Genomic DNA, 115,343 nt, shown 5'->3' with positions numbered 1-115,343 from the left:
GGTTGCGAAGCTGCATGTGCCGCAGCAAATCTCGGTTCAGAGACACTTCTCATCACAATGGATATGAACAAAATAGCCCAAATGAGTTGCAATCCTGCTATTGGAGGTATAGCAAAAGGGCAAATTGTAAGAGAGATTGATGCTTTAGGAGGATTTACCGGTATTGTCACTGACCAAACAGCGATACAATTCCGAATGCTAAACCGCTCGAAAGGTCCTGCAATGTGGAGTCCTCGAGCACAAAATGACCGAGCCAAATTTATTGAGACTTGGCGTAGAATAATCGAAAATACCGAACATCTTTCCATCTGGCAAGATACTGTAAACAAACTTATCATAAAAGAACATACTATTACCGGAGTGATAACTAGCATGGGTGTAACTTTCACAGCTCGATCAGTAGTCATTACATCCGGAACATTTATGAATGGTCTAATGCATATCGGTAAAACGCAACTCCCCGGTGGAAGAATTTCGGAACCTGCATCATACGGAATATCCGAACAATTAAAAGAAGAAGGTATTATTGTTGGACGAATGAAAACCGGGACTCCTGTACGCATAGATGGACGAAGTGTCGACTTCAATCTCTTGACAGAACAAACCGGAGAAAACGATTTTCATAAATTCTCATACCTCAATTTTGAACCTAGAAAATTAAAACAACAAAGTTGTTGGATTACATATACCAATGAAGAAGTACATAAAATATTGAAAGAGGGCCTGCCAGATTCTCCCCTTTTCAACGGACAAATAAAAAGTATAGGTCCTCGCTATTGCCCAAGTATAGAAACAAAAATAGTCACTTTTCCAGATAAAACTGAGCATCAATTATTTTTAGAGCCAGAAGGTGAAACAACCCATGAATTTTATCTAAATGGTTTTTCTTCCTCTCTACCTCTCAACGTACAGTTGAATGCTCTACAAAAAATACCAGCATTCCGAAATATCCAAATATATAGACCCGGATATGCAATCGAATATGATTACTTTGATCCGACACAACTAAAACACACTTTAGAAACCAAAGCAATAAACGGGTTATTTTTTGCAGGACAAGTAAACGGGACTACAGGATATGAAGAAGCCGCCGGACAAGGTCTCATTGCCGGAATAAATGCTCACTTAAAATGCCATGGGAATAATGAATTTATTTTAGGTAGAAACGAAGCATATATAGGAGTTCTTATCGATGATTTAGTAACAAAAGGTGTTGATGAACCATATCGTATGTTTACCTCACGAGCCGAATATAGAATACTATTGCGCCAAGATGACGCGGATATGCGACTAACCGAGAAATCATTTAAAATAGGATTAGCCTCTAAAGAAAGATACAGGCAATTAATCGAGAAAAAAGAACATCGAGATCGTATTATCAACTTTTCTCGCAACTACTCGGTAAAAGCTCAGTATATAAACAGCCAGTTAGAACAAATGGGAACATCTCCCTTAAAACAAGGAGTAAAACTAATAGACCTAATACTAAGGCCTCAACTGACAGTAAAATCTGTAGCCTCTATTATTCCCGCTTTACAAGATCAATTAGAAAAAATTCCTAATAGACAAGAAGAGATTATCGAAGCTGCCGAGATTTTAATGAAATACGAAGGTTATATAGAGCGAGAACAAATGATTGCCGATAAAATCAGTCGACTTGAAAATATACGAATCAAAGACAAATTTGATTATAATTCCATAAAACAAATATCAATAGAAGCAAGACAAAAATTGGCACGGATAAATCCGGATACTATTGCACAAGCATCAAGAATTCCCGGCATATCGCCAAGTGACATCAATATTCTTTTGATACTGTTAGGACGATAATGTTTCACGTGGAACAATAGAAAGAAAAGCTTTAGATAAGCCACTTAAAATACAGATAAACAAACAAATATACAACTATGTCAATAGAAAAAATTAAAAACAAAGTTCGCAGCGTACACGATTTTCCACAAAAAGGCATCGTATTTAGAGACCTAACAACCGTATTTAAAGACCCAGAGTGCTTACATGAACTCAGTATTTTATTGACTGATTTATATAAAGGCAAAAACATAACTAAAATTGTAGGTATAGAATCAAGAGGGTTCATAATGGGACCTATTTTAGCGAATAATTTAGGAGCAGGATTTATTCCAATGCGAAAACCTGGCAAACTACCTGCAGACACGTGGAGCGAGAGCTATGACAAAGAATATGGGAAAGATACAATAGAAATACACAAAGATGCATTAGACTCAAACGACATAATTGTTTTACACGACGATTTATTAGCTACTGGAGGAACAATGCTCGCTGCATATAATTTAGTAAAACGATTTAACCCCCAAAAAATATATGTAAATTTCATTATAGAATTAGAATTTCTAAAAGGGAGGAACGTCTTTCCATCTGAAATTGAAATTGAAGCTCTCATCAAATATTAAGTATCTTGACCGAAAAAAAAGAACATATTAAAAACATTCTTGCCCTCCTCCCCGATACGCCAGGGGTATACCAATATTTCGATAAAGAGGGTAAAATAATTTACGTTGGGAAAGCTAAAAATTTAAAAAGACGAGTCAGTTCCTATTTTAACAAAACTCATGACTCTATCAAAACGAATGTCTTAGTAAAAAATATTTGTGATATAAAATATATCGTAGTAAAAAGTGAAGAAGATGCATTACATTTAGAAAACAGCCTCATTAAAGAATATAAACCTCGATATAATGTATTGCTCAAAGACGATAAAACGTATCCTTGGATCACTATCAAAAATGAGCACTTTCCCCGCATATTCTTAACTCGGAAAATCATAAAAGACGGTTCTAAATACTATGGGCCTTACGCCAATGTACATATTGCTAAAACAGTACTCGAATTAATCAGAGATTTATTCCCCATACGGACTTGCCATTTAGCCCTTACTCCCGAAAATATAAAGAAAAAAAAATTCAAAGTATGCCTTCAGTATCATATCAAAAACTGTAAAGGCCCGTGTGAAAACTATGAAAATGAAACCGAATACATGGAATATATTTCTCAAATACGACAAATCCTAAATGGTAATACCCAACAATTATGTGACCACTTAGTTGCCGAAATGCAAAAACTATCTTCTGAACTAAAATTTGAAGAGGCTCAATCGGTCAAAGAAAAATATTTACTTATCGAAAAATATAGGGCCAAATCAGTCATAGTAAGTACGACCATCCATAATACAGATGTTTTCTCTTACGATGAAGACGGGAATTCTGCATTTGTAAATTATCTACACATCCGTAACGGATCCATCGTACAAAGCTTTACAATAGAATTCAAAAAACGTTTAAACGAAGCAAAAGAAGATATTTTAGCATTAGGAATAGCTGAGCTCCGTACACGATTCAAAAGCTTATCTAAAGAAATTATTGTGCCTTTTCTACCTGATTTGAAATTTGAAAATGCCGAATTTATCGTTCCACAAAGAGGAGATAAACGTAAATTACTTGAAATATCCGAACAAAACGTAAAACAGTACAAAATCGACAAATTGAAACAATCAGAAAAAATGAATCCGGAGCAAAAAAGCACACGCCTGATGAAAGAAATACAGAAAGAACTTGGTCTACAAAAGCTCCCATTACAAATAGAATGTTTCGATAACTCAAATATACAAGGTTCTGATGCAGTCGCTGCCTGTGTTGTATTCAAAAAGGCCAAACCATCGAAAAAAGACTACCGAAAATACATTATAAAAACAGTAAATGGTCCTGATGATTATGCTTCAATGCAAGAAGTTGTAAGAAGACGTTATCAACGTGCAATAGATGAAGGAACTACGCTACCTGATTTGATAATCACCGACGGAGGCAAAGGTCAAATGGAAGTAGTGAGAAAAGTTGTTGAAGATGAACTCCATCTGAACATACCGATCGCAGGTTTAGCAAAAGATAATAGACACCGGACATCGGAATTACTATTCGGGTTCCCTCCCCTTGTAATAGGGCTTAAACAACAAACCCCACTCTTTCATCTTATGGAACAAATACAGAATGAAGTACATCGGTTCGCTATAAGCTTCCATAGAGATAAACGTAGCAAATCTCAAGTTACCTCAGAATTGGATACTATCAAAGGAATAGGACCTCAGACCAAAAACCTATTGCTCACTCATTATAAAAGTGTAAAACGCATACGAGAAGCTTCATTAAACGAACTTACAGAACTTATAGGAAGTTCTAAAGCCAACACTCTTATAAATGCATTACAAAAAAAGAAAGAATAAATACTTTAGTTTTATAAAATAAAAGTGTATCTTCGTCTATAATGAATTAATATGAGAACTTTAATACAAAGAGTACAACATGCGTCTGTCAGCATCGACGGCAAACTAAAATCATCCATAAAAAAAGGTCTCCTTATATTAGTTGGAGTGGAAGACGCAGACTCATTAGATGATGCTTTGTGGTTAGCAAAAAAGATAATAAACCTACGAATATTTGATGATAAAAATGGCATCATGAATTTATCTGTACGAGATATAGATGGAGAAATCTTAGTTGTCAGCCAATTCACGCTACATGCCTCAACCAAAAAAGGCAATAGACCTTCATACATAAAAGCATCAAAGCCTGACCATGCCATACCCATGTATGAAGGATTTTGCCAATATATATCCCAGGAAATCAACCACGATATTAAAACAGGGGAATTCGGAGCCGATATGAAAGTAGAATTGCTTAATGATGGCCCGGTCACAATTTGGATAGACTCTAAAAATAAAGAATAAAATGACAATACAAGAAGCACAAGAAACTGTTGATAAGTGGATTAAGGAGTATGGTGTTCGTTATTTTAGTGAATTAACCAATATGGCGATTCTTACTGAAGAAGTTGGTGAAGTAGCCAGAATAATAGCCAGAAAATATGGAGATCAATCCTTTAAAAATAAGGAGACAGACATGGATTTGGGAGATGAAATGGCCGATGTTTTATGGGTCCTTCTATGCCTCGCCAATCAAACTGGTATAAATTTGACTGATGCCTTACAAAAAAATTTAGAAAAGAAATCCCAAAGAGATAAAGACCGACATATCAATAACCCTAAACTTCATTAAAATGGACAAATACAACGAGACCCTTAAAGGATACGCTACTGAGCTGAACGACGAAACAGTAAAGCTAAATGTAGAAAAAATCTTACGTGACAACCTGGAAAAAAATAGCCGAAGCGAGATATATCAGCTCTTATTCAGCTGTATCGATTTGACTACATTAAAAACAACCGATTCCAATATTTCGGTAGCAGCATTTACCAAAAGGGTAAATGATTTCGAAAATGAACATCCAGACATGAAAAATGTAGCAGCAATATGTGTTTACCCCAATTTTACTTCTACCGTAAGAATGAACTTGGAAGTATCAGAAGTAAATATAGCTGCCGTATCTGCAGGATTTCCCTCCTCTCAAACGTTTACTGAAGTAAAAGTGGCTGAAACATCCATGGCCGTCGCTGACGGAGCCGACGAAATAGATATCGTCATAAATGTTGGTGAATTTTTAGCTGGCGAATATCAAGAAATGTGCGATGAGATAGAAGAAATAAAGTCTGCTTGTCGTAATGCCCATTTAAAAGTAATTCTTGAGACCGGGGCATTAAAAACTGCATCTAACATAAAAAAAGCATCCATTCTATCTATGTATTCAGGAGCAGATTTTATCAAAACCTCAACAGGGAAATTAGAGCCTGCTGCGACACTAGAGGCTGCATACGTCATGTGCCAAGCCATTAAAGAATATCATGACAAAACTGGTCGCATGGTAGGGTTCAAGCCTGCAGGAGGAATAGTAACGACAGAAGATGCTGTAAAATATTATTGTATTGTTTCAGAGATATTAGGTCCGGAGTGGCTCAATAAACAATTTTTCCGGATTGGAGCCAGCCGTTTAGCAAATAATTTACTGAGTTCTATCGCTGGAAAAGAGATGAAGTTTTTCTAAAACCTAAAATATAGCCCTATGGAAAAGAACTTTTCCATAGGGCTATATTTTCTAATCTTCTTCCTTCTTCAAGTCTTATTTTTTTCTCTCAATCGTATAATCGAGAATCGATTTTAAAGATGCAGTTATCGGTGTATCTCCAAAACTTGATAAAACTTCATATCCTTCACTCCTAAGACGCTCCATAACATTCTCGGCATATTGTATACCCCCATTGCCCCGAGCGAACATAATCAAGGAATTTACCTCATCTGCAGATAATACATTCTTTTTAAGGAGCTCACTCATAAAGGCAGCCTCATCCTTATTGCCATGCTGCAGTGCATAAAGTAAAGGTAAAGTTACTTTCCCTTCACGTATATCATTACCCGTAGGTTTGCCAATAGAAGTATCCTCATAATAATCAAATATATCATCTTTTATTTGAAAACAAAGGCCCAATTTCTCCCCAAAAGTCATCAACTTGCAAGTCTCTTCCAACGGAGCAGAAACAGACAGTGCCCCCATCTGCATACAAGAGACAAACAACGATGCCGTTTTTTGCCGAATTACATCAAAATAAGCTTGCTCATCAATTAAATGATGTTCAACATTAGATATTTGGTCAATCTCCCCTCTCGCCAATTCTCTACCTAAAGTACCCAAAGTATCAACTATTGAAATCATACCCGTTTTCACGGCACACTTCAAAGCACAAGATACAAAATAATCTCCGACCAACACAGCAATACGATTATCCCATACCCCATTTACAGTTTTTCGTCCTCTGCGTTGTAACGATTCGTCAACTACATCATCATGGATAAGACTGGCATTATGTAACAATTCTATACCCGCAGCTGCATTGATTGTCGACTCATTTATACTTCCACATAAACTGGCAGAAAGCATTACCAATAAAGGCCTTATCTGCTTTCCTTTCACACCCAAATAATAGTCCACAACCGAATTCATCAAATCACTATCGGTCTGTAAAGCAGCCCTAATTGTCATATTAAGGCTCTCCAGTTCTTTCTGAATTGGTTGCTGTATTGTCGAAAGCTTATCCATATTACATTAATGATGTGCAAAAATAGTAATAAAACAAAAGAATCTGCATATTTATTGTAAATTTACCCGAAATATCAGATAAAAATCCTATATTTAACTTGAAAGAAATAAAATACATTCATTATTCGTCAGAACAAATGCAAGAAAAAAAATTATTCCTTTTAGATGCGTATGCTCTTATTTACAGGTCATATTACGCATTTATCAAAAATCCGAGAATCAATTCGAAAGGATTAAATACATCGGCAATCTTCGGTTTCGTAAATACCCTTGAAGACGTTTTGAAAAAAGAACATCCGACACATATCGCTGTAGGGTTTGATCCCGCAGGGCCAACCTTCCGCCATAAAGCTTACGAGCAATATAAAGCCCAAAGAGAAGCTACACCCGAAGATATTCGAAAAGCCATTCCTATTATAAAAGATATAATAAAAGCCTATAACATTCCTATTATCGAAGTAGCAGGATATGAAGCTGACGATGTAATAGGCTCTATGGCCCAACTTGCCGAAAAAGCCGGATATGACACATACATGATGACTCCCGACAAAGATTATGGGCAATTAGTCTCAGACCATATTTTTATCTACAAACCTAAATATGGAAGTAATGGCTTTGAAATAAGAGGAATAGAAGAAATCAAACAAAAGTTCGGAATCGAACAGCCCAAACAAGTTATTGATATTTTGGGATTGATGGGAGACACTTCAGATAATATACCCGGATGTCCTGGAATTGGAGAAAAAACTGCAACTAAATTGATACAAGAATTTGGAAGCATAGAAGAATTACTAAACAATACAGATAAACTTAAAGGTGCTCTCCGTAAAAAAGTAGAAGAAAATATTGAACAAATAAAATTTTCAAAATTCCTGGCCACTATAAAAACGGACGTTCCTTTGACCTTTGACGAAGAAGAACTCTGCCGTTGTCCAGTAGATGCCGACAAACTTCGCGAAATCTTCGATGAGCTTGAATTCAAAAATTTAGCAGAAAGAGTATTGGGTGAAACTATTAACAAAGCAACTATTACAAATGCACCCATTCAAGGCTCCCTCTTTGACGTATTTACAGACAACTTCCAAGATGAAAAAAAATATTCAATTCTCAGCGAGTTAAAATCGACCCCACACTATTATTATTTAATTGATAATGAGAACAAAATGCAAGATTTAGCCCAAAAATTAAATCTCGCTGATTCGTTTGCATTTGATACAGAAACAACAGGTATCGAACCGATGAGAGTAGAATTAGTCGGTTTGTCTTTTTCTCTGCAAGAAAATGAAGCATATTACATACCTATTCCCCCAAACAAAGAAGAAGCAAAACGCATTGTTAATATCTTCAAAGAAGCATTAGAAAATGTAAATTCTTTAAAAATCGGCCAAAATATTAAATACGACTATATCGTATTGAAGAATTATGACATCACTGTTAAAGGTCAATTTTTCGATACGATGATTGCCCATTACCTTTTACAACCAGAGCAAAGACATAACATGGACTACTTGGCTGAAGTATACTTACACTACAAAACTATTCCGATAGAGGAGCTTATAGGTCCTAAAGGAAAAGGACAACTATCCATGAGAGATGTTCCTCTTGAAAAAATTTGTGAATATGCAGCTGAAGATGCAGACATTACTTTAAAACTAAAAAATGTACTGGAAAAAGAACTCCACAAAGAAAACCTGGAAAATCTATTTTATACCATAGAAATGCCTTTAGTCAGAGTATTAAGTGAAATGGAAATTACCGGAGTAAATGTTGATACTGAAGTTCTTTCCCAATACTCTCTCCTACTCTCAAATAAAATTGATATCCTCGAAAAAGAGATTTACGAAATGGCTGGTACCGAATTTAATGTCAGCTCAGCCAAACAAGTCGGAGAAATTTTATTTGACAAGCTCAAAATAGATGAAAAAGCAAAGAAAACAAAGACAGGTCAATATTCCACAACAGAAGAAGTGCTTGAAAAACTACGTTCAAAACATCCCATTGTCGGTAAAATTCTGGAACAGAGAGGTATCCGCAAGCTTCTTAGTACATATATCAACGCATTACCTGAACTTATAAACCCCACAACAGGGAAAATACATACTTCATTTAATCAGACAGTCACAGCAACTGGCCGATTAAGCTCCAGTAATCCCAATCTTCAAAATATACCCATACGAGATGACGAAGGAAAAGAAATACGACGAGCATTTATCCCCGACAAAAATTGTGTGTTCTTTTCTGCTGATTATTCTCAAATAGAACTCCGAATAATGGCAGATTTAAGCGGAGACCAAAACATGATAGATGCATTCTGCTCCGGAGAAGATATACATGCTATCACCGCCTCCAAAATCTATAAAATACCTATTTCGGAAATTAGTAAGGATATGCGAAGAAAAGCAAAAACAGCTAATTTTGGCATTATTTATGGAATATCAGTTTTCGGATTGTCCGATAGACTAAATATTCCCAGAAGTGAAGCAAAAGAACTTATCAATGGATACTTCGAAACTTACCCTCATATAAAAGAATACATGAACAAAAGTATTGATATAGCTCGTGAAAAAGGATACGTCGAAACGATAAGCGGACGCAAAAGAATGTTACCCGATATCAATTCAAAAAATGCGATAGTTAGAGGATATGCCGAAAGAAATGCAATCAATGCTCCAATACAAGGAAGTGCCGCCGATATCATAAAAATAGCAATGGTACGTATATATAATAGATTTGAGCAAGAAGGCCTTCGCTCTAAAATGATTTTGCAAGTCCATGATGAGCTTAACTTTAATGTATATATCGATGAGATAGAAAAAGTTTGTAAGATTGTTAAGGAAGAAATGGAAAATGCTTATAAATTAAAAGTCCCTCTAATTGCAGATTCTGGAATCGGTAAAAATTGGTTAGAGGCCCACTAAAAAAGACAAAAACAGCCTATTCAATGAATAGGCTGTTTTTGTCTTTTTTAGCAACATGAAATTATTTTATCAATGTGTCAGGATTGATATTGTCTTTTTCTATATCCTTAAAATATTTATAAGTCTGCACCTTCAGTTCTGCTGTAGCAGCTTCATCACAAACTATGATACTATACTTATGCATTTGTAATGCACTGATGGTCCACATTTGGGAAATACCACCTTCTACCCCATGTTGAAGAGCACGAGCCTTATTATGACCATTTACAATAATCAAAACACTTTTTGCATCCATAACCGTACCTACACCAACTGTTAAAGCCGTTTTAGGGACAAGGTTCACATCATTATTAAAAAAACGAGAATTTGCAATAATCGTATCTTGCGTCAAAGTCTTAACGCGTGTCCGAGACGTCAAAGATGATCCCGGTTCATTAAACGCAATATGTCCGTCAGGACCAATTCCTCCCAAAAACAAATCAATACCTCCTACTGATTTGATTTTTTCCTCATAACGCTCACATTCTTTTACCGGATCCTCAGCATTTCCATTCAAAATATTTACATTATCCGGATTAATATCGATATGATTAAAAAAGTTGTTCCACATAAAAGAATGATAACTTTCCGGATGATTCTTTGGCAAACCTATATATTCATCCATATTAAAAGTAACTACATTCTTAAAAGATACTACTCCTTTTTTATTAAGCTCAATCAAATTCTTATACATCTTTAAAGGTGAGGACCCTGTTGGAAGTCCCAAAACAAAAGGCTTTCCAGCAGTCGGATTGAACTCATTGATGCGTGCAGCTACATAATTAGCGGCCCATCGAGATACGTTCTCATAATCGGGCTGAATAATTAATCTCATAATCGTATAGTTTTAATGTGTTCCATCGATATCATGGTATATCACTCTCATGTACTTTTAGAAAGATACACCATCTCATTATTCGTCAAAAGTAAACATTTTATATGGATTACACATAATTTTAACAGATAAAATACATAAAGGCAGAGTTTCAAAATTTTGGTACTTTTATAATACAAAAACAAGGTAAAATACCTATTATTTACTATGCTGAAATTTGTTCAAAAACACAAAAAAGATGTACCTTTGCTATTCACCTTAAAAATACACACATTTATGAAAGCTAATTTAAGTTCTCAAATCAAGCTTGACCGCACACCAAAACGATATTATCGACCGGCCAATGCTTTTGAACGGACTGCCCTTACCCGTTTTGAGAAAATTCAGACCGAAATTTATGAAAGTACAGAAGAGGGGTCATCTCAAATTGCCAAAGAAGTATCTGACCTGATTCGTAACCGTAAAAAAGAGGGACGTTTTTGTGTAATGGCTTTAGGTTCTGGACCGGGAACTCATTCTGTGTATAAAGAGTTAGTTCGCTTGCACAGAGACGAGAAATTAAGTTTTTCTAACGTCATAGTATTTAATATCAGCGAATTTTATCCTTTAGACGAAACAGCTCCCGGTACAACTCGTATATTACAGGAAACTCTACTCAATCAAGTAGATATAGACCCAACCAACGTATTTACTCCCCGAGGAACTACTGAAAAAGAAGGTGTATTCGAATTCTGTAAAGAGTATGAAAAAAGCATTGAAAATTATGGAGGTTTAGATCTTGCTCTTCTTGAAATCGGTCCATTAGGAAATCTCGGATTCAATGAACCCGGTTCTCAAGCAAACTCTTCTACCCGTCTTATGCTTATCGGAAGCGAGTCTCGCCACAATGCTTCCGGGATGTTCTCTTCGACAGAAAGCGTACCTGGTAGTGCTATCACGATGGGTATCTCTACTATATTAGGAGCTAAAAAACTAATTCTTATGGCTTGGGGTGAAAATAAAGCTGCCATAATAAAAGGTGCTATTGAAGGAAATGTCACCGATGCTTTACCCGCAAGTTACCTGCAACTTCATAAAGACGCTAAAGTTGTACTGGATTTATCAGCTGCAGAAAATCTAACTCGAATAAGTACTCCTTGGCTGGTAACTTCTTGTGAATGGAATGACAAACTAATCCGCCGTGCTATTGTCTGGTTATGTAAAATTACTGGAAAACCCATTTTAAAACTTACGAACAAAGACTACAATGACAACGGTCTTAGTGAGTTATTGGCTCTTTACGGATCGGCATACAACGTCAACATCAAAATATTCAATGACCTTCAACATACAATTACCGGATGGCCCGGAGGAAAACCTAATGCTGATGACACCTTCCGTCCCGAAAGAGCAAAACCTTATCCCAAAAAAGTAATTGTATTCAGCCCTCACCCTGACGATGATGTCATATCTATGGGAGGAACATTAAAACGCCTCGTTGACCAACATCATGATGTACATGTCGCATATGAAACTTCTGGCAATATAGCTGTAGGAGACGAAGATATGATGCGTTATGTCATGCTTATGCAAAGTATCGCCAAGGAATTTCAATTCGAGACTCCTGAAGCAATGGCTAAACTCGAAGAAATCACCGAATTTGTAAAGCAAAAAAAAGATGGAGATATAGACTTAAAATTAATACGTTATCTAAAAGGTCAAATTCGTCAAGGCGAAGCCCGCACAGCATGTAATTATATTGGGGTCAAACCGGAAAATGTACACTTTTTACAACTGCCATTCTACGAAACAGGAACTATAAAAAAAGGAGAATTATCTGAAGCAGACCGAGACATTGTAAAAAATTTATTATTGGAAGTAAAACCCGATCAAATTTTTGTTGCCGGAGACTTGGCAGACCCTCATGGTACCCACCGAGTTTGTTTGGATGCTGTATTAGCAGCCATAGATGATGTTAAAAATGACAAGTGGATGAAAAATTGCCGGGTATGGATGTACCGAGGTGCATGGGCTGAATGGGAAATCGACCACATAGAAATGGCAGTACCTATCAGTCCTGAAGAACTTCGTCAGAAAAGGAACTCTATTCTGAAACATCAATCTCAAATGGAAAATGCTCCATTTTTAGGCGATGATGAACGCTTATTCTGGCAACGTTCTGAAGATCGGAACCGGGCTACAGCCAATCTATATACGCAATTAGGTTTGGCGTCATACGAAGCTATAGAAGCCTTTGTAGAATATCACCCACAATAAAGTAATGTAATATCTCGAATTATTAATAACAAATCTGATTTATATAAGTGTTTTCTGTACATCAAAAACAGAAAACACTTTTTTATAGTCGGACTTCAGAAAAAACATCCCATTAACAATATTACAAATACCTGATTCGAACTCTTTTTACCCGAAAGCAACATAACCAAGCTGGATTTAAACATAAAAACAAAAAAAGCTTGTATCTCTACAAGCCTTTTTGCTCTTCAGGTAGGACTTGAACCTACGACCCTCTGATTAACAGTCAGATGCTCTAACCGACTGAGCTACTGAAGAAGTTCACATTTCCTTAAAAATGCAGTGCAAAAGTAATGTGTTATTTCCAATTATGCAATATATTTGCAAAAAATTTTTCGGAGATAAAAAACTTGTCATAGATTAAGCAATATAAATATCAATCTTAAAAGACAAGTTTTCGGATATTTATGTGCTGTTAAAAATAATTTTAATGAAAATTTTAGGACTAGGAAATGCCCTGACAGATGTATTAGCAACGTTACAATCTGATGAATGTATAAATGAAATGGGGTTGCTTAAAGGTGGTATGCAACTTATAGATGAAGACAAATTGCTAAAAATTATGTCTACATTTGAAGACTTCGACACGGTTTTAGCTTCGGGTGGATCCGCAGCCAATGCCATTTCCGGACTGACTCGTATGGGTATATCTGCAGGGTTCATTGGAAAAATAGGACAAGATAGCTATGGGCACTTCTACAAAGAAGACATGGAAAACAATGGGGTTGTCACCTATTTGCAAGAAAGCAACATAGCATCAGGGTGTGCCATGACTATGATTACTCCAGACGGAGAACGTACATTTGGTACCTACTTAGGCGCAGCAGCAACACTTTCTGCCGAAGATTTACATCCAGATATGTTTTACGGGTATGATATGCTGCACATCGAAGGCTATCTTGTACAAGATCCTAAACTTATACGAAAAGCCGTAAAGTTGGCACAAAATGCCAGACTCAAAATTTCTCTCGATATGGCAAGCTATAATATCGTAAACGCTAATTTAGAATTTTTCAAAGAGCTAATACAAGAATATGTTGATATAGCTTTTGCTAATGAAGAAGAAGCACTTGCATATACAGGAGAAGAGCCACAAAAGGCAGTAAGCATATTGGCTAAAGATTGTGAAATAGCTATTGTAAAATGTGGCTCGCAAGGCTCTATTATACAAAAAGGAAACGAAATTTTTAACGTTAAAGCAACTCCAGCCAAATGTATCGATTCTACAGGAGCTGGTGATTTATATGCTGCAGGATTCATATACGCTTTATCCCAACATTATTCATTAGATACCGCCGGAGAAATAGGTTCTATTTTATCCGGTAATGTCATTGAAGTAATCGGAACAAAAATGGATGATGCTCGCTGGGAAAATATAAAAAAAGAGGTGAATATCCTGGTACAAAAGAAAGAACAGTGTAATGTTTTCGAATCTTAAAACCCTTTTTTGACTACAAAAACAATTAAATTCATTTTTTTTAGTGAAAAATAAGGGAGAAAAAGGTATTCTTTCATTTTTGACTTTTAACTTTACACGTTAACAAAAAGAATAGTTCAAATACGAAACATTTAGAATATGAAAAAAGCACATTTATTCTATAAAACTACAATATCAATTGTAATTGCTTTTCTTATCATTATGGCTGCTTCCTCAGCGGGGCCTGATAAACGCAACTTTGAAATTTCCAAAAATCTCGAAATATTCAATGCCCTTTATAAAGAATTGAATATGTTCTATGTAGATACTATCAACTCCGAAAAAACAATATCAAGAGGTATCAACTCAATGTTAAGCAGTCTCGACCCTTATACAAATTATATACCGGAATCTGAACAAGAAGATTTTCGATTTATCACTACGGGAGAATACGGTGGTATCGGGTCTCTTATCGTTACTCGAGACAGTGCGACTTATATTTCAGAACCATATGAAGGCATGCCTGCACAACTGGCCGGATTGAAAGCCGGAGACAAACTTATAAAAATAGATGGTAAGTCATTAGAAGGTCTCTCTTCATCTCAAGTCAGCGAACGGTTAAAAGGTGTGGCCAACACAGTAGTAAAAGTTACAGTAGAACGCCCAGGAACTAAAGAACCTATAACCAAAGAAATCGTTAGAAAAAAAATAGTTATGAATGCAGTTCCTTACCATGGAGTAGTAAGTGACAGCATAGGATATATATATCTTACAAGCTTTACCGATAAAGCAGCAAGTGAAGTAAAAAGTGCATTATTAGACTTAAAAAAGAACCATAATATAAAAGGCTTAATTCTCGATTTACGAGGCAATGGTGGAGGGATTTTAGATGAAGCAGTACAAATTGTAAATTATTTTGTTCCCAAAGGTAAAGAAGTCCTTTCTACTCGAGGTAAAATAAAACAATGGGACCGCACTTATAAAACGACCCAAGAACCCATTGATACAACAATACCTTTAGCTGTATTGGTCAATAGTGGCTCTGCTTCTGCATCCGAGATTGTGGCTGGTGCATTACAAGACCTCGATAGAGCTGTTATCATCGGTGAACGCACTTACGGGAAAGGCTTAGTACAATCTACCCGGTCCTTACCTTATAACGGAACATTAAAAGTGACAACTGCAAAATATTATATCCCCAGTGGACGACTTATACAAGCCATAGATTACTCTCACCGGAATCCGGACGGAAGTGTAGGCCGAATTCCCGATAGTCTTACTACGGCTTTTAAAACAGCCAATGGGCGTATTGTTCGTGATGGTGGAGGTATCAATCCAGATATTAAGACCAGAAATGATAGCATAGAAAATAAAAAAGGAAATATTGCATTCTATTTATTAAACGATATGTTATTTTTCGATTTTGCTACAGATTATGCCTTAAAACACCCTTCAATAGCTCCTGTAAAAGACTTCAAATTAACTGACCAGGATTTCGAAGATTTCAAGGCCTTTGTTAAATCCAAAAATTTCACATACGACAAGCAAAGCGAAAAAATATTAAAGAACCTGAAAGAAGTTGCTAAATTTGAAGGATACCTCGATGATGCAACCGAAGAATTTAACGCTTTAGAAAAAAAACTGAACCATAATCTGGATAAAGATTTAAATATCTCTCGCTCAGACATAGAAGAACTACTTTCATTAGAAATTGTAAAACGCTACTATTATCAAAAAGGAGAAATAATACAATCATTAAAAACCGACGACGATTCCAAAAAAGCAATAGAAATACTGAGTAACCAGACCAAATATAAAAACATACTAAATCCTGTTGCCAAAGAAACCATATCAAAAAAGAAATAAAAATTCTAACTGTGGAAACTTTTAACCATCCATTACGGCTTTTCCAATTTTGTCCTAAATGCGGCTCTGGACATTTTATTGAAAATAATAAACAGTCCAAGCGGTGTGAGGCCTGTGGTTTTGTTCTTTATTTCAATCCTAAAGGAGCTGTTGTAGGTATTATCACAAATGAGAAAGGAGATATTTTGGTCTGTCGAAGAGCCAAAGAACCAGCCAAAGGTATGCTTGACCTCCCGGGTGGTTTTATGGATTCATTTGAAACAGCAGAAGAGGCTGTCGCCAGAGAAATAAAAGAAGAAACCGGACTTTCCGTAACAAACGCTCAATACTTATTCTCATTGCCTAATACTTATCTATATTCGGGATTTGAAGTCCATACAATTGATTTGTTTTTTTTATGTCAAGTAACGTCGCTCCAGCTCCTTGTACCCCAAGATGATGTCGAATCTTGCCAGTTTATGCCTAAAGAACAGATACATCCTGAAAATTTTGGTCTTGCTTCAATCCAAAAAGGAATAAAAATTCTTCTAAATCGACAAATAATATAAGAATTTAATTCGTTTTCGGGGCATCGGTATTATCTACGTCAATAGCTTTATTTTCCTTTGTAATACTATTCAGCATTATATCAGGATCTTTTCCGGCAGAAATATAGGCCTGAGCCCAATAATCTCTTCCAGACGCATTTTGAAACACATGTAATCCGAAACGGGGCATGATAGAGACAAAATGTTCCATAATTTCAGACTGTATCGATTCATAACTCTCCCATACCTTATCAGCCGAAAAACAATATACCTCAAGCGGAATGCCATTTGCATCAGGAGCAAGTGTTCGCACCATAAGTGTCAAATTCTTATTTACAAATGGATGTTGCTCTAAATAAAGAGTCATATATGCCCTGAATACCCCCAAATTTGTCTCAATCGTACCGTTTACCAAACCTGCAGAATTTTCTGTATTCTGCACCTTTCCTTCAGCTTGTTGCTCTTGCTTTTTATTTATATAATCTGTCAATAAAGGTATCTTTTTCCATTCTTCCAACATATCAGGAGTACAAAAACGTATCCCATTCATATCGATGGTATACGAACGCATGATGCGTCTTCCTCCTGAATCGGCCATTCCTCTCCAATTTTGCAACGAACCGGAAATCAATGTATAAGGAGGAATTGTCAATGTAGTATTATCAAAATTCTGTACTTTCACTGTATTCAACGTAATATCCATCACTACTCCATTTACCTGAGTTCCAGGAACAACAATCCAGTCGCCCTTTCTTATCATATCATTTTGAGCCAATTGCACTCCTGCAACAAAACCTAAAATACTATCTTTAAACACCAACATAAGAACAGCTGCGAAAGCTCCCAATCCGGTAATCAAGTTCATTGGTGATTTATTGATTAACAATGAAACAATAACAATGGTTGCTAAACCTGCAATTATACCTTTTGTAATTTGTAGCAATCCCTTCAACGGACGATTTCGCATTGCATCACTTCGCGAGAGAATATGCCAAATTGTTGTTAGGAACATATTTATATATATCACAAAAACGATTATCAAATATATCCAGCAAAACCGTGTAATCACTGACAACAAATGAGGCGACTCTTCAAACGCAAATGGCAATAAAGAAATAATCATCAATGGAGGAATAAGAGAAGCAGACCTTGAAAAAATTTTTCTTTCCACCAATATACGTAAAATGTCACTTTTACTTTTAGAAAGCAAACGAAGAAAGATGTAATGGATAATAATGCGAGATATCCACCCAATCATAAACGATATGCCGATTATTAATACGACATAAATCATTTCTTCCCATTCATCCAAGTGGAAACGAGAAACTCCAAATTCTGTCAATATTTGTTTAATAAAATCTATCAAACTTCCCGCAAACTTATCTGATTTTTCTATATCCATGACTATATATTTGTATCTCTATAACACAAAATCTCTACACTAAGTTCGCAAACAGGAACTATTATGCTCCACCAACTCCATTACAATAATTAAAAATGCTCAATTATTATATCTTCCAGAACTTTTTCTTTTCAAAAACTATTAATTTTGCCGGCCAAAAGAAAAATTTTATGAAGAAAAGTCTTATTGCATTGGCATTCGGGACCTTAGGATTAGGCATTGCCGAATTTGTCATGATGGGCATCCTTCCAGACATAGCCTCTGATTTAAACATCAGTATAGCTCAAGCCGGACATTTAATTTCAGCCTATGCCCTAGGTGTATGTGTCGGAGCTCCTATGCTCATTCTTGCTCGAAAACACCCGTTAAAATACATTTTATTAGTATTGACAAACATCATAATGATAGGAAATATCTGTGCAGCTTTATCTCCAAACTACATTTTTATGATATTTGCCCGTTTCATTTCAGGATTGCCACACGGTGCTTATTTCGGTGTTGCATCCATTGTAGCAGAAAAACTAGCAGACAAAGGGAAAGGCTCTGAAGCCGTATCTATTATGGTTGCAGGAATGACTATTGCCAATTTATTCGGAGTTCCTTTAGGAACCTCCTTAAGTACAGCTATTTCTTGGCGAATGACGTTTTTATTGGTCGGATTTTGGGGAATTATCATTTTCTATTACATCTGGCGTTGGGTTCCTGAAGTTGAAAATATTAAAGATACAGGATTCAAAGGTCAATTCCGTTTTCTAAAATCTCCTGCACCTTGGCTCCTTATCTTCGCGACCATGTTAGGTAACGGAGGCGTATTCTGTTGGTATAGTTATATAAATCCGTTACTGACCAATGTCGCAGGCTTCTCTCCTCACAGTATTACACTACTAATGGTCTTTGCAGGATTTGGAATGGTAGTAGGAAACCTAATGGGAGGCAAATTTTCAGACCATTATACACCCGGACGTGCAGCAGCTTTTGCTCAAGGTTGTATCTGTATTATACTATTACTTATTTTTTTGCTATCAAATATATCCTGGCTTGCTGTTTTATTGATGTGCCTATGTACAACATGCTTATTTGCTTTGTCCAGTCCTCAACAAATTTTGCTTATCAGGCACTCAAAAGGCGGAGAAATGTTAGGTGCAGCCAGTGTACAAGTAGCATTTAATTTAGGAAATGCCATCGGTGCATACTGTGGAGGATTACCTCTTCAAGCCGGTATGGGATATCAGTATCCAGCACTAGTGGGAGCGCCATTTGCCCTTATAGGATTTACTTTACTAACCATATTTTATCGAAAATACGAAAAAAAACTTAAAATTTTAAACATAGGAAACTATTAAAGTAAAGTATTAACCCAAAAGATACGGTTCAAATATTAAAAGATTGGCTATCTTTGCAGTCAAGAAATGAAAATTACAAAATATAATAAAACCGGACTCTCAAGTCTGAGTTTTTAACACAACCAAAATAAAATATAAATGGCATTACAATGTGGTATAGTAGGTTTGCCTAATGTAGGAAAATCCACTTTATTTAACTGTTTATCTAACGCAAAAGCTCAATCGGCAAATTTCCCTTTTTGCACGATAGAACCCAATGTAGGAGTAATTACTGTTCCCGACAACCGGCTCAACAAACTTGCCGAACTCGTAAATCCCCAACGCATTGTTCCGACCACTGTTGAAATTGTTGACATCGCAGGTTTAGTAAAAGGCGCCAGTAAAGGAGAAGGATTAGGAAACAAATTTCTTGCTAATATTCGTGAGACAGATGCAATATTACATGTACTAAGGTGTTTTGATGACGATAATATAACGCACGTAGATGGCAGTGTCAATCCGGTAAGAGATAAAGAAATCATCGACTTTGAACTCCAGTTAAAAGACCTTGAAACTATAAATAGCCGCATCGACAGGGTCCAAAAGCAAGCACAAACAGGTGGCGATAAAAATGCGAAACTGATGTATGAAGTATTACGGAAATACAAAGAAGCTCTTGAACAAGGAAAATCCGCCCGTACTGTCACTTTTGAAACAAAAGATGAACAGAAAATAGCCAAAGAATTGTTTCTTCTGACCAGTAAACCGGTCATGTATATCTGTAATGTAGATGAAAATAGTGCTGTAAACGGAAATCACTATGTTGAAGAAGTGCGAGAAGCTATAAAAGACGAAAATGCCGAAATACTAATAGTCGCTGCAAAAATAGAATCGGAAATTGCAGAATTTGAAACTTATGAAGAAAGACAAATGTTCTTGAATGAAATAGGATTAGAAGAATCTGGAGTATCCCGTTTGATACAAGCAGCTTATAAACTATTGAATCTTGAAACTTACTTCACTGCAGGACCTCAAGAAGTACGTGCCTGGACATATATTAAAGGCAGTAAAGCTCCCCAATGCGCAGGGATAATACACACAGACTTCGAGAAAGGGTTCATTCGTGCCGAAGTTATAAAATATGATGACTATATAGCATTAGGTTCAGAAACCGCTTGTAAAGAAGCAGGAAAAATGAATGTAGAAGGCAAAGATTACATCGTACAAGACGGTGATATCATGCATTTTAGATTCAATGTTTAATTTATAAAACGAGAGTGAAGTATGTTTCACTCTCGTTTTATAAATAATGGATTGTAAATCCCGTAATAGCAGCTCGATTTGAAAGAAGGCGAATACCGAAATATCCGTCTGAATAAAGTTCTTTATCCGTAAGTTCAAATAATTTCTCTCCATTTACTTCAAAAGAAGTTTTTCCTTTAGCTACAGTAATTATAACCTTATACCATCTATTGGGCTGTAACAAATGTTCAGCGTCAATATACTCCTGAATAAGAGGTTTAATTTTATTATTATCAACATTATAATATTTACCATAATATTTTCTAAAACGGGTAGTTGTATTATTATTACCCCCGTATCCGACATAATACATATTCAGAGAATTGTAACGGCTAAAAATTCCATGCCTCCAACCGGAGCGAGCGAAAAAATCATCCGGATTTAGAGGGTCCGTTGCAGCCCAAAAACAATTCATATCAGAGAGGCGCCCTCCCCCCTCTATTTGTAAAGAAATGAAATAAGATATTTGATACTCCCCCAAGAGTTTACGATTATACCACAAAGTTAGACCTGCAGGAGATTTTATAAAAAGAGTATCATGATGAAACTCAAAAACAGCAGAATCAGACTCATCCTCAACTACCCAAGAAGATAAACCCATATCAAAAGCATCCCGAATTTCCTGTTCAACCTTTCCATTCCTAACATTACAAGCCATGACCAAAGCTACCACACCTATTATTACTAATACCTTAATTTTTACACTTTTCATTTATAATCCTCCACAATTATTGACGGGTTTATTTTTTTCAACAAAATAATAAAAGCCTCTTTATCCCGGGGCGATACCTGTTCATGCCGTAATCGTCCACTATTCCACGTAATGACAAGACGATCAAACGAAATAGCATAACCCAATCGGGCATTCTTCGAATAACCAACCGACACTATATCGCTTATTTTTATCCGATAACGAGGAGCATACCCCGACTTTAAAAGAAGTGTTTCATCCGGCAGAACTATATACTCTGTATGTAACAACATGGATATGAGCCAGATATCAATTACTGCCATAATAACAGCCCAAATGATATACCTTTCCCATATAGCTATAAAAAAGAAAAAAGAGAAAAATAGGATCAGTACATACATCCACGATCCTATTTTTGATTTAAACGTACGTTGCATAAAATAGATTTTGGGTGCAAGATACAAAATTACCAGTTATTTTGTACTTTTGTCTTTTGGAAACATACAATATGACCTATAGCCATATTGTAATTGAAAATAAAGTAAAATGGTACACAAATTTGACTTTCTCGTTATCGGTTCGGGTATCGCCGGAATGAGTTTTGCTCTAAAAGTTGCCGAAAAAGGTAAAGTTGCCGTTATCTGTAAAACTGGGCTCGAAGAGGCGAACACATTTTATGCTCAAGGAGGAATTGCATCAGTCACAAATACTTTAGTCGATAATTTTGAGAAACATATCGAAGATACGATGATTGCTGGTGATTATATCAGTGACCGAGCTGCTGTTGAAAAAGTAGTACGAGAAGCTCCCGGACAAATAGAAGAATTGATAAGTTGGGGGGTCGATTTTGATAAAAATGAAAAAGGAGAATTTGATCTTCACAAAGAAGGTGGACATTCTGAATTTCGTATACTACATCATCGGGATAACACAGGTGCCGAAATACAAGACAGCCTTATCAGAGCCTTAAAAAAGCATCCGAAAATCAAAGTATTTGAAAACCATTTCGCTATAGAAATTATCACTCAACACCATTTAGGGATAGAAGTAAACAGACATTCTGATAATATCGAATGCTATGGCGCATACGTATTGGACGAAAAAACAAATCATATTCATACCTTCCTTTCCAAAACGACACTAATCGCAACAGGAGGTATTGGCAACGTATATAGTACAACAACAAACCCTCCAGTAGCCACCGGAGACGGTATCGCTATGGTATATCGTGCAAAAGGGGAAGTAAAAGATATGGAGTTTATTCAATTCCATCCTACGGCACTCTATAATCCCGGAGAACGCCCCAGTTTCCTTATAACGGAGGCTATGCGTGGATATGGAGCTGTACTAAAAACCAAAGATGGTAAAGAATTTATGCAAAAATATGACGACCGCCGTTCTTTAGCTCCTCGCGACATCGTAGCTCGTGCTATTGATAATGAAATGAAAATTAGGGGTGACGAATGTGTTTATCTTGACGTCACTCATAAAGATCCTGAAGAAACCAAAAAACATTTCCCCAATATCTATCAAAAATGTCTGACTTTAGGCATTGACATTACTAAAGATTTCATTCCTGTAGCACCTGCATGCCATTACCTTTGTGGAGGTATCAAAGTCGATTTGGACGCCCGCTCTTCCATAGAGCACCTATACGCTGTAGGAGAATGTTCCTGTACAGGGCTTCATGGAGCAAACAGATTGGCATCGAATTCACTCATCGAAGCCGTAGTATATGCCGATGCCGCAGCAAAGCATGCTGTAAAATCTCTACCTAACATAAAAATTAAAGAAGGAATACCTGACTGGAATGATGAAGGAACTTCCTTGCCAGAAGAAATGGTATTAATTACACAAAGCGTACGTGAAGTAGAGCAAATAATGTCGGCATATGTAGGTATTGTAAGATCTAATTTAAGATTAAAACGAGCCATGGATCGCCTCGAAATACTTTATCGGGAGACAGAAAATCTGTTTTCACGCTCGGTTGTTTCTCGAGAAATATGTGAACTTAGAAATCTCATAAATGTCGGTTACCTTATTATAAAACAAGCTATGGCCAGAAAAGAAAGCCGAGGATTGCATTACACAATAGACTATCCCAAAAAAAATAAAGACTAAAAATTTATATACTAAAATTCCATAGTTGGAAATCTTTACATCAAATTTCTAACTATGGAATTTTAGTATATTGAGATTACGAATTTTAATAATTATCACGCATCGGTTCAAAAAAAGCTTTTGGATGAAGACATGCCGGGCATTTTTCTGGAGGAGTTTTCCCTTCATACACAAACCCACAATTACGGCATTGCCATTTTATCGGCTCCTCTCGTTTAAAAATTGTATCATCTTTAAGACGAGATAACAATTTTCGATAACGCCATTCATGGAATTCCTCCACTTTCGCAATCATTTTAAATGCGACAGAAATATCTTTAAAGCCTTCATCCAATGCAATACCCGCAGAGTCCGTATACAAAGCCGACCATTCCAGCAATTCACCCTCAGCCGCTTCCAAAAGATTTTCTGCAGTTGTTCCTACTTTTCCGGCAGGATATTCAGCCGTTATAGAGACCATCCCCCCCTCCATAAAATCAAAAAAACGTTTTGCATGTTCTCGTTCCTGCTCTGCTGTCTCAAAAAATACTCCTGCAATTTCCTCATATCCCTCAAGCTTAGCTGTCTGAGAAAATAAATAATAGCGATTACGAGCCTGCGATTCACCGGCAAAAGCTTTTAACAGGTTCTGCTCTGTCAGCGTTCCTTTAATACTTTTCATATATCTGATTTATTTAAGAATTACAATTGAAACAACCGGTACAAAATAAATGTTCAAGCAAAACAGTCAAAATATCAGGAAAACAGATAAATTAGACTCAAAAAAAATCTTAGTCTAAACATACAATACCTTATTGAGGTTGGATAAATTTAATTTTTATATCTTTGTATCCGAAAAAGTTACAAAATGTTTATAAAATAGATAAATAACTTCGAAAACTTAATAAATATCTTTATTCCCAAAGAATGGCCAATCGCAATGCCCATATAATTGATTTAGGTAATATTCATGTTTTTCAACAAGAATATGAAGCCCACTTCACAGCATTAAAACATTTCGCCATGCAATACCATCCTGACGAAGAACAAGTCTGCGATCTTTTACAAGACATATGGATGAAGCTTTGGGAGAAAAAAGAAACATACATCAATGAAGCAAGCTTTAAGACTTATTTATATCGGACCGTTCGAAATAGAATGCTAAATTTTATACGGGACCAAAAGATAAACGAAGAAAGATTGAGTCAACTATCATTTGAAGAATCTGAAGACGCTATAATTAATAAAATTATAGAATCAGAAATATATGCGCTTATAAATGAAGCCTTCAGCGAACTGCCCGACTCCTGTAAACGTGTATACCTCGAAAGCCTGAAAGGAGCTTCACAAAAAGAGATTGCTGAAAAATTAAATATCTCAATCAACACGATAAAGAAACATATAAACAATGCTAATCATTATTTAAAAAAACGTTTAGAAAATATCTTATCTCTTCTTCTACTTCTCAAAGGCTATTGAGTTTTTTATGACGCAGCAGATATTTCTTTACTCAAAATCTTATCAATCTCTCCATCATAAGTAACAAAATCAAACAAAAACTCATATTATTTAAAAAAAAACGAACTTTTTGTAATACCTAATATACTTTTTAGTGTCTTTTATATAAAGACGTAAAAAATGGAATATTCAGATATTAATAAAGTAAAACAGCTTTTAATCAAAAAATTAACCGGACAGCTTTCTAAGGATGAAAAAAATGATTTAGAAGCATGGGAAAAATATTCCCCTGAAAACCAAAAATCTGCTCGAAAAATATCTACTTCTGAATTTCTTGAAAGAGCTATTTTAGATAATAATAAAAACTTACGTCAAAAATCATGGAATAATTTACATTCACAAATAAAAAAGAAATATCCTTTTAGGTCAAAATCTTTTATATGGGCACGTATCGCCGCTACAGTCATTCTATTAATCGGTATAGGTACAATTATTTATTTTTCTGTAAATCCTTCACAAAATACAGAACATACAGATACCTATACATTTCATCCAGGATGTAAAAATGCAATATTTCAATTCTCAAACGGAGAAAGTCTTGATTTAAAGGACTTATCTAATTTCACGATTGAAAAAGGAGATTATAAGCTAATCAGCCAAGAAGATACCCTCTATATAAAAAAAATCTACGAAGAAATTTACGAAGACACATATAACACAATCAAAGTTCCCCGTGGAGGAGAATATATTGTAAAACTTGATGACGAAACTGTAATATATCTTAATTCGGAATCTGAATTAAAAATTCCAACGGTATTTTCAAAAGAAAATCGTCACGCATATCTCAAGGGAGAAGCATATTTCAGTGTTACCCACGACAAAGAACACCCGTTTATCGTTGAAACATCTCAAATGAAAATAAAGGTTTTAGGGACAAAATTTAACATTCGATGCTACGACAACGAACCAGTCTGTGCAGCGACCCTTGTCGAAGGAGCTATAAACATAGAACATAAAAATAAATCCTACAAAGTTTTGCCCGGTAATCAAATATGTATAAACCAAGAAGGTTTGGTTTCAAATAAAGAAGTCGAAACTTATCTATACACAGCCTGGAAAGACGGAAGATTAGTATTTGAAAATGCCCCACTATCAACAATAATGAATGAATTGGGACGCTGGTATAATTTTGATGTCACATATAACGCTCCAGACATTGAAGATATGCATTTTACTATTGATGTCAAAAAATACGGTGATTTATCAAAAATCATATCCCTAATGGAAAAAATGAATAAAGTCAAATTTGGTTTTAAAAATCAATCTATCATTGTAGATAAAAAATAATATATAGTTTAATAATATGTATTCTAATTATATTAATTAACAGCCTATGATTAATGATGAAAATTAAATGTATGAAAATCTATTATGCTTAATTAAAAAAGTAACTAAACAGATTCCATGTAAAGAAAAGTAATGCGCTATGAGTAAATTATGTATTCGGCTACTTCACAAGATAGCCTTCATAGTCATATTGATAACTATGACTATCCCCGCGAATGCGGCCATAAACCAAGATGCAAAAATCAATCTACAACTACAAAATGCATCCATCAAGCAAGTATTTTCCGCTATAAAGAAACAGGCAAATGTCAGTTTCATGTATAGTAACGATGATGTTGCCAATCTTCCTCGTAAAAATTATAATTTAAGCAATGCCACCATCAAACAAGTATTAGATATTTGCTTAAAAGGGACAAACCTCATGTATGAATATACAGAAAATACAATCATAATACGTAAAAAGACAAGCAACAAAAATGTTCCATCCGGATCAATACAAGGAATTGTAAGAGACCCAGAAGGGCGTCCTCTACCTGGAGCCACAATCTTATTAGTCGGGTCTGTTAGAGGTACTTCTACCGACGCCAACGGACACTTTTCTCTATCCCTTAACGGACATGAAAATTTAGCTATTACCGTATCCTTTCTCGGTATGAAAAAACAGACTATATCTGTACACGGAGGTTCATACTATAACATCCTGATGGAAGCAGACGAACACACCACACAAGAGGTCGTCATCACGGGTTATGGAAACATTCGAAAATCCAGTTTTACAGGTAGTTCTACAACCGTAAAAAGAGACGAATTGATGAAAGTTTCACCCACAAATGTCATAAGTGCCTTACAGACATTTGACCCGTCATTCCGTATACAAACGAATGACCAATGGGGCTCTGACCCAAACTCTTTACCGGAAATGTATATCCGTGGACGATCAGGAATCGGAATAAAGGAATTGGACAAGGACCCTCTTACAAAGTCTAACCTACAAAATAATCCGAATCTCCCGACTTTTATTATGGACGGATTCCAAGTAAGCGTAGAAAAAGTTTATGACCTCGATCCATCCCGTATAGAAAGTATTACCATCTTAAAAGATGCTGCAGCTACTGCCATGTATGGGTCTCGTGCTGCCAATGGAGTTGTCGTTATTACAACAGTTGCGCCTCAACCAGGAGAAGTAAGAGTATCATACAATTTTACAGGGACCTTATCCATGCCCGATTTGTCAGACTACCGTTTAGCAAACGCTGCAGAAAAACTCGAGATAGAAAGGCTCAGTGGACTATTCGAGCCGGGAAATACAGTCGGGAACAGTGTGCCTTCTCACGCTGACGGTATGAATAAATACTATGAAAAATATGCTCAAATCGTAAAAGGAGTAGATACAGACTGGCTATCTTTACCTTTACGTAATGCATTTAATCACAAGCATAGTCTATATATCGAAGGTGGAAATCAAGACCTGCGTTATGGCATCGATGCCTCCTACAATAACGATAATGGAGTAATGAAAGATTCTTATCGTAATCGGTACAGTTTTGGGTTCTCAATCGACTATCGGTTGAGTAATCTTCAAGTAAAAAATTACGTATCTTACGGACATATGAAATCTCAAGAATCTCCTTATGGGGCATTCAGTGATTATTCCAAATTGCAACCTTATGATACACCGTATGAAGACAATGGGACACTCAAAAAGACTCTCCCCTTCTCTACTTCTGGAACCCGAACAGCGAATAACCCCCTTTATGAAGCGACATTACATAATTATGATTGGGACAGCTACGATGAATTTCTTGATAATCTAAGCTTCAACTGGTATATAAACTCTTACTGGACCATTAAAGGACAATTCAGTATCACCAAACAATTTATTAAAGGAGAGAAGTTTATCGACCCTCTATCTAATAAAGTATCGGTATTAGGAAGTTCTGAAGATGAGCACCTGGCAGGAGATTTATATACAGATAAAGGAGACGATCTCAGATGGAATACAAATGCTTTTTTATACTATACCCGAACTCTCAAAAAACATAACCTAAATTTCTCTTTAGGTGTAGAGGCCTCGTCAACAAATACGAGTAGTACAAGTGCACATTATAGAGGTTTCCCGTCGGGAGAATTTCACTCACTAAATTATGCTGCTGAAATCTATAAAAAACCAACAAAATCAGAAAATACAACTCGGTTATTCAGTACAATAGGAAGTCTAAACTATACCTATGACAATATCTATTTATTAGATGCAGCTGTTCGTTTTGACGGCTCTTCAGAATTTGGGTCTAACCAGAAATGGGCACCGTTCTTTTCTGGAGGTATAGGTCTTAACATCCATAATTACGAGTTTCTGAAAGGGAACCGATACATAAATCAATTAAAAATCCGAGGCTCCTATGGTAGAACTGGTAAAGTCAATTTTGCACCATACGCAGCAACCACAATGTATGAAGCCATGTTTGACGAATGGTACGTTACCGGATATGGAGTAACATTGAAAGCTCTGGGAAATAGAAATCTTTCTTGGGAAAAAACAGATAAATTCGATGTTGGTTTTGACTTCCAATTTTTCAATCAAAGATTGACTATTACAGGTGATTATTTTTATGAAAAAACGATTGACCTCATCAATGATGTTACCTTATCTACAACTTCCGGATTCAGCACTTACAAAAATAACCTTGGTGAAGTTGAAAACAAAGGTGTGGAATTCCAAATACGCGGAGATATCGTACAAACGAAAAATTGGAATTTGGCTTTATGGGGGAATTTATCTCATAACAAAAATAAAATCCTAAAAATTTCAGATTCACAGAAAGCATATAATGAACGAGTACAAAAATACTACGCTGAAGCAGAACAATACCAAAATACAGTAAATGCAAGCAGTGATAGTAAATACGCTATCCCTATTCCTCAATATGCTGAAGGAGGTTCTATTACTTCTATATGGGGGGTTCAATCTTTGGGTATAGACCCAACTACAGGAAAAGAACTTTTCCTCAATCGTGACGGTTCCGTTTCCTCTACATGGCAAGCTTCTCAACAAGTCGTATTAGGAAATACAGAACCTAAAGTACAAGGATCATTCGGATTCAATTTAGGTTATAGAAACTGGACCCTCTTTGCTTCATTCCTATATGAATGTGGCGGACAAGCATATAACCAGACATTGGTCGATAATGTAGAAAATGCCGATATAGCATATTCGAATGTTGACCTCCGTGTACTGACAGACCGCTGGCAAAAACCGGGAGATATCACTCAATTAAAGGATATTAAAGATCGTAATGCAACGACACTACCTTCTTCCCGTTTTGTCCAGACAAATAACCTTCTGAATATGAGTGCTCTTACATTAAGCTACGATTTTGAACGCAAATGGATACAAAAAATGCACATGAACATGCTAAGAATCGAAATCAGCACAAACGACCTGTTCTACATATCTACAGTAAAAAGAGAAAGAGGTCTTGACTATCCAAAAGCGTGGGATATAAATTTTGCTGTTAAAGTTCAATTTTAAAATTAAGGAAACAAGATGAAAATAAATAAAATCTTTATTATTGCCGGTTTATTAGGAAGCTCTCTGTTAAGCTCCTGTGACGACTGGCTCAATGTAATTCCTTCTGACCAAATCAAAGAAGAAGAACTTTTCAAAACTGGTAACGGTTTTCGCAATGCTCTTAACGGTGTATACCGGCAATTATCGATGAGAGAATTATATGGACGCAATCTCTCTTGGGGTATCATCGAATCCTTAGGCCAAGTATACGACTTGACTGTTGCCTCAGATGCTTCAACTAAGGATATGAAACGGCTATTAGACTACAAATACAAAGATAACGACGTTGTCTCTGTCACAGATGCCATGTGGGAAAAAGCATGGAATTCCATAGCCAATTGCAACAACATCATTCAAAATGTTCAAACCAAAGACAGTACACTGTTCTACGGAAGAAATCGAGAAAAAAATATGATTCTCGGAGAAGCAATAGCCCTTCGGGCATATATCCATCTCGACCTACTACGACTATATGCTCCAGCACCTTCGACACATCCTACAAATGTATATATTCCTTATGTTGATATATACCCATCATATATAAGCAATCGTAAGACAGTCGAAGAATGCCTAAGTCTGATTATTAGGGACCTGAAAGAAGCTCAATCCATTATGCAAATAGTAGATAAAAACTCAGGATTCAGTACTTCCAGCAGATTTGAAAACATAGCTTCAGGAGAAGAACGATTCCTCAACAGCCGGGGATATCGTATGAATTATTATGCCATCACAGGAATCTTGGCTCGTGCATATCTATATGCCCAAAAATATGATGAAGCATATACCGAAGCAATGAAAGTCATCAAGAAAAAAAGCAACTTCGCTTTTTCAGATTATTATGATATCGAATATGACGGTAATATGAAATTATATGGAGATGTAATCCTGGCTTTTTATAATACGGATTTAACAGATTGGGACCAAGAGGCCAATCACATAAACGACTCAAAAGAGGATTATGAGAAAACATTTATTGCAATCAATAATGTAGAATCTATTTTCGGAGAAGATTTAGAAGATGATTATCGTTCTAAATATCAAATGGAAGAAGTATATTATAGTTACCGAACATTGAAATACTATAAGCAAGGGCTTAGTTCCATAGTTTCCAGAACAAACAATAATCTCATCCCGGCACTACGCCTATCTGAAATGTATTATATCGCAGCAGAATCTATTTATGATAAAAATCCGGATGAAGCCCAATCATATCTCGACATTGTAAAAGAGGCTCGTGGGCTGGAAGCTTTAGATTACTCAACAGTCAATAGCAAAGACGATTTCATAAAACTGATAGTAAATGATGCCCGACGAGAATTTATAGGCGAAGGACAAATATTCTTTATGTACAAACGTCTAAATCAGCCTATACCTAAAACATCGACTACCAATGTATCTCCTACTAATGAGAATTATGTAATGCCTTTGCCTGATTCGGAAACAAATCTTAATTAAAGAATAAACCATAGAAATAATGAAAAAAATAATATTCATATTAGGATTAGTAGCTTCTCTTTATTCTTGTGAAGAGAAAGGCTTATTAACTAACGATAACCAAATCTCTTACGTGTCTTTTGCTTTGGATGCTACCAAAGACACCACAGTCACATCATTCGTTTTGTTTAAAGAACCGGAAGATGGCGGTGCCAAAGAAATTGATATAAAAATAGGAGTTACGGTAAACGGGAAGGTCAACCATGAAGATTTGGTATTCAATGTAAGCGCAGACCCTACGGTGACAACATTACCTTCTGACAAATATATTTTGCCAGAAAAATGCATTATCAAAGCCGGGCAATTTACCGATACCATAACGGTACACTTTATCAATTTTGATGAGTTGAAAACAAAAAATATGTTTTTAGGATTACGAGTAAATGAAACAGAAACGATAAAAAGAGGCAATCGAGAAAACTCAATTGCCGTTATTTCCGTAACCGACCGCATTTTCAAACCTGAGTGGTGGACTGTTCTCAACTTTAGAGACAGAGAAAATATAGCTGAAGCATTTTATCTGGGTTCCTATTCTGATAAAAAATATCTGATGTTCTTAGAAGAATTACAAAAAGACGGTGTAGAATTCGATGGAAAAGATACCTATATCCTTCGTAAATATTCTCTAAGATTAAAGAATACAATTAAAGAATTTAATGAAGATCCTGAAAATATAAAAAATGGACTCGTTCCCCTATGGGATGAAGAAAACAATGAAGCAATGCAAGTTCCTGTAGCCGGATAAAATATGAAAGATATGAAAAAGATAATATTATGGATTGTTCTGGTTATAACAGCCGGGACTATAACAAGTTGTTTAGACGATAACGACTTCAATTATATAGAAATCAATGATTTAAAAGAAGATGAAAACGGTGAAACCATTCAGAATTTTGACAGTGAATACTCTCCATTTCAGGGAGAAGAGCTCCTTCTGGCTCCAACATTTACATTCACTATTGACAGTATAAATCCTGATGTCAGTTACGAATGGTACATTAATGGAATCAAAACAGATGTTACTACCCCAACTTATCGTTTCTCATCGGATGTCATCGGAATTTATGAAGTAACTTTTACTATTGTCGATAACAAAACTGGAGTTAAGTTTTCGGCAAATACCAGAATCAATGTACAATCAGCATACGCTAAAGGATGGATGATTTTATCAGAAGGTGCCGATGGTAGTTCTCAACTTTCATTCGTAAAAATGAAAATAGCAACTAACGAAAATGGTAATGACTCTATCTACTATGTGGGAGAAGACCATGATTTTGTGCCAGGATTGGGTAGTGGCCCTCAAAAATTATTGGAAAATTTTAATTACGTAGACTATTATAATTTTGGAAACAGCGTTGTATTGAATGATGAAGTCATTGTAATGCAAAAAAACAAATGGGTAGAACTAAACGGAAACTCATTTACAAGAGAAATATATACAGAAGAAGAATTCATGGACGGAATGCCGGCAAATTGTGAACCTGAAAATGCCGTAATGACTTATACATCCAAATGCATTCGAGATAAAGAAGGTCGCTTATATTTCAATACAAAAGCCGCCATTAATGATTTCCATGCAGGAAAATATATGAGTGATCCTCTCTTTGGAGGGCAATTATTCAAAGAAATATATGCAACAAACAAAGCCACTTCAAAAGCTAAATATTTCTTGGCCTTGACCAAAGATGACAATTCGTTAGTAGGTATTGTAGATGATGGTCAGGCCAATAGTACCTCCGAACCTTATGATCCAACAATGAATATGAGTTCTAATCGACAAAATGGGAATCAAGTTCCGATAACGGAAACAGACGCCAGTAATCCGCAATTTAAGAATATTTCTTACAATATCATAAATATATTTCCGCATGTTATCGGGGAATCTAAGCCTTGTAATTGGGTAGCTATTTTAGAAAAAGGGGGACAATACTGGTTTAGGGATTTTACCTTGGAACTCGCTTATGGTAATGAAAAAATAAATATCAAGGCAGATAATATGAAGGTAGTTTCTTCCTCAATGTTCACGAATTACAAAGATGCTGTGGCTTTCCCTCATAAAAAATTTATGATGATTGCAAATGGTAACCAATTATGGTATTGCCCCTTTGAGGCTGGAAGTAATGGTACTGGACTGAAATTAAAGGACTTCCCTTCCGAAATAGCTTCTATCTCATATAAAGATATCGCTAAATATCCTTATAGTGGTTCTAAACCTGAGTATAACGGACATATAGGTATAGGATTGACTACTGGAGAGTTCTATATTTACGAAGTTATCGAAGAGAAAGACAAGAATAAAGTCCCAACCGGAATTGCAACCTTGAAACAGTTGTATCCGAATGAAAATACTGTAGACAGTAATTTTGGAAAAATAATCGACGTAGTATACAAATTTGGAACACTTTCAAATACAATCTCTTATAATATAAACTAAACCTGTTAATAATTCCAATCAATTACATCGGGTATAATTAATCATACCCGATGTAATTATCATTTGACAACAACACACAAAACTTAACTATGAAACTAAAAATCTGGACATTGCTGCTTATAATTTTATCGTCATCAGCGATAACTTCTGCCCAGCAAAAGGCAAATTACCAACTTGCTGAAAAATTCAGACAATTTTCTTTGGGCAAACCCTTAAGTAAAATGAGTCTGACTATAACACCTAACCCAATCAATGACTCAGATAGGTTTTGGTTTGACTTTACTACATCAGAAGGTACTAAATACTACTTTGTAGACCCCGATAAAAGAGAAAAAAGTCTACTTTTTAACAATGCCGACATAGCTGAAGGTATAAGTTTAATCACTCGAGATGTCATCTCCCCATTCGATCTTAAAATCTCAGATATTAAATTCTCTAAAGACCTTTCTTCTATTACTTTCGAAAGACGAGGAAAAAAATATGAATACAACCGTAAGTCCAAAAAAGTTTCAGCTATAGAAGAAGAAGAAAAACAGGCAGATGATGACATCATTTTCTCTTGGATGAATTTCTCCCCAGACGAAAAATACATCATGTATGCTAAGAACCATAATCTTTATATCAAAGGAAATAAGAAAATGGGAATAGATACAACTGAAATACAATTGACAACTGACGGAGAACGCTACTATTCATTTGCTCGTAATTCTGAAAATGACGAAAAAGAAAAAGAAGTAGCAACAAACGCCCGGTGGTGCAAAGACTCCAGGCATATCTATATTATACGAGAAGACACACGAAAGCTAAAAGATATGTGGGTCATAAACTCCTTGACCAAACGTCCAACATTAAAAACATACCGGTACGAAATGCCCGGTGAAAAAAATCTTACTCAATTTGAACTTTGGATTGGAGATATAGAAAAGAAAAAGCTAGAAAAAGTAAACATAGAAAAATGGCCTGACCAGTACATTATGCCTTTGGCCGATACAAAAAAGGGAGAGATCTTTTTTGAACGAACCAAAAGAACTTGGGACGAAGTTGATATATGTTCCGTAAATACATCTACTCTAAAAGTAAAAGAAATTATACATGAAGAAGATAAGCCTTATCGTGACCCACATGCTCGTAGTGTCGCCATTTTGAATGACGGTAAAGATATCCTATTTCGTTCCGAACGTACAGGATGGGGACATTATTATCATTATGACGGAGATGGCAACTTGAAAAACACTATCACTTCTGGACAATGGGTATCTGGCCAAATAGCCGAAATCGATACTTTAGCCCGCACAATTTACCTCTATGGATATGGTAAAGAAAAAGGGATAAATCCATATTACTATATGCTTTATAAAGCAAATATAGATAAAGAAGGTGTAACACCATTAAGTACAGAAGACGGACAACATAATGCACGATTTTTAAAATCAAAAAAATATTATATAGATACTTATTCAAGAGTAGACAAGGAACCGACTATAGTATTAAAAGATAATAATGGAAAGGTTATTCTCGAATTGGCTAAGCCTGATCTCAAACCAGTATATGAAGCCGGTTGGAGAAAACCCGAAAGATTTACGGTAAAAGCAGCTGATGGTATAACCGACCTTTATGGCGTAATGTGGAAACCCGCCGATTTCGATTCGACTAAATGCTATCCGATTATTTCTTGTGTATATCCGGGACCTTATTTTGAATTTGTACCAACAGCATTTATACTGGACAACAGCTATTGTACCCGTATAGCACAATTAGGATTTATTGTTATTACAGTAGGACATCGAGGAGGTTCACCCATGCGGGGAAAGGTATATCACCGCTTTGGTTATGGAAACATGCGTGACTACCCCTTAGCCGACGATAAAGCAGCAATAGAACAACTGGCTCAAAAATACCCATTTATCAACGGTAAAAAAGTCGGGATATACGGACATTCAGGTGGGGGATTTATGGCCGCAGCAGCCATTTGTACATACCCAGATTTCTATACAGCTGCGGTCTCGTGTTCTGGAAATCATGATAATAATATATATAACCGTGGATGGGCCGAATGCTATCATGGAGTAAAAGAAACGGTAAAAACAGTAAAAGATAGTACTGGAGTAGAACATAAAGATTATTCTTACTCATGCAAAATTCCTACAAATATGGAAATTGCTAAAAATCTCAAAGGACATCTCTTATTGGTAACTGGAGACATGGATCATAATGTACATCCAGCTAATACTTATCGAATGGTTGACGCACTGATTAAAGCTGGTAAGAATTTTGACTTAATTGTATTGCCTGGTAGCGGACATGGATACTCCGGAGATTCTGAAAAATTTTTCGAACATAAAATGTGGAATTATTTTGCTAAATATCTTCTGTATGACGACCGTTCAGACTCCTGGGGTGAAATAAATGATTGTATTAAAGAATAAAAACTGATCAACAATGAAAAAATATTTCGTATTCCTGCTTTTGTGTCTGACTCCCATTTTCGGCACTTATGCACAAAAAATAAAACCCAACTTTAAATTAGCTGACAAATGGAGCAATCTTAGAGCAATGAATTTAGGAGATAACTCCCTTTCTTGCTTACCAACATTTATAAATAATACAGATAAATTCTGGTACTCATTCACAACCGATGAAGGGACAAAATACTATTTAGTGGACCCAGAAAAGAAAAAACTATCTCTGCTCTTCGATCCCCAAAAAGTAGCCATGCAGCTCAATGAAGAAAGCCGCGAAATATTTAATGACAAAAAATTAAATCTTTCTCATATAAAATTCAATAAAAAAGGGGATTCTTTTACATTCGAGCATGAAAATAATAAATATCGTTATAATCTAAAAACTCAACAAATCAGCAAAATAGATACTGTCAAACCTTGGAAAGGAATAGAGAGCTGGAAACAATTTTCCCCAGACAGCACTTATATCGTCTTTTCTAAAGGGGATAATCTTTTCATGATAAAAAATAAAGAAAAAGGTGGAGATGGGAAAGAAATACAATTAACCTTTGATGGAGAAAAGAATTTTACTTATGCCTACGAACCAATGGAAGATGACACAATCCCCACAACATCTATCGCCAAATGGTTTAAAAACTCAAAAAAAATATTTGCTTTACGAGACGATAACCGAGAACTAAAAGATCTTTGGGTTATCAATTCTCTCGAACGACCTCGACCTAAATTAATTACCTATAAATATGACATGGCTGGCGATTCGGAAAGCTTTTATACACATCTTGATGTAATTGATGTAGAAACCCGCAAAATAACCCATATAAAACTCGAAAAATGGCATGACCAATATGTCGAGGTATTATACCCTTCAGAGGATGGTAAACGTATCTATTTTAAACGTACCAATCGAAAATTTGATACTGTGGAGATATGTGTTGGAGATACAGAAACAGGAGAGGTCAAAACTTTAATACAAGAAATCGACAAACCTTATATCGATTTTAAAATGGCAAATGTTACCTTCTTAAATGATGGAAAAGACATTTTATTTCGATCTGAGCGCACTGGATGGGGACATTTCTACCTATATGATGGAGAAGGAAATTTCAAACACGCAATTACTTCCGGACCATGGGTAGCCGGCCCAATCAACAAAATTGACACTTTGAAAAGAACCGTTTACTTTTTTGGCTTAGGCAGAGAAAAAAATGTAGACCCGTATTATTACATGTTATATAAAGTCAATATTGACCACCCGGAATCTCTCGAATTATTAACACCTGGAAATGCTCACCACGCTTCTTCTTTTGTATCTAAATCAGGGAATTACATCATAGATAATTACCAACGTGTAGACCTTGCACCCTGTCCTGTCGTCCGAAACAAGCATGGAAAAATTATTATGGAACTTCCCAAACCAGATTTAAAGAGAGTTTATGCAGCAGGATGGAAAGCTCCAGAACGCTTTAGCGTAAAGTCTGCCGATGGAGTTACTGACCTATATGGAGTCATGTGGAAACCTTTTGATTTTGATTCGACCAAATGCTATCCGATTATCTCATATGTATATCCCGGACCTCAATTTGAATTTGTACCAACACAATTTTCCCTTATCCATGACAGAAATACCCGTCTGGCACAATTAGGTTTCATTGTGATATCCGTCGGACATAGAGGAGGAACACCAATGCGAGGAAAAGCATATCATACATACAGCTCCGGACGCTTGCGAGATTATCCCTTAGCCGACGACAAATATGCCATAGAACAATTAGCCCAAAGGTATTCATTCATCAACGGTAAAAAAGTCGGGATATACGGACATTCAGGAGGAGGATTTATGGCTACAGCAGCTATCTGCACATATCCGGATTTCTATTCGGCTGCAGTATCTGCCGCAGGAAACCATGACAATACTATCTACAATAAATGGTTTGTCGAGGTTCACAATGGAGTTACCGAAATTCCTGATACCATATCCGGAAAGAGTTCATGGGAAGTAAATGTCGGAACTAATATGCAATTGGCAAAAAATTATAAAGGAGGACTGCTACTTGTAACAGGTGATATCGATAACAATGTAAATCCGGCACATACCTTCCGCATGGCAAATGCTCTGATAAAAGAAGGAAAAAATTTTGACATGATGGTGCTACCCGGTAGTAAACACGGTTTTACCACAGCTGATGATGTTTTTTACGAACACAAATTATGGTTCCATTTTATTCGCCATCTTATGGACGATAATAGTGCCGACTGGTTCTCTGGAATAAAAGATTACAGAGATCAAAAATAAATATAAATGATTTATCATAATAATTTACCTGTATTTCTATGTTTCCAATAATGAGATTATTGGAAACATAGAAATACAGGTAAAAAATAATAAAAAAATCAAGTAATAACAATGGTCAAAAACTCTTTTATTTGCGGTATTCTCTACGGGATATGCTTGGCCTTCTTATGCAATATATCCGGTCAAGCTGAAAAAAAATCATTAGAAATAGATGCTTATAAACGCTGGAAACGTGTAGAATCTCCCAATATTTCTTCCTCGGGACGCTGGGTGACCTACCATGTCACACCACAAGACTACAACCAGAAAAGCGAAAAGAAATTATATCTATATGACACACAAAAGAAACAGTATGATTCCATTCCTAATATCGACCAAGTAATATTTTTATACAATGACCGGTATTTGATGTACGAAACGTCCGACACTATAGGTAATACTCACACCATGTTAATGTCTTTGAAAGATAAAAAAACAAGAATGTGGCAATATATAGAACCACTATCTCCTGTCGGTCAAACTGTATATTCTGCATCAACAATTTACATTCCGAAAGACTCCATAAAAAAGACTCCTCAATTTAATCGTTTGATTATCCGTAATATCGAAACGGGAGATTCTTTACATATCGACAGTATAAAAAGTTACAATTTTTATAATCACAATAAATCCATAATATTCATTCAAAAACACCAACAAGGAAATCAAATCCTTTATGGCCCTATAGCTGGTCCATATAAAGTTCTATATCAAGGAGATGAAAAGTATCCTGAGCACTTCAATTTTTCAGAAAAAACTCTCACCGGCTCATTCAATATAGGAGAAGATTCTCTTTGGTACAATTTCTCATTAAAAGAGAAAAAATATAATTTATTATTAGACAAAAAAGAAATCCCCATTCCTACTGGAATGGAGATACATAAACTTAATCTTGCCAATAATAAAAAGTATTTTACTCTTGAACTTAAACCTATAATAACAAATAAACAAAATACTGTTGATAAGAAAAAAAATAAAAATTCTGATTCAAGTTTTGAATTAGAATTATGGACTTGGAATGAATACGAAGTACCGACAACTCAACGAAAAAGCCGGTACAACAAACAAGAATACGACAAATATATCTACATACCCGAAAATAAAAAATTGGTTATGGTCGCCCCCGCAAAATTCGATGTATATTACCCTTACGACTGCGACGATATCCGCTTTGTTATCTCTACTGATGATGGACCTTATCTAAAGGATAAAGAGTGGGTAGATGATACTCCCTTTGATATATACTTGACTGATTTATCTACAGGAAAGCGGCTGCTCGTCGGAACAAAATACCGAAAACGTCCAGAATGGGGTCCCAAAGGCAAATACGCAATCATGTACGATCCTATAAATCATATTTGGAACAAAATAGATGGAACAACAGGAAAAGTATCCGATATATCAACTGCTACAGGCGATCAAATGTACTATAAATTATATGATAAACCTGCCCCTGCACCATCATATGGAATAGCCGGATGGATGGCTGATGGTAATTCTGTTTTATTATACGGAGAATATGATTGGTGGAAAATTGATTTGACAGGGAAAGACAAGCCCGAATGTTTCACGCAAGAATACGGGCGTAAAAATAAAATGTCTATACGTAAGATTACCTCAAATTTTGATACTAAAGTTTTCTCCCCTAATGAGAATATTTTAGTCAAACTATTCAATCATATCACCAAAGAAGAAGGCATTTATTCCCTTAGTGGAAATGGGAAATTGAAGAAATTAGCTTATGGCCCTTATCAATATTCTATCCATAAAATATCAGAAAATAAAAGATATTGTATATGGGTCCGCCAAAATATAGATGAGTTTAGAGACCTGTGGTGGAGCAAAATAGATTTTTCCAATCCAACACGAATAACAAACGCTAATCCGCAGCAAAGTGAATATAAATGGGGAACTGTAAAAGTGGTCAAATGGACCAATTATGAAGGAAAAGAAAACGAAGGATTACTCTACTTACCCGAAAATTATGATTCAACCAAAAAATATCCGACACTTGTACAATTTTATGAAACACATTCTAATGATGCTTATGTTTATCGTACTCCCGGACTAAGTAGCGCTATGGCCGATATTATAACTTTCGTAAGCAATGGCTATATTGTATTTACTCCTGATATCCATTTTACAATCGGTATGCCTGGAAAAAGCTGCTATGACGCTGTAGTAAGTGGTACACAAATGCTAATTGATAAAGGGATTGCTACTCCTGGGAAAATAGGTTTACAAGGACATAGTTGGTCTGGATTCCAAACGGCCTATCTGGTTACAAAAACAAATATGTTCGCTTGTGCAAATATAGGAGCACCGATAGTTGATATGGTTACTGGATATCTAAGTATTCGTAATGGCAGTGGTATGCCTCGTATGTTTATGTATGAAGAAACTCAAAGTCGAATGGGTAAAACTCTTTGGGAAGCAAAAGACAAATATTTAGCTAACTCACCTTTATTAGATGCTGATAAGATAGAAACCCCTCTGCTGATATACCACTGCGATGCTGACGAAGCCGTTCCTTATGAACAAGGACGAGCCTTGTACCTGGCCATGCGTAGACTAAGAAAACCCGCTTGGTTATTAAATTATAAAAATGAAGGTCATTTTCTTTCAGGAGAAGGTGCTCAAAGAGACTGGACTATACGAATGACACAATTCTTTGACTATTATCTAAAAGGAACAAAAGAGCCACGCTGGATGAAAGAAGGTATTAATATCAACGAACGGGGCATAGACCAAAAATATGACTTAATTCAATAAAATCTACTTTTAACATAAGAATATAAAAAGCTCAGAATATTTTTATATCTGAGCTTTTTTATTCCCTCTATTTCCTCTTCCCTAAATTAGGAAGAAAACCGGTAACAATACCAATAAGGGGCAACCAGGAACAAACATGATACATATATTCAATGCCTCTGTCATCAGCAATGTTGCCCAAGACTGCCGATGCAATACCAGCAATGCCAAATGCCAATCCAAAGAATAAACCGGCAATCATACCAACCTTTCCCGGCAACAACTCCTGAGCATAAACTAATATAGCGGAAAATGCAGAAGAAATAATCAAACCGATGAATATACTCATGACACACGTTCCCATCAATCCCATATAAGGCATTACCAATGTAAATGGTGCAGCCCCTAATATCGATACCCAAATTACATATTTTCGGCCCACTTTATCTCCAATAGGCCCACCAATTAATGTTCCTACCGCGACAGAAAACAAAAAAGCAAACAAATAAAATTGTGACGCTTGTACAGATATACCGAACTTATGGATCAAATAAAAAGTATAATAACTATTAATACTGGCTAAATATACATATTTTGAAAAAATGAGTATCAACAAAATGCATAAAGAAAATATTATTTTACGATGAGATAAACGTGCGTTTACTTCTTTTACTTTATTGGCTGCACGTTGGCGCAAAAAATACAAATTTCGTTTATACCAACGGCTGATAGGGAACATTACTCCAATACACAAAAGAGCTACGACTGTAAACCATGCAACATTTCTCTGCCCAAACGGTGCTATGACAAGAGCTGCTAACAGTGGACCTAAAGATCCCCCTAAATTCCCCCCTACCTGAAAAATTGATTGAGCCAAACCCGGCCGACCTCCTGATGCCAAATATGCCAAACGTGATGCTTCCGGATGAAAAATAGAAGAACCTATCCCTATTAATGTAACCGATATAAGCACCATACCCAAAGAATTTGAAAAAGCTAATAGAAATAATCCACATAAAGTAGAAGTCATCCCTACCGGTAATGAATAAGGTTGTGGCTTTTTATCTGTATACCATCCTACTACAGGCTGAAATACCGACGATGAAAATTGAAAAACCAATGTTATTAGTCCTATTTGAGAAAACGACAGAGTCAATGATTGTTTTATCAGTGGATAAATAGCTGCAATAAGAGTTTGTAATGTATCATTCAACATATGGCTCAAACCTAAAGCCAATAAAACAGAAAATGCAGTACCTCCTGCAGCAAAACTTCTCGCCTGCTTAGTCATAACTTTCTACCTTAATATCTTTTGAAAACCCAGGCAAAGGTATGAAAAAACATTATTTCAGAGCCATTTGAGATAATAGTTTATGACCTATACGACAATAAAGACATTTACGGGAATCACAATATATTTTATGTAATTGAATCAAAGCTTGACTTTCTAATGCATTCTTAGTTTGAATTCCAACCTCACGAAACTGACGAATAATCATATTTTCTTCAGGACGTAAAGACTCCAAAAGAAATAAAGCCCGGTCACAATATAAATCACTACCCACTTTTATACCATAACTATACAACAATGGAGCCACAGTATTTATCAAGATTATATCAATTGCCGTATTCCCTAAAACTTTTATCACAGAAGGAGATTGCTGTCCAAATGCATAATGGGTATCCCAATATCCACTCAATCGAAAATGAAAAATATCCCGAAATTCCTTCTCTTCCTTTCTTTCACAAATCTGAGAAAATAAAGAAAAACCTTGATGTATAATTTGAGCAAGAATTGCAATCCGCTGATGAGGAAAATTTGCTGGCCGTAATCGGAAAAACTTCCAACTGTCACCATTAATCGGAGTTAAACCAAATTTATTTTTTAAAAATGCATATTCATCACACAAGCGATTATAATAAACATCATCCCCACATACCTCTCGTTCTAAAAGACCAGCTTGTCCAAAAAGAAAAGCTTCAATCTGGAATAATGAATCAGCATGTTTTTGCATAAATAAAAGGGGCAAACTGCGGGCCAAACGTTCAAATGTATCACTGTTTGTTCCGAAACCTAATGTTCTGGAAAATGTAATATAACAAACGTCTTCCCAACTCCCTTTATACATGTCTAACCAGTTCAATATACGATCCGATTTCTGCTGCAACCTTTCAATCGAAAGAGCACCTATCCAATCAGGCAAAAGAAGAGGAGGCAATTCGGCCAAACGGTGACCGCAAGGTAAAAAAGCATCACGCTGCACCAAACGCACATAGTCCTCTCGAAAGCGTGGAGAACACTCCATCTCAAGTTGGGGAATAGGTTCCCCATTCATACGAAAAATCTCACAATCAGCTTTTTCCACAACATGTAATATAACAGAATCGTATGCTTTATCCTGCTGATGATTATGTCGCAACCAATCAGATGAGCGTTGATGTATCTCTACATTACCCGCCCACAATTTCTCTCCAATTTTAATTTTAGCATTAAAAAAATCTGGTCCGGAATCTGTATTTTGCCGTCCAGGGTCAATCACCTGTACTCGTAACCCATCTGTTGTCTTCAATTCTTTTGCCGAAAATAAACGATGCAACCAAATATAATACATCAGCTTTTCCATAAAATGAACCTTTTATATCTGAAAAATCAATTGACTTTCATTATATTTGCAAGATAAACTATATCTTCGAATCTGAGAAGAAGGGTACTGATGTTTTTAAACAGAATTTGTAAAAAATGAAATTAGCACTGATAGGATACGGCAAAATGGGCCGTACAATAGAAAAAATAGCCCTATCCAGAGGGCATAAAATTGTAAGTATTATCGATGTCGACAACCAAAATGATTTTACATCTGAAGCTTTCAAAAGTGCGGATGTTGCCATAGAGTTTACCATGCCTACAGTTGCAATACAAAATTATCGCAAAGCTTTTGAGGCCCATGTTCCTGTAGTATCCGGAACCACTGGATGGCTCGAACACTTACCGGAAATAAAAAACGCTTGCGAAAATGGCGCAACATTCTTTTACGCATCAAATTTCAGTTTGGGAGTGAATATTTTCTTTGCCGTGAACAAATACTTAGGAAAAATAATGAAGGGCTTTCCCTCGTATCAGGTAAAAATAGAAGAAACCCACCATATTCATAAATTAGATGCACCCAGTGGAACAGCCATAACTTTAGCAGAAGATATAATTAAAACAATCGGAAGAAAAAACAAATGGACTGGAAATCAAGATGCTAAAGACGACGAAATAGAAATAAAATCCATACGAGAAGGAGAGATTCCCGGAATACATACTGTTATTTATGAGTCGGATGTAGATACGATAAAAATTACACATGACGCAAAAAGTCGGGCAGGCTTTGCTCTCGGTGCAGTTATCGCAGCAGAATTTACATGTGGTAAAAAAGGTTTTTTGACTATGCAAGACATGCTTAAGTTTTAATTAAAAACAAAGGAAAAAATGGAAAATCAACCCCATAATAATATAAAATCAAGACAGGAATCCCCAAAGAAATGCCCTTTCCACGGAATACCTATTTCACGGTGGATACGTTTTGGTTTGGCTTCATTAATTTTAGTAGGATTTGCCATATGGTTAAATAATTATACCGTATTGCTCCTACTTATCCTTTTTGTCGATATATATCTTACCCGATACATACCTTGGGGATTCTGGCGAAAATCCAAAAATAAAACATTCAGAAAAACAATGGAATGGGTAGATGCCATCTTATACGCCTTAGTTGCTGTATACCTTATCAACACCTTTTTCTTTCAAAACTATAAAATACCCTCTTCCTCTTTAGAAAAATCTTTATTGGTGGGAGACTATTTGTTTGTTAGCAAACTAAGCTTCGGACCTCGTGTTCCCAACACTCCCCTATCCTTCCCTCTTGCCCAACATACCCTTCCCATAATCAATACAAAATCATATATTGAAAAACCCCAATGGCCTTATCACCGATTGAAAGGAACCGGTACTGTACAACGTAACGACATTGTCGTTTTCAACTTTCCAGCCGGAGATACTGTCGCCTTAAAAATACAAAATCCAGATTATTACACCCTTTGTTACCGAGAAGGTCGAGAGGTTGTCAACAGGAATAAAGATATATTTGGAGAGATAGTTTTTCGGCCCGTAGACCGTCGGGAAAATTATGTAAAGCGATGTATTGGAATGCCCGGCGACACCTTCCAAGTCATCAATAATCAAGTCTATATCGATGGGAAAAAACTTAAAAACCCTGAAAATATGCAGCTCAACTATTATGTTATGACCAATGGTGTACGATTAGGAGAACAAAATTTCAGAGACTTGGATGTAAGTGTAGATGACAGATATTTAATAAATGATGACGCCAATTACAATCAAATATTGAGCTACCTTGGATTCACTCCGAATGCTGACGGAAGCTTCAATCCCGTTTATCGATTACCTTTAACACAAAAAGCTTTGAACAAAGTAAAAGGATATAACTTTATTACTCAAATTAAAGGAGAACCGGGTGAATTTGGAGGAGAAACATATCCTTTAGGATATAACGAAAATTGGACTCGTTCCGACTATGGTCCCATATGGATTCCCAAGCGGGGCGCAACATTAAACTTGACTTTAGAAAATTTACCTATATATGAACGTGTGATAAGAAACTACGAAGGTAATAGTCTCGCTATCAAAAATGATAAAATTTATATCAACGATAAAGAAACGAATCAATATACCTTTAAAATGGATTACTACATTATGTTAGGAGATAATAGGGACAACTCGGCCGATAGTCGTTCTTGGGGATTTGTTCCAGAAGATCATATTGTTGGTAAACCATTGTTCGTATGGCTGTCCTTGGATAAGGATAGAAAATGGTTTGATGGATGGATTCGTTTTAATCGTCTTTTCAAATCGGTTGGACGAGAATAATCAATTCTCAGACTATACAGGAATACAATTGTGAAGAAAAGAATAAAAATCAATTGGAAACTGATTCTCATGATTCTGATAACTGTATGGCTTATTAGAAATATATGGGTTGAATTATATCGCATTCCTCATAACCAAATGGAAGAATCTTTATTAGGTGGAGATAATTTATTTATAAATAAATGGAGCTACGGGCTAAGATTACCTCAAACCCCAATTGCTGTCCCCTTCTTTCAAGACTCCATTACTGGAACAAAGATGAAGTCATATTCTTCAATCCCGTATTTTCCCTACTACCGTATTTTCCCAAAGGAAGTAAAACGAAATGATATTATTGTCTTCAACCGACCGGATATCAAAAATCTCTCCATCCCTATAGACAGGAGAAAAATTGCCATAGGCCGGTGTGTCGGATTGCCTGGAGACACAGTGCGCATGTATAACGGGCATCTTTATATCAACAGGAGAGAAATTGCACAGCCCCCTCATGCAAAAGAATCATACTTGATACCAGATTCTTTAGAGTATAAATTTCAAAGTATATTACGACAATTAAAAATTGCAGACCCCGGGTTTGAAACCATCAAGGGAAACCGAATCCGTTTTTTCCCAAAGTATCAAGCCGCCCAGATACAATCTTTTTACAATACCAATACTATACTTATTCCCATACACTTAAAGCGAAATAATTTTACAATCATATTACCTCGTGTTGATGAACCGGTGCAAATTACACCTAAAAATATAAACTTAATTTATCCGCTTCTTGTCATCCATGAAGGACGCAGTATTATTAAAAAAGGCAATCATTTGTTCGAAAACGGTAAAGAAATATACTATTCCCGCTTCACTCAACCTTATTATTGGATTATGGGAGACAATAGAGAAAAAGCAACAGACTCTCGCACATTCGGAGCTGTGCCACATTCTCATGTTATAGGAAAAGGGGCATTTATCTGCTTTTCCTTTGACCCCCAACGACCATTTTACAAAGCATTAAGGTATAACCGTATATTCAAAACTATTGACTAAAATGTATGACATAGCCTACTTATCAACAGCATATCTACCTCCAATATCATATTTCAGTAAATTATATCATTATAATCAAATTGAAATAGAAATATATAGTAACTACACAAAACAGACCTACCGAAACCGCTGTAACATTATAGGTGCAAACGGTATTATGCCTCTTTCCATACCTATCATAAAACCTCTACAATCAAAGTCCCCAGATAAAGATATACGCATATCTGACCACGATAATTGGCAGCACCTACATTGGAATGCGATTGTCTCAGCTTATGGATCTACACCATTTTTCGAGTATTATCAGGATGATTTACTCCCATTTTATAAAAAGAATTTGAAAGGATATTTTCTACTCGACTTCAACAGTGAACTCTTAAGTACAATATGTGAATGGCTTAACATCTCCCCCGACATTCATTTCACAAATCAATATAAAATAACATTTACATCCAAAGAGAAAGATTTCAGAGAAACCATACATCCCAAACACTCCAATGATAAAGAATTTATACCTTTAAAATATTATCAAGTCTTTAAAGACAAATATGGATTTATTCCCGACATGAGTATCATCGACTTAATATTCAACATGGGGCCTGAATCAATATTGATACTAAATAATTCAATAAAAAAACATATAAGCATATGAACAATGCTTATATGTTTATAAATATTTTAATACATAAAAAAGCCTACTCCGCTTTCTTCTTCAAACGCAAATCATATAAATCATGGCGGCGATCACGAAGATTGCGCACACTACCGTAAGTATGCAACTCATTAAGTAAATCTAAATCAACATCTGAAATCAATATCATTTCCGTGTTAGGTGTAGCCTCTGCCCTTTTTCCATCTGTAGGAAAAGCAAAATCACAAGGAGTAAATACTCCTGATTGGGCATACTGGATATCCATATTATGTACACGGGGCAAATTACCAACAGAACCTGCTATAGCAACAAAACATTCATTCTCAATAGCTCGTGCCTGAGCACAGACTCGAACCCGAGAATATGCATTCTGTGTATCAGTTAAAAATGGAACAAACAAAATCTGCATGCCTTGCTCTGCCATAATACGAGATAATTCGGGAAATTCTACATCATAGCAAATCAAAACACCGATTTTAGCACAATCTGTATCAAAAGTCTTTACAATATTTCCACCTGAAAGTCCCCAACTCTTCGCTTCATCCGGAGTAACATGTACTTTCTCATACATATCGTAACTTCCATCTCTACGACACAGGAAGCCCACATTATACAACCCTCCGTCTTTTATCAAAGGCATACTTCCTGTTATAATATTTATATTATAGCTAATAGCCAGATTTATAAAACGATCTCGCATATCTTCGGTATACTGAGCCAATCCTCGAATTGCTTCAGATTCTCCCAAATGATTAAATTCAGCCATTAAAGGCGCGTTGAAATATTCTGGAAAAAGAACAAAATCACTTTTATAATCCGATACAGCATCTACAAAATATTCAACTTGCTCAAATACATCATCTATACTTTTATACGACCGCATCTGCCACTGGACAAGACCTAACCGAACAGTAGGTTTTGTTACTTTAAATTCTGATGTCGGTGGCGTATAATATATATTATCCCATTGTAATAATGTAGCAAAATGTTTCGACTCCTCATCATTGGGCAAATAATTAGTCATTACTTTACGCACATGAAAATCATTCGAAAGCTGGAATGTAAGGACCGGATCATAAATTTCCTTCATCTTTACCTGCTGTATATATTCTTTTGGACGCATAACATCAGCATATTTATGATAATTAGGTATACGACCACCAAACATTATAGCTTTCAAATTAAGTCGTTCACACAACTCTTTACGATAATCATACATGCGTCGACCTAAACGTAACCCCCGATAATCAGGATGAATAAATACTTCTATTCCATACAAAATATTACCATTAGGATTATGAGTAGAAAATGTCTCGTTCCCCGTAACTTTTGCGTATGTATGATCATTTTTTACTAAATCATAGTCGACAATTAAAGACAAAGCACATCCCACTATCTTTTCATCTACTACTGTAACAAATTGTCCTTCAGGAAAAATCTGTATTAGTTTCTCTATTTGTTTATGAGTCCAAAATGTATCCGAACCATCCGAATACACCCGACGAAATGATTGTGATAATTGTACATAATCAGAAATTTGCAAATTTCTAATTTCGACTTTATTAATCTTATGTATAGGTTCCATTACAATAATTTTAATTATGGGTACAAAGATATATCGATATAAATAAAAGTGTACTTTCGTTTATTTTCTTTTTCACTTTTCCAGTAAAATATCCATAAGAATTTTTAACTTTGCAATTTAGGCTAACTTTTAATAAATAGGGGGAATGAACCTGCATAAATATTCGGAAATAATTACATCAACAGTAACCGAACTTTCGGAATACGAGTCAGTAAAATTATTATGCCTTCAACACCACGAAGGAGAACCTTATCCTTCCGAAACTATTCTACATGAAATTATAAAATTATGCCGTTCATTACTCTTTCCTGGTTATTTCGGACACTCCAATGTAAATAGGCGCAATATAACTTATTATTTGGGAATAAATACCGAAAAATTATACGAATTGCTTTCAGAACAAATTCTTGCAGGATTATGCTTTATCTGCGATCGGACTAAATATGTTAGTCTTGAAGGCATGCGGGAGGAAGCTGTAAAAATAGCCGCTGAATTCCTAAAGAGTTTACCCGAACTACGCAAAATATTGACAACAGATGTCATAGCCGCTTACAATGGAGACCCAGCTGCTGAAAGTTATGGAGAAGTCATTTTCTGTTATCCGGCCATTCGTGCTATCAGTAATCATCGAATAGCCCATCAATTATTAAAATTAGGTGTCCCTTTAATTCCTCGTATGATATCTGAAATGGCTCATTCAGAAACGGGTATAGATATACACCCGGCAGCCACTATAGGCAGTTACTTTACTATAGACCATGGTACTGGCGTAGTAATTGGTGCGACAGCAATTATAGGTAATAATGTAAAAATCTACCAAGGAGTCACATTGGGTGCCAAAAGTTTTCCTTTAGACGAAAACGGTAATCCTATAAAAGGTATACCTCGCCATCCTATTATCAAGGATAATGTTATCATATATTCTAATGCTTCGATATTAGGCCGAATAACAATAGGAGAGGGAGCAACTATAGGAGGCAATATATGGGTAACAGAAGATGTACCTGCCGGAGCCCGAGTAATGCAAAGTAAAGCCCGACAATAATTATAATATGTCTACCAAACAGTAATTCAAGTGAAAAACGAGAAATTCGAAATTATAGCAAAAACATTCCAAGGATTAGAAGATGTCTTGGCTGAGGAAATATCTATTTTAGGAGGTGAAAATATAGAGATTGGACGTCGTATGGTCTCTTTTATCGGAGATAAAGAACTCTTATACAAATCTAATTTACAACTCCGTACTGCTTTAAGAATACTAAAGCCAATCTATCAATTCACAGCAAACAATACCGACGAAGTATACGAAAAAATTAAAGAATTCAATTGGGATAAATATCTCTCTCCAAGTCAGACATTTGCTATCGATTCGGTTGTCTATTCCGAAGAATTTAAACATTCTAAGTTTGTTACATATCGTACAAAAGATGCTATTGCTGATTACTTTTCCGAAAAAACAGGAAATCGACCATCTGTACGTATCAATAATGCTGATATCATATTAAATTTACATATATCACAACATAATTGTACATTGTCACTTGACAGCTCTGGAGAATCATTACATAAAAGAGGTTACCGTGTAGAACAAACTGAAGCTCCTATAAACGAAGTATTAGCTGCCGGAATGATATTAAAAACAGGATGGAGAGGTGAAAAAAATTTTATAGATCCTATGTGCGGCTCAGGGACTCTATTAATAGAAGCTGCAATGATTGCTACCAACACGGCACCCGGAATATATCGTAAAGATTTTGCCTTCGAACGTTGGAACGACTATGATGAAGAACTATTTGACAAACTCTATAACGATGACAGCATGGAAAAAACGTTCGAATACAAAATATTCGGATCGGATATTTCCCCTAAAGCTATAGCTATAGCCGAACGTAATATAAAAAGTGCTGGAATGTCAAAATACATCGATTTAAAAGTTTTACCTTTTCAACGATATGAAGAAGCCCCAGAAAGCGGTATATTGGTGACAAATCCTCCTTATGGAGAACGTATTTCGAGCCAAGACCTATTGGGCCTATATGAAATGATAGGAGAGCGTCTCAAACATGTATTTAAAGGATACGACGCATGGATAATCAGCTATCGGGAAGAATGTTTTGATAAAATAGGATTAAAACCGGCATTGAAATTAGAATTAATGAACGGAGCTTTGGAGTGTCAATACCGTAAATATGAAATCTTCAGTGGTAAATACAATGACTTTAAACGGGAAACAGGAGGATTTCGTGAAAAACAAAAAGAAGATAAAGTTCCGTCTTTTAGATTCAAATATCAAACCAATTTAAAAAAATCTACCGATAAGGAAAATATCAAAAGAGGTAAACAAAAACCTGAAATACTGCATGGAGAAGAAGCCTTAGAAAAATTTGTTACATTCAAGCTTCCGTCTATAGAAGACCCGACAGTAGATAATCGTCCCGGATGGAAAAAATTACGAGATAAAAATATTGAACGGGAAAAAAAGTTAAAAGAGAAGAAAAGAAAACCCTATAATGATGAACTTGATGATAAATCTTTCAAAAAAAGAAATCACTTTTCTTCTTTTAAGCAACGAGGAAATCATTTCAGAGATAAAAACAGTAAAACTAATGATAGGTCTTTTGACGGCAGAAAAAAGCATAAATGACCATTCAGTATATTGATATTTTACTCTATACGAAATAATTGATGTATAATAAGATGCAAGAACCATAAAATGAAACAGCTTATATATTTTATTTTATCAATCATTATCAGCATACCGACTATGGCCCAAAAGAAAAATCTCACATTCGAGCATTTAGTTCCGGGCGGTAAACAATACGCACGCTTATCTCCTCAGTTTAAAGCACCAAAATTATTGAACTTCTATGGCAATGATTACATATATCTTTTAAATGACACCGTATATAAGGTTTTTCCAGATAAAAATTTTGAAAAAAAAATATGGTTCACTACCGAAAACCTTAACCAAATTGTAAAAAATTATGGAATACCTCAATTAAAACAAATTCCTTCTTTCTCAATACAGAATACAGCAAAAGGTCTTGTTGTACGCATCAGTTACAAAAATTATATTTTCGACTTTTCACCGGACAATAAAAAAATAAACAATCTCTATACTTTCAATCACGAAGATGAAAATACAGATTATAATCCCCAAAAAGAATGCTATGCATTTACACAAGGAAACGGATTATACCTATTGACTAAAAATGGTAAACGTATCTGTATTGCCAAAGATTCAGACAAGAATATATCTTATGGCTCTAATTATATTTACCGTAATGAATTCGGGCAGAAAAAAGGGACATTCTGGTCTCCTCAAGGAAATGCACTTGCTTTTTACAGAATGGATGAAAGTAATGTTGCCGAGTACCCGATTGTAAATATCTCAACCAATATTATTGCACAATCTCATCCTATAAAATATCCTATGGCTGGACAAAAAAGTCATACGACCAGTATTGGGATTTACCGACCAGAAACAAACGAAACTATTTACCTGAAAACAGGTGCTCCAGAAGAACGATATTTAACAAATCTGACATGGTCTCCTGACGAAAAAGAAATTTATCTTCAAGAACTCAATCGCCAGCAAGATACATGTCGACTTGTTGCTTACAGCAGCGAAACTGGAGAAAGGCTACGAATTCTTTTTACTGAAACCCATGCGAAATATACAGAGCCTGAATTTCCCTTAACATTTATTCCAGGAAAATCAGACCAGTTTTTATTATTGAGCCGTCGTGACGGATACAGACACATCTATCTTTATAACACTTCTGGTAAACTAATACGTCAACTGACACAAGGTCCTTGGGAAGTTACTAGTATATATATACCTGATAACAAAAAAAATACTGTATATATAGGAAGTACCGAATCATCTCCTTTAGAAACAAATTTTTATGTTGTAAATATAACAAATGGCAAAAGAACACCTCTCACAACAGAACATGGTGTCCATAAAATCATAGCAGATACTTCTGGACAATACATAATCGACCAATACAGTAACCATAATACACCTCTTATACAACAATTTATTGATACAAAATCAGGGAAAAAGCATAAAATATTTTCAGCAGAAGATCCTTACAAAAATTATAATTATCCCCAAATTGAAACAGGGACTATAAAAGCAAACGATGACAGTACCGACCTGTATTTCCGAATGGTAAAACCTTTAAATTTCGACCCAAATCACAAATATCCAGTAATTGTATACGTTTACGGAGGGCCACATGCACAAATGATAAAAAATTCATGGAAATGGGATGTCAGAGGATTTGACATTTATATGGCCCAAAAAGGATACATTGTCTTCACATTAGACAATAGAGGTTCAGCCAACAGAGGATTAGAATTTGAAAACATAACTCACCGACAACTTGGAAAAATAGAATCAGAAGACCAAATAACCGGTATCGAATTTTTAAAAAAACAACCATTTGTCGATACAGACCGAATCGGTGTACATGGATGGAGTTTTGGAGGTTTTATGACTACATATTTATTGACTCATTATCCCCAAATATTTAAAACAGGGGTAGCCGGCGGTCCTGTTATAGATTGGTCTTTCTATGAAATTATGTATGGAGAACGTTATATGGGAACCCCTCAAAACAATCCGGAGGGATATAAAAACTCTAATCTAAACAATTTTTCTAAAAACTTAAAAGGAAGATTACTCCTCATACATGGTGATGAAGATCCAGTCGTTGTATGGCAAAATAGCCTTAGTTTCTTAAAAAGTTGTATTAAAAATCGCACTTATCCTGATTATTTTGTATACCCGGGACACGTCCATAACGTTATTGGACCAGATAGAGTACATCTACATGAAATAATTGCTCGTTACTTTGATGATCACTTAAAATAAAATGATATAACAATGGAAACAAAGAATATACTTTTGTTAGGCTCAGGTGGCCGAGAAAATGCTTTAGCTTGGAAAATAAAACAAAGCCCAAAACTTGGAAAACTATATATCGCTCCAGGAAACGCCGGAACAGCACTTTGTGGAACTAATGTAAATATCAAAGCCACAGATTTCGTATCTATAAAAACATTTGTTTTAGATAATCATATCGATATGGTTATTGTAGGGCCAGAAGACCCACTTGTAAAGGGTATATACGATTATTTTAAAAATGATGATTCTATAAAACACATCCCTGTTATTGGACCATCATGTAAAGGAGCCCAACTCGAAGGTAGCAAAGACTTTGCAAAAGCATTTATGATGCGTCATCATATTCCTACTGCTCGATATGCCAGTTTTACTGCTGATAACATAAATGAAGCATATGCTTTTCTTGATACTCTAAAAGCTCCTTATGTCTTAAAAGCTGATGGACTGGCTGCAGGTAAAGGTGTATTAATTATAGAGGATTTAAAAGAGGCTAAAGCTGAATTAAAAAAAATGCTGGCAGGTATGTTCGGTGACGCAAGTCGTACCGTTGTCATCGAAGAGTTTCTTTCAGGAATCGAATGCTCTGTATTCGTACTCACTGATGGAAAATCTTATAAAATATTACCAGAAGCAAAAGATTACAAAAGAATAGGAGTAGGGGATACCGGACTGAATACTGGAGGCATGGGAGCCGTTTCTCCCGTACCATTCGCAGATAAATTATTCATGCAAAAAGTAGAAGAACGTATCGTAAAACCTACAATAACCGGACTTCAATCCGAAAATATAGACTATAAAGGATTCATCTTTTTAGGGTTAATCAAAGTAAACAATGAACCCATGGTAATTGAGTATAATGTACGAATGGGAGACCCTGAAACAGAAGTGGTAATGCTTCGTATAAAATCAGATTTAGTAGATTTATTAGAAGGTGTTGCTGAAGAAAATCTGGACAATCGCACTTTGGAGATTGATCCCCGTTCTGCAGTTACAGTAATGTTGGTCTCTGGAGGATATCCCGGAAATTATGAGAAAGGAAAAATTATTTCCGGACTTGACAAAATAAAAGATAGTATTATCTTCCATGCAGGCACAACAAACAAAAATGGAGAAACCATAACTAATGGAGGTCGGGTTATCGCTATAAGTTCTTATGGCAATAACAAAAATGAAGCCCTCTCAATTTCATTCAAAAATGCAGAAACCATAACATTCGAAGGTAAATATTTTCGTTCCGATATAGGTTCTGACTTATAAAATATACGAATAGTTTGAGAGACGACCATCTAAATAAACTGGCCGATAATAATATAATTATATATTTAAGTGTCGGTGTTTTTCTGGTTGCTGTATTTCTTTCTTTCAGGTTTATACCTGTTATTGAGAATATTAGCAACCACAGTCTTATACTACCAAATCAAGATTTGTGGAAGCTATCACCTCTATTATGTAATGTAATCAATACTGTGATTATACTATTCTGCGCTCTACTATTACAAAGAATGAATAGTATTTTTGCTCTAATCAGATCCAGGACTTTATTTCCTTTACTCTTTTTTCTTTTATTAGAAGGAAGCAATCCCAGCCTAACTTCCACTTTGAACTTAGGTAATTTATTATCTTTCATACTGATTCTTTCTTTATTTACCTTATTCTCGTCATACCAAAAAGAACAAACACAACGCCACGCCTTCGGGTTATCCCTTTATATAGGATTCGGCACTTTGTTCTGGAGTCCATTTATATATTTAATGCCCATATTTTGGATAGGAATGTATCAGATGAGGTCTCTAACTGGAAAAACATTCGTTGCAACCCTATTAGGATTAATAACAGTTGGTTGGCTCATTTTAAGTGCACATTGGATATTCGGAATAACTTTATACTCTGAAAACCTCTTTGTTCCATTATCAGAAAATCATATATATGAATTGCAATGTCTGAATTATACTCAATTATTATATATTTTCCCCACAATAGTTTTAGGTATAATCAGTATTATAAACAATCTCTATAACAATTTTAATGATAAAACCAGAACTCGAGCCTATAATGGATTTATTAATATATTGCTAATTGTTGCAATTATAGCCATTATCATTCATTTTAATGAAAGTAATATTTATTTGCCTGTATTAAATACATGTATTGCGTTACAAGCTGCTCATTTTTTCACTAATACAAAAAATAAGCCTACAATTGTATTATTTTATATAATACTCACTTTATATTTCTTACTATTTTTATGGAATTTATTGCAGGATTAAGTGAATGGGGATATATAGGACTTTTTCTTTCGGCTTTTCTATCTGGTAGTATAATCCCTCTAAGTTCAGAAGTCGTACTAGGAATATTATTAGTAGCTGGGTTTCATCCATGGGGATGTCTTCTGACAGCTACGGCAGGAAACTGGTTAGGTGGGGTTACCTGTTATTATATAGGACACCTTGGAAAAATAGAATGGATAGAAAAATATCTTCGTATAAAACACGAAAAATTAGAAAAAACTCAAAAATGGCTTCAAGGGAAAGGTGCACTAATGGCATTTTTTGTTTTTCTTCCCGGAATAGGTGATTTAATCATTGTGGGATTAGGTTTAATGAGAGCTAATGCCTTACTTGTAAACATTTCAATGTTGATAGGTAAATTTCTTAGATATTATCTTATTATCATTGGTGTCGACTACTTTTCCTCTTTGATACAATAAATTACCTCTAAGTACACTAAAAATGCTATATTTAAAAATCGGTAGTAATTCTTACCCTGCCCAATTTTCCCGATCAAGATTTCGATAACTAATTGCTTCTGAAATATGATTTACTTGAATATTCTTACTACCTTCCAAATCAGCTATCGTACGAGCAACTTTTAAAATTCGATCATAAGCTCTTGCCGAAAGATTAAATCTCACCATAGCAGCTTTCAATCGTTCTTTTCCTGCACTATCCGGCTCTGCAAATTCATTCAACAATTTTGTATTCATCTGTGCATTACAATATACTCCCGAAATATTTTTAAAACGTATTTCCTGAACCTGCCGAGCCTTAATGACACGCTCCCTAATAGCTGCACTCGACTCAGCAGGACGAGTATCCGATATTTTTTCAAACGGGACAGGCACAATTTCAATTTGTATATCAATACGGTCAAGTAATGGACCTGATATACGATTAAGATATTTCAATACTGCTCCCGGAGGACAAATACATTTCTTTTCCGGATGATTATAATATCCACAAGGACACGGATTCATAGATGCTACCAACATCAACCCTGCCGGATATTCTATAGAATATTTAACTCTCGATATCGTTATCTTACGGTCTTCCAATGGCTGCCTCATTACTTCTAATACCTGCCTTGAAAACTCAGGAAGTTCGTCCAAAAAAAGTACTCCATTATGTGCTAAAGAAATTTCTCCTGGTTGAGGATAAGCTCCTCCGCCAACCAAAGCAACACTGGAAATAGTATGATGTGGAGATCGAAAAGGCCTTTGAGTTAATAAAGACGTACTACTACCCATCTTACCGGCAACAGAATGTATCTTTGTCGTCTCTAATACCTCTTGAAGAGTAAGAGGAGGTAAAATAGACGGAATTCGCTTAGCCATCATAGATTTCCCAGCTCCCGGAGGCCCTACCATAATAAGATTATGTCCCCCTGCAGCAGCAACTTCTAATGCTCTTTTTACATTCTCTTGACCCTTCACATCTGCAAAATCAAGATCAAAATTCTGTTGCTTTTTATAAAACTCTGCTCTGGTATCAATAATAGTAGGAGTCAAATCAACTTCACCATTAAAGAAATCTATAACTTCTTTTATATTTTCGACACCATATACATCCAAGTTATTCACAACAGCTGCTTCCATAACATTAGCTTTAGGTACAATAAGTCCTGTAAAGCCTTCTTCCCGAGCTTTAATAGCTATCGGTAATATGCCTCTTACAGGAAGTATAGAGCCATCAAGAGAGAGCTCACCCATCAACATATACTGACCTAATTTTTCATTAGAAACCATCTCCGCTGAAGCTAATATCCCAATAGCTAAAGGAAGATCATATGCCGAACCCTCTTTTTTAATATCAGCAGGAGCCATATTTATAATAATTTGCCTACGAGGAAATTTATATCCATTATGCTGCAATGCAGAGACTATACGTTCATGACTCTCTTTTACGGCAGTATCTGGTAATCCCACCATAAAAAAACGAATACCATTAGAGCAATTCACTTCTATCGTTACAATCAGTGCATCTATACCCTGCACTGCCGCGGCAAAAACTTTAACTAACATTTTTAAAACAAAATATACAACTAAAAAAGGTTCTTTCTATTATAAATATACTATTTCCTATTATCCTTCTGTTGTTTTAAACTATCTTCCTCCTCCAACATCTTTATTAAGTAATCTTGTAATATACTTCCTTGCAAATTACGCGCTATAATTTTACCTCTTTTATCAAGAACTAATGTATAAGGAATCTGAACAATGCCACTATTTTTTACCCAAGGAGAATTCCATCCTTCTGGCAATCTTACTTGTTTCCAACTTAAAGAATCTGTTTTTAAACGATTCTTCCATGCATTCACATCCATATCAAAAGATATACCTACCATATTATAATCTTTTCTGTCGAGTTCTTTATACCAATTTTTCTGATAACGCATTTCCTTCATACTAAGTGTATCATCTATTGACCAGCAAGTAATAATAGTAGGTTTACCATTAAAAGATGTTGAATATATTATTGAATCATTTTCATTTCGTAAAGTAAAATAGGGGAGAGAGGTTCCTATTTTGCTCTTTAAAATTTTAGAAAATATTACTTCCATTTTTGCTTGCAAGTTTACAGGCTTTGCATCTGGAGATAGTGTTTTCAACAAAGAATCACAAAATGCATAATTATCAATATCTAATAAATATTCATATATCAAAATAGAAGACGACAGAGAAGATTTATGTTCTTGGATAAAAGCAATGGCATCTTTCTGCAAAGACGCTCTTAACTGTTTTATTGATTGGCTATATTCCGGTTTGTTCCAATGTGTAACAAAATTCTTTTCTTTTTCTCGTAAACGTTCAAGTACCAAACTATTCCTCTTTCTAAAATCACCTATTTCCTCATTTATTCTATTACCCTTTATTGCAATTTCAAAAGGCTTATTTGCATCCCCTTCTAACGTAATATGATCTCCATTCTTCAAATACAAACTCATCAATTCCGTTTTATCATTAAAATATAATCGTACAGACGTTAAAGAATTGGAAGAACCCTTTAACCTGAAAAAGTTGTTATCTGGTTGCAAGGTATCTAATTTAAAACCTTCATTATATTTATCTTGAATTACATAGATAGGCTTACCTTCTAAATTGACTATCTTAGCTTCTATAGTATAATTTTTTTTATCACTACAAGCTGATGACATAAACATTGTTGTAACGATAAAACATATATAAATAATTCTACTCATATATTTCAGATTTGGAGATATATACGCAAATTTACGCCTTTTACATTCAGTATCAAAATAAAAAGACAAATTAGACAAGTACATAAAATAAAAGGAGAATACTATATACAAGTATTCTCCAATAATTATCCCTTATATTATATTTTCTATAAATTAAACGCTTTCTTAATTGTATCTACATAATCAAGTTTTTCCCATGTAAATAACTCCACCTCACGCGTTAATGGAACAGGTTCATATTTTGAAGTAAATGTTTTCACTATTGTTTGAGGCTTTCTTCCCATATGCCCATATGCTGCTGTTTCCTCATAGATAGGATTCCTTAACTTCAATCGTTTTTCTATAGCTCTCGGTCTTAAATCAAATATTTCAGTTATCTTAGACGCAATCTCAGCATCACTCATATCAACATTTGACTTATTATATGTATCTACAAAAACACTGACTGGTTGAGCAACACCTATAGCATAAGATATTTGTACCAACATTTCATTTGAAACTCCAGCAGCAACCATATTCTTAGCTATATGGCGCGCAGCATAAGCTGCCGAACGGTCAACTTTCGAAGGGTCTTTCCCTGAAAAAGCACCTCCCCCATGAGCACCTTTACCTCCATAGGTATCAACAATAATTTTACGTCCGGTAAGACCTGTATCTCCATGCGGTCCTCCGATTACAAATTTACCCGTAGGATTTACGTGCAGAATAAGATTCTCATCGAAAAGAGCTTGAACTCGTTTTGGTAACAAAGCTATTACTCGAGGAATAAGAATATTCTTTACGTCACTATAAATAATACGCAACATTTCTTCGTCAGCTTTTGCCTGAGCTTCTAAAGAATTATTTTCAGGTGTAATAAAATCATCATGTTGCGTAGATATAACAATAGTATGTACCCTCACAGGCGTATGAGCATCATTGTATTCAATTGTCACCTGAGATTTAGAGTCAGGACGCAAATATGTCATGACTTTCCCTTCGCGACGGATAGCAGCTAATTCTATTAGCAACAAATGTGATAAATCCAGAGAAATAGGCATATAATTATCGGTCTCATTAGATGCATAACCAAACATCATTCCTTGATCTCCAGCTCCCTGATTCATTTCATCTTCACGCTCAACACCTCGATTAATATCAGCAGACTGCTCGTGAATAGCAGAAAATACACCACAGGAATCTCCTTCAAACTTATATTCACTACGAGTATATCCAATACGATTAATTACTCGGCGAGCGACCTCCATAAGGTCAACATAGGCCGATGATTTTACCTCTCCTGCCAATACTACCTGTCCGGTAGTTACCAGAGTTTCGCAAGCTACTTTCGAGTTGGCATCATAAGCCAAGAACTCATCAAGCAAAGCATCCGATATTTGATCGGCTACTTTATCAGGATGCCCTTCAGACACCGATTCAGAGGTGAACAAATAATTCATAATAACAAATTTAAATAAGTATAAACTCAAAACTATTTATATACATATTATGTAAGGAAGTAGATAAAATGTAAAGCTGAGCTATAACACAAATGGTAGGTAACGCAGTTTTAGCATTTTTTTCTGTGGTTGCAAGCAGCCAAATCCTTCCACATTATGATGATGCAAATATATAACTTTTTCAAGTTTCAATTATTATCTTACTACAAAAATATTTCAAATTAGTAGATTAATAATACAATTCACATCTTGACCTTATAGTTAAAAAAAACGACATATACGATTTAAAAGCAATTTCTACTTTATATTTATTAGAATTGAAGAATGAGGTATCGATTGACAAGATAGAAAATACATTAAAAACAAATAATTAAAAATCAGGATTAATTTCTTTTAAAGGAATTTGGAAAAATAATCTATCTTTAAGTCCTGGATGTGGAAGTATCAGACGATCAGTATTCATCTTTATATTATCATAAAGAAGTATATCTATGTCTATAATTCTATCAGAATATACACCATCAACAGACTTTTTTTCTCTCCCCATTAATTTTTCGATTTTCTGAGTGACGTCTAATAAATCAAATGGGGCTAATTGTGTTTCTATTGAAACTACAATATTCAAAAAAGAATTTTTAGACTCAAATCCCCAAGCTTCAGAAGCATAAGGAACAGAACAGGAAATAATCTTTCCTATCTGTTCCTCTATATTTTCTAAAGCAAATCTGAGATTATCTTCCTTATCTCCCAAATTAGTTCCTATGCCTAAATATACAACAGACATTTTTTACCTGTCTAAAATAAGCATAGCATCGCCATAAGCACCAAATCTATACTTCTCTTTTAATGCAACATCATAGGCTTCAAGAACAAGGTCATAACCTCCAAAAGCCGCTACCATCATCAACATCGTTGATAATGGCATATGAAAATTACTAATCAAACTCGTAGCAACTGTAAAATCATAAGGAGGAAATATAAACTTATTAGTCCACCCAGAATAAGTCTTCATATGACCATCTGTGCTTACAGTACTCTCAATTGCCCTCATTACAGAAGTTCCCACTGCACAAACTTGACGATTCTCATCTTTTGCTTTATTTACAAAATCAACCAGCTGTTGAGTTACCAACATTTGTTCCGAATCCATTTTATGTTTCGTAAGATCTTCCACATCTATTTCACGGAAATTTCCCAAACCAGAATGCAACGTTAAGAAATTATATTCAATACCCTTAATTTCCATACGTTTCAAAAGTTCTCTACTAAAATGTAATCCTGCAGCAGGAGCCACGACAGCTCCTTCATTTTTCGCAAAAATATTTTGATAACGCAACTCATCATCCGGTTCTACTGGCCTATTTATATAACGAGGTAAGGGTGTCTCTCCTAATTTATAAAGAGCATCCTTAAACTCCTCATGTGTACCATCGAATAAAAAGCGTAAAGTACGGCCTCTCGAAGTCGTATTATCGATAACTTCTGCAACCATGGAATCATCTTCCCCGAAATACAACTTATTTCCGATACGTATCTTACGAGCAGGGTCAACTAAGACATCCCATAATCTATTTTCCTCATTTAATTCACGTAACAAGAAAACCTCTATCTTGGCTCCGGTTTTTTCTTTATTTCCATACAATCGTGCAGGAAATACTTTTGTATCATTAAATACAAATACATCTTTATCATCATAATACTCTAATATTTCCTTAAAGATACGATGCTCTATTTTACCTGTATTCCGATGAAGTACCATTAGACGTGATTCATCCCTATTTTTAGCAGGATATTTTGCAATCTGATCTTCTGGTAATTTAAATTTAAACTGCGATAATTTCATATCTCTGTATTTTTTATATTTTCTTTTTCTTCCTCTGCCAACATTTCGAGTCTGGCCTTCTCTATAATACCATCAATCTGGTCAACCGTATAACAATCTTTGAGGTGTACATCTCCCACTCGAGTACGGACCAAAGATACCAAATGGGCTCCACTTCCTAATGCTCGACCTATATCCCTTGCCAAAGCCCTTATATATGTTCCTTTACTGCATACAACCCTAATTTTTATTTCTGGTAAAGCATATTCGAGCAATTCTATTTCATCTATAACCAACTCCTTAGCTTTCAATATAACTTCCTCTCCATTTCTGGCAAAATCATAGGCACGACGTCCATCAACTTTACATGCAGAATAAACTGGAGGAACTTGCTGAATAGTACCAACAAAACTTTGCAAAACTTTTTCTGTTTCAGAACGAGTAATATGCTCTATCTCAAATGTCTCATCGATTTCTGTTTCCAAATCGAACGAAGGTGTAGTCGCTCCTAATCGTAATGTTGCTATATATTCTTTCGTTTGATATTGAAAACTCTCAATCAACTTGGTAGCTTTTCCTGTACAAACTATCATTACTCCAGAAGCTAAAGGATCGAGAGTCCCTGCATGACCTACTTTTATTTTCTTTATTTTCAGCTTATATATAATCTTAGCCCGTATACGTTTTACCAGATTAAATGAAGTCCAATGCAACGGTTTGTTAAAATAGAGTATCTCTCCTTCTAAAAAATTCATTAGTCTATTTCTAAATTATACCCCAACAGCATAAATACAATAATAATACCACCCACTATTATACGATAATATCCAAATGCTTTAAATCCATATTTGGTGACAAAGCTTATAAAAAACTTTATTGCCAAAAAAGCCACTATAAAAGCTACAACATTACCAACAATTAAAGGTATTATATTATCCTGCAAAATTTGTAATCCATTCTCTGAAGTTACCAATTTTAACAGTTTATATGCTGTCGCAGCAAACATAGTAGGTACAGCCAGAAAAAAAGAAAATTCTGCTGCATTTTTTCGTGTCATTTTTTGTGCCATACCTCCGACAATTGTAGCCATTGAACGAGAGACACCAGGGATCATAGCTATGCATTGGAACAGACCTATACAAAAAGCCTTTTTAGGAGTCATCTCTTGATTTGGAGAAGACTTTGCAAACCACTTATCCACAAATAACATTACAATACCTCCTATCACAAGCATTACAGCAACTACAGTTACGCTCTCAAGCATTTCGTCAATTTTGTCACTAAATAATAGTCCGAAAAAAGCTGCCGGAATAAAAGCGATTAAAAGCTTCCAATAAAAATCATATTTATACAAAAAACGTTTTCCATACTCTATCCACCGAGCTGACCTATCATTATTATTAACAATATCCGTATCAAAAATTTTGCATTTATTCAATTTAAAGAAGCGCTTCCAATACAATACAACCACTGACAATATAGCACCAAACTGTATAATCACTGTAAAAGCTTTAACAAAATCACTACTCGGAACCCCTAACAAATGTTGTGTTATAATCATATGCCCAGTAGAAGATACCGGCAAAAATTCAGTCAACCCCTCTACAATAGCTATAATTATAGTCTGAAATAAAGATAATTCTTCCATATAATACTTGTACAGCTCTGATTATTTTGACTTTTTCATTATAGCATAAATCATAAATACAAAACCGACAAAAGCAATTCCCGGAGCCAAAACTATTCTCCTGAAACTAAATATATCAGGATTATAATGTTCTGGTGTAGAACCTGGTCCTGCCATCAATGCAAAGCCAATAATAATAACAACAAAAGCGATACCAATCAATATCAAATTTTGTTTACCTAATGCAAATTTTTGAGTATCCATATATAAGTTTTTAATCTTTGATAAAAGTGATTTTTATACATAATACAAATCATCTCGATCCATACGAATATATCTATTGACAGCAAAATATGATGATATAGCTGTAATCGTAATGCCTAATAACAATACAATAACATATACCATCATTAAAGATTGAATACTCACTAAAGTATAAAAATTATCAATCTCCGACATCAAATAATATACACATCCTGTCAACATTCCAATAGCTACAAAAGCCGCAATAATTCCATTAACTATATTAGATAATATAAAAGGTTTACGAATAAAGCCCGGAGTTGCACCCACCAGCTTCATTGTGTGTATAATAAATCTTTTGGAATAAGCTGTCAATCTGATAGTATTACTTATCAAAGCAAATGATATAATCATTAAAACAATAGCCAAACATAATAAAATTAATCCTATACGGCGTATATTATCGTTAACCATTTTCAATAAATCTTTCTGATAAACTATTTCATCAATAGCAGTTGTTCCCTTATTTAAACCCCTTTCTATCCATTGCAAACTATCTGGATGTGCATAATCGGCCTTCAATTTTACCTCTATAGAAGCTTTTAATGGATTAAAACCTAATAAATCTTCAGGATTTTCACCTATTTCTACTTCAAGCTCTTTCAATGCATCTTCTTTTGAAATAAACTGCGTTGCTTTTACGTAAGGAGCTGTATCTAATTTTTTTTGCAATCGCTTTATTTGAGATTCTTTTGCTGATTCCTTTAAAACTATAGAAAAACCTATATTTTCCTTTACATACATCGATAATTGAGTAGCCAAAACCCCCATCAAAGCAATTACACCCAATATAAACAAAACTAATGATATACTGATAGTGGAAGTGAGACGTGCATTAAAAAATGTAATATGCTTGTTACTCTTGGATTCGCTCATCTGCATCAATCTTTTTTACCACCCTTAAAATATATTTTTCAAGTTTGGTATCAATATTTAAATTTCTGAATAACAGAAACTATTAAACTCATTTACATTCAAACTCCAAAGTCTTTTTTATCTTCCTCTTTATTGAGGCAATTCTTATCGGAATTTTATGCAAAAGAACAAATTAATTATGAATTTAAGCACTTTTATTTTAATATTTTAACTAATTTATAATCTAATTTATATGTACTCTTTTGTATTGGAATATATAATACGAAAAACTCATACATATTCTGAAAATTGTATCAGATATGTATGAGTTATATTACAATTTCAAAAAATAAGATTAAAATGACAACTCAATCTATAGCTTCTCCTAAAAGAGTTGCCGATGAAGAATCTATAATACGTACTTGTACAAACTCACCTATATGGTGAGTTTTTTTAGGAAAAACCACTACTTTATTTTGCTCAGTCCGTCCAAAAAGATCTTCTCTTGAACGTTTTGAAAAACCCTCGACAAGGATTTCAAAAATTTTACCTATATCTCTTTTATTACTTTGAGCAGATAATTCATTTTGCAAATCAATCATTCGCTGTAAACGTTCTACTTTTATTTCTTCCGCTATATTATCAGATAAATTTTTAGAAGCATAAGTTCCGGGACGTTCCGAATATTTGAACATGAAAGATGCATCAAAACCAACTTCTCTCATTAAAGATAGTGTTTCTGCAAAATCTTCTTCCGTCTCTGAATGAAAACCACTAAACAAATCTGTAGTTATACCACAATCAGGAATAATACGTTTTATAGCTGCTATTCTTTCCAAATACCATTCCCTAGTATATTTTCTATTCATGAGTTTGAGTATACGAGAACTACCAGATTGAACAGGTAAATGAATATGTTTACAAATATTAGAATAACGAGCTATCGTTTCCAATATTTCATCACTCATATCCTTAGGATGAGACGTTGTAAAACGAATTCTCATCCTGGGACCTGCAACTTCTGCAACCATAGCAAGCAATTTAGGAAAAGTTACTATTTCACCATTTTCATTTTCAAATCTAAAAGAATTTACATTCTGGCCCAATAAAGTAACTTCCTTAAATTTACGTTGTTTCAAATCACAAAGTTCCCGCAATATACTTTCCGGATCTCTACTACGTTCTCTTCCACGTGTGTAAGGCACAATACAATATGAGCAGAAATTATTGCATCCCCTCATAATAGAAATAAATCCGGATATATGATTTCCTCCAATACGTGCAGGTATTATTTTTTTATATGTTTCAGTCAAAGATAAATTCACATTTATGGCTTTTTCTCCCCGCTCAACAGCTCCGACTAAATTAGGCAAATCAAGATAAGCATCCGGACCAACAACCAAATCTACCTGATAATCTTTTATCAATTCATCTTTTACCCGCTCAGCCATACAACCTAATACTCCTACTATCAATCGCTTATTTTTCCTACGTAAGGCATTAAAATATTGCAATCTTGAATAAATTTTTTGTTCTGCATTATCTCTAATTGAACAAGTATTAATAAACACAGCATCGGCATCTTCCAATTTCTCACACAAATTATAACCATCCATTTCCATAATAGATGCTACAACTTCACTATCTGCTACATTCATCTGACAGCCATACGTTTCTATAAACAACTTTTTTTCTCCGTTCCCGGTCGCAGATTTAAAGTCTGCTTCTGAACCTTCTTTCATTTATTTATTTTTTTATTAGTAAATATGATATTATGAATAAAAAATAAGTATTTATCTTACAAAAATCAACTTTTTATTTGCAATTTAATATTTTATATATATTTTTGCAAAGTAAACATTATATGAAATTTTTTCATAGTTAAGGTTTAGGTTAAATCTGTTAAGGGCAGTTGTGAAACTGTCCTTATCTATTTATAATAAGTTATTTGGACTTTCATAGAAAAATACTTATTTTTGGAAGACAAAAATACGAAAAGCATATGAATCTATGGGCGCTAATCTTTATTATTTTATTTTTTGTAATTCGTTCAGTAGTTAAAGCTAATGAACAAATAAAAAAAGATAATCAAAAAAAAATTATAAAAGAATCTCCCGATAATGAAAATAATATACCTAATAAAGAAATAAGTTGGGAAGATATCTTTTTTCCACAAAAGGAAATATCTTCTATTCCACCTACAAAAAAAGAAAATAAGAAAAAAAATATAACACCTCCACCTATACCAACCAAAGAGAAAAAGATACCTAATCTTCAACTTTCCGTCGATAATGATGAAATTGAAAATGAAAAATGGTTCGGTAATTCAGAAGACTTACGTAGAGCTATAATTAATAATGAGATTCTATCTCGTAAATTCAATATTTAAATCTAACATAAAATTCAGACTGATGAAAATAATAATATGAATTATTTTTCCTATTTTCGTCCAACATATATAATTCTCACATTATAAATATGATCAGTCTAACACCGTTATAAAAACATTAAAATATGTCATTAAAATTTATTACAGCAGAAGAAGCAGCTTCTTATATCGAAAATGATGAAAACGTAGGTTTTGGTGGATTTACTGCTGCAGGTACACCTAAAGTTGTATCAGTTGCTATTGCAAAAAAAGCCGAAAAAGAACATGCTGCAGGCAGACCTTTTAAAATAGGCGTATTTACTGGTGCATCAACAAGTGACAATGTTGATGGAGTGTTATCGAGAGCAAAAGCTATTAAAACAAGAACGCCTTATCAATCAACAAAAGATTCTCGTACAGCTATCAATAACAATGAAATCGACTATTTTGATATACATCTATCCCATTTGGCTCAAAATTTAAGATACGGCTTTTATGGAAAAATAAATACTGCCATAATTGAAGCTGTCGATGTAACAGAAAATGGAGAAATTACTTTAGGTATTGGAGTCGGTGCTGCTCCTACTTATTGCAATATGGCTGATAAAATCATTATAGAATTAAATCGTCATTTGCCTCAAAATTTATATGGATTTCATGATATATACGAACCTATAAATCCTCCATACAGAAAAGAAATTCCTATTTATAAACCAAGTGACAGAATAGGTTCTCCTGTTATAAAAGTAGATCCTCATAAAATTATCGGTATAGTAGAAACTAATTTACCAGACAATGTAAAAGAATTTGCTCCAGTAGATGAAGTCACAACTCGTATTGGAGATAATGTTTGTAACTTTTTAGTTTCTCAATTAAAAAAAGGTCTTATTCCAAAAGAATTTCTTCCACTACAGTCTGGAGTAGGAAATATAGCAAATGCTGTATTAAGCGGATTGGGTAACAGTCCTGACGTACCTGTATTTGAAATGTACACCGAAGTAGTACAAGATGCTGTTATCAAATTAATGAAAGAAGGAAAATGTCGTTTTGCCAGCGGTTGTTCTCTTACAATCAGTAATACAGTAGAAGAAGAAGTATTTTCCAACCTTGACTTCTTCAGAAATAAATTGGTACTTCGCCCTGGAGAAATAAGTAATAATCCCGAGATAGTTCGTCGTTTAGGTATCATCACTATAAATACAGCATTAGAAGCTGATATATTTGGAAATGTAAATAGTACACATGTAGTAGGAACCAAAATGATGAACGGTATAGGAGGTTCTGGAGATTTTACTCGAAATTCTTATATTTCTATATTTACGTGTCCTTCTGTAGCAAAAGGAGGTAATATCAGTGCTATTGTACCTATGGTTTCACATCTTGATCACAGCGAACATTCTGTGGATATTTTAATAACAGAGCAAGGTGTGGCCGACTTAAGAGGAAAATCTCCAATACAAAGAGCTAAAGAAATTATAGAAAACTGCGCAAATCCTGCTTATAAACAACTATTATGGGATTATTTAAACATGACCAAAAATGTACATACTCCCCACAATCTAAAAGCGTGCTTTGGATTTCATCTAGAATTTATTAAATCAGGAAATATGGCTCTAACCAATTGGGCTGATTACAAATGATAAAACAATATTCTTTACATTATTTACCTCTATTATAGAAATTAATAGAGGTAAATAATTTTGTTAACATTTCTCTAAACTGATACTGTAACATCATATCCTAAAATTCTTACCTTATCGGCTATTTTCTCTAACTCATCTTTAGATAACTTTTCCAAATTCTTTTCAGGAGTTTCTCTATCTATGGCATATATCATTACCTGCCGAGGCTTTATTTCTTGTATAGCTCTTATCCAGCCTTCAACTTCTTTTTCGGTAGTGTTATCTACTACATGACCATTATGTATTCCTCTGACAAATAACGTTTGTATAATAAGATTTCCATTAAATTTTTTCAAATTACTTATCAACTTATCAACAGTAAAGCTTTTACTGTTAGGAACATTTAATAAAGCCACGGTTTCGGGTACCACAGAATCCAATTTTAATATATTATTATCTACTTTATTCAAAGCATCAAATACAGATATTTTATCAATACATGTAGCATTTGATAAAACACTTACTTTTGCTTTAGGGAACCATTTATTCCTTAATAATAAGGTATTATTTATTATATCTAAAAATTGAGGATGTAAAGTAGGTTCTCCATTACCTGCAAATGTAATAACATCTAACTCTTCTTTGTTATGAAACATTTCCCTTAACTTATTGTCCAATGATTTATAAACTTGTTCCACCGTAGGCAAACCATGACCTTTACCTTGAGAATTATATCCACATTCACAATAAATGCAATCAAAAGAACATACTTTACCATCCATTGGTAACAAATTAACACCTAAAGAAATTCCTAACCGACGACTATGAACCGGCCCAAAAATTACACTTCCGAACAATTTTGTAGACATATTCTTATAATATTTTATATACAAAAATAACGATTGAAAATCATATCTATCTATAATTAAATAAATAGTTGTTGATAATTATATTAAATATTTCAAATTCAAATATTTAAAAACATAAATAAACAAATAATAAACAAGCTATAAATAACTTATCAACAACAAACTATTTTATATATGTCAATAATAATAATAAACATATAATATGCTGATAAATAGAATATTAAAATGTTTATTATTAGATATATTGACAACTTATATACAAGTTATACACAAGATAGAATTATAAATAAATAATGTAAAATAAGTATGATATATAACTAATAAAACTAATTTTGTAACGAATGAAAAAATTATTCATCATACTATGTACTTCATTGGTTTTTTATATATCAAATATATATAAAACCTCAGCTCAAACCCAGTTTTCAGCATTTACTGGTTCATATCACGCTGTACTCCAGAGTGGAGATACCGTATTGGTAATACAAATGAAAACAGTATATTGTTTTCCTCCCATGAAATTCAAAAATAAAAAAGAGGAAAGATATTACTGGAAGTTAGTACGTGATGTAAAAAAAACTTTACCCTATGCCAAGCTGGTAAAAGCTGCATTATTAGAAACTTATGAATATATAGAAACTTTACCTGATGACAAAGCCAAAAATGCACATTTGAGAAGAATGGAAAAAGAGCTTTTCAAAGAATACAAACCCGTTCTTAAAAAAATGACTTACAGCCAAGGAAAACTTCTAATAAGACTTATAGACAGAGAATGTAACCAATCTTCTTATAATCTTATAAAAGCCTTTTTAGGTAATTTCAGAGCAGGTTTATGGCAAACATTCGGAAGTATGTTTGGAGTCAGTTTGAAGTCTGAATGGGAACCTGAAGGAAAAGATGCCATGTTAGAAAGAATAGTTCTTTTAGTTGAATCTGGCGCACTATAAAATATAAAACTAATAATAGAGCTTCTTAAAGAAATCCCAAATAACTAGACCTGCAGTAACAGAAACATTTAAAGAATGTTTTGTTCCAAACTGAGGAATCTCTATGTTTTGATCACACTTATCAACAACTTTCTGCTGTACGCCTTTAACTTCATTACCAAGCACAACTGCATACTTATTATTTTTATCCAACTGTATATTCTGTAAAGCTATGCTATTTTCAACTTGTTCAATAGCAAACACTATATAACCTTTCTCATGCAAATAATCGATTGCAGTATCTGTATCTTCATAATACATCCATGATACACTATCTTCAGCTCCCAACGCAGTTTTATGTATTTCCTGATGTGGTGGTGTCGCTGTAATCCCACATAAAAAAATATTTTCTATCAAAAAAGCATCTCCCGTTCTAAAAATAGAACCTACATTATTTAAACTCCTCACATTATCAAGAACTACAACAAGAGAAATTTTATCTGCTCTTCTAAATTCTTCTTGAGATAGTCTATTTAAATCAATTATGCTTTTCTTCTCCATTTTCTCTTTAAATATAAAATACAAAAATAAGAAATACTTTCTATAGATTACTATTAATAAACTGTTAATAGCTTTTGATAACTTGTAGAAAACTTGAAATAAAAAAATGAGTATATATAATTCTTATTCCAAAAATAAAAGTATATCACTATCTATATTTAAAATCAAAAGAAAAATACAAAAAGTTTTCTTTATAGTTATAAACGTCAAAAATAACAGTTATCAATAATCTTTATATAAGAAAGTTTTTAACTTTGCAGATTATAAACAATATGTGAATAAGTAACGTAATCTATTCATAATTAGGTCAAATTATAGTTTATATAATATTAATAACAGAATATCTAATATTAATAACTTAATATGCAATAGTTATTAAGAAATAGATATAAATACTATTAACAGTATATTATCATCATCATTTTTATTTTTAAAATTAAAAGAAATAAAGAATATAATATATGAATAATGTGGATATCTCTAAAGGTTATATAGATATTCCTGTTGGTGGGGATATAGATTTAAAATCCGAAATAAATCGCTTAAGAAAAGAAAAAAATGCTATTATATTGGCTCACTACTATCAGAGTGGAGATATACAAGATATAGCTGATTTTGTAGGGGACAGTTTAGCTTTAGCTCAATGGGCTTCGAAGACAGACGCTTCAATTATAGTTTTATGTGGTGTGCATTTTATGGGGGAGACAGCTAAAATATTGTGTCCCGATAAAAAAGTATTAGTTCCCGATTTAAATGCCGGGTGTTCTTTAGCTGACAGTTGTCCTGCTGAGGATTTTAAGAAATTTGTTGAAAATAATCCAGGTTATACGGTTATTTCATATGTCAATACTTCTGCGGCTGTAAAAGCTGTAACTGATGTCGTGGTGACATCAACTAATGCCCGTCAAATTGTTGAGAGTTTTCCTGCTGAAGAGAAAATTATATTTGGACCTGACCGTAACTTAGGTAATTATATAAATAGTATTACAGGGCGTAATATGAAGCTTTGGGACGGAGCTTGTCATGTACATGAAGAGTTTTCTTTAGAGAAAATATTAGATTTGAAAAAGCAGTATCCTGATGCTTTGATTTTAGCTCATCCTGAATGTAAAAAAGTTATATTGATGTTAGCTGATAAGATAGGTTCCACTGCTGCTTTATTGAAATATGCTACTGAATCATCTGCTAAAAAATTTATTGTAGCAACTGAATCAGGGATACTTCATGAAATGAAAAAAAGTAATCCAGATAAGACTTTTATTCCAGCACCACCTAATGATAGTACTTGTGCTTGTAATGAATGTAATTTTATGCGTTTGAATACAATGAAGAAGTTATATTTAACTTTGAAAAACGAACTACCCGAAATAAAAGTAGATAAAGATATTGCTGATAGAGCTGTTCTTCCTATTAAGAAAATGTTAGATATATCTTCTAAATTAGGTTTATAAAAAAGAAAGGGACTGTTTAATCTGTCCCTTTCTCTAAGTTATCTAACTCTCCACTGAAAGATATAGATTGTTTATTTCGTGATTGAACATGGATATATACATCCCCCGATGAGAAAATATCTATAAGAAATTCGTATTTATCCTCTTTGCTGTTGGCTGAAAACGATATAGTATATTTATTTTTCTTTTTATTAATAGACTGTTTATAATTTGTATATTTTCCATTAGTCTTTATACCTCCTTCACCTCCACCATAAGGGGCAGAATAAGCCCTACCATAATAGGGTAGATATACAGAGACAGAATCATTACACATTTTGATATAATAATTGGATGTAAGATGTATGTAAGGTCCTTTTAATGGTAATGCAGATGAGACGTTTATTATATATTCTTTATTGTTTATTAATGTAATTATATCTTTTTCTTTATCTATGTCTTTATTTTGGGCAACTGATAGTGATATGGAGCAAATAATGAGACATGTAATAAAAAAAATGTAGGAGACAAATTTTTTCATAACCTCTATACTTTATGTTTTTATGCAAATATAAAAATTTTTGTATAGATTGATAACTTGTTAAATTATTTTATATTAATTAGTTAACGACCATTATTTTAGTTACGACACCCTCTTTTCCTTCTTCATTGGAAGCATAAACCAAATATATGCCGGTTTTTACTCTGTCACCGTTTTTATTTCTGCCGTTCCATAATATTTGCCCACCATGAGAATAATTTTGATAAATTTGGTTTCCTGAGATATCTGTAATTTTGACTAAGGAGTTTTCTTGTAATCCGGTAATAGTAATCCATCCTTCAAAATCAGGTCGTACAGGGTTAGGAAATGCATATACGTTAGAAAAATCATTTTTGCCTTCACCTGAGTCCCATCTGAAAGCTGCTAATCCGTTTTCTGTACCGAAATATACTTCTCCTGTTTCTGGATTGATAACAATATTGAAGACCATATTAGAGGGCAATGGACTGTTTTGTGTAGTAAAATGATGTATAGTTTCCAATCCATCTTCACTTATTAAATATACTCCAGACTCTTTAGTTCCTATCCATTTTCTATTAGCACCATCAATAGTAATACATAATATTGATTCATCGCTTAGTAGTAAGTCTGCATCGTTTGTTCCATCATTACGAGGAATTTTGACTCGAGTACATTTAAAATTTGAATTATTGAAATTGTCTGGGTTTGTTAATATGATAGGACCCTGATCTGTTCCAATCCATAATTGACCTTTTTTATCTTCTGTTATACAGAAAAATTGAGAAGCACTGATTTGTTTGTCATCTTGGTCGATAAATGATGTAAATTTACGAGTTATGTCGTCTGATAAATTATCTATTGTTTCGTTATCATTAAAAGCAAAAACCATGTTATTATATCGGTATGTAAAAAGAATCCATTTAGTTTTGGATTTTTCAGGTATTAACATTCTATCAAGATGTTGTTTATTCTTAAGTTCTGGATAGTCATAATTAATCCATTTACCATCTCTTTTCATAACAAGTAAACCAGTATTTAAAGAATGATGAGTCATCCATAAATTTTTATCTTTATCGAATGTAAGTGCTGCTATTTTGGAGGCCCAATTATCTGCATTAGTTATAAAAGATACATTTTCGTTACCAAAATGAGCATCGAATTTATTATCTTTTACTCTGTATAAACCTTCAAGCCAAGAACCAAAATAGAGAATATTATCATTATCTGGGTCAACCACTATATTAGATAGAGCACAAAGAGGTATTTCAGGATGATAAAATGTAGGAAACTCGTTTGCTTTTATAAGATTCCAATGATTATTTTCTAATATGGAAATATTACTGCTTGTAAATTGGTCAGTTCTATTATATTCATTAATACCTGGATTATTGACATATAGTTTGTTGTTATGAAAATATAAATTATAAGGTATCTTTATAGTAGAATTATCAGTACAATTTATTTCTTTTGTTTGTGTAAGGATATCACCTTTCTTTTGAAAAAAACAAATACCTTCTGAAAAAAGGAAACATAAGTTATTATTGTATATAGTGATGTCTTTGATATCTTTATTTTTTAATGATTCGTATGTTTCATAGCGTAAATATTCTGTTATATTTAAATCTTTATTTGCATAAGCGTACGCGTCATGATTGAAGAAAATAAAGTCTTCATTTAGTGTCTTTTTTATGTTTGAAAAATTTCCTATATATGAATAATTTTCGTTAGAATCCATTTTATAAAGACTATTATTTATATCATGCATTAAAATACCAGTATCATTAGATAAAAGTTTCTTCAATTTTTGATCTTTATAAAATTTCCAATTTTTATATTCTAAAAGATTATCATTTAAATTTCCAATATAAATATTATCTTCTCTGCCAGCATAAATAGTGTTATTGAATATACATGATGATAATATTTTGATTCCTAAATTATATGTTATTTTGATTTCTTTCTTTTTTGCATTTAAGATAGTAATCCCATAATCTGTAGATAGTAATATATCATCTTGATAAAAGTTTATATCATTTATTGATTTAGAAGTATTGAATGTTGCATTTTTAATATATGGTATGTTATATATTTTATTATTTACCAATAGATCAATATTACTATTTTCGTAGATGATCACCAATATATTATTTTTTTTGTCGTATTCTATATTGATGACATTATTGTCATTTAGTAAATTTTGGGTATTGTATTCTTTATATTCATCATAATTCTTGTCGTATGAATATAGATAACCATCAGATATAAAATAAACTAATTCTGGTGTTTCTATTATTTTAGAAGGTTCATAGAATGTTGAGAATATTTTCCATTCTCCCATACCTATTTGTGCTTGACAGGTAAGTATGAAAAAAAAGAATGTCATACAATAAAATATTTTTTTCATAAAATCTACTTTATGGATCGTAAAAATGTAATTAGTTTTTGAACGGCTATAGCTCTATGGCTAATTTTGTTTTTTATTTCTTCTCCCATTTCTGCAAAAGTTTGTTCGTATCCTTCAGGTTTAAAAATAGGGTCATAACCAAAACCCGATTTGCCATGTTTTTCTTTTGTTATATTGCCATAGATTGTTCCTTCAAACATATATGTTTTATTGTTCCATATTAGTGCTATACATGTTTTGAAACGAGCACGTCGATTATCTATATTGGAAAGTTTGGATAAAACTTTCAACATATTGTTTTCAGCATTATGGCCATTACCTGCATACCTTGCTGAATAAACACCAGGTTCATTATTTAAACTTTCAATCTCAAGACCGGTATCGTCAGCAAAGCAATCATAACCATATCTTTCTTTAATAAATTGAGCTTTTAATAAAGCATTGCCTTCTATAGTATCTGCTGTTTCAGGTATTTCATCTGAGCAGTTAATATCTTCAAGACTATATAAATCAATTTCTTCATTTAATATAGAAGATATTTCTTTTATCTTATGCTTATTATTTGTAGCAAATACTAATTTTTTTTTCATTTATTTTTTATTGAATTTTTTACTTCTTATTTTTTTACCGAATTGCTTTAATGTTTCAAAGTTGGAATTTAAATTTTCCTCTTCTTTTTCCAAATATATATATGGTTTACATTTCCAATAATTTTTACAATCAATGTTTGCCCAAAAGTGTATATCTTCAGAAATATCTTTGAAATATATTGTTTTGGGAGGATTTTTTAAAGAAGGTAATTTTATTGAATATTCATTGCTGTTATTATTATTAATAAGTTGATACCTTTTTTTAAGCTGTTCATTATAATTTTTGGCTTTACCTGTTACTAAATCAACGTAAGATGTAGCTATATTATTATTTATATCGAAAATATTATTGAAAACGAATATAAAAATAGCCGATATGATAATATATTTATAATATAAATTATTTTCAATACTAATGATGTTTTTTTTATACTTATTTATAAATAGTTGGGTCATATATATCCACGATATAATAAAGAAAACAAATACAACATTAGCTATACGTCCTATTACAACAGACCCTATGCCAAAACTAGGAGGTATATGAGTTAAAAATAAGGTAGATACAAAAAAAATAAAGAATGTTTTTAATTTAGTATTAAATATATTTATGTTGTAATGACTGATTTTTATACCCCACAAATATGTGTATATAATTGAAATTAATAAAAGTATGGGTCCCCATGCGAAAAAAGATATTATAGTTTGTAAAGTACTGATTATTAATGTCCATATAATATTTGTATTGTAAGAGCTGTTTTGTACACTTATTCTTAAAAAATTTCCAGGAGATAAAATAACTATTGCAATACATAAAATACTTATAATTAATAGATATAGATAATATTTGTTAATTTCTTTATTTTTATATGATTCTATATTTATATAGAGTAGAATTGTGAATACTATTATTGCAGATATTTCATTAGAACCTACCGTAATAAATATTAATATAGAGTTGATAATGAAGTTGAATATATTTCTTTTTTTTGTTAAGTATGCTAGTAGAATTAAATTCGTAATGATAGGAATTGTATAAGTTATATAACCTGAAAACCAATAAAAAGATTCTACAATACTTGGAGATTTTACGAGATATGTAAGAATCAATAAAGATGAAAGAGAGATGATTGCTATTTTAGAAAAATATTTTTTGTATAAAGTATTTATAAGATAGAAAAAAGAAAATGAGAACGCCAATATAATAAATATAGGATATATTTTATATGCAGTTAAAGAATTATATATTAAAGGATTAATTTCTGATATAGCTGTTGCGAAATATCTTCCTGACCAGTGTTTGTAGGTATTTAATATGGTAGTAAGGAGGTTCGTATCTTGATTTCTAATGGCATAGGTATAGTCATCATTTGTAGGATTATTATAAAGCGACAAGAATAATAGAGGTATAATGCATATAACGATTAATACCACAAATATTATATATATCCTTTTTTTATAAGTCATAATTTTAAGCTTTTATTTTATCAAATCCTTCTCCATAAACACCTACTACATTTGATTGTGATATAAAGGCATTAGGGTCTATGGATTTTACAATTCTAAATATATTGATAGATTCGTTTCGTTTAGCTAATACGCAGATAACTTTTTTGGGTTGTTTAGAATACCATCCCATACCTTCTAATATAGTTACACCTCTATCTATATCTTGATTAATTCTATTAGCAATTTCTTCATATTTTTCAGAAAATATTAGAATTTGTACCGAACGACGTACACCATTGATGACCATGTCACATATATAGGTCATAATGACCATTGTAACTAATCCAAATACGATTTTTTCAACACTGTGAAAAAGTAAATATGATGAAGATATAATAAGTACATCGCAATATAGAATCATTCTTCCAATAGAAACTTCTTTATATTTATTTACAATAGCAGCTATAATGTCAGTTCCACCGGTACTTCCATTGTGTGTAAATACTATTCCTATCCCTGCACCACATAGCATACCTCCTATAACGCAAGACATGAAAGGTTCACCATTTACTAAAGGTTCTTTTATTATAGATTGTAATATAGAAAGTAGAAATGTTGTTACAATTACACTGAATATAGTTCTTATACAAAATTGAAAACCGATAACTTTTATAGCTATTATTAATAATAATATATTGATAGTCGCATAAGTAAAAGCTACAGGTATTTTAAATCCAAAAAATACAAGAGCTGCTATTCCAGTTACTCCTCCAGTTGTTATTTCTTCTGGCAAAAGAAAACCTGTCCATCCGAAAGCATATAGAATTAAGCCAAATACAATGAAACCGTAATCCTTTATTTCTACAAGAATACTTTTTATATGTTGATTCATAAGATTTAGATATAAAATATAAAAACCGCATATAAAATTTATGATGAAAATTTTACTGCGGTTTTTATATTGAGATAAATGTTTAGAGAACTATATTGACTATTTTATTGGGGACGACGATAATTTTTTTAGGAGTTTTTCCATCTATCCATTTTGCAGATAAAGGATGGTTGAGGACTTCTTTTTCTATATCTTCTTTTGAGGCCGATGTTGAAAATTCGAGATTAAAACGCGCTTTCCCATTAAAAGAAATAGCATAATTGACAGAATTTTCTTTTAAATAATCTTCATTAAGAATAGGCCATTGTGCATCACATATAGTAGATACATTACCTATTTGGTGCCATAGCTCTTCTGATATGTGGGGTGCAAAAGGAGTTAACAGAATTAATAAATTTTCTAATACATGTTTATTACGGCTTTTTAAAGCAGATAATTCGTTGACACATATCATAAAAGCACTAATAGATGTATTAAATGAAAAATTTTCAATATCCCAACTAACCTTTTTTATAAGTTTATGTAAAGATTTCAACTCCTCTTTAGTTGGTTCATTATTTTTTACAGCAAGATTATTGTTATCGAAGAATAAGTTCCATAATTTTTTAAGGAAACGATGTACTCCATCTATTCCGTTTGTATCCCAAGGCTTACTTTGTTCCAATGGACCGAGAAACATTTCGTATAATCTTAGTGTATCAGCTCCGTAGCGTTCTACAATATCATCAGGGTTTACAACGTTGAACATTGATTTTGACATTTTTTCTACCGCCCATCCACAAATATACTTACCGTCTTCAAGTATAAATTGAGCAGTATTAAATTCTGGACGCCATTTTTTAAAGGCTTCAATGTCAAGTATATCGTTGTTGACAATATTAACGTCTACATGAATAGGTGTTGTTTCGTAATTATTTTTTAAATTGAGAGAGACAAATGTATTGGTATCTTTGATTCTGTATACAAAATTAGAACGGCCTTGTATCATTCCCTGATTAACCAGTTTTTTAAAAGGTTCCTCTTCACAGACTATACCAATATCATATAGAAATTTGTTCCAAAAACGACTGTAGATGAGATGACCTGTAGCATGTTCGGTTCCGCCTATATAAAGATCTACATTTCTCCAGTATTCATTAATACTTTTCGATACTAGTTCATTATTATTATGAGGGTCCATGTACCGTATATAGTAGGCTGATGAGCCGGCAAATCCTGGCATGGTACATAATTCCAATGGAAAATGGTCTCTGAATTTCCAATTTTTTGCACGACCTAATGGTGGTTCACCTTTTTCTGTTGGAAGAAATTTATCAATTTCTGGCAGTAGTAAAGGCAATTGATTTTCATCAAGCATGTAGGGCATATTATCTTTGTAATATACAGGAAAAGGTTCTCCCCAATAACGTTGACGGCTGAAAATAGCATCACGTAGACGATAGTTAACTTTTACTCTACCTATTTTTTTTTCTTTGATAAATTGTTTTGTTTTAGCAATAGCTTCTTTTACTTCTAAACCATTTAAATTCAAACCATTGCCGCAAGAATTTATCATTTTTCCTTCTTTAGCATCAAAACTTTCTTTTGACACATCACAACCTTCTATTAATGGTATAATGGGCAAGTTGAAATGTTTAGCAAATGCATAATCTCTGCTATCATGTGCAGGAACTGCCATTATAGCTCCCGTTCCATATCCTGCAAGTACATAATCACTTATCCATATAGGAATTTTTTCATTATTGAGAGGATTTATGGCATAAGCTCCCGAAAATACTCCGCTGACACTTTTATCCATTAATCTTTCTCTTTCTGTACGATGTTTGATACTTTCTAAATATTCTTCAACAGCTTTTTGTTGGTCTGGTGTAGTAACTTGTTTTACATATTCACTTTCAGGCGCTAATACCATAAAAGTAACCCCAAATATCGTATCGGCACGAGTGGTAAAAATAGTGAATTCTATGTCAGAATTTACTACTTTAAATTTCATTTCTGCACCTTCGGAACGACCTATCCAATTTTTTTGAGTTTCTTTTAATGAATCTGTCCAATCTATAGTACTTAGGCCATCTAATAACCGTTGAGCATAAGCTGATACACGTAAGCACCACTGACGCATAACTTTTTGTTCGACAGGATAACCGCCTCTAACGGAGACACCTTCGCTTACTTCGTCGTTTGCCAATACAGTACCCAATTGGGGACACCAGTTGACCATAGTATCTCCTAAGTAGGCTATTCTATAATTAAGTAATGTTTTTTGTTTTTCTTTTTCATCCATTACTTTCCATTCATCAGCTGTAAAATTTAGTTCTTCACTGCATGCTGCTTGTATATTGGATGTACCGTTTTGTTCGAATTTTTTGATTAATTCTGTAATAGGACGGGCTTTTTGTAAAGAGTTATCGTAATAATGATTAAACATTTGAATAAAGGCCCATTGAGTCCATTTGTAATATTCAGGATCACAAGTACGTATTTCTCTGCTCCAGTCGTAACAAAAGCCTATTTTATCAAGTTGTTCTTTATATCGGTTTATATTGTTTTGAGTAGTTATAGCAGGATGTTGCCCTGTCTGTATAGCATATTGTTCTGCTGGAAGTCCGTATGCATCGTAACCCATTGGATGTAATACGTTGAAACCTTTTAAACGCTTAAAACGAGAATAAATATCTGATGCTATATATCCAAGAGGATGCCCTACGTGAAGTCCTGCACCTGATGGATAAGGGAACATATCTAATACATAATATTTGGGTCTATTATTATCTTCTGTTACTTTATAAGTATTGTTTTGTATCCAATACTCTTGCCATTTTTTTTCGATTTCCCTAAAATTATAATCCATGTCAATTTTTAGTTTTTAAGCATTTAGATGATTATGATCTAATACATTAGATGTGAGTTTATGTATTGATTGCAAAAGTAATAAAAAAAAAGATTGTTTGTTCTTTTTCAGCTTATTGTAGATTATAAAAAGAATAAGTACCAGTAGGTACAGGTATAAGAGATATTGCGATAGTATTGCCAATATTTGATTGCTCATAAATTTTATGGGCATGTAGATTATAATAGTGATGAAACGAAAAAAGTTTTGTACGTTTGTATTTTTAAAGCACGCTGAAGATGAAAATACATAATATTGATTTTGGAAATAAACCTGTATTATTAGCTCCGATGGAAGATGTCACTGATTCCTCGTTTCGTTTGATGTGCAAAGAATTTGGTGCTGACATGGTTTACACCGAGTTTATTTCAAGTGATGCTCTTATACGTAATGTGAGTAAGACTCAACAAAAATTGATTATCTCCGATAGGGAACGTCCAGTTGCTATTCAGATTTATGGTAGGGAAGTAGATACTATGGTAGAAGCTGCGCATATTTGTGCTGAAGCAAATCCTGATATTTTAGATATAAATTTTGGTTGTCCTGTGAAGAAAGTTGCAGGTAAGGGTGCTGGCGCTGGTATGTTAAGAGATATTCCTCGTATGATTAAAATTACAAAGGCTGTTGTTGAAGCAATAAATGTACCAGTTACTGTAAAAACTCGATTAGGTTGGGATTGTGAGTCTAAAATTATAGTAGATTTAGCAGAACGGTTACAGGATTGTGGAATAGCAGCATTGACTATTCATGGACGTACACGAAGTCAAATGTATACAGGAGAGGCCGATTGGACTTTGATAGGTAAAGTTAAGGAAAATATTCGTATGCATATACCTATTATAGGAAATGGGGATATTACTACACCCCAAATAGCAAAAGATAAATTCGACAAATATGGAGTAGATGCCATAATGGTAGGTCGAGCATCCATAGGTTGTCCTTGGATATTTAAAGAAATAAAAGAATTTTTATCTACAGGAAATATTTCTGAACTTTCAGTTAAAGATAAAATGAGTATATTGCGACGTCAATTGCAAGAAAGTGTGGAGCGAATAGATGAACGTAGAGGAATATTACATATAAGAAGACATTTGGCTGCTACACCTTTGTTTAAAGGTATACCTAATTTTAGAGATACTCGTATTGCAATGTTAAGAGCTGAAACAGTTACGGAGTTGACAAATATTTTGGATTATATAGAGAATATTGTATTGAAATCATAAATTAGTAAATAATTGATTATCATTATGAAAACATTCGGCATTTTATTTTGTAGCGTTTTAATGTTTTGTTTTTCAGTTTCTGCAAAAGAAGTTGAGGGAGACAATAATTATGTAAAAAAATCTTTTCGGGTAGATGATTTTTATAAGGTTAAGACTAATGGTGCTTTTAACATCGTTTATCATCAAAGTAAAGATTCTGCTGGTCTTATCAAAATGTATGGAGAAGAGAATATACTGAATAGTATGAAAGTAGAATCTAAAGAAGGTGTTTTGAACATTAAATTTGATTCTCCTTCGAAAAAAGATTTTGGAGTAGTGATATTGGATATATTTTCTTCGGCACTTAATGAAGTGGAAAATGATGGTGGAGCTGTATTTGAGACAGGAGGACATATTGCTGGATCGGAAGTTTATTTTTTATTAATGGGGAATGGGCAGATAAGAACTGGTGAATTAGATTATGGTATTGTGAGAGCAAAAATTCTTACCGGATCAGGTGATATATTTTTAAAAGGGAATTGTCGTACAGCAGAATTGACAATTACCGGAGGTGGAGAAATTAAAGCTCATGAACTAAAAGCTCGAGATGTAAAATGTAAAATAACAGGAAATGCTACTATAGGGTGTTTTGCTGAAGAAAATCTGAAAGCGCTTATTACGGGTTCTGGAACTGTGTATTATAATGGTAATCCGAAAATAAAGAAAAATGCAATTGGTGTAGGTAAAGTTTTACCTTTAGGTGGTGTAAAGGTAGAATAGCCAAAAGGGATTCGAAAAAATCCCTTTTGGCTATTCTACCTTTTGAGAATTTTTGAGATAGATAGAAACTTCAGTAAAAGAGTTTAAGATTGATTGTATATTTAACTTACCACCATATAAAGAAATTATTTTCATTGATAAGCTCAGACCTATGCCATTTCCTTTAAATTCTCGAGAATTTGAGGCTCGATAAAAAGATTGGAAAATATTTTGTATTTCGTTTTCTGGAATGCCAATGCCTTGATCTTTGATAGTTATAATTATGTTATCATCTTGTTTTGAGAGAGTTATTATTACTTCTTTACCATTGGAATATTTACAGGCATTATCGATGATATTTTGTATGGCGATTTGTAGAAGATATCTATTTGCTCTTGTGGTAAGATTGTTTTGATTATTTTTACATATTAGTTTTATTTGGTTGGTATTTTTGCATAGTTCATATAAGAAAAGTTGTAAGTTTATCTCATCGATATTGTTTAATAATAAATCGTCATCTTGTCTTGATAAAAATAATAGATGTTTGATAAGTTGGGATATTCTTTTACTTTCTTCAGAAATTCTATGAAGAGCTTCAATGTATTCTTGTGCATTTCTTTCTTTTAAAAGACTTATTTCGCACTCACCTTGAATTGCAGTGACAGGATTATTCAATTCATGAGATGCATTATTTATAAATGATTTTTCGGATTTAAAGGCTGCATCTATTCTATCAAGCATACTATTGAGAGTTAATACAAGTTCATCGAGTTCATCTTTATTTCCAAATTTTTTGATACGTAAATTAAGATTATTGCCACGTATTCTTTTTAATTCTTTAAGTAAATATTGTAAAGGAGATAAAATTCTATTTGAATATATTTTGCCTATAAAAAATATAAAGATAGAACTTGTGATTATAAGAAATAAAGATAATAATATTAGATGTTCTTGTATTTCTTTTCCGTAAGAATTTTTTGACATAATCAGTACAATAAAATGACCTTCATTATCAGGATAATAAAGGGCTGCTCCTAATTGTTTTTTATATGTAAAGGTGATAGGGATACTATCATTCTTAAACAGTATGTTTTGTTGGTTTTTGGTTAGATATTTTGAAAGAGTATCTTTTACCATAATAGAACTATCTATATTCAAAAGTATTTCTCTTGCTTGAGGTAATACCTCATTATATCTTTGGCTTATTATTTGATAACTTTGTTCATCTACTTCATCCTTTTCCCAATGCATTTGTGCTGTTAGGTAAGTTTTTTCTTTTAGATATGAATCATATAGTTTATTTATATAGTATGAACTGAAAAAATAAAATATCAGAATTATAATAATGATAATACTGATAGTGATTGTTGCATAAAATAAAGCTATTTTAGATCCTATTTTCATAGAAAGATTATTTATCTTACATCCATGATGTATCCAATTCCGACGACTGTATGTATAAGTTTTTTTTCATTTTCTATCTCTATTTTACTCCTTAAATAATTAACATAAACATCTACAACATTAGTGTTTGTATCGAAATTTTTATCCCAGACATCTTTTAATAATGTTATTCTCGATAACACGATACCCTGATGAGTCATAAAATATTCCAGTAATCGGTATTCTTTTACAGTCAGTTCTATTGTTCTTTTTCCACGTTTTGCTAATCGAGTAAAACTATCTAATGAAAGGTTATCGCAAGTTAATTGCATTTTGGGATTTTCTTTTCCTCGTCTTAATAATGATTTTATACGGGCTTCCAATTCTTGGAAACTAAAAGGTTTTACTAAGTAATCATCAGCTCCGGCATTTAATCCAGTGACAATATCATCGGTGGTGCCGAGGGCTGTTAACATGATGATAGGAGTATGATAACCATATTTTTGACGAAATAATAGGCAAAGCTCTATTCCATTTATTTTAGGTATAATAATATCTAAAATCATCAAATCAAAAGTTTCCTTTTGCATCTTTTCCCATCCTGTGTTTCCATCGTACACAACGGAGACGATATGCCCGAATTCTTTTAATCCACGCTCGATAAAAGAGGCTATATTTAATTCATCTTCGACTAATAGTATTTGGGCCATACTTTTATTGTAATTTTTGTATATGTACAAATATACATTTTTATAATTTTCGTTGAAGTAAATTTCCTTTTTTATCATATATCATTTTACGATAAACGATATCTATAATTAATGGAAATATAAATAAAGCAAAAAATGTTGCACCTATTAATCCTCCTATTATAACGATTGCTAAAGGTCTTTGAGATTCAGAACCTATTCCATGGCTCAGAGCTGCAGGCATAAGTCCGATAGCAGCCATTGCAGCAGTCATCATTACAGGTCTTATACGAGATTTCATACTTGTTTTTATTGCATTGGATAAAGCCATACGATTTTGAATATTATGTTTTATATCTGAAATCATAATTACACCATTTTGTATACATATTCCAAATAAAGCTATAAATCCTATTCCAGCAGAAATGGAAAAGTTGAAACGGGTTATTAGTAGTGCAATTATACCTCCTGCAGCAGCAAAAGGAACATTGAGAAGTACTAGCCCGGAGTCTCTTGCGTTAGAAAAGAGTATAAACAAAATAATAAATATAATAGCAATACTTATAGGTATGACTTGAGTCAATCTTTTTGTTGCACGTTGTTGATTTTCAAAATCTCCAGTCCATTTTAAAGAATACCCTTCGGGCAAATGAATTAGGGTATTAACTTTTTCTTTGGCTTCTGTTACGGCTGTACCCATATCTCTACCACGAACTGAAAATTTTACAGCACAAAAACGGGTATGATTGTCTCTAAAAATCAGTAAAGGACCGGTAATTGTCTTTATCTCAGATAATTCTTTGATGGGTATCATCGTTCCATCCATAGCTGGTACGAGGATTTTGCCTATCTCTTCCTCGTTTCGTCTGAACTCAGGACTGTAACGGACCATGATATTGAATTTTCGTTCATCTTCATATAGCAGTGATGCTGATTTTCCTCCGATAGCCATTTCTATAATAGACTGGACATTCTCTTTTGAAACTCCATAACGAGCCAGTTTTTGTTCATTTAATTCTATTCGTAATTCGGGTTGACCTATGTTTCTTATAACGCCTAAATCTTCGATTCCGTTTACAGTATTAAGAATTTTATCTATTTGTATAGCTATTTTTTCTGATTGATATAAGTCTTTTCCGAATACTTTAACAGCTATAGAACCTTTAACTCCGGAAGCTGCTTCTTCTACGTTATCTGAAATAGGTTGAGAAAAATTGAAATCTATACCTGGATATAAGGATAGGTCATTTTGCATTTTCTCTATAAGTTCTGATTTGGTAAAATGACTTTTCCATTCTTTTTCGGGATAAATATCTACATGAAACTCTATATTATAGAAGCCTGTGGCGTCTGTTCCATCATTGGGTCTACCAGTTTGAGATAAGACTTGTTTTACTTCTGGATAGGCCATTAGCTTTCTTCTCATTTTGTTGGCTAAAGAAACAGATTCGTCAAGGGATATACTTTGAGGTAGAGTAGCCCTTATATAGATAGAACCTTCATTTAATTGGGGTAAAAATTCAGTACCTAAAAAAGTAAAAAGCCATAATTCGACGACTGTAAAAATGGTAGCAGTACCAATAGATATTTTTTTATGCTTATAACATTTATTGAAGAATATTGAGGCTTTATCAGTTATAAGTTTTACAAATTTATTATTTCTTTCTTTTACATTTTTTTTCAGTAACATGGATGACATTACCGGAACCAATGTCAATGTGAATATTAATGCTCCTAATAAAGCAAATCCTAAAGTGTATGCAAGAGGTGAAAACATTTTGCCTTCAACTTTCTGAAAAGAAAATATAGGAATTAGTGCCGTTATAATAATTAATTTAGAAAAGAATACAGCTCTTGCTTTATCTTTGGCTGTATTACGGATAAGTCCGGCTTTCGACATTTGATTAAATATGGGCATTCCTATCTCTTTGGCTTTTTTATCTAATGTGACAAAGATACCTTCGACCATGACAACAGCCCCATCTATAATAATTCCAAAATCTATGGCCCCCATTGATAATAAATTGGCCGACATTCCCATAATTCTGAGGCAGATAAATGCAAAGAGTAAAGCCAGGGGGATAACAATTGCAACAATAATAGTAGTACGCCAGTCAGCCATAAAAATTAGAACGATAAACGTTACTAAAAGTATACCTTCTATAAGATTATGAGTGACTGTATTGACTGCTAAATTTACCAGATTTTCCCGGTCATAGAATGTAACTATTTTAACGTCTTCAGGTAAAATATTTTTATTGATATCTTCTATTTTTTGTTTTAGGGCATTTATAACTTCTTCAGGATTTTCTCCTTTTCTCATTATAACGATACCTTGTACTACGTCATCTTTATTCATTCGTCCTACTTGTCCTAAACGAGGTAAGCAAGATTCATGTACATTTGCAAGATTTTTCACCAAAATAGGTGTTCCTTTTATATTCTTTACAACAATATTTCGTATTTCGTCTATGTCATTGATAAGGCCTATGCCTCTTACGACATATGCTTGAGAACTTTTGGTAATTACATCGCCTCCAACATTAATATTACTTTTGGCAATAGCATCATAGAGTTCTAATGATGTGATATTGTAATTTATAAGCTGTTGAGGGTTTACACTGACTTCGAAGGTTTTTATTTCTCCTCCGAAACTGACGATATCAGCAACGCCGGGTACGGCTCTTAATTTGCGATCTATTATCCAGTCTTGTATTGTTTTGAGTTCTCTTACACTTCTTTTATCACTATTTAAGGTGTAACGAAATATCTCTCCTGTGGGCCCGTATAAAGGCTGGACTTCTGGTGTTATTCCTTCTGGAAGATCAGCGTCATTAAGTAAATTATAAACTTGTTGCCTTGCAGTGAAATCATCCACATGATCTTCAAATATAATATTGATGACCGATAATCCAAAAAGAGTGGTAGAACGTATATCTGTTTTTTTCTGTACCGGATTCATAGCTATTTCTATAGGAATGGTTATGAATTTTTCGACTTCCTCTGCACTTCTTCCGGGCCATTGTGTGATAATGGTTACTTTTGTGTTAGTAACATCAGGGAATGCGTCAATAGGGGTATGTTTGAAAGATATTACACCAATGATTATGGCTATTATAGTACAAAAGAATATAAAAAATTTATTTTTTAGTGAAAAAGCAACAATATTGTCGATAAATTTATGCATGGTATTCTATTTTTTAATTGGCATTGAGAGAGTTATATACCAATAATACATTTTTATTTATAATTTTTTCTCCCTCTTGAATTCCACATTTTATATAACATTCTTTGGGTAGTTGTTTAAATATCTCTACTTCTCTAATGTGTAGAGAATTTTTATTGTCAACGACAATTACATAGTTTTTCTCGCTATCAAAAACTAAAGCATGAGAATCTATCCGAGGCATTGATTGTTTTGATGTCTTACATTTTACGTTTACGTTAGCAAACATACCGGGTTTTAACAAATAATCTTTATTTTTCAATTTGATACGGATATTCATAGTTTTGCTGTCCTCATTTAACATATGATATATTTTATCGATAGTTCCGGAGAATTTTTTTCCGGGATAGGCTAATGTTTCAATACGAACACTACTGCCTTCGGATACTTTACTTATATCACTTTCGTACACATCTGCGATAATCCAGACGTCATCTAACCCCGAAATAGTAAATATTTCTTCATTTTGATCAGAACGAATTTGCATGTTTGGGCTGATATTTCTATTCACGATAAATCCAGAAATAGGAGCTTTTAATTTATACAAAGCATTGTCTGATAAATTATATATAGAAAATATTTCTTTAATTCTTTTTTCTTCAGTTTGGGCTATTATTACTTCTTGTCTTGCTTCCAGTAACTCTTTTTCTGAAGCTATCCCCGAATTGTACATATCTTGTTTATATTTTAGATTACGATTAGCAATAATTACTTGTTGAGCAGCGTCTTTTGCTTGTTTTTCATAATCTGCTATTTCTCCACTTTTAATGGTAGCTAAAGTTTCACCTTTATGTACGTAATCTCCTATTTCAGCGCTAATATTAATAATTGTCCCTCCGAATATAGGAAACACTTTTGCTACTTTTTCTTGGTTGAATGTAACTCTTCCGTTTAGAGAGAGTTCATCTATAATATCTTCTATACTGACAGTATCAATAGATACGATTTTTTTTAGACTGTCAGTCAAAAGTATTGGAGTTGTTGTATCATTTAGTCGATTATTTTTTGGGGAGCAAGCTGTTAGAATAAGATACAAAGAGCAAAATATTAATAAGTATCGGTTCATATGTGTTAAAGATTAGTAAGTGAATATATTTTTTCCTACAATTGTATTTAGATTTTCCATAGTTAAGAATACACTTTTTTGGGTTTCATAAAATTGTAGGCAACTTTCTTTATAACTTTTATAATAGTCGATAAACTCGAGTAGACTTATGTTTTTATTTTTAAAATTTTCAGTAGTTCCTATAATTAATTTGTCAAAATTCTTTTCTAAATTTTTATTTATTGATTGATAGAGCTCGATAGCTTTATTCAGTTGATTATATGCTGCAAAAAGTTCAGATTCAGCTTTATTGATAATGTATTCTTTTTCTTTGTTTGCTCTGTGTATGTTTAATCGAGCCGATTTTATATTTCCTTGATTTCGGTTAAATATAGGAATAGAAATACTAATGCCTAAAGCAAAATAGTTATTTATAAAATTACCGGCTCTATCATACATTCCTTTTACAGAAAAATCTGGTGCAGCCATTGATTTCTGTAATTTCAAATTTGCTTGAGATGCACTTATGCTGGAATATGCAGTTTTTATATCAGACCTTTCACTAAGCATATTTTTTAATGCGTTATATGATAGTTGTGATAAGTTTATTTGATTTAGGGCGTTTTCATCTAATGTGAGTTGTAATATATTTTGAGGAGCGATATTTAATAGTTGATTCAATTTACTTTGAAAAAGAAAGAGAGAATTTTCTTGTTCATTTTTTTCTTTTTTTAGGGAGAGTAGCATTGATTCTAAACGAGAAATTTCTAGAAAAGAAATATTTCCTTTTTGGAATTGGATTTTCATTCCTGTTAGTAGATTCTCGAGAGAAATGATTTCTTTATTGTAGATTTTGATTGTTTTTTGTAAAAAATAAGTTTCGATAAATATTTCATTCAATTCTCCGTGAAGTATCCGTAGAGTTTCTTCAAATTGATATTGAGCAATATCTTTATTGATTTTTTCTAATTTGGTTTGTTTTTTGCGTTGTCCAGCTAAATGTATGGCTTGCTCTATTTCTATAGCAGCTTCACCATTTTTCCCTACATCAAAATATTTATTATTCAGTCGGTTGTATATATTTTGTTCTAATAATATAGTAGGATTTTCAAATAGTTTGGCTTGTTGTATTTGAGCTTCAGCTATGTCTATATTATATTTTTCAGCGATAAGAGTGAGATTCCGTTCGAAGAGTAAAAGTTCAGCAGATTTTAATGTTAGGTTTACAGTATCTTTTTGAGCTTGTGCAAAAAAGGAAAAAAGAAAAAAGAATATAATAAAGTTTAGTTTGTTCATTGTCGCTATTGTTTTGCGACAAAAATACAATTATCCTTTCAGTTCATTTTTATTTAATTGATTATAATAAACTTATTACAAATTAGAAAGTTATTAGAGGGTTTTTGACTGTATGATAAGGATAAAATAAAAAAAACCGGATTCTAAAATCCGGTTTTTTTATTGTGATAAATATTTCTTAATCTTTCAATTTTGCAGATATAAATTGACGATTTAATCGTGCTATATTTGTTATAGATACATTTTTTGGACATTCAGCTTCACAAGCTCCGGTATTGGTACAATTTCCGAATCCCAGTTCATCCATTTTAGCCAACATTGCTTTTGCACGGCGAGCTGCTTCTACACGGCCTTGTGGTAATAAAGCGAACTGACTGACTTTTGCAGAAACAAATAGCATGGCCGAACCATTTTTACAGGCAGCCACACAAGCTCCGCAACCGATACATGAGGCTGATTCCATAGCTTCGTCAGCATCAGGTTTGGGAATAGGAATTGAATTTGCATCAGGTACGCCACCTGTATTTACTGATACATAACCTCCGGCTTGCATGATTTTATCAAAAGCACTACGGTCTACCATTAAATCTCTGATTACAGGGAATCCTGCAGAGCGCCATGGTTCTATAGTAATGGTTTCACCATCATGGAATTTACGCATATGTAATTGACAAGTAGTTACGTCTTCGTCGGGGCCATGAGGATGTCCGTTTACATATAATGAACACATACCGCAAATACCTTCACGGCAATCATGGTCAAATACAACTGGTTCTTGACCTTCATTAATCAATTTCTCGTTAAGAATATCCAACATTTCGAGAAATGAGCTGTCTACAGATATTCCTTCAAGTTGATAAGTCTGAAAAGCTCCTTTTTCCTGTGGACCTCTCTGACGCCAGACTTTAAGCGTTATATTGATTGTTTTATCCATAACTTTTAGACTGTAAAATTATTGTTTGTAATTACGTTGTTGAACCTTGATACATTCGTAGTTCAGATCTTCTTTCAACATGATAGGATCTTTATCTTCTCCTTCATATTTCCAGCAACTTACGTACATATATTTATCGTCCTGACGTAAAGCTTCTCCTTCGTCTGTCTGATATTCGACACGGAAGTGTCCGCCACACGATTCGTTACGGTTCAGGGCGTCAAGAGCCATCAAACGGCCAATTTCGATAAAATCGGCAACTCGAAGGGCTTTTTCAAGTTCTGTGTTTAATGTATTTGCTTCTCCTGGGATGCGAACATTAGTCCAGAATTCTTTTTTCACTTCTTTCAACTTTTCTAAAGCTGTTTCAAGACCTTCTTTTGAACGGGCCATACCAACAAATTCCCACATGATGAGACCGAGTTCTTTATGAATAGAATCGACGGAACGTTTACCCTTTATGTTCATTAGTTTGTTAATGCGATCTTGAATATCTTTTTCAGCTTTGTCAAATTCTGGTAAATCTGTACTGAAGCGAGGAACTTGGATTTGATCTGCCAGATAATTTTGTATCGTATAAGGTAATACGAAGTATCCATCAGCCAAGCCTTGCATAAGAGCCGATGCTCCTAAGCGATTTGCCCCGTGATCAGAGAAGTTTGCTTCTCCAATAGCAAATAATCCTGGGATAGAAGTACTCAATTCATAATCAACCCAAATACCACCCATTGTATAGTGGATAGCTGGATATATCATCATTGGCGTTTCATATGGATTTTCATCTACGATTTTTTCGTACATCTGAAATAAGTTTCCATAACGAGCTTCTACGGCATCTCTACCAAGACGCTCAATGGCATCTTTAAAGTCGAGATAAACAGCCAGACCTGTTGAACCTACTCCATAACCAGCATCACACCGTTCTTTAGCAGCACGAGATGCAACGTCACGAGGAACTAAGTTTCCGAAAGCAGGATAGCGACGTTCCAAATAATAGTCACGATCTTCCTCTTTTATATCTGTTGGTTTCAATTTGCCGGCACGGATGGCTTCAGCATCTTTTATATTTTTAGGTGTCCAGATACGCCCGTCATTACGTAAAGACTCAGACATAAGAGTCAGTTTTGACTGGAATTCTCCATGTACAGGAATACAAGTAGGATGTATCTGGGCAAAAGCTGGGTTAGCAAAATATGCTCCTTTTTTATAGCATTGATATGCGGCAGAACCGTTTGAACCCATAGCATTGGTCGAAAGGAAGAAGGTATTTCCGTAACCACCTGTTGCGATAACTACTGCGTGAGCAGAGAACCTTTCTATTTTACCTGTAACCAAGTTGCGGGCAATGATACCACGAGCACGACCATCGATAACAACTAAGTCGAGCATTTCGTAACGAGTATATAATTTTACGGTACCTTTATTTACTTGGCGACTAAGAGCAGAATATGCTCCCAAAAGTAATTGCTGTCCAGTTTGTCCTTTAGCGTAGAAAGTACGTGAAACCTGTGCTCCACCAAAAGACCGGTTCGCTAAAAGGCCTCCATATTCACGTGCAAAAGGAACACCTTGAGCAACACACTGGTCAATAATGGAATTTGATACTTCTGCCAGACGATATACGTTGGCTTCACGAGCTCGATAGTCTCCCCCTTTTATTGTATCGTAAAATAATCTGTATACACTATCACCATCATTCTGATAGTTTTTTGCGGCATTTATACCACCTTGAGCAGCAATGGAGTGTGCACGACGAGGAGAATCTTGGATACAAAAGTTCAAGACATTAAAACCCAATTCTCCCAAAGATGCTGCAGCGGAACCTCCGGCTAAGCCTGTACCTACTACAATGATGTCGAGACGACGTTTATTGGCAGGGTTCACCAATTTTTGATGAGCTTTATAATTACTCCATTTTTCGGCTAATGGGCCTTCAGGAATTTTTGAATCTATTTGTGTCATAACAATAATTTTTCAAAGGTTTATATCAAGCTAAGCTCTTGATGTAGAAAGTAATAGTTACAATGGCAAAGCCCAAGAAAATAATGGTTGCAAAGATGTTGGAAATACATTTCCAACGGTTCATCCAAATGCGGTTATTCCAACCGATTGTCTGAATAGCGCTCCAGAATCCATGAGTGAGGTGGAACCAAATGGCTACGTACCATATCAGATATAAAATTACAAAAACGATATTACTGAAGTAATATTTTATAAATGCTGCACCGTCAGCAGGGGATACAAATGTGTCGCCTAATGTAACCGAAACATTTCCAGTGAGTTCGGCAAACATCATTTTATACCAAAATTGGCTTAAATGCAACACAATAAAGCCTAAAATGACGATACCTAATACAAACATGTTCTGAGACGACCATTCGACACCTTTAGGAGTCGCATTTACGGCATAGCGATCATTCCCGCGGGCCTTACGGTTTTGAAGTGTAAGCCATAAACCGTAAATGATGTGAATGATAAATCCGGCGGCTAAAACTAATGTACCTACAACTGCGTACCAATTAGCACCTAAAAATTCGCAAATCGTGTTGTATGCCTCTTCGGAAAATACCGCGGCTACATTCATCGACATGTGAAATAACAAGAACAAAATGAGGAAGATACCTGATATGCTCATTATCAGTTTTCTTCCGATTGAAGAATTCAATAACCACATAGGATTTTAATTTAAGTTATTTATTTGTGTAATTTATATACCTGCTTTTGGCGATTGCAAAATTAAATTAATATTGTATAGAAACCAAAGAATTAAAGAAATATTTCTGTAATAAAAATATTTCTTTAAAATTTAAGCAAACTCCCTGATATAAAAAGAGAGAATTGAAATTTCAATTCTCTCTTTTTATATTATTTAGATGCTTTTTTTCTGCCTGTTCGCTTTTTTTCTGAGGGAATTTTTTCATCGCTTTCTTTTATTATTTGCATACATGCGTCGTAAGAAAGTTCTTTTGGTTCAGTACCTTTCGGAATTTTATAATTTTTCTTTTTGTAAGCAATATAAGGACCATATCGTCCATTGAGTATTTCTAATTCAGAGTCTTCAGGGAAGCTTTTTATTAATCTTTGGCTTTCTTGTTCGCGTTTGGCTTTTATCAGTTCTATTGCTTCATCAAGTGTTACGGAAAGCGGTTCGAGTGATTTCGGAAGGGAAACATACTTTCCGTCATGACGTATATATGGGCCAAATCGGCCTATACCGACAGAGACAAGCTTATTTTCGTAATCACCTAAAGTCCGTGGTAAATCAAATAACTTAAGTGCTTCCTCTAAAGTAATCGTACTCATTGATTGACCTTTAAGTAAAGATGCAAATTGTGGCTTTTCTTCGTCATCTGGTGTACCGATTTGTATAAGTGGACCGAATCGACCGATTTTTACTGAAACAGGTTTCCCTGATTTAGGATCTGTTCCCAATATTCGTTCGCCTACTTTATGCTCCATTTTCATTTCCAAAGCGTCTTTCACTACCGGATGGAATAATTTGTAAAATTGGTCTATAGCATTGGACCATGGTAATTTCCCTTCAGCAATATGGTCAAAAGTCTGTTCTACATTAGCAGTAAAGTTATAGTCCATGATATCTGGAAAATATTGTACTAGAAAGTCATTTACGACAATACCTATATCTGTAGGTATTAGTTTTGCTTTTTCAGCTCCGGTTATTTCGGTTTTTGTACAATCTTTTATATTTCCATTTTTGAGTAACAGAGTATTATATTTACGTTCTGTACCTTCACGGTCTCCCTTCTCTACGTATTCACGTTGCTGTATTGTAGAGATTGTAGGTGCATAGGTTGATGGCCGTCCGATACCTAGTTCTTCTAATTTATGAACGAGGCTTGCTTCTGTATATCGGGGAGGACGTTGGGTAAATCTCTCTGTAGCTTCTATATCGTTATATTTCAGTTCTTGCTTTAAGTATAAAGGCGGTAACATTTTTTCATTATTTTCACCTTCGTTTTCATCATCTTGAGATTCGAGGTAGACTTTCAGAAATCCGTCGAATTTGAGGACTTCTCCGGTAGCCACGAATTTTTCATTTCGTGAAGATATGTTTATTACAGCGGTTGTCTTTTCGAGTTCGGCATCGCTCATTTGTGAAGCGATAGTTCGTTTCCATATAAGTTCATACAGACGTCTTTCTTGAGAGGGTGCATCAATTTCTTTTTGACTCATATAAGTGGGTCGTATGGCTTCATGAGCTTCTTGTGCACCTTTACTTTTAGTCTGATAATGTCTTATTTTAAGATATTTTTCTCCTAAGGAAGATATAATTTCTTCTTTAGATGTATTTATTGCCAATGACGACAAATTGACAGAGTCTGTACGCATATAAGTAATAAATCCTGATTCATACAGGCGTTGAGCAATCATCATGGTTTGTGCAACCGAATATCCTAACTTCCGGGCAGCTTCTTGTTGTAAAGTAGATGTAGTAAAGGGGGGGGCTGGAGATTTTTTTGCAGGACGTACAGAAATATCCTCTATTGTAAAATTTGCCTGTTGGCAAGCCTCAAGGAAATTTAAGGCTTCTTCTTTAGTCTTCAGTCGTTTATTTAATTCAGCCTTTAATTCTATCGGATTTCCGTTTTCCGACGGAATCAAAAATGTTGCGATAATCCGGTATGAGGCTTCTGAAATAAAGTTCTTTATTTCTTTTTCTCGTTCTACGATAAGACGTACGGCCACAGATTGTACTCGCCCAGCAGATAATGCTGGTTTTACTTTTTTCCATAGTACAGGTGAAAGTTCAAATCCCACAATGCGGTCGAGAACGCGACGAGCTTGTTGTGCATCTACTCTGTTAATATCTATTGCACGCGGATTTTCAATTGCATTGAGAATGGCAGATTGGGTTATCTCATGAAATACGATTCTTTTTGTATGTTCAGGTTTTAATTTTAACACTTCAGATAAGTGCCAAGCAATGGCTTCTCCTTCACGGTCTTCATCGGACGCCAGCCATACTGTTTCTGATTTTTTTGCTTCGTCTTTAAGAGTATCTACCAATTTCTTTTTGTCAGAAGGTATTTCATATATAGGAGTATAGTTATGCTCTATATCGATGCTGAAGTCTTTCTTTTTCAAGTCTCGGATATGGCCGTAACTCGATAATACTTTGAAATCTTTCCCCAGAAATTTCTCTATAGTTTTTGCTTTTGCGGGAGATTCGACTATGACTAAATTTTTTTGCATGAACAATATATTGATCTGTAATTATACTTTGTGGGCGCAAAAATAGAAAAAACGAATTGAAATAGAGAACTTTTACTACTAATTTTAATTTTTTCTAAAATAAAAAGAGGATAACGGTTATTATATACATACCTTTTAAGGCGAAGGAAATAGATATATGAAAATTTGTTACATATTTATTCTATATTTTTTAATAATAAAAATAAAATATGTCATTTCTTATATTTTTTTGTATATTCGCATAGTGACTTAATAAATAGAAAGTGGATAATCGAAAAATGGAAACTGTCCGGTGTCAGAAACTCATGTCTTTGGCTCGGGTGGGCTGGTGGGAAGCCGATTTTAGAAAGCGAATATATATTTGTTCTGATTTTCTTGTTGATTTATTGGGGCTAAAGTCGGATACTGTTTCTTTTGAAGAATTTAGGTTATTGATACGTGAGGATTTTCGAGACCGTATTTCAAATGAATTTGCTTCTATTCTGGTACAGGAAGTCTATGAGCAGGTATTCCCTATTTATACTCGTTACGGGGTAACGTGGGTACGTTCTAAATTGGGAGAGAAGAATACAGATATAAATGATAATTTACGAGCTTTTGGTTTTATACAATGTATTGAAGACCGGGATGAGATTTTATCTTATGAGTCATCTTTACAGCGAGTGAATAGTCTGCTGTACCAGCAAAATTCTATTTCTTGTTCTTTAGTATCTTTTTTGAAAGAAGAGAATATCACAAATGTTATACATAAAATTTTAGGAGATATTCTTCGCTTGTTTAGAAAAGGTAGAGCTTATATCTTTAAATATGATTGGGAACGTCAAGTTCAAAGTTGTATTTATGAAGTTGTAGATGCAGACGTAATGCCTGAAATAGATAAACTTCAAAATTTGCCGTTAGATTCTACTCCTTGGTGGACAAAGCAGATGGAGTCGAAAAAACCTATTATCATATCTTCATTAGACAATCTCCCTGAATGTGCGTCTCAAGAAAAATATTATTTGAAAAAGCAGAGCATAAAGTCTATAATGGTGGTTCCGATGTTAGATACAGATAGGGTATGGGGATATATGGGAATAGACATTGTAGATACTTTTCGTCATTGGAGCAATGAAGATTATCAGTGGTTTGCCTCTCTGGCTAACATTATTAGTCTTTGTATTGAAATGAGACTTTCGGAAGAAGAGGTCGAAAAAGAGCGTTTATACTTGGAAAATTTGTATAAACATATGCCTTTGGGATATATCCGGCTTAGAGTCATTTCAGATGAAAGAAATAGTCCGATAGATTATTGTGTTCTTGATGTCAATCATGCAGCTGAAGAATTGTCAGGGATATTATTGTCTGAGTATAAAAATAGGACGATTTCAGAAATAGGTTCTTGTAAAATTGGACAATTAAAGGAAAAACTAAAATCGGCAGATTTGAGTAAGAACAAAGAATTATCGATGACATTTCCTCTTACCCAAAAAACATGTTTTACTGTTTTTTATGTGCCTCAACCGGGAGAGATAGTTGTTTTGTTTGGGGATACAACTAAAGAAATAAAGGCCCATGAGGCCCTTGATAGAAGTGAGAAAATATTGAGAAATATTTATATGAATATTCCGGTAGGTATTGAGTTATACGATAAAAATGGTGTATTGCTCGATATGAATATACGGGATGTAGAGATTTTCGGGTTGAACTGTAAGGAAGATGCATTGGGTATAAATTTATTTGAGAATCCCAATTTACCAGAAAATGTGATCGAGTCTATACGTAGGAAAGAACCTGTTTCTTTCCGTTTGAATTATCCTTTTAAGGCGGTAAAAGGGTATTATCCTACAATGAAAAGCGGATATATCGATTTATATACGAAAGTGAGCATGTTATATGATTCCCGGGGAAATCTTATCAATTATCTTTTTATTAATATTGACAATACGGAAATCAACAATGCTTATAGTAAGATCGCTGAATTTGAAAATTCGTTTTCTTTGGTAAGTCGTTTTGGTAAAGTCGGATACTGCAAATTTGATGTGGTGACACGTGAAGGATATGGTGTCCCTCAATGGTATAGGAATTTAGGAGAAGATGAGAATACTCCGTTATCTCGTATTATTGGAGTATATGAACATGTACAAGAAGAAGACCGGCAAGCTTTATTTGATTTTATAACTCAGGTAAAGCAGGGAGATATTGAGAGTTTTAGTAAGGATTTACGTATTTGTTCTTCGGAAGGGAAATATAAGTGGACTCGAGTAAATGTAATTCGTAATCCGATGGACGAGAATCCTGATTCATTGGAAATGATATGTGTGAATTATGATATTACTGAGTTGAAAAATGCAGAAGATGAGTTAATCAATGCAAAGGAAAAAGCTGAGCAAAGTGATATGCTAAAGTCGGCATTTTTAGCAAATATGAGTCATGAAATACGGACACCGTTAAATGCCATAGTGGGTTTTTCTGAATTATTGTTTGATACAGAGGAACAAGAAGAAAAACAGGAATATATTTCTATTGTACGCGATAATAATGAACTTTTACTTCAGTTGATATCGGATATTCTCGACCTTTCTAAGATTGAATCTGGTACCCTTGAGTTTGTTATGGGGCGTATCGATGTGAATTTATTATGTGAAGATTTAGTACGTTCTTTGCGGATGAAGGTTTCTGAGAAGGTAGAGCTTTTATTTGAAGATTATCAGTCCGAAATGTATATAATAGGGGATAGAAATCGCATCTATCAGGTCATTTCTAATTTTGTAAATAATGCGATTAAGTTTACGACTAAAGGTAGAATTTCAGTTGGATATTATTTAGAGAGTGATTATCTGAAATTTTATGTTAGAGATACAGGGGTTGGGATTGCACCGGATAAAGTAGAGCATATTTTTGACCGTTTTATTAAGCTAGATAATTTTGTTCATGGTACAGGTTTAGGTCTGTCTATTTGTAAAAGTCTGGTAGAACAGATGGGAGGACAGATAGGGGTGGAATCGGAACAGGGAAAAGGCTCATGTTTTTGGTTTACTTATCCTCTAAAAAATTTGAATCAATTGGAAGCACACTCAAATAATTTAAACACTATGGAAAAGGTGTCTGAGGTTGTAGAAAAGAAGCCTGTTATTTTGGTTGCGGAAGATACGGATAGTAATTTTTTGCTTGTATCTACTATATTGAAAAGAGATTATGAAATAATACGTGCTCATGATGGAGTAGAAGCTATTGAATTTACTGAAAAGTATATTCCTTGTGGTATTCTTATGGATATAAGGATGCCTCGTATCGATGGGATTGAAGCTACTTATAAGATACGGGAAATGGGATATGATATGCCTATCATTGCCGTTACTGCATTTGCTTTTGACCGAGACCGTCAAAAGATGTTGGATGCAGGGTGTAATGACTATATAACCAAACCTCTCTCTTCAGCAATTTTAAAATCAACGATAAAGAAATGGTTGGAAAAGGAAATTATGTTTTAAGTTTATTGTATATCCTATTGCTGATGTTTACTTTTCATTCCTAAAACTTCGCGTGGACTGATTTGGTTTACTTCTACGAATAAACGAGTAAAATGAGAATAATTTGTATAACCTATTTCATACATAGTTTCAGTTATATTCAAACCTTTTTCTTTCATTAGGTTATATGCTTTTTTCATTTTTATTTCCTTTATGTATTGTGAGGGTTTTTTATTTATAATTGCAATCATTTTGCGATATAGTTGCATGCGAGACATTGCCATAATATGGCAGATTTCATCAATTCCAAATTCTGAAGAGGAAATATTTTCAAGAACAATATTTTTGAAATTGGTAAGAAAAGACAGTTCTCGCTCATTCAATTTTTCTGTTCCATTACATATTTCTTCTTTTTTCTTTTGTGTAAGTTTTAGTAAATTGTTTACTCTTAATTTTAGGACTTGAGGGTTGAATGGTTTAGTGATATAATCGTCAGCTCCATATGATAACCCTTCTATCTCACTTTCTTGATTGGTTTTGGCAGTCAGTAATATAATTGGAATATGACTGGTACGTATATCGTTTTTGGCTTTTTGTGTAAATTCGATTCCATCCATTACAGGCATCATTATGTCACTGATAATGATATCTGGGATATTGCTAAAGGCAAGATTCAGACCTTCCTTTCCATTATTTCCCACTATAACTTTTGCGCTGTACGAAAGAAGAGTGACGATGTAATCTCTTAATTCAAAGTTATCTTCAATAACCAAAATCAAAGGCTTGTTTCTAGCTTTTTCCTGTGTATCTGTATGGTCATTTGTTGGGATGACAGAAGTATGTATATCGGGTTCCTCTTCTATCAGACCTTGATAAGCTTCTTTGGTGTTGGGTATCTCAAGAGTGAATATTGAGCCCTCGCCTATGTGACTTTTCACAGAAATATTTCCTAAATGAAGTGTTGCTAAATTTTTGCAAAGATTCAGGCCTACACCGGTGCCTCCTACTGTCCCTGGAACTTGGTAGAAACGGTCAAATATTTTATCTATTTCTTTTTCGTCAATACCGATACCTGTATCTTCTACAGAAATATGTACTGTCGAGTTGTCGCTACTCTGAGAAGAATAAATCGCTATGCGTCCATTTTCTGGAGTATATTTTATTGCATTTGAGAGTAGATTGAAACAGATTTTTCTGATGACTTCTTTATCACACCAGAAATATTCACAGACCATATCGTTGTAATATTCAAGTATTATATTTTTTTGTTGGGCGATTGCTGAGAAGTCTTCTTTGATATTTGTTAATAATTGGGGGAGATTTTCCTGTTTGATGCAAAGTGTGTATTTTTCGTTTATGACTTTTCTGAAATCTAGAAATTGGCTGATTAGTTGTAATAGTCTGTCGGCATTATTTTTTATTATTTGGAGACGTGATCTTAAAAATTCATCTTTATATGATTTTTCGATCAGCTCTTCTACTGGAGCCGAAATCAACGATAAAGGAGTACGTAACTCGTGAGTTATATTGGTATGATATTTCAATTTTACCTCAGCAATTTCCATTTCTTTTTTATGTTCGAGGTGTTCCATGAATAGTTGTTTTTTTATCTTAGCTCTATCACTAAAGTATTTGTATATAAAATATCCCGCAGAAAATATAAATATGAAATATAGTAGATATGCATATCCTGTTTCCCAAGGAGCTGGGTTTATAGTGATAGGAAGTGTTTTGGCTGTTTCATTCCAAATACCGTCGCAATTGGAACTTTTGACTAATAATTTATATTTTCCGGGGGGGATATTTGTAAATGTTGCTGACTTAATATTATTGTTTACTTCAGTCCATTCGTCACTAAAACCTTCAAGTTTGTACATGAATAGGTTTTTTGCCGGGTTACTAAAATGTAGTGCGGCAAATTCTATAGTAAAGTTATTTTCATTATACTTGAGTTCCAATTGGTCTGTAAATTCTAAGGAACTGGTAAGCAGCTCTCTTCCATTAAATTTTTCATGTGGCAAAATTCTTGTATTGTTTATTTTTAATGCGGTTAACTGAGTTTCAGGAGGTATATTATTGGTTTTGAGGGAGGGAAGGTCTATGATATCGATACCCTTGATGCTACCGATGTAGAGTTGGTCTGTTTTCGAATCGTACAAAGCTCCTTCAGATAAGATATTCGTTGAGAGTCCGTCTGTATTCAGATAATTCATTACACTGTAATCTTTTAAAGAATACCGTAAAAGCCCGAGGCTGGTACTTAGCCATAAATTTTGGGCATTATCTTCTACAATGGAGGCAATTTTATATGTTTGTACTCTGGGGTCATTGCTTTCAGTTGCCAGAGAGTATCCTCCAGTTTCATTTTTTATAAGTTTTTTGAGTCCGGAATCTGTTCCTATATAAATGTTTTGGTTCGATGCTTTTAGTATCGACCATACATGTTCGTTTTTTTCTTGGCTTAATTTGCTAATCGATTCTATATTTTTAATATCACCGTTATTATATAGAGTTGCCTTTAATAATCCTGCATTTTTTGTCCCTATTAATAATGTATTGTCTTTTTCGTCAAAAAAAAGTTTGGTAATGTTATTTATTACTCTTATAGAGCTTGTCGGCTGTATATCGTTTAGTTTATATGCCAATTTATTACCCGATTTTTTTATTTGTAAAAGACCATTTCTCATACCTATCCAAATTGTATTTTTATTATCTGTACATAATGCGTACGGGCCATCAAAGGGATAGGCATTTTGAGGTAATCCTGGTTGGTTTTTTAATGAGATTATTTTTTTTATGTTACCATCAGGAATCATATATATGTTATGTAAAGAAGTTATCCAGATATTTCCTTCTATGTCTTCTATAATGTCATATATGTTTTCATTTATTTCGTTAATACGTAATATTTTATCTGATTTGCAGTTATTTATGATAAATATTCCATTGTTGGTTCCTGCCCATATCCTATTATATCGGTCTTTTATTAAAGATTGTATAAAAAGTTTGTCGATAGCTTTTGGATGATTTAGAGAGTAATGATAGATTGATTTGGCATTCAGGTCAAATCGGGCTATGCCGTCCATAAATGAAGTTATCCATACATTCATGGTTCTGTCAAGCATAAGTGATTTCATTTCATTATTATTCCAAAAATCATTTTTGGAAAATGAGACCTTTTCAAAAGTGAAGTTATTATCGTTTTGATGTATCCAAAATAATTCAGTCGTTGTAGATAAAAGGTAAAGACGGTCGGTGATGGGTAATATTCTTCTAAAAGCTCCGGAAGGATGGAAATCTAAAATATATGGGTTTTCAAGGTAATTTTGTATTTTTTGATGTAATGTAGAATAATAATATATTTCGGAATTAGTAATTATCCAAATATTTCCAATACTGTCTTTTAATATCTGTTTTACATGGTCAGACATTTTTTTTACCAGTTTAAAATCGCTTTCACTTTTATTTTTTAAGAACAATCCTTTTGGAGTTGCAGCAATGATATTTCCATTATCATCGTGTCCGATAGATACGGTGTATTGTAATATATTCTCTTCCGAATTTCCTTTTAGAGAGTAATGTTCTATATGTATTTTGTTGTCAGTAGTGAAAGTTATCTTATGGGGCCCGTTTGTTGTTCCCACCCACATTTCGTCTCCATTTTTATCGAAGCAGCTTATTTGGTTGTCTGTCAATTGTCCTTTGTGTTTTGAATCGGCCATATAACGAGTGATACATTCTGTTTTCAGGTTATAACAGTTCAAGCCTCCTCCGTCGGTTCCTATCCAAAGTTCGTCTCTTTCGGGCCACTCTTGCAAAGAAAGTATTCGGTTATCGCTTATTGAGTTGGTGTTTTGCGGATTGTGGCGAAATAAAAGGAAACTATTACCATCGTATCGATTGAGTCCGTCGTATGTTCCTATCCAAATAAATCCTTGTTTGTCTTGTAATATACATTCTACATCTTGTTGAGATAAGCCATCTTTACCGGAAAGGGTGATTAACCGATAATCGTTTGATAAGATATTCCCTGAAAAGCAAATAAGACTTAAAATGGTCAGAAGACGTTTCATGGTTATAATTTTGAGGTTTATAGAGTATATTTTTTGTAAAATAACAGATTAAATATATATATCTTTTTTGGTTTGGACAACTATAAAGCTCTTCTTTGATGTGATATGATACAATTGGTAATATTATTGTTTTAAATGGTAAGAATCCGAGGCTTCATTTTCTATTTTTTTATGGATGAAGGAGACAATTGGTGTCGTAACTTTTTACGATGTTACAATTGATATGAATTTCGATAATATATGTATAATCAAAAAAGTAAATAGAAATTACTTTTGATTCAGAAAAACTTTGTTTAACCTATCAACGTATCAATATGAGAAAAACATTACTTCTATTCATTTCTTTTATTTTTTGCTGGTGTGTTTATGCTGAGAATTATCCGAGTTTAAGGGATATCTTAAATAGCCAGATTAATAATTCTGTAATTGATATTCCCAAAGGAACGTATGTCCTTGATTTAGTAAATATTCAAGACGCTTATGCTTTTAGAAATAAGAAAAATGTAATAATCAATGGTAACGGTTCTACCATTATTTGTAATCGTCAATCACAAGCGTTTTATTTTGAAAATTGCGAAAATCTTACATTTTCAAATTTTTTCATTGAATATGATCCACCATGTTCTACCCAAGGCACGATTATGGCAATTAATGGCTCCACTTGGGATGTTGCTGTGCATGATGGTTATCCGGCAGAAACGGAGACGGATGATTATAGCTTAGGATTAGGGCGTGTACAAGTGTATGATAAAGATAATAGAGAATTGGTCCATAATTATACGACAACTTCTGCATCAAGTTGTACTAAGACGGGAGATCATATGTTAAGTTTGGTAGTGAATAATCCGAGTTCGTCAGTAAAGGTAGGTGATTATGTTGCCTTGGATGTTGTTGCAAAAGGTTGGGTAGGTGCTCATACCATAATATTGAGTAACTGTAAGCAAATGAAATTGGATAATATTGTCGTATATGATTCTAATTGTTTCTCTTTTTTGGAGTATGATTGTGAGCAGACGCATTATTATAGGTGCAAAGTGACACGTAAGGTTGGTGATCCTAAGTATAGTCAGGATCGGGTAAGAGCCGGTATTGCCGATGCTCTTCATAGTAAGTATGCCAAAGTCGGTCCTATTATAGAAGAATGTATTTTGGAACACAGTGGGGACGATTGTATCGCTATAAATGGTAATTTCTATCCTATTTATAAAGTGGATCAGGCAAGTGGTTATGTCTATTTTTTAACAACGGAAAGTTCATTGAATGGAGTCAGAGTAAAAGCCAAAGATAATGTAGTGTGTGTAAACAATGATGGAACTGTTAGAGGGCGTTCTGTAGCCGAAGAAATATCTTTTGTTAGCCCTTATCCGTCTCAATCGGAGATTAATGCGTGTTTTGCTAAGTTGTCTTCTGTTACGAATAAAGAAAATTATACAAAAGGGGTACGAGTGAAATTGGCTACATGGGTAAACGGCCTGGCTGTAGGAGATGTATTTTATTCTAATGATCGTATTGGCAGCGGTTTTAAGGTAATAAATAATCAGGTAGGTCACAATCGCTCAAGAGCTATTTTGATTAAAGCTTCAGATGGTATTATACAAGGCAATACGATAGAAGGGAGTGGAATGAGTGGCATAGCGATAGCTCCGGAATTTTATTGGATGGAAGCTGGGTGTTCGAGCAATGTAGAGATTGCTAATAATACGATACGTAATTGTATGTTTGATGCTAATATGGATTGGACATCTCAAGCTGGAGCTTTAGTTGTAGTAGCACAAGCTCCTAATGGTAAATTAGCTCCTGCAGGTACATTTCAAAATATACATATACATGGCAATACTATCGAAGGCTGTCCTCAGCCATGTGTGTTCTTGAATGCAATAGAAGAAGGTTATTTTTATGATAATACAATTGTACCTGACCCGAATATGATTCGTACCCATGGGTCCAGCTTTGGGGTGTCTAATTCAAGGCCGATAGAGGTAATAAACTGTGTGTATCTTCAGGAAAGCCCTCCGGTAGGTATTACAGGTTCAAGAACTGACTCAAAACACATTTTTATAGATGCAAATGGATATTTACGATTGGATGGATTATCTGGAGATGAACAGGTATTGGTTTCGATATATGATATGTTTGGCAGCATGATAAAGTCACAACGATTAGATAAGTCGGATATATTGCCAATCTCTTTGTCAAAAGGTGTGTATATAATTGTCGTTCAGGGAAGTGACACCGTTTTTTCTGAAAAGGTGATAATACCGTAATTTTATGTGAAATTTTTTCTATTAATCTTTAATTTATTATACCTATGAAAAGAATTTTATGTTTTATTTTATTATTGGGGATTGTTTCTGTATTTGCAGCAAATTCGCAAGATATATTTTATGTAGATCCAATGTCTGAAAATGCCGATGATGCAAATCTGGGAACAGAGCAAGCTCCTTGGTTTACTTTTAATTCGAGTAAATGGACTGATGGATGTACCGTTATATTAAAAAGCTTGTATATTGTTGATGGAGTTACTACTGTTGATAAGGATAATGTCACGGTAAAGGGCTTATCTAAAGACGATGTTTATATTATCGGATATGGTGATGGTGAGGAAGAAGGTGCATGTGATCGTATTTTTCAGGTTTTTGATAAAAATTTTACATTGAAAGACGTAAGTTTGAGAAACTTGATGCAGCCTAAGCCTGTATCGGATACGGAAAAACCAAAGTGGGAGGGAATGCTTTTCTGCAATAATGGGGCTACATTGAATCTTGAGAATGTGAATATAGAGAATGTTTCTTTACCGGGAGCACGAGGTGGTGCTATTTTTTCAGAAGGTACGCTGAATTGTAAAAATGTAAAGTTTGAGAATTGTTTAGCAGGTTTGGGAGCCGCTATTTATGTGAGTGGGAAGGGAAAAGTCCATTGTGAAGAATGTACTTTTTTGAATAATAGTGTAGCGGATAATTTTACTTTATGGAAATTAGGCGGAGCTATTTGCTCCCAAACGGCTGAAGCAGATATAAATATCGACAAATGTTATTTTGAAGGGAATAACGGAGATTTGTCCGATCCTCCAACAAAAGGTGGAGCCATTTATATGTTTATTTATGAAGGTGCTGATAGTAAATTGTCTATTTCCAATTCGACTTTTTATAAAAATGTTGCTACGTTGGCAGGAGCTATCATGATAGAAAGACAAAATGATGATGGGACGGGCAGTATTGATTTTTCGTCTGTAAATAATACATTTATAGAAAATCGGCAATTAGCAACGAATGATATGCACGGAACGGCAATAAAAATGCCTGGTTATTATGCTCCCGGTTACGGTGGTACTTTCAAGTTTATTAATAATACTTTTTTTAGAAATCTGCCCAGTGATAAAGCACAAGCTTCTATTGCTATGAATTCTTGGGGACAGGCAGAACTGATATTATTGAATAATTTGGTTATAGACCAAGGTACAGATGGAGAAGGAAAACCGGTTGGCTGGTCTTGGGTGTTTGACGAATTGAATGGAGAGTACCCATTTAAGTCCGTGACAATTAAAAATAACATATTTGATGATTTTGGTGGGGGATTAGGAGAAAATAGTATTCGTGCAGCGCTGGATAATCCGGATAATAATAATACGATATTTGAAGAAACAGCACAGAAAGCGACAGTAAAATTGGCTGAAACACTGGTATTTCCTGAAATAGGAATACCCTATTTGCCTGTAATTGATAAAGAGTCTGTTGCTATTGATAAAGGTTTGGACCAATATTTTATTGGTAGTGATAATGTGATTCCGGCAAATGATGTTCGAGGTATTGCTATGGTCGGTAGTCATAAAGATTTGGGTGCATACGAGTATAATGGAGAAATGTTGGGAGTAGAAAAGGCTGAAATTGGGACGAAAGGTGTGAATGCATATCCCAATCCGTTTAAGGATATTATTGTTTTTAATAAGGAGATTTCTTTAGTATCTATCTTCGATACGACAGGTGCATGTGTTCTGGTATCCGAGCAAGTAGCCTCTGTTGATGTTTCTGCTCTTCCTTCTGGTTTTTATATAATTCGTATTGTTGATAACAAAGGGGCTGTATCTGTACAGAAAATGCAAAAATAGATATAACTCAAAGAAGCCAGTCATCAGGCTGGCTTTTTTGAGTTAAAGTCCTTATTTATTCATATATTAATTTTTTATACCTATGAAAAAAAATTTTTACTTTCTACTATTGTTGTTGGCATCGTTTTTTGTTTCTATACAGGCAGCCGATACTTTTTATGTAAATCCATTTGCAGAGAATACCAGTGATGATAATGCAGGTACAGAATCTGCTCCGTGGGCGACTCTGAATCCGGGAAAGTGGACTGATGGTTGTACTGTCGTTATTCAATCGTTAGTTTTTCTGGATGTTGCTCAATCTATATCTATTCCTTGTAATGTTACATTGATTGGGGAGGAGAGTGAAGACGCTCTTCCTATTATTTTGGGATACGATGATAGTGAAGAAGTACCATCGGAATGTCAGCGTTTTTTTAACGTGTCTGATGGAAAGACAATTACGATAAAGAATCTTGAAATAGCAAATATGAATAGTTCTGACGGAGCAGCGGGATGGGGCGGTATTTTCAATGTAGATGTAAACTCTACGCTAAATCTGGAAAATGTGAGCATACGTAATGTATTTTTGGGCGGAGCGACAGGCGGTGGTGCTATCTGGGTCGGAGGAAAACTGAATTGTAAAAATGTTCTTTTTGAAAATTGTGTGTCTCGTCAAGGGGGTGCTGTATTTATAAATGGAAACAGCCCGGTTTCATTTGAGGGGTGTACTTTTAAGAATAATAGTTGTGGAGATATTGATGATTATAAAATGGGGGGTGCTGTTTGTATTGATGTTGCAGACCAAGCAAATGTAACATTTGACAAGTGTTATTTTGATTCCAATATATGCCAGCATATAGATAAATATCCGGCTGGAGGAGCAATTTACTTAAGAGGGGCAAATCCTAAAGTATATATAAGTAATTCGACTTTTTATAATAATGATGGTGGAAGTGCAGGAGGAGCATTCAACTTTCAGAGAGTAGAACAAGATGAAAACCAAAACATAGATATACGTTTCATCAATAACATATTTACACGTAATAAATTATCTTATAATGCTGCGCATCACGGAATTGTAATTAATTTTAGCTGGGGATCATATGACAAAATAGGAGGTACTGTTGCATTCGTTAATAATACTTTTTATAAAAATTTTACGGATAATGCGGTACAATCTTCTTTGTTTATGAATTCGTTACCGGTTGATTTAGTCGTTGCCAATAACATAGTTTTGGATAAGAATGGAGAGTTGGGTTTTGGTCTTGTATTCAATGAAGAGAATCAGATAGCATTTAAATCGACTAAAGTTCAGAGTAATATTATGGATGCCGGTTTTGGTGGTTCTCGTCTTCCTTCTTTTGATGCAGCGGTACAGGACGAGAGCAATAAAGCTGATTTATCAAATGAAGATGTTAAGTTATCTGAAGAGCTGATAATCCCGGCAATAGGTACACCTTACCTTGCATTGAATGAAGGTTCTGTTGCTATTGATGCTGGAGTTAATAGTGTTTCTGTCGGTGGAGGAAATATTGTTCCGAATTTTGATATTAGAGGTGCTGAAATGGTAGGAGGGCACAAAGATGTCGGAGCTTATGAGTATGGGGGTGTAGTAGGAATAGAAAAAACAGAACGGGAAACAATGGTACTTGCTTATCCTAATCCTTTTGTTGATGTGATTTATCTGGCAACCGAAGCCGCCCGGGTCAATGTATTTGATATGGCAGGAGTATGTTTAATTTCTGAGACTGTTGTGACTAAAATCAATACATCTGCCTTAAATCCGGGTTTTTATATTGTACAAATTATTGATAACGCGGGTAATGTCTCCAGTAGAATAATGTGGAAATAGAATAACATAAAATGAAAAAAGAGAAATGCCCGGATATTATATTGTTTGGGCATTTTTTTTGTTTAAGAAATAATGCTATTGAAAATATATAGGATTTTACTTATTATTCTGAAAAACAATTACTAAATTGGTATCGAAAATATATGCAAATATTGATGTTATAGTTTATACCAGTTTATATTAATAATACCCATGAAACGATACATTTTATTATCAACAGTTTGTTTGGTATTGTGGAATTGTACCGGACGAAAAGATGTTCAGAATCAGGACTCTTTAAAGATGATTCGGCAGGTCGATTTTTCGCATGTAAAAATTACTGATAATTTTTGGTCACCTCGTTTAGATAAACATGTATCGGCGACTTTGCCTGTTTGTATTAATCAAATAGAAAATCAAACTGGGCGTATGCAGAATTTTGTAAATGCCGCTATAGGAAAGGGAGAGCACTCAGGAATATTTTTTGATGATTCAGATGTTTATAAAGCTTTGGAGGGAATTGCCTACAGTCTAATAAATAATCCTAATCCGGAATTAGAGAGAAAAGCTGATGAATGGATCGACAAGATTGCTGCAGCTCAACAAGAGGATGGATATATTAATACATATTATACTTTGACGGGACTTGAGAATCGTTGGACAAATATGGATAAACATGAGATGTATTGTGCCGGTCATATGATAGAGGCTGCTGTTGCCTATTATCAGGCAACGGGCAAACGTAAGTTATTAGATGTAAGTATTCGTATGGCTGATCATATGATATCTCTGTTCGGTCCGGACAAGCGGCATTGGGTTCCGGGACATGAAGAAATCGAGTTGGCCTTGGTCAAACTCTATAGAATAACTAAAGAACAGAAATATCTTGATTTTGCTTATTGGTTATTAGAGGAACGTGGTCACGGTTATGGTAGTAAGGGTAATGAGGGCGAGTGGGATCCTTTTTATTATCAGGATGCTGTCCCCGTACGGGATTTGGAAAGTATATCCGGTCATGCAGTACGTTGCATGTATTTGTATTGTGGAATGGCTGATGTTGCAGCTTTAAAGCACGATACAGCTTATATAGCAGCAATGGATCGCCTGTGGGATGATGTAGTTTTACGGAATATGTATGTTACGGGAGGTATAGGTTCTTCTAAAAATAATGAGGGATTTACAGACGATTATGATTTACCAAATTTGGAAGCTTATTGTGAAACATGTGCTTCAGTGGGGATGGTTTATTGGAACCAACGGATGAATCAGTTTACTGGTGATTCGAAGTATATAGATGTACTGGAACGGTCGATGTATAATGGGGCCTTGGCTGGGGTCTCTTTGTCTGGGGATCGTTTCTTTTATGTAAACCCATTGGAGTCGAAGGGAGACCATCATCGTCAGGAATGGTATGGTTGTGCTTGTTGTCCGAGCCAAATTTCTCGATTTTTACCGTCGGTCGGAAATTATATTTATGGAATTTCTGTAAATGCTTTGTGGGTAAATTTGTTTATTGGTAATACTACCCAGTTGGCTATAGATGGGAATGATGTTATTTTAAAGCAAGAGACAAATTACCCGTGGGACGGTTTGGTAAAGTTTTCTATTGCATCAAATCTGCCGTTGAATAAAGAGCTCCGTATTCGTATTCCAGGTTGGTGTAAAAGCTATTCTTTATCGATAAATGATAAGGATATATATGCACCTATCGAAAAAGGATATGCTGTAATTTCCAATTGGAAATCGGGTGATATTATTTCTTTAAATATGGATATGCCTGTTGAGAAAGTTGCTGCAGACCCTCGGGTAAAACAAAATGTGGGCAAACGAGCAGTACAGCGAGGACCGTTGGTATATTGTTTAGAAGAAATTGATAATAAAAAAGATTTCGATCGGTCGAAGTTAACAACTTCTACCCATTTCAAAGTACAACAAAGAACTGAATTTTTAGGAGGAATTACGACAATACAGGCTGTAACTGAAAATCAACAATTGTTATTCTTGCCTTATTATGCTTGGGATAATAGAGAGGCTGGCAAAATGAAAGTTTGGATAGATTATCAAGAATGATAATTTTACTTTTCGGCAACTATTGAGATATATAATCATGCGATTCTTCCTCGTAATATCTCTCTCTTTCCATTTAGAGGTCCGGATAGGCGTTCTACGATAAATCCTGATCGTTGGAGACGTCTGCGTACTTCTCCCTTTGCACAGTAAGTACTTAAAATTCCACCGGGAGACATTGTTGCTGCTATTTTGGAAAAAATAGCTTCTTCCCACAGTTCTGGTTGCTTTTCGGGAGCAAAAGCATCGAAGTATACCACATCATATTGTTTTTTAAAAGTATGTTGAGTAAGGTCCGTCTGTATTTTTAGAAGAGTAAATCCGGGAGTTATTGCTGTTGTTTTATTCCATTCTGTCTCGTGTAATTGCCGGAAGAGCCGATTATATTCAGGAGCGATTGTTTCTGGATATTGTAAAGGTTCGATTTCATCCCAGACCAGCGGGAAGAGTTCGAGAGTTGTATAAATCACGGGTATCTGTCTCTTTATGGTATCGAGTAATGTCAGAAAAGCATTTAGACCGGTTCCAAATCCGATTTCCAGTATCCGTACAGGACAAGAATTACTTTGGTGTAATGCTGTTTCGATATATACGTGACGGGCTTCTTCCAAAGCCCCTTTTATAGAATGATAATGTTCGTCTATTTCTGGAATATATAGTGTTGCCGAACCATCGGCAGTCATTTCTTTAATGAGCCTTTTCATGTTTGTTCTATAAAATGGAAACAAATACTTTTTTTTACGCTATTTTTGCCTTTATTTTTGTTATACAGCAAAAGTAATAAATTTATGATAAGCATGAAAAAGAGTTTATTCTTCTTTCTTCTCTGTTTATTGGCATTTTCTGCTACTGCACAGCAGGCTTATCGTATTATAGGTACGGTAACAGAACGAAACAGCCGGGAGAGAATACCCTATGTCAGTGTAGCCGTTTGGAATTCTTCTAAAGGGACTCAGACCGATAGTTTGGGCCGGTTTTCTATTACAGGAGTTACTCCGGGGATATATCGGCTCCAAGTTTCAGGGTTGGGATATAAGACTGTCATTACTCCGGAGTTTCGTTTATCATCGCATGATTATACACTGGATATAGAAGTAGAAGAAAATCGCATAAATTTGAGAGAGGTAAGTGTGACGGCATCGCCTTTTCGTCGTTCGGTAGAAAGCCCTATTGCAATGAGGGTAATCGGTTTGCAGGAAATAGAAAAAAGCCCGGGGGTCAATCGGGATATTTCCAAAGTTGTGAATTCTTTTCCCGGGGTAGCTTCTACGGTAGGTAGTGGTTATCGGAATGATTTATTGGTTCGAGGCGGAGGGCCTTCGGAAAATCGTTTTTATCTTGATGGCGTG

Annotated in this window: 83 protein-coding genes and 1 tRNA gene (1 of these 84 cut by a window edge); 45 read left to right on the top strand and 39 right to left on the bottom strand. The window is 34.2% G+C overall.

Features of this window, described 5'->3' with window-relative positions:
• The 6 genes from mnmG to deoC all read left to right on the top strand — a co-directional run.
• On the top strand, positions 1-1,830 hold the 3' portion of the coding sequence (mnmG, locus tag BN2628_RS11120) for a tRNA uridine-5-carboxymethylaminomethyl(34) synthesis enzyme MnmG (RefSeq protein ID WP_055097260.1). Its footprint begins 45 nt before the window's first position; the window shows 1,830 of its 1,875 coding nt (coding positions 46-1,875); the start codon falls outside the window, past its left edge; it ends in the stop codon at positions 1,828-1,830.
• A gap of 77 nt (positions 1,831-1,907) precedes the next feature.
• Positions 1,908-2,432 carry an adenine phosphoribosyltransferase gene (locus BN2628_RS11115; protein ID WP_021929375.1) on the top strand — a complete coding sequence of 175 codons (525 nt, stop codon included), beginning with the start codon at positions 1,908-1,910 and terminating at the stop codon, positions 2,430-2,432.
• A 2-nt stretch (positions 2,433-2,434) separates the two neighbouring features.
• The gene (uvrC, locus tag BN2628_RS11110; protein ID WP_055097258.1) at positions 2,435-4,255 is read left to right on the top strand and encodes an excinuclease ABC subunit UvrC; all 1,821 of its coding nucleotides are present in this window, start codon (positions 2,435-2,437) and stop codon (positions 4,253-4,255) included.
• Between the two features lie 51 nt (positions 4,256-4,306).
• Positions 4,307-4,759 (top strand): D-aminoacyl-tRNA deacylase, encoded by a 453-nt coding sequence (gene dtd / locus BN2628_RS11105; protein WP_044226669.1) that lies wholly within the window; start codon positions 4,307-4,309, stop codon positions 4,757-4,759.
• 1 nt (position 4,760) lies between these two features.
• A complete protein-coding gene (locus BN2628_RS11100) occupies positions 4,761-5,087 on the top strand; it encodes a nucleotide pyrophosphohydrolase (protein ID WP_021929378.1) in 327 nt (108 codons plus the stop codon).
• A 1-nt stretch (position 5,088) separates the two neighbouring features.
• Complete coding sequence (deoC, locus tag BN2628_RS11095) at positions 5,089-5,970, top strand: deoxyribose-phosphate aldolase (RefSeq protein WP_044226664.1); 882 nt, start codon at positions 5,089-5,091, stop codon at positions 5,968-5,970.
• A 75-nt stretch (positions 5,971-6,045) separates the two neighbouring features.
• Here the strand turns inward: deoC and BN2628_RS11090 are convergent, their stop codons facing one another.
• Positions 6,046-7,020, bottom strand: a complete 975-nt coding sequence (locus BN2628_RS11090) for a polyprenyl synthetase family protein (RefSeq protein ID WP_055097256.1) — start codon at positions 7,018-7,020, stop codon at positions 6,046-6,048.
• A 137-nt stretch (positions 7,021-7,157) separates the two neighbouring features.
• Between BN2628_RS11090 and polA the strand changes: the two genes are divergently transcribed.
• On the top strand, positions 7,158-9,938 hold the full coding sequence (polA, locus tag BN2628_RS11085) for a DNA polymerase I (protein WP_044227004.1): 2,781 nt from the start codon (positions 7,158-7,160) through the stop codon (positions 9,936-9,938).
• A 61-nt stretch (positions 9,939-9,999) separates the two neighbouring features.
• On the opposite strand, the gene nagB is transcribed toward polA, so the two are convergent.
• The gene (gene nagB / locus BN2628_RS11080) at positions 10,000-10,812 is read right to left on the bottom strand and encodes a glucosamine-6-phosphate deaminase (RefSeq protein WP_044226657.1); all 813 of its coding nucleotides are present in this window, start codon (positions 10,810-10,812) and stop codon (positions 10,000-10,002) included.
• A gap of 276 nt (positions 10,813-11,088) precedes the next feature.
• Here nagB and BN2628_RS11075 point away from each other — a divergent pair, with 276 nt between their 5' ends.
• Complete coding sequence (locus tag BN2628_RS11075) at positions 11,089-13,068, top strand: glucosamine-6-phosphate deaminase (RefSeq protein ID WP_044227002.1); 1,980 nt, start codon at positions 11,089-11,091, stop codon at positions 13,066-13,068.
• Positions 13,069-13,291: 223 nt separating this feature from the next.
• Here the strand turns inward: BN2628_RS11075 and BN2628_RS11070 are convergent.
• Positions 13,292-13,365, bottom strand: a tRNA-Asn gene (locus BN2628_RS11070).
• Between the two features lie 172 nt (positions 13,366-13,537).
• Between BN2628_RS11070 and BN2628_RS11065 the strand changes: the two genes are divergently transcribed.
• The 3 genes from BN2628_RS11065 (at position 13,538) to BN2628_RS11055 (ending at position 16,938) form a co-directional block, all read left to right on the top strand.
• A complete protein-coding gene (locus tag BN2628_RS11065; protein WP_044226654.1) occupies positions 13,538-14,545 on the top strand; it encodes an adenosine kinase in 1,008 nt (335 codons plus the stop codon).
• Positions 14,546-14,683: 138 nt separating this feature from the next.
• Positions 14,684-16,390: a S41 family peptidase gene (locus tag BN2628_RS11060; protein ID WP_044226651.1), complete on the top strand. Its 1,707-nt coding sequence runs from the start codon at positions 14,684-14,686 to the stop codon at positions 16,388-16,390.
• Between the two features lie 11 nt (positions 16,391-16,401).
• Positions 16,402-16,938, top strand: coding sequence for an NUDIX domain-containing protein (locus BN2628_RS11055; RefSeq protein ID WP_021931740.1), 537 nt, complete (start codon positions 16,402-16,404; stop codon positions 16,936-16,938).
• 4 nt (positions 16,939-16,942) lie between these two features.
• Here BN2628_RS11055 and BN2628_RS11050 read toward each other — a convergent pair whose 3' ends face one another.
• Positions 16,943-18,319 carry a mechanosensitive ion channel family protein gene (locus BN2628_RS11050; protein WP_044226648.1) on the bottom strand — a complete coding sequence of 459 codons (1,377 nt, stop codon included), beginning with the start codon at positions 18,317-18,319 and terminating at the stop codon, positions 16,943-16,945.
• 170 nt (positions 18,320-18,489) lie between these two features.
• Between BN2628_RS11050 and araJ the strand changes: the two genes are divergently transcribed.
• Entirely contained in the window at positions 18,490-19,662 is a 1,173-nt protein-coding gene (gene araJ, locus BN2628_RS11045) for an MFS transporter AraJ (RefSeq protein WP_044226999.1), read from the top strand.
• 138 nt (positions 19,663-19,800) lie between these two features.
• Entirely contained in the window at positions 19,801-20,904 is a 1,104-nt protein-coding gene (gene ychF / locus BN2628_RS11040) for a redox-regulated ATPase YchF (RefSeq protein ID WP_044226645.1), read from the top strand.
• 37 nt (positions 20,905-20,941) lie between these two features.
• Here ychF and BN2628_RS11035 read toward each other — a convergent pair whose 3' ends face one another.
• Both BN2628_RS11035 and BN2628_RS11030 read right to left on the bottom strand, forming a co-directional pair.
• On the bottom strand, positions 20,942-21,655 hold the full coding sequence (locus BN2628_RS11035; protein WP_044226642.1) for a DUF6250 domain-containing protein: 714 nt from the start codon (positions 21,653-21,655) through the stop codon (positions 20,942-20,944).
• Positions 21,652-22,035, bottom strand: a complete 384-nt coding sequence (locus BN2628_RS11030) for a PH domain-containing protein (protein ID WP_157256088.1) — start codon at positions 22,033-22,035, stop codon at positions 21,652-21,654. Before BN2628_RS11030 ends, BN2628_RS11035 begins: the two co-directional genes overlap by 4 nt.
• Before the next feature lie 145 nt (positions 22,036-22,180).
• Between BN2628_RS11030 and nadB the strand changes: the two genes are divergently transcribed.
• Positions 22,181-23,755 carry an L-aspartate oxidase gene (gene nadB / locus BN2628_RS11025; RefSeq protein ID WP_044226639.1) on the top strand — a complete coding sequence of 525 codons (1,575 nt, stop codon included), beginning with the start codon at positions 22,181-22,183 and terminating at the stop codon, positions 23,753-23,755.
• 85 nt (positions 23,756-23,840) lie between these two features.
• Here the strand turns inward: nadB and rbr are convergent, their stop codons facing one another.
• Positions 23,841-24,416 carry a rubrerythrin gene (gene rbr / locus BN2628_RS11020; protein WP_021931732.1) on the bottom strand — a complete coding sequence of 192 codons (576 nt, stop codon included), beginning with the start codon at positions 24,414-24,416 and terminating at the stop codon, positions 23,841-23,843.
• 245 nt (positions 24,417-24,661) lie between these two features.
• Here rbr and BN2628_RS11015 point away from each other — a divergent pair, with 245 nt between their 5' ends.
• The 9 genes from BN2628_RS11015 to BN2628_RS10975 all read left to right on the top strand — a co-directional run bounded on the left by BN2628_RS11015 (position 24,662) and on the right by BN2628_RS10975 (position 41,601).
• Complete coding sequence (locus BN2628_RS11015) at positions 24,662-25,213, top strand: sigma-70 family RNA polymerase sigma factor (protein WP_044226637.1); 552 nt, start codon at positions 24,662-24,664, stop codon at positions 25,211-25,213.
• 159 nt (positions 25,214-25,372) lie between these two features.
• Positions 25,373-26,539 (top strand): FecR family protein, encoded by a 1,167-nt coding sequence (locus tag BN2628_RS11010; protein ID WP_044226634.1) that lies wholly within the window; start codon positions 25,373-25,375, stop codon positions 26,537-26,539.
• Positions 26,540-26,678: 139 nt separating this feature from the next.
• Positions 26,679-30,068: a SusC/RagA family TonB-linked outer membrane protein gene (locus BN2628_RS11005; RefSeq protein WP_082002225.1), complete on the top strand. Its 3,390-nt coding sequence runs from the start codon at positions 26,679-26,681 to the stop codon at positions 30,066-30,068.
• Between the two features lie 15 nt (positions 30,069-30,083).
• Positions 30,084-31,562, top strand: a complete 1,479-nt coding sequence (locus BN2628_RS11000) for a RagB/SusD family nutrient uptake outer membrane protein (protein WP_044226628.1) — start codon at positions 30,084-30,086, stop codon at positions 31,560-31,562.
• Positions 31,563-31,581: 19 nt separating this feature from the next.
• Positions 31,582-32,346 carry a DUF4843 domain-containing protein gene (locus BN2628_RS10995; protein WP_044226625.1) on the top strand — a complete coding sequence of 255 codons (765 nt, stop codon included), beginning with the start codon at positions 31,582-31,584 and terminating at the stop codon, positions 32,344-32,346.
• A gap of 12 nt (positions 32,347-32,358) precedes the next feature.
• The gene (locus BN2628_RS10990; RefSeq protein WP_044226992.1) at positions 32,359-34,035 is read left to right on the top strand and encodes a PKD-like family lipoprotein; all 1,677 of its coding nucleotides are present in this window, start codon (positions 32,359-32,361) and stop codon (positions 34,033-34,035) included.
• 89 nt (positions 34,036-34,124) lie between these two features.
• Positions 34,125-36,461 (top strand): S9 family peptidase, encoded by a 2,337-nt coding sequence (locus BN2628_RS10985; RefSeq protein ID WP_055097254.1) that lies wholly within the window; start codon positions 34,125-34,127, stop codon positions 36,459-36,461.
• Between the two features lie 13 nt (positions 36,462-36,474).
• The gene (locus BN2628_RS10980; RefSeq protein ID WP_044226619.1) at positions 36,475-38,790 is read left to right on the top strand and encodes a S9 family peptidase; all 2,316 of its coding nucleotides are present in this window, start codon (positions 36,475-36,477) and stop codon (positions 38,788-38,790) included.
• Between the two features lie 111 nt (positions 38,791-38,901).
• Positions 38,902-41,601, top strand: coding sequence for a S9 family peptidase (locus BN2628_RS10975; protein ID WP_055097253.1), 2,700 nt, complete (start codon positions 38,902-38,904; stop codon positions 41,599-41,601).
• Positions 41,602-41,668: 67 nt separating this feature from the next.
• On the opposite strand, the gene BN2628_RS10970 is transcribed toward BN2628_RS10975, so the two are convergent.
• Positions 41,669-42,871 (bottom strand): MFS transporter, encoded by a 1,203-nt coding sequence (locus BN2628_RS10970; RefSeq protein WP_055097250.1) that lies wholly within the window; start codon positions 42,869-42,871, stop codon positions 41,669-41,671.
• 52 nt (positions 42,872-42,923) lie between these two features.
• Complete coding sequence (locus BN2628_RS10965) at positions 42,924-44,204, bottom strand: DUF2851 family protein (protein WP_055097248.1); 1,281 nt, start codon at positions 44,202-44,204, stop codon at positions 42,924-42,926.
• Between the two features lie 116 nt (positions 44,205-44,320).
• Between BN2628_RS10965 and dapB the strand changes: the two genes are divergently transcribed.
• The 4 genes from dapB to BN2628_RS10945 are packed head-to-tail and all read left to right on the top strand — an operon-like array spanning position 44,321 to position 48,194.
• Positions 44,321-45,034 carry a 4-hydroxy-tetrahydrodipicolinate reductase gene (gene dapB, locus BN2628_RS10960; protein WP_044226609.1) on the top strand — a complete coding sequence of 238 codons (714 nt, stop codon included), beginning with the start codon at positions 44,321-44,323 and terminating at the stop codon, positions 45,032-45,034.
• 18 nt (positions 45,035-45,052) lie between these two features.
• Positions 45,053-46,510, top strand: coding sequence for a signal peptidase I (gene lepB / locus BN2628_RS10955; RefSeq protein WP_082002224.1), 1,458 nt, complete (start codon positions 45,053-45,055; stop codon positions 46,508-46,510).
• 30 nt (positions 46,511-46,540) lie between these two features.
• A complete protein-coding gene (lepB, locus tag BN2628_RS10950) occupies positions 46,541-47,542 on the top strand; it encodes a signal peptidase I (protein WP_074024143.1) in 1,002 nt (333 codons plus the stop codon).
• A 1-nt stretch (position 47,543) separates the two neighbouring features.
• A complete protein-coding gene (locus tag BN2628_RS10945; RefSeq protein WP_044226601.1) occupies positions 47,544-48,194 on the top strand; it encodes a WbqC family protein in 651 nt (216 codons plus the stop codon).
• A gap of 43 nt (positions 48,195-48,237) precedes the next feature.
• Here the strand turns inward: BN2628_RS10945 and BN2628_RS10940 are convergent, their stop codons facing one another.
• Positions 48,238-49,779 (bottom strand): bifunctional GNAT family N-acetyltransferase/carbon-nitrogen hydrolase family protein, encoded by a 1,542-nt coding sequence (locus BN2628_RS10940; RefSeq protein ID WP_021931716.1) that lies wholly within the window; start codon positions 49,777-49,779, stop codon positions 48,238-48,240.
• A 145-nt stretch (positions 49,780-49,924) separates the two neighbouring features.
• On the opposite strand from BN2628_RS10940, the gene epsC reads away from it, so the two are divergent.
• From epsC to BN2628_RS10910, 6 genes are all read left to right on the top strand, one after another.
• Complete coding sequence (gene epsC, locus BN2628_RS10935; protein ID WP_044226597.1) at positions 49,925-50,824, top strand: serine O-acetyltransferase EpsC; 900 nt, start codon at positions 49,925-49,927, stop codon at positions 50,822-50,824.
• A gap of 30 nt (positions 50,825-50,854) precedes the next feature.
• A complete protein-coding gene (locus BN2628_RS10930; protein WP_257606471.1) occupies positions 50,855-52,423 on the top strand; it encodes a THUMP domain-containing class I SAM-dependent RNA methyltransferase in 1,569 nt (522 codons plus the stop codon).
• A gap of 69 nt (positions 52,424-52,492) precedes the next feature.
• Positions 52,493-54,661, top strand: coding sequence for a S9 family peptidase (locus tag BN2628_RS10925; RefSeq protein WP_055097246.1), 2,169 nt, complete (start codon positions 52,493-52,495; stop codon positions 54,659-54,661).
• Positions 54,662-54,673: 12 nt separating this feature from the next.
• Complete coding sequence (gene purD / locus BN2628_RS10920; RefSeq protein ID WP_044226593.1) at positions 54,674-55,951, top strand: phosphoribosylamine--glycine ligase; 1,278 nt, start codon at positions 54,674-54,676, stop codon at positions 55,949-55,951.
• Positions 55,952-55,965: 14 nt separating this feature from the next.
• Entirely contained in the window at positions 55,966-56,961 is a 996-nt protein-coding gene (locus tag BN2628_RS17805; protein ID WP_277098874.1) for a DUF6427 family protein, read from the top strand.
• Complete coding sequence (locus tag BN2628_RS10910; protein WP_044226585.1) at positions 56,940-57,401, top strand: YqaA family protein; 462 nt, start codon at positions 56,940-56,942, stop codon at positions 57,399-57,401. Before BN2628_RS17805 ends, BN2628_RS10910 begins: the two co-directional genes overlap by 22 nt.
• Positions 57,402-57,452: 51 nt before the next feature.
• Here the strand turns inward: BN2628_RS10910 and BN2628_RS10905 are convergent, their stop codons facing one another.
• The 10 genes from BN2628_RS10905 to miaB all read right to left on the bottom strand — a co-directional run bounded on the left by BN2628_RS10905 (position 57,453) and on the right by miaB (position 67,957).
• On the bottom strand, positions 57,453-58,991 hold the full coding sequence (locus tag BN2628_RS10905) for a YifB family Mg chelatase-like AAA ATPase (protein WP_055097244.1): 1,539 nt from the start codon (positions 58,989-58,991) through the stop codon (positions 57,453-57,455).
• 50 nt (positions 58,992-59,041) lie between these two features.
• The gene (locus BN2628_RS10900) at positions 59,042-60,169 is read right to left on the bottom strand and encodes a DUF4369 domain-containing protein (protein ID WP_257606470.1); all 1,128 of its coding nucleotides are present in this window, start codon (positions 60,167-60,169) and stop codon (positions 59,042-59,044) included.
• Between the two features lie 146 nt (positions 60,170-60,315).
• Positions 60,316-61,608: a methionine adenosyltransferase gene (gene metK, locus BN2628_RS10895; RefSeq protein WP_044226577.1), complete on the bottom strand. Its 1,293-nt coding sequence runs from the start codon at positions 61,606-61,608 to the stop codon at positions 60,316-60,318.
• A 370-nt stretch (positions 61,609-61,978) separates the two neighbouring features.
• A complete protein-coding gene (gene folK, locus BN2628_RS10890) occupies positions 61,979-62,392 on the bottom strand; it encodes a 2-amino-4-hydroxy-6-hydroxymethyldihydropteridine diphosphokinase (protein ID WP_055097242.1) in 414 nt (137 codons plus the stop codon).
• Between the two features lie 3 nt (positions 62,393-62,395).
• A complete protein-coding gene (queA, locus tag BN2628_RS10885; protein ID WP_021931705.1) occupies positions 62,396-63,451 on the bottom strand; it encodes a tRNA preQ1(34) S-adenosylmethionine ribosyltransferase-isomerase QueA in 1,056 nt (351 codons plus the stop codon).
• Entirely contained in the window at positions 63,448-64,185 is a 738-nt protein-coding gene (gene truB / locus BN2628_RS10880) for a tRNA pseudouridine(55) synthase TruB (RefSeq protein WP_044226571.1), read from the bottom strand. Before truB ends, queA begins: the two co-directional genes overlap by 4 nt.
• Positions 64,185-65,078: an undecaprenyl-diphosphate phosphatase gene (locus BN2628_RS10875; protein WP_044226568.1), complete on the bottom strand. Its 894-nt coding sequence runs from the start codon at positions 65,076-65,078 to the stop codon at positions 64,185-64,187. The genes truB and BN2628_RS10875 overlap by 1 nt, the downstream gene beginning before the upstream one ends.
• A gap of 21 nt (positions 65,079-65,099) precedes the next feature.
• Entirely contained in the window at positions 65,100-65,321 is a 222-nt protein-coding gene (locus tag BN2628_RS10870; protein ID WP_021931702.1) for a DUF3098 domain-containing protein, read from the bottom strand.
• 33 nt (positions 65,322-65,354) lie between these two features.
• A complete protein-coding gene (locus tag BN2628_RS10865) occupies positions 65,355-66,236 on the bottom strand; it encodes a cell division protein FtsX (RefSeq protein ID WP_044226984.1) in 882 nt (293 codons plus the stop codon).
• Between the two features lie 347 nt (positions 66,237-66,583).
• The gene (miaB, locus tag BN2628_RS10860; RefSeq protein ID WP_044226565.1) at positions 66,584-67,957 is read right to left on the bottom strand and encodes a tRNA (N6-isopentenyl adenosine(37)-C2)-methylthiotransferase MiaB; all 1,374 of its coding nucleotides are present in this window, start codon (positions 67,955-67,957) and stop codon (positions 66,584-66,586) included.
• Positions 67,958-68,217: 260 nt separating this feature from the next.
• On the opposite strand from miaB, the gene BN2628_RS10855 reads away from it, so the two are divergent.
• Both BN2628_RS10855 and BN2628_RS10850 read left to right on the top strand, forming a co-directional pair.
• The gene (locus BN2628_RS10855) at positions 68,218-68,604 is read left to right on the top strand and encodes a hypothetical protein (RefSeq protein ID WP_055097240.1); all 387 of its coding nucleotides are present in this window, start codon (positions 68,218-68,220) and stop codon (positions 68,602-68,604) included.
• 125 nt (positions 68,605-68,729) lie between these two features.
• Positions 68,730-70,223 (top strand): butyryl-CoA:acetate CoA transferase, encoded by a 1,494-nt coding sequence (locus BN2628_RS10850; protein ID WP_021931698.1) that lies wholly within the window; start codon positions 68,730-68,732, stop codon positions 70,221-70,223.
• 74 nt (positions 70,224-70,297) lie between these two features.
• Here the strand turns inward: BN2628_RS10850 and BN2628_RS10845 are convergent, their stop codons facing one another.
• Positions 70,298-71,074: a radical SAM protein gene (locus BN2628_RS10845; RefSeq protein ID WP_044226557.1), complete on the bottom strand. Its 777-nt coding sequence runs from the start codon at positions 71,072-71,074 to the stop codon at positions 70,298-70,300.
• Positions 71,075-71,415: 341 nt separating this feature from the next.
• On the opposite strand from BN2628_RS10845, the gene BN2628_RS10840 reads away from it, so the two are divergent.
• Entirely contained in the window at positions 71,416-72,021 is a 606-nt protein-coding gene (locus BN2628_RS10840) for a DUF4294 domain-containing protein (RefSeq protein WP_082002223.1), read from the top strand.
• A gap of 9 nt (positions 72,022-72,030) precedes the next feature.
• Here BN2628_RS10840 and BN2628_RS10835 read toward each other — a convergent pair whose 3' ends face one another.
• On the bottom strand, positions 72,031-72,561 hold the full coding sequence (locus tag BN2628_RS10835; RefSeq protein WP_044226553.1) for an RNA methyltransferase: 531 nt from the start codon (positions 72,559-72,561) through the stop codon (positions 72,031-72,033).
• A 461-nt stretch (positions 72,562-73,022) separates the two neighbouring features.
• Between BN2628_RS10835 and nadA the strand changes: the two genes are divergently transcribed.
• On the top strand, positions 73,023-74,012 hold the full coding sequence (nadA, locus tag BN2628_RS10830; RefSeq protein WP_044226550.1) for a quinolinate synthase NadA: 990 nt from the start codon (positions 73,023-73,025) through the stop codon (positions 74,010-74,012).
• Between the two features lie 16 nt (positions 74,013-74,028).
• Here nadA and BN2628_RS10825 read toward each other — a convergent pair whose 3' ends face one another.
• The 6 genes from BN2628_RS10825 to leuS form a co-directional block, all read right to left on the bottom strand.
• Positions 74,029-74,532: a DUF4251 domain-containing protein gene (locus tag BN2628_RS10825; protein ID WP_044226547.1), complete on the bottom strand. Its 504-nt coding sequence runs from the start codon at positions 74,530-74,532 to the stop codon at positions 74,029-74,031.
• A gap of 79 nt (positions 74,533-74,611) precedes the next feature.
• Positions 74,612-76,918 carry a type IX secretion system anionic LPS delivery protein PorZ gene (locus BN2628_RS10820; RefSeq protein WP_055097237.1) on the bottom strand — a complete coding sequence of 769 codons (2,307 nt, stop codon included), beginning with the start codon at positions 76,916-76,918 and terminating at the stop codon, positions 74,612-74,614.
• A 5-nt stretch (positions 76,919-76,923) separates the two neighbouring features.
• Positions 76,924-77,508: a non-canonical purine NTP diphosphatase gene (locus BN2628_RS10815; RefSeq protein WP_055097235.1), complete on the bottom strand. Its 585-nt coding sequence runs from the start codon at positions 77,506-77,508 to the stop codon at positions 76,924-76,926.
• Positions 77,509-78,975: a DUF6056 family protein gene (locus BN2628_RS10810; protein ID WP_055097233.1), complete on the bottom strand. Its 1,467-nt coding sequence runs from the start codon at positions 78,973-78,975 to the stop codon at positions 77,509-77,511.
• A 4-nt stretch (positions 78,976-78,979) separates the two neighbouring features.
• On the bottom strand, positions 78,980-79,849 hold the full coding sequence (locus tag BN2628_RS10805) for a YitT family protein (RefSeq protein ID WP_044226532.1): 870 nt from the start codon (positions 79,847-79,849) through the stop codon (positions 78,980-78,982).
• Between the two features lie 82 nt (positions 79,850-79,931).
• Positions 79,932-82,700, bottom strand: coding sequence for a leucine--tRNA ligase (leuS, locus tag BN2628_RS10800; RefSeq protein WP_044226530.1), 2,769 nt, complete (start codon positions 82,698-82,700; stop codon positions 79,932-79,934).
• A gap of 278 nt (positions 82,701-82,978) precedes the next feature.
• On the opposite strand from leuS, the gene dusB reads away from it, so the two are divergent.
• Together dusB and BN2628_RS10790 are read left to right on the top strand one after the other, a co-directional pair.
• Positions 82,979-83,962, top strand: coding sequence for a tRNA dihydrouridine synthase DusB (dusB, locus tag BN2628_RS10795; protein ID WP_044226526.1), 984 nt, complete (start codon positions 82,979-82,981; stop codon positions 83,960-83,962).
• Positions 83,963-83,986: 24 nt separating this feature from the next.
• Complete coding sequence (locus BN2628_RS10790; RefSeq protein ID WP_082002222.1) at positions 83,987-84,721, top strand: head GIN domain-containing protein; 735 nt, start codon at positions 83,987-83,989, stop codon at positions 84,719-84,721.
• Between the two features lie 30 nt (positions 84,722-84,751).
• On the opposite strand, the gene BN2628_RS10785 is transcribed toward BN2628_RS10790, so the two are convergent.
• The 9 genes from BN2628_RS10785 to topA form a co-directional block, all read right to left on the bottom strand.
• Positions 84,752-86,104, bottom strand: a complete 1,353-nt coding sequence (locus BN2628_RS10785; protein WP_044226523.1) for a sensor histidine kinase — start codon at positions 86,102-86,104, stop codon at positions 84,752-84,754.
• Positions 86,105-86,115: 11 nt separating this feature from the next.
• Positions 86,116-86,793: a response regulator transcription factor gene (locus tag BN2628_RS10780; RefSeq protein ID WP_055100264.1), complete on the bottom strand. Its 678-nt coding sequence runs from the start codon at positions 86,791-86,793 to the stop codon at positions 86,116-86,118.
• A gap of 40 nt (positions 86,794-86,833) precedes the next feature.
• Positions 86,834-89,959, bottom strand: coding sequence for an efflux RND transporter permease subunit (locus BN2628_RS10775; RefSeq protein ID WP_055097232.1), 3,126 nt, complete (start codon positions 89,957-89,959; stop codon positions 86,834-86,836).
• Positions 89,960-89,972: 13 nt separating this feature from the next.
• The gene (locus BN2628_RS10770; protein WP_055097230.1) at positions 89,973-91,064 is read right to left on the bottom strand and encodes an efflux RND transporter periplasmic adaptor subunit; all 1,092 of its coding nucleotides are present in this window, start codon (positions 91,062-91,064) and stop codon (positions 89,973-89,975) included.
• A gap of 12 nt (positions 91,065-91,076) precedes the next feature.
• On the bottom strand, positions 91,077-92,339 hold the full coding sequence (locus tag BN2628_RS10765) for a TolC family protein (protein WP_044226513.1): 1,263 nt from the start codon (positions 92,337-92,339) through the stop codon (positions 91,077-91,079).
• Positions 92,340-92,517: 178 nt separating this feature from the next.
• Positions 92,518-93,273 (bottom strand): succinate dehydrogenase/fumarate reductase iron-sulfur subunit, encoded by a 756-nt coding sequence (locus BN2628_RS10760; protein ID WP_021931681.1) that lies wholly within the window; start codon positions 93,271-93,273, stop codon positions 92,518-92,520.
• Between the two features lie 18 nt (positions 93,274-93,291).
• Positions 93,292-95,235, bottom strand: coding sequence for a fumarate reductase/succinate dehydrogenase flavoprotein subunit (locus tag BN2628_RS10755; protein WP_021931680.1), 1,944 nt, complete (start codon positions 95,233-95,235; stop codon positions 93,292-93,294).
• A 25-nt stretch (positions 95,236-95,260) separates the two neighbouring features.
• On the bottom strand, positions 95,261-95,947 hold the full coding sequence (locus BN2628_RS10750; protein ID WP_044226508.1) for a succinate dehydrogenase cytochrome b subunit: 687 nt from the start codon (positions 95,945-95,947) through the stop codon (positions 95,261-95,263).
• Positions 95,948-96,138: 191 nt separating this feature from the next.
• Positions 96,139-98,487, bottom strand: coding sequence for a type I DNA topoisomerase (gene topA, locus BN2628_RS10745; protein WP_055097228.1), 2,349 nt, complete (start codon positions 98,485-98,487; stop codon positions 96,139-96,141).
• A 263-nt stretch (positions 98,488-98,750) separates the two neighbouring features.
• Between topA and BN2628_RS10740 the strand changes: the two genes are divergently transcribed.
• Complete coding sequence (locus tag BN2628_RS10740) at positions 98,751-101,960, top strand: ATP-binding protein (RefSeq protein WP_411267747.1); 3,210 nt, start codon at positions 98,751-98,753, stop codon at positions 101,958-101,960.
• Between the two features lie 14 nt (positions 101,961-101,974).
• Here BN2628_RS10740 and BN2628_RS10735 read toward each other — a convergent pair whose 3' ends face one another.
• Entirely contained in the window at positions 101,975-106,012 is a 4,038-nt protein-coding gene (locus tag BN2628_RS10735) for a hybrid sensor histidine kinase/response regulator transcription factor (protein WP_055097226.1), read from the bottom strand.
• 314 nt (positions 106,013-106,326) lie between these two features.
• Here BN2628_RS10735 and BN2628_RS10730 point away from each other — a divergent pair, with 314 nt between their 5' ends.
• The 4 genes from BN2628_RS10730 to BN2628_RS10715 all read left to right on the top strand — a co-directional run bounded on the left by BN2628_RS10730 (position 106,327) and on the right by BN2628_RS10715 (position 113,997).
• On the top strand, positions 106,327-108,276 hold the full coding sequence (locus BN2628_RS10730) for a T9SS type A sorting domain-containing protein (RefSeq protein ID WP_055097224.1): 1,950 nt from the start codon (positions 106,327-106,329) through the stop codon (positions 108,274-108,276).
• 44 nt (positions 108,277-108,320) lie between these two features.
• Positions 108,321-110,117 carry a T9SS type A sorting domain-containing protein gene (locus BN2628_RS10725; protein ID WP_055097222.1) on the top strand — a complete coding sequence of 599 codons (1,797 nt, stop codon included), beginning with the start codon at positions 108,321-108,323 and terminating at the stop codon, positions 110,115-110,117.
• 82 nt (positions 110,118-110,199) lie between these two features.
• A complete protein-coding gene (locus BN2628_RS10720; protein WP_055097221.1) occupies positions 110,200-111,948 on the top strand; it encodes a T9SS type A sorting domain-containing protein in 1,749 nt (582 codons plus the stop codon).
• A gap of 192 nt (positions 111,949-112,140) precedes the next feature.
• Positions 112,141-113,997: a glycoside hydrolase family 127 protein gene (locus tag BN2628_RS10715; RefSeq protein ID WP_055097219.1), complete on the top strand. Its 1,857-nt coding sequence runs from the start codon at positions 112,141-112,143 to the stop codon at positions 113,995-113,997.
• Between the two features lie 35 nt (positions 113,998-114,032).
• Here BN2628_RS10715 and mnmD read toward each other — a convergent pair whose 3' ends face one another.
• A complete protein-coding gene (mnmD, locus tag BN2628_RS10710) occupies positions 114,033-114,698 on the bottom strand; it encodes a tRNA (5-methylaminomethyl-2-thiouridine)(34)-methyltransferase MnmC2 (protein WP_021931670.1) in 666 nt (221 codons plus the stop codon).
• A 93-nt stretch (positions 114,699-114,791) separates the two neighbouring features.
• Here mnmD and BN2628_RS16845 point away from each other — a divergent pair.
• Positions 114,792-115,343: carboxypeptidase-like regulatory domain-containing protein (locus tag BN2628_RS16845; protein WP_154668495.1), on the top strand; the 552-nt coding region annotated here is incomplete at its 3' end.

The organism is Gabonia massiliensis, from assembly GCF_001403595.1.
In the GTDB taxonomy this organism is placed as follows: domain Bacteria; phylum Bacteroidota; class Bacteroidia; order Bacteroidales; family Coprobacteraceae; genus Coprobacter; species Coprobacter secundus.
Note: the sequence above shows the minus strand (reverse complement) of the source record. Positions and strands in the feature narration are given on the sequence as shown.

Coding starts and splice junctions, on each gene's coding strand:
- BN2628_RS11115 (WP_021929375.1), top strand. CDS start 1,908: ATGTCAATAGAAAAAATTAAAAACAAAGTTCGCAGCGTACACGATTTT.
- dtd (WP_044226669.1), top strand. CDS start 4,307: ATGAGAACTTTAATACAAAGAGTACAACATGCGTCTGTCAGCATCGAC.
- BN2628_RS11100 (WP_021929378.1), top strand. CDS start 4,761: ATGACAATACAAGAAGCACAAGAAACTGTTGATAAGTGGATTAAGGAG.
- deoC (WP_044226664.1), top strand. CDS start 5,089: ATGGACAAATACAACGAGACCCTTAAAGGATACGCTACTGAGCTGAAC.
- BN2628_RS11090 (WP_055097256.1), bottom strand. CDS start 7,020: ATGGATAAGCTTTCGACAATACAGCAACCAATTCAGAAAGAACTGGAG.
- polA (WP_044227004.1), top strand. CDS start 7,158: ATGCAAGAAAAAAAATTATTCCTTTTAGATGCGTATGCTCTTATTTAC.
- nagB (WP_044226657.1), bottom strand. CDS start 10,812: ATGAGATTAATTATTCAGCCCGATTATGAGAACGTATCTCGATGGGCC.
- BN2628_RS11075 (WP_044227002.1), top strand. CDS start 11,089: ATGAAAGCTAATTTAAGTTCTCAAATCAAGCTTGACCGCACACCAAAA.
- BN2628_RS11065 (WP_044226654.1), top strand. CDS start 13,538: ATGAAAATTTTAGGACTAGGAAATGCCCTGACAGATGTATTAGCAACG.
- BN2628_RS11060 (WP_044226651.1), top strand. CDS start 14,684: ATGAAAAAAGCACATTTATTCTATAAAACTACAATATCAATTGTAATT.
- BN2628_RS11050 (WP_044226648.1), bottom strand. CDS start 18,319: ATGGATATAGAAAAATCAGATAAGTTTGCGGGAAGTTTGATAGATTTT.
- araJ (WP_044226999.1), top strand. CDS start 18,490: ATGAAGAAAAGTCTTATTGCATTGGCATTCGGGACCTTAGGATTAGGC.
- ychF (WP_044226645.1), top strand. CDS start 19,801: ATGGCATTACAATGTGGTATAGTAGGTTTGCCTAATGTAGGAAAATCC.
- BN2628_RS11035 (WP_044226642.1), bottom strand. CDS start 21,655: ATGAAAAGTGTAAAAATTAAGGTATTAGTAATAATAGGTGTGGTAGCT.
- BN2628_RS11030 (WP_157256088.1), bottom strand. CDS start 22,035: ATGTATGTACTGATCCTATTTTTCTCTTTTTTCTTTTTTATAGCTATA.
- nadB (WP_044226639.1), top strand. CDS start 22,181: ATGGTACACAAATTTGACTTTCTCGTTATCGGTTCGGGTATCGCCGGA.
- rbr (WP_021931732.1), bottom strand. CDS start 24,416: ATGAAAAGTATTAAAGGAACGCTGACAGAGCAGAACCTGTTAAAAGCT.
- BN2628_RS11015 (WP_044226637.1), top strand. CDS start 24,662: ATGGCCAATCGCAATGCCCATATAATTGATTTAGGTAATATTCATGTT.
- BN2628_RS11010 (WP_044226634.1), top strand. CDS start 25,373: ATGGAATATTCAGATATTAATAAAGTAAAACAGCTTTTAATCAAAAAA.
- BN2628_RS11005 (WP_082002225.1), top strand. CDS start 26,679: ATGAGTAAATTATGTATTCGGCTACTTCACAAGATAGCCTTCATAGTC.
- BN2628_RS11000 (WP_044226628.1), top strand. CDS start 30,084: ATGAAAATAAATAAAATCTTTATTATTGCCGGTTTATTAGGAAGCTCT.
- BN2628_RS10995 (WP_044226625.1), top strand. CDS start 31,582: ATGAAAAAAATAATATTCATATTAGGATTAGTAGCTTCTCTTTATTCT.
- BN2628_RS10990 (WP_044226992.1), top strand. CDS start 32,359: ATGAAAAAGATAATATTATGGATTGTTCTGGTTATAACAGCCGGGACT.
- BN2628_RS10985 (WP_055097254.1), top strand. CDS start 34,125: ATGAAACTAAAAATCTGGACATTGCTGCTTATAATTTTATCGTCATCA.
- BN2628_RS10980 (WP_044226619.1), top strand. CDS start 36,475: ATGAAAAAATATTTCGTATTCCTGCTTTTGTGTCTGACTCCCATTTTC.
- BN2628_RS10975 (WP_055097253.1), top strand. CDS start 38,902: ATGGTCAAAAACTCTTTTATTTGCGGTATTCTCTACGGGATATGCTTG.
- BN2628_RS10970 (WP_055097250.1), bottom strand. CDS start 42,871: ATGACTAAGCAGGCGAGAAGTTTTGCTGCAGGAGGTACTGCATTTTCT.
- BN2628_RS10965 (WP_055097248.1), bottom strand. CDS start 44,204: ATGGAAAAGCTGATGTATTATATTTGGTTGCATCGTTTATTTTCGGCA.
- dapB (WP_044226609.1), top strand. CDS start 44,321: ATGAAATTAGCACTGATAGGATACGGCAAAATGGGCCGTACAATAGAA.
- lepB (WP_082002224.1), top strand. CDS start 45,053: ATGGAAAATCAACCCCATAATAATATAAAATCAAGACAGGAATCCCCA.
- BN2628_RS10945 (WP_044226601.1), top strand. CDS start 47,544: ATGTATGACATAGCCTACTTATCAACAGCATATCTACCTCCAATATCA.
- BN2628_RS10940 (WP_021931716.1), bottom strand. CDS start 49,779: ATGGAACCTATACATAAGATTAATAAAGTCGAAATTAGAAATTTGCAA.
- epsC (WP_044226597.1), top strand. CDS start 49,925: ATGAACCTGCATAAATATTCGGAAATAATTACATCAACAGTAACCGAA.
- BN2628_RS10925 (WP_055097246.1), top strand. CDS start 52,493: ATGAAACAGCTTATATATTTTATTTTATCAATCATTATCAGCATACCG.
- purD (WP_044226593.1), top strand. CDS start 54,674: ATGGAAACAAAGAATATACTTTTGTTAGGCTCAGGTGGCCGAGAAAAT.
- BN2628_RS10910 (WP_044226585.1), top strand. CDS start 56,940: ATGGAATTTATTGCAGGATTAAGTGAATGGGGATATATAGGACTTTTT.
- BN2628_RS10905 (WP_055097244.1), bottom strand. CDS start 58,991: ATGTTAGTTAAAGTTTTTGCCGCGGCAGTGCAGGGTATAGATGCACTG.
- BN2628_RS10900 (WP_257606470.1), bottom strand. CDS start 60,169: ATGAGTAGAATTATTTATATATGTTTTATCGTTACAACAATGTTTATG.
- metK (WP_044226577.1), bottom strand. CDS start 61,608: ATGAATTATTTGTTCACCTCTGAATCGGTGTCTGAAGGGCATCCTGAT.
- folK (WP_055097242.1), bottom strand. CDS start 62,392: ATGTCTGTTGTATATTTAGGCATAGGAACTAATTTGGGAGATAAGGAA.
- queA (WP_021931705.1), bottom strand. CDS start 63,451: ATGAAATTATCGCAGTTTAAATTTAAATTACCAGAAGATCAGATTGCA.
- truB (WP_044226571.1), bottom strand. CDS start 64,185: ATGAATTTTTTAGAAGGAGAGATACTCTATTTTAACAAACCGTTGCAT.
- BN2628_RS10875 (WP_044226568.1), bottom strand. CDS start 65,078: ATGGAAGAATTATCTTTATTTCAGACTATAATTATAGCTATTGTAGAG.
- BN2628_RS10870 (WP_021931702.1), bottom strand. CDS start 65,321: ATGGATACTCAAAAATTTGCATTAGGTAAACAAAATTTGATATTGATT.
- BN2628_RS10865 (WP_044226984.1), bottom strand. CDS start 66,236: ATGAGCGAATCCAAGAGTAACAAGCATATTACATTTTTTAATGCACGT.
- miaB (WP_044226565.1), bottom strand. CDS start 67,957: ATGAAAGAAGGTTCAGAAGCAGACTTTAAATCTGCGACCGGGAACGGA.
- BN2628_RS10855 (WP_055097240.1), top strand. CDS start 68,218: ATGAATCTATGGGCGCTAATCTTTATTATTTTATTTTTTGTAATTCGT.
- BN2628_RS10850 (WP_021931698.1), top strand. CDS start 68,730: ATGTCATTAAAATTTATTACAGCAGAAGAAGCAGCTTCTTATATCGAA.
- BN2628_RS10845 (WP_044226557.1), bottom strand. CDS start 71,074: ATGTCTACAAAATTGTTCGGAAGTGTAATTTTTGGGCCGGTTCATAGT.
- BN2628_RS10840 (WP_082002223.1), top strand. CDS start 71,416: ATGAAAAAATTATTCATCATACTATGTACTTCATTGGTTTTTTATATA.
- BN2628_RS10835 (WP_044226553.1), bottom strand. CDS start 72,561: ATGGAGAAGAAAAGCATAATTGATTTAAATAGACTATCTCAAGAAGAA.
- nadA (WP_044226550.1), top strand. CDS start 73,023: ATGAATAATGTGGATATCTCTAAAGGTTATATAGATATTCCTGTTGGT.
- BN2628_RS10825 (WP_044226547.1), bottom strand. CDS start 74,532: ATGAAAAAATTTGTCTCCTACATTTTTTTTATTACATGTCTCATTATT.
- BN2628_RS10820 (WP_055097237.1), bottom strand. CDS start 76,918: ATGAAAAAAATATTTTATTGTATGACATTCTTTTTTTTCATACTTACC.
- BN2628_RS10815 (WP_055097235.1), bottom strand. CDS start 77,508: ATGAAAAAAAAATTAGTATTTGCTACAAATAATAAGCATAAGATAAAA.
- BN2628_RS10810 (WP_055097233.1), bottom strand. CDS start 78,975: ATGACTTATAAAAAAAGGATATATATAATATTTGTGGTATTAATCGTT.
- BN2628_RS10805 (WP_044226532.1), bottom strand. CDS start 79,849: ATGAATCAACATATAAAAAGTATTCTTGTAGAAATAAAGGATTACGGT.
- leuS (WP_044226530.1), bottom strand. CDS start 82,700: ATGGATTATAATTTTAGGGAAATCGAAAAAAAATGGCAAGAGTATTGG.
- dusB (WP_044226526.1), top strand. CDS start 82,979: ATGAAAATACATAATATTGATTTTGGAAATAAACCTGTATTATTAGCT.
- BN2628_RS10790 (WP_082002222.1), top strand. CDS start 83,987: ATGAAAACATTCGGCATTTTATTTTGTAGCGTTTTAATGTTTTGTTTT.
- BN2628_RS10785 (WP_044226523.1), bottom strand. CDS start 86,104: ATGAAAATAGGATCTAAAATAGCTTTATTTTATGCAACAATCACTATC.
- BN2628_RS10780 (WP_055100264.1), bottom strand. CDS start 86,793: ATGGCCCAAATACTATTAGTCGAAGATGAATTAAATATAGCCTCTTTT.
- BN2628_RS10775 (WP_055097232.1), bottom strand. CDS start 89,959: ATGCATAAATTTATCGACAATATTGTTGCTTTTTCACTAAAAAATAAA.
- BN2628_RS10770 (WP_055097230.1), bottom strand. CDS start 91,064: ATGAACCGATACTTATTAATATTTTGCTCTTTGTATCTTATTCTAACA.
- BN2628_RS10765 (WP_044226513.1), bottom strand. CDS start 92,339: ATGAACAAACTAAACTTTATTATATTCTTTTTTCTTTTTTCCTTTTTT.
- BN2628_RS10760 (WP_021931681.1), bottom strand. CDS start 93,273: ATGGATAAAACAATCAATATAACGCTTAAAGTCTGGCGTCAGAGAGGT.
- BN2628_RS10755 (WP_021931680.1), bottom strand. CDS start 95,235: ATGACACAAATAGATTCAAAAATTCCTGAAGGCCCATTAGCCGAAAAA.
- BN2628_RS10750 (WP_044226508.1), bottom strand. CDS start 95,947: ATGTGGTTATTGAATTCTTCAATCGGAAGAAAACTGATAATGAGCATA.
- topA (WP_055097228.1), bottom strand. CDS start 98,487: ATGCAAAAAAATTTAGTCATAGTCGAATCTCCCGCAAAAGCAAAAACT.
- BN2628_RS10735 (WP_055097226.1), bottom strand. CDS start 106,012: ATGAAACGTCTTCTGACCATTTTAAGTCTTATTTGCTTTTCAGGGAAT.
- BN2628_RS10730 (WP_055097224.1), top strand. CDS start 106,327: ATGAGAAAAACATTACTTCTATTCATTTCTTTTATTTTTTGCTGGTGT.
- BN2628_RS10725 (WP_055097222.1), top strand. CDS start 108,321: ATGAAAAGAATTTTATGTTTTATTTTATTATTGGGGATTGTTTCTGTA.
- BN2628_RS10720 (WP_055097221.1), top strand. CDS start 110,200: ATGAAAAAAAATTTTTACTTTCTACTATTGTTGTTGGCATCGTTTTTT.
- BN2628_RS10715 (WP_055097219.1), top strand. CDS start 112,141: ATGAAACGATACATTTTATTATCAACAGTTTGTTTGGTATTGTGGAAT.
- mnmD (WP_021931670.1), bottom strand. CDS start 114,698: ATGAAAAGGCTCATTAAAGAAATGACTGCCGATGGTTCGGCAACACTA.